Raw genomic sequence first — 100,963 nt, 5'->3', positions numbered from 1 at the left:
CTGCCGCGCCCGCCGATGCCGAGCCGGCCGCGGCCTCGGCCGGCAACGCGGTCGACCCGGCCGAGGCGGGCGAACCCGTGGCCCAGGTCGCGCCGCCCGCCGTGCCGCACACCGAGCCGCCCTGGTACGTGCAATGCATCCTGGGCCTGAGCGCCTGGTTGGCGACCCTGTTGCTGCTGGCGTTCGTGGCCTTCTCCGGCATCGTCAATTCCGAGGAAGGCGCGTTGGTGGCCGGCCTGGTGCTGTGCGCCGTCGGCGTGGCGGTGCTGCGCAGCGACGCCGGTCCGTTCTGGCGCCAGTGCGGCACGGCCATGGCCTTCGCCGGCCAGATCCTCATCATCTACGGCATGTCCAGCTCGACCTCGTTCGCCAGCGCCTGCCTGTTCGTGCTGCTGATGGCCACGGCGGTGTACGCGCTGGGGCCGGACGTGATCCTGCGCTTCCTGAGCGGCGGGTTGATCGCGGCGGCCGGCGCCGGCCTGATCTGGCGCGTCCTGGCGCCCGAGCTGCTGCGCGACGATCTGCTGGACGCCCTGCTGGGCTTCGACATGGCCCGCGCCGCCTTCGTCTGGCTGCCGATCGCCGTGACCGGCGCCTGGGCCACGGCGGTGATCCTGACCCTGGCGCACCGGCTGGGCGGCAAGCGCGGCCATGCGCTGCAACCGCTGGCTTGGGCCTTCCTGCTGTCGGTGCAGGGCATGGTCTGGCTGGCCAGCGGCCTGTCGGTGCTGCAACTGCCGGTCATGTGGCAATTGCACGCGCAGACCGCGCTGCTGGTGTGCGCCGGCGCCCTGCTGCCCGCGGCGGCGGCGATGGCGGTGCTGTGGCCGCGCCGCCATGTGCTGACCGCCGGCGTCACCTGGGGCGTGCCGATCGCCCTGCTGCTGTTGGCGCTGTTCTGGCTGCCCAGTCCCGGGGTCGGTTTCGCGCTGGCGTGGCTGCTGCTGGGATTCGGCCTGAACCAGTTGGGCGTGACGCTGTTCGGCGTGCTGAGCCTGCTGGCCTACCTGGGCGTCTACTACTACCAGCTCGACGTGCCGCTGCTGCAGAAGGCGCTATGGCTGGGCGGCGGCGCGCTGCTGCTGTTCGTGCTGCGGGCGCTGGTGTGGCTGGTGCCGCGGCTGATGCGCACGCAAGCGCCTTCGCGCCGCGCGCCGCTGCCGCCCATTTCGGCGCCGTTGCGCTGGCGCACCCTGGGCATCCTTGGCGGGCTGGCGCTGGCGCTGGCCTTCGCCAATGGCGGCATCTGGCAGCGCGAGAAGCTGCTGGCCAGCGGCAAGGTGGTGATCCTGGAGCTGGCGCCGGTCGACCCGCGCTCGCTGATGCAGGGCGATTACATGGCGCTCAACTTCGCCGCCGCGCGCGAGGTCACGCGCTTGCGGCTGGGGGGCGAGCGCCAGGACGCGGACGCTTCCATCCTGGACGAAGCGTCCGACGGCTACGTGATGCTGACGCTGGATGCGCGCGGTGTGGCGCAGCCGGTGCGCATCCAGCAGGCTGCCGATCCGCGCGCCGACGGCGAGGTGCCGCTGCGCTATCGGGTGCGCGACAACCGGGTGCGCATCGTCACCAACGCCTATTTCTTCCCCGAAGGCCAGGCCAAGCGCTATGAAGCCGCCAAGTTCGGCGAGCTGCGCGTGGCCGAGAATGGCGATGCCCTGCTGGTGCGCATGCTGGGCGCGGAGCTGCAGCCGTTGTAGGGTCCGCCGCCCGCGCGCCCGGCCGGCTGCCCGGCGCCGCGCGGGTCCGCCCGCCACCCGGTGGCGGGACCGCGCATCAGGGCAACGGAAAGCGCGCCGCCCAGCGCGCTGTCGCCTCGCGCAGGAACATGCCCAGGTCGGGCGCGTCCAGCGGCGCGAAGCCCAGCGCGCGCCACGCGTCTTGCAGCGCTGCCAGCGGCGCGCCCGTGTCGATGGCCGGGGCGCCGTTCTGCTTGGACAGCTTCAGGCCGCTGGCGGCGTCCAGGATCAGCGGCACGTGCAGGTAGCGCACCGGCGGCAGCCCCAGCAGCCGGCCCAGCACGCGCTGGCGCGCGGTCGAGCTGAGCAGGTCGGCGCCGCGCACCACGTCGGTCACGCCCTGCGCGCCATCGTCCACCACCACCGCCAGTTGATACGCCCACAGGCCGTCGGCGCGCTTGACGGCGATGTCGCCCACCGCCTGCGCCACGTCTTGTTCCTGCGGCCCGAGCCAGCGGTCCTCGAAGCGTTCCAGCCCGGCTGGCAGGATGACGCGCCAGGCGCGCGCCTGGCGGCCGGGCGGCAGGCCGTGGCGGCAGGTGCCGGGATAGGGGCGTTCGCCATCCGCGCCCGGGGCGGTCTGGCCGCGTAGCGCGGAATCGGCGATCTCGCGGCGGGTGCAGCCGCAGCCATAGACCAGGCCGCGCGCGGCCAGCGCGTCGAAAGCCGCCTGGTAGGCATCGCCGCGCGCCGATTGCCACATGACGTCGCCGTCCCAGCGCAGGCCCAGGGTCTGGAGCTGGCCCATGATGGTCTCGGCCGCGCCCGCCACGGTGCGCGGCGTGTCGACATCCTCGATGCGCAGCAGCCAGCGCCCGTGATGGGCGCGCGCGTCCAGCCAACTGGCCAGCGCGGCCACCAGCGAGCCGGCGTGCAACGGGCCGCTGGGGCTGGGGGCGAAGCGGCCGATGTAAGTCACGAAGCGAGTGAAAGCAGTGGGGTTGCGGCGATACGGCGCCGCGCGCTCGCGGCGCGCGGGCCAGGCGGATACGGACGCCGGCGTGGGCCGGCGCCGTCAGTGCAGCAAGCGGGCGCCGTCTTCGTCCAGCAGCTCTTCCAGGACCAGGTTATCGATCTCGGCTTCCTGGCTCCAGAGAACCATGAGGGCGATGATCTTGATCTTGGCGAGCGGCACGGGCGATTCCGACGCGGCCAGGCCCCGGTCGATGACGATCTCGCGCAGCGGCGCGGGCAGCACGCCGGCCGATTCCAGGAAGGCGATGAAGCCGATGGATTCGGAGCCGAGTTGCTGGTATTCGTTATCGGTGTAGATGCGGGTGCCAGTGGTGGGGGCTTGGGCGAGATCCACACAGCGTTCGGTGGTTTCGGCCAGGCCATACAGCCAGCCGAGCGCGTCGTCGATGTCTTCGTGCTCGAACCCGGCGGCAGCCAGCCGCTTGGCCAGTACGTCAGCGGCGGGACAGGCTTGCGGCGTGTAGTAATTCTCGTACAGATAAACCAGGATATCGAACATATGGCGCAGTCTTGTGCCTGTTTGCACAGTCGGCCCGCATATCGGCAGACCAGCAAACATGGATTTTACTGTACGCTGATTTATATCCCCGGGCAACCGCCGCAAAGGCGGAGTAAAGGGGGCGTAGCGGCCTCGCGACAGTCGCGAAATCCCCGCCCCGATGCCGGCAGAATCGAGAATTCCCCAGGCGGGGCGGACTTTCCTGGGTCCGCCCCTCTTTAATACCCCTGAGGCCTATGCGGTCTTCGGCGCCGACACCAGCTTGTACTGCGTCAGCTGTCGCATGAACACCGGGATGCAGACGAGCAGGCCGATCAATCCGCTGGTCAGGCCCGGCAGAATGGTCAGCAAGGCGCCCAGGGCGCACAGCCAACGTTCCCAGCGCTTCATGCCCACCAGCAGATAGCGCGAGAAGGCCGCCGACAGCAGCACCAGGCCGATCATGCAGCCGAACAGCGTCACGAAGAAGTCGTACCACGTGAAGCCCTGCACCGAGATCAGCAGCGATGGCGAGAACACGAACACGAACGGCACGATCAGCTTGGTGATGCCTAGCCGGAACGCGGTATTGCCGGTCTTGAACGGATCACTGCCCGCCATGCCCGCCGCCGCATACGCCGCCAGCGCCACGGGTGGCGTGATGTCGGCCAGGATGCCGAAATAGAACACGAAGAAGTGCGCGGCGATCGGCTGCACCCCCAACTGCACCAGCGTCGGCGCGGCCACCGCCACCATGATCAGGTAGTTGGCGGTCGTGGGAATGCCGCAGCCCATCAGGATGCAGACCACCCCCGTCATGATCAGCGCCGCGACCAGCGTCAGTGACTGGGTGTTGGCGATGGCGTCGGGAATGATCGCGCCCGCGACGCCGGCGATCGATTGGGCCGCCGAGATCACGATGTACGAGATCTTGAAGCCCACCCCGGTAAGCGTCACCACGCCGATCACGATGCCCACCGTGCCGGCCGCCGCGCCCACCGCCAGCGCGTACTTGGCGCCGGTCTCGAAGGCCTCGTACAGGTCGCGCCAGTGCAGCCGCTGGAACGGGTTGAGCAGGCCCACGATGATGCAGCCGGTGATGCCGGCGAACGCCGCCAGGTACGGCGTGCGGCCGCTGGCCAGCACCCCGATCAGCAGCGCCAGCGGGATCAGCGTCGGCCAGCGCTTCTTGAAGGACTCGCGCAGGCGCGGCATTTCTTCCGGCGTCAGCCCGCGCAGCCCTTCGCGCTTGGCTTCGAAGTGCACCTGCATGAACATGCCGAAGAAATACAGCAGCGCGGGGAAAATGCCCGCGATGGCGATCTGTTGGTACGGGATGCCGAGAAACTCGATCATCAGGAACGCCGCCGCGCCCATGATCGGCGGCGTGATCTGGCCGCCGGTGCTGCTGGCCGCTTCCACGCCCGCGGCGAAATGGCGCGGATAGCCGATGCGGATCATCGCCGGGATGGTCAGCGAACCCACCGTCACCGCGTTCGCCACCGACGAGCCGGACAGCATGCCGAACATCGCCGAGCCGAACACCGACACCTTGGCCGGGCCGCCGGCATAGCGGCCGGCAATGGTCGAGGCCACGTCCAGGAACAACTGGCCCAGGCCGATACGCGTGGCCAGCACGCCGAACAGCACGAAGTGGAACACGTAGGTGGCCACCACGCCGACAGCCACGCCGTACACGCCCTGGCTGGTCAGGTACATGTGGTTGACGATCTGCGACCACGTATTGCCCGCGTGCTGCAGCAGCCCGGGGAAATACGGCCCGAACGCGGCGTAGGCCATGAACACCAGGGCGATGATCGGCAGCGGCCAGCCCATGGCGCGGCGCGTCGCTTCGAGCAGCCCAATCAGCAGGATCGACCCCATGAACACGTCCTGCGGCAGCGGATTGCCCACGCGGAACGCCAGGTCCTCGAAGATGTAGGGGATGTACAGCACCGACAGGGCCAGCGCGATGGCGATGATCCAGTCATACAGCGGCACGCCGCCGGGCGCGTACCAGGTCGATTTCGGCTCGCGCTGGTAGTGCGCCTTGGAAAAGCCGAACACCAGGAAGATCAGGCTCAGCACGAAGGCCAGGTGCACCCCCCGGTGCGTGGCTTCGCGCAGCAGGCCGAAGCCGGCGGTGTAGTAATGGAACAGTGACAACGCCACCAGCAGGCCCGAGACGATCCAGGTGGCGCTTTTGTGCAGCGGCCGGAAGCGGATTTCCGAATCGTATTTCTCCGCCAGCTGCTGCGTTTTTTCGTGGTCTATTTGCATAGCCGTGCTTCTCATGTGATTCCGTGAACAGGGCCGCCCGCGGCGGCCCTGTGCATTCGCGGCGCTGGGCGCCGCGCACTCCCGCAAGGGAGACGACCGGCGCTTACTTCAGCAGGCCGATTTCCTTGTAGAACTTCTCGGCGCCCGGGTGGAACGGGATGCCGGCGCCCTTGACCGCGTTTTCGCGGGTGATGAGCTTGCCCTTGGCATGGCCGTTGTCCAGCGTCTTGCGCGTGGCGTCGCTGTACAGCGCCTTGGTGACTTCGTACACCACCTGCTCGGGCAGCTTGGCCGACGTCACCATCTGCGCGTTGACCGAGATGGTCTTGACCTCGCCCACGTTCTGGTAGGTATTGGCGGCAATGGTGTCGGGCGTGAAGAACTCCTGCTTGGCGCGCAGCGCATCGATTTCGGGGCCGACCAGCGGCACGATGTCGATACCGGCGCCGCTGGAGGCCAGTTCGGCGATGGCGCCGGCGGGGGCGCCGCCGACGAAGAAGAACGCGTCCAGGCCGCCGTCCTTGAGCTTGTCACCGGCCTGGTTGGGCTTGAGGTATTCGGCCTTGACGTCCTTGTCGGTCATGCCATAGGCGCCCAGGATCAGGCGCACGTCCACCAGCGTGCCCGAGCCCGGCTCGTCCATCTACACGCGCTTGCCCTTCAGGTCGGCCACGCTCTTGATGCCGGCGCCCTTGCGCGTCACCAGGTGGATGCTTTCCGGATACAGGGTGGCGATCAGGCGCAGGTCTTGCGCCTTGGGCTTGCCTTCGAAGGTGCCGGTGCCGCTGTAGGCCCAGAAGGCAACGTCCGATTGCGTGAAGCCTGCTTCGAACGACCCGCCCATGATGCCGTTGATGTTGGCCACCGAGCCATTGGAGGCAACCGCGGTCGCGATCAGCTTGCCGGGCTGGGACACGGCGTTGGCGATGATGCCGCCGATGGGGTAGTAGGTACCGGCGGTACCGCCGGTACCGATGCGGAAGAACTGCTGGGCCTGTGCCGATCCGGTGGCGCCGACGGCGGCAACGGCCATGGCCAGGGTAGCGATCCAATTCCTGAGTTTCATGCGAGCTTCTCCAAAATAAGTGGAAGTAACCTATTGTTTGTTGTGTTGAAATTCTGGCATGCCGGCCGCCGCGCGCCAATGGCCTGGAGGCTATCGTTTACCAGGGGGGTGCTGCACCGCGGCAAAATCCCCCGCCGGGCGGGCCGTCGCAAGCGCGCTGGCCCACGGCGGCGCAGCAGGTTTTATCACGGAGCCATTCGATGTCCCAAGAAGTCATTCGCGGCATTGCGCTGCCGCCGCCCGCCCAGGCCGGCGATCCCCTGGCCAGCGTCGATACGCCCAGCCTGGTCCTGGACCTGGCCGCGTTCGAGGCCAACCTGCGCACCATGCAGGCCTGGGCCGACCGCCACGAGGTCGCGCTGCGCCCGCACGCCAAGGCCCACAAATGCCCGGAAATCGCCCGCCGCCAGCTGGCGCTGGGCGCGCGCGGCATCTGTTGCCAGAAGGTCAGCGAGGCGGTGCCCTTCGTGGCCGCCGGCATCACCGACATCCACATCAGCAACGAAGTGGTCGGCCCGGCCAAGCTGCGCCTCTTGGGCCAGCTGGCGCGCGCCGCCAAGTTCAGCGTCTGCGTCGACAACGCCGCCAACCTGACCCAGGTCTCGCAGGCCATGGCCGCGGCCGGCGCCGAGATCGACGTGCTGGTGGAGGTGGACGTGGGCCAGGGCCGCTGCGGCGTGGCCGACGACGCCACCGTGCTGGCGCTGGCGCAGCAGGCGCGCGCCCTGCCGGGCGTGAACTTCGTCGGGCTGCAGGCCTACCACGGCTCGGTGCAGCACCTGCGCACCCGCGAGGAACGCGCCGCCGTCTGCCGCCAGGCCGCGCGCATCGCGGCGTCGTACCAATTGCTGCTGCGCGAAAGCGGCATTGCCTGCGATGTCATCACCGGCGGCGGCACCGGCAGCGTCGAATTCGACGCCGCCAGCGGCGTCTTCACCGAATTGCAGGCCGGTTCCTACGCCTTCATGGACGGCGACTACGGCGCCAACGACTGGGACGGCGCGCTGGCCTTCCAGCACAGCCTGTTCCTGCTGTCGACCGTGATGAGCACGCCCGCGCCGGACCGCGTCATCCTCGATGCCGGCCTGAAGTCCACCACCGCCGAATGCGGCCCGCCCGCGATCCACGGCGCCCCGGGGCTGCAATACGCCGCCATCAACGACGAGCATGGCGTGGTGCGGGTGGCGGCCGATGCGCGGGCGCCGGCGTTGGGCGACACCTTGTTGCTGGTGCCGTCGCACGTCGATCCCACCTTCAACCTGCACGACGGGCTGGTGGTCTACCGCGACGGCATCGTGCAGGACATCTGGGAGATATCGGCGCGCGGCTTCTCGCGCTGAGGCGCCGGGCCGGCCGCCGGGACGCGCGCTCAACGCGCCAGGTCCGTCATCCCCAGGAACTGCCGCAGCTCCGGCGTCGCCGGCGCCGTGAACAGTTCCTCGGGCGGCCCGATCTCATGCACGCGGCCCTGGTGCATGAACACTACCCGGTCGCACACCTCGCGCGCAAAGCGCATCTCGTGCGTCACCATCAGCAGCGTCATGCCGTCGGCGGCCAGTTCGCGCACCACCGCCAGCACCTCGTTGACCAGCTCCGGGTCCAGCGCCGAGGTGATCTCGTCGCACAGCAGCGCCAGCGGCTGCATCGCCAGGGCGCGGGCGATCGCCACGCGCTGCTGCTGGCCGCCCGACAATTCATCGGGCCAGGCGTCGAACTTGTGCTCCAGCCCCACCCGCGTCAGCATGGCCCGCGCCAGATCGGCGGCCTGGTCCTGCGGCATGCGCTTGGCCACCATCGGCGACAGCATCACATTGCGCCCCACCGTCAGGTGCGGGAACAGGTTGAACTGCTGGAAGATCATGCCCACCTTCAGCCGCAGCGCGCGCAACCGCAACTCGTCGTCGCCCAGTTGCGCGTCAGCCACCATGATGGCGCCGCCGTCGATCTGCTCCAGCCCGTTGATGCAGCGCAGCAGCGTGCTCTTGCCGGAACCGCTTTTGCCGATGATGGCGATCACCTCGCCGGGCTCGACGCGCAACGTCACCCCTTTCAGGACTTCGTTGTCGCCGAACTTCTTGCGGACGTCTTCAAGGGCGATGAGGGGCATGCAACTTCCTTTCCAGCAGCAGGCTGAGGCGCGACAGGGGCCAGCACAGCGCGAAGTAGATCAGCGCGGCGCAGGCATAGACGGTGAAGGGACTGAAGGTGGCGTTGGTGATCACCGTGCTGGCCTTGGACAGTTCGGTGAAACCGATGATGGAGGTCAGCGCCGTGCTCTTGACGATCTGCACCGCGAAGCCGACCGTGGGCGCCACCGCGATGCGCAGCGCCTGCGGCAGCACCACGTAGCGCATCTGCTGCACGTAGCCCAGCGCCAGGCTGGCCGAGGCTTCCCACTGGCCTTTCGGAATCGCTTCCACGCAGCCGCGCCAGATCTCGGCCAGGAAGGCGCCCGCCCACAGCGTCAGCGCCGCGCCCGCCGCCAGCCACGGCGGCACTTCCAGCCCCAGCAGCGACAACCCGAAGAACGCCAGGAACAACTGCATCAGCAGCGGCGTGCCCTGGAACAGTTCGATATAGGCCCAGCTCACGCGCCGCATCAGCGGCACGCGCGAGGTTCGCATCATCAGCGCCAGCCCGCCCATCAGCGCGCCGCCGACGAACGCCACCAGCGACAGCACAACGGTCCAGCGCGCCGCCAGCAGCAGATTGCGGACGATGTCCCAGGTAGAGAACTCGATCATCGCACCGCCCTGCGGAACAACCGCTTGCCCGTCATGCGCAGCAACTGGCGCAACGATACCGCCAGCGCCAGATAGATGCCGGTGGTCACGAAATACACCTCGAACGCGCGGAAATTGCGCGACTGGATGAAATTGGCCGCGAACGTCAGGTCCTCGGCCGCGATCTGCGAACACACCGCCGAGCCCAGCATCACGATCACGATCTGCGACGACAGGGCCGGCCAGATGCGCGCCAATGCGGGTTTGAGCACGATATGGCGGAACACCTGCCAGCGCGTCATCGCCAGGCTGGCGCCAGCCTCGTACTGGCCCCTGGGCGTGGCGTCGATGCCGGCGCGGATGATCTCGGCGCTATAGGCGCCCAGGTTCAGCGCCATCGCCAGGCAGGCCGCCTGCATCTCGCTGAACTGCACGCCCAGCGACGGCAGCCCGAAGAACACGAAGAACAGCTGAATCAGGAACGGCGTATTGCGCACCACCTCCACATAGGCGGTGACCGGCGCGCGCAGCCAGCGCGGCCCCTGCGTGCGGGCCCAGGCGCAGCCGATGCCCAGCGCCACGCCGGCCACCGCGCCAAAGGCGATCAGCTCGACCGTCACGCCGATGCCCTTGATGAGCACCGGCGTGTAATCGAACACGGAAGCGAAGTCGAATTGGTAAGCCATGAACCGCGCTCCGACGCGCCCGCCTTACAGGTCCTTGGGCAGGTCGGCGCCCAGCCACTTCTTGGAAATCGCCGCCAGCGAACCATCGCGCTTGGCGTTGGCCAGGATCTCGTTGACCTTGGCGCGCAGCTTGGGCTCATCCTTGTTCAGGCCGATGTAGCACGGCGAATTCTTGATCAGGAACTTGGTCTCCGGCTTCTTGGGCGGGTTGCGCGCCAGGATCGCGGCGGCCACCACGTTGCCGGTGGCGATCAGCGGCACCTGGCCCGACAGGAAGGCGGTGATGGTGCCGTTGTTGTCTTCATAGCGCTTGAGCGTGGCCGTGGGCGGAGCGATCTTGCTCAGTTCGATGTCCTCGACCGCGCCGCGCGTCACGCCGATGGTCTTGCCCGCCAGATCGGCGGCCGACGCCACCTTCAGGTCGGCCGGGCCGAACACGCCGTTGAAGAACGGCGCATACGCGTCGGAGAAGTCGATCGCCTTTTCGCGCTCGGCGTTCTTGCCCAGGCTGGAAATCACCAGGTCCACCTTGCGCGTCTGCAGGTAGGGAATGCGGTTGGCGCTGGTCACCGGCACCAGTTCCAGCTTCACGCCCAACTGCTTGGCAATCAGCGCGGCGGTGTCGATGTCATAGCCCAGCGGCTTCATGTCGGCGCCGACCGAGCCGAACGGCGGAAAGTCCTGCGGCACGGCGATCTTGATGGTGCCGGCCTTGACGATATCGTCCAGCGTGTCGGCATGCGTGAGCGGCGCGGCCAGCAAGGTGGCGGCGGTGCAAAGGGACAGCAACAGGGTTCTACGGTTCATGAGGAACTCTCCAGGGCGCGCCGCCCCGGGAGCGGGGTCGAGCGTTGCACACCAATTCGGTATACAAAACGGGAAAAGCAAGTTCCGTGCCATTTCGCGGCCCCCGGACCACGCCCGGCCGAGGCGGATGCGCCCGCACCGTCGTGGTGCGCCGCGCGCCACCGTGGCGCAGCGCGCGCACCGCCATGGACCGCGCCGGCCCCCCGCCTCCACGCGTCTGGAAATTGGCCACGCCGGTTGGTATCCACTACTATCGGCCAGTGTTCTCGCGGACGCATCGCAGGTTGGCCAATTGTCGAATCCATCCCCCTGAAGGAGATTTCCATGAGTGGTTACTACGAGTTGAAGCCCAGCGGCGATCAGTTCATGTTCAACCTGAAAGCTGCGAACCATGAAGTCATCCTCACCAGCGAGCGCTACACCAGCAAGGCCAGTGCCCAGGACGGCATCGCCTCGGTCCGGCAGAATTCGCAGGTCGACGCGCGCTACGAGCGCAAGACGGCCACCGACGGCTCGCCCTACTTCACCCTGACCGCCACCAATGGCCAGACCATCGGCCGCAGCGAGATGTATTCGAGCACCGCGGCCCGCGACAACGGCATCGCGTCGGTCAAGACCAACGGCCCCAGCACCACGGTCAAAGACAACACCTGACCCGCCCGTCCGGCCGGCCTCGCGTCGGCCGAATTCGTAACGCCACGGAACCGGGGCGGCCTCCCGCGTTACTCACGCCTTGTCTATCGATCCAACCCAAGGAGAATGGCAATGGCGTTTCATGACCTCATCAACGCGGCCGCCGACCGCTTGCAACTGGGCGGCGGCGTCGACGCCAAGGCCCAGGCGCTGGACATCCAGTTCCAGGACGACCACCCGGTGCGCATCGAGCACCACGACAGCCGCGGCCAGATCAGCCTGGCCGGCGCCATCGGCTTCTATCCGCCGCAGGCGCAGCAGGCCCGCCTGTTCGAAACGCTATTGCAAGCCCAGCTGTACGGCCTGCTGACCGACGGCTGTGCCTTCAGCGTCGACGCCAGCAAGATCCTGTTGTTCAAGACGCTGCCGCTGGACGGCCTGGACGCCGACGGCCTGGTGCGCGCGCTGGGCGACTTCCGCCTGGTGCAGCAGACCTGGCGCAAGGCCTACGCCGACGGCAAGCTGACCGCGCAGGACACGCCGGCCCCGGCCGCCGCGGCGCCGGGCATGTCCCCCGCCATCAACCTCGCCTGAAGGAGAACGACATGGTCGCAGGAGGAATCGGACAGGTCGGCGGTGGCCAGGTCAACGCCGTGGCGCCCGTCGGGGTGCAGCAGGCGCCGCAGAACGGCAACGTGCAGCAGGCGCAGGGCGGGTCCTGGGCCAGTACCCTCAACACCCTGGTGGAAAACGTGATCGGCGGCACCGTGCATGCCTTGTCGAACGTCGTGCGGGGAATCGATCTTTACGTGCAGTCCGAGGCCCATGCGCTCGGCAATGCGCCGGCGCCGGACCTGGACGAGATCTCGCGCACCACCGTGTTGGGTTCGCTGCCCAACGCTCCGGGCTTCCAGAGCGCGATCAACGATGGCGGCGTGCTGTCGGGGCGTTTCACCAACGCCTTGAACAACAATCAGGCGACCCAGCAGGAAACCGACGTCATGAACCGCCTGAACGGCGTTGCGCTCAATAACCTGACGCGCGGCGGCCAGGCCCTGCAAATGACCCAGCAACAGTTCCATGCCGCCCTGATGTGCGGCGGCCACTTCGTCGTCAACGACGGCGGCGCGCTCGCCAACCAACTGCAACAGGATGGCGGCGGCCAGATGCAGGCGCGCGGCTCCAGCCACTACAAGGGCTCGCCGCACCAGCAACACGGCATGGACCTGCCCGGCGTCGGCCACCTGCTGATCGGCCGCACCAACAACGGCGACAGCTTCTTCCAACTGGAATCGCACGGCGTCGGCAACCCGCAGCAAGGTTGGGGCGAATGGGCCCAGGAATTCGGCGGCCACATGCTGTCGTGGGGCATGCACATCGGCTCCAGCGCATCCTACGTGCAGATCGGCCCGCACGGCGCCATTGAAGGCAGCGAGAAGGACAACAACCACGTTGTCATCAACTGACGCAAAAACGCCGGGCCTGGGCCCGGCGTTTGTCATTGCGCGGCTTGCTTTGGGGCAGGCGCCCGACGTGATGCCCCGCAAGGCCGCCGCGCCCGCCCTCCCGCCGCGCCGTCAGTCCACCTGCGCGCCCGACTGCTTGACCGCCTTGCCCCACTTCTCGACCTCGCTGGCGATGAAGGTGGCGGTGGCCTCGGGCGTCATCGGCATCGGTTCCGCGCCGCGGTCATGGAAGAACTTCTGCATCTCGGGCGTGCCCAGCACGTGGCCGATCTGTTGGCTCAGGTAGTGGGTCACCTCGAGCGGCGTGCCGCGCGGGGCCAGCACCGACGCCCAGCCAATCGCCTCGAAACCCGGATAACCGCTTTCAGCCACCGTCGGCACGTCCGGCAGCTGCGGCAGGCGCTTGGCCGTCGTCACCGCCAGCGCCACCGCCTTCTTGCTCTGCACGTGCGGCAGCCCCGCCGTCACCGAATCCACCATCAGCGGCACCTGATGGCCCAGGAAATCCGCCTGCGCCGGGCCGCTGCCCTTGTACGGAATATGGCGAATGTCGATATTGGCCGCCGCCTTGAACATCTCGGCCGACAGATGTTGCGTGCCGCCGATGCCGGCGCTGGCATACGCCAGCTCGCCCGGATTGGCGCGCGCCTGCTTCACCAGCTGCTGCAGCGACGTGATGCCCGAAGCCGGCGTCGCCAGGAACATCAGCGGCACCGAGAACACCCCCGACACCGGCGCGAAATCCTTGGTCAGGCTGTAGTTGATGGTCTTGTACAGCGTCTGGTTCACCGCCGCGGCCGAACCCGCGATCACCAGCGTGTAGCCGTCCGGCGTCGCGCGCGCGGCCTGCTCCATGCCGATATTGCTGCCGGCGCCGGCGCGGTTCTCCACCACGATCGGCTGCTTGAGCGCCGCGCCCAGCTTCTCGGCCAGCGCGCGGGCGAAGATATCGGTGGCCTGCCCCGGCGGGAACGGCACCACCAGGCGGATGGGACGGTCGGGATACGCGGCATGCGCGGCCGTCGTGGCCGCCGCCAGCACCAGGCCGGCGGCAAGACTGGAAAGAATTCGTGTCATGATCGGTCAGTAAAAAGCGACAAAGGGCGGCGCCTGGCGCCGGCCCTGTTGCATAAAATAGGGAGCCCCGCGCAAGCGGCCCTTTTGAGGCGGCCGTGGGGCGGATCGGCTGGGGGTGCGTCACGATAGCATCCCGCCGCCGATGCTAAATTCGGCATTTACGCGTTTCCCACCCTTTTTCAACCCGGTTCTCACAATTCAGCAGGCACCGCCATGGAATTCAGCCAGTACAACGTCAACGCCCTCATGGAGATCACCTCCCGCCCGGACCTCGTGTTCGTGCGCGGTCAGGGGTCCTGGCTGGAGGATCACGCCGGCAAGCGATACCTGGACTTCATCCAGGGCTGGGCCGTCAACACCCTGGGCCACTGCGCCCCGGAAATGCAAAAGGCCCTGCTGGACCAGTCCAAGCTGCTGATGAACCCGTCGCCGGCGTTCTACAACCTGCCGTCCATCGAACTGGCCAGCCGCCTGACCGGCGCGTCGGTGTTCGACCGCGTCTTCTTCGCTAACAGCGGCGGCGAAGCCAACGAAGGCGCCATCAAGCTGGCGCGCAAATGGGGCCAGGTCAACAAGAAGGGCGCCTACAAGATCATCACCATGAACCACGGCTTCCACGGCCGCACGCTGGCCACGATGTCGGCGTCCGGCAAGCCGGGCTGGGACAAGATGTTCGCGCCGCAGGTGGAAGGTTTCCTGAAGGCCGAGATCAATGATCTGGAATCGGTGCGCAAGCTGATCGACGACCAGACCGTGGCGATCATGCTGGAACCGGTGCAGGGCGAGGCTGGCGTGATTCCGGCGACGAAGGAATTCATGCAGGGCCTGCGCAAGCTGGCGGATGAGCACAAGCTGCTGTTCATTGTGGATGAAGTGCAGACGGGGATGGGCCGCACCGGCACGCTGTTCGCCTACCAGCAATCCGACGTGGTGCCGGACATCATGACGCTGGCCAAGGGGATTGGCGGTGGGGTGCCGCTGGCTGCGCTGTTGGCGCGCCAGGAAGTCTGCGTGTTCTCGCATGGGGATCAGGGCGGCACGTATAACGGGAATCCGTTGATGGCGGCTGTGGGGGTGGCGGTGTTTGATGCGCTGGCGGCTCCTGGCTTCATGGAATCGGTCAATGCCCGTGCCAAGCAATTGTCCGAAGGCCTGCTGGCCCTGTCGGCCAAGTATGGGATGAAGGGTGAGCGCGGGATGGGGCTGCTGCGTGCGCTGATCATGGATCGCGATGACGGCCCCGCCATCGTCGAAGCCGCGCGCAACCTGGCGCCCAATGGTCTGCTGCTAAATGCGCCGCGCGGCAATCTGCTGCGCTTCATGCCGGCGTTGAATGTGACGGCGGAAGAAATCGATACGATGCTCACGCAGCTGGATGGGTTGATTGGGCGGGTGCGTAAGGTTTGATAGAAGTTTTACGGTAGATAAAAAGAGGGCCGCTTTTGCGGCCCTCTTTTTACATGGTTATTTGTGTGGCGTAGGAGGTAAGTCTAAGTCCACTTACGGCCACGAGTTGCTGTTCGCGTCAGGAAGAAACGATCATTCAATGTTCGCGGTAAGTCTTGCAGGAGGGCAAAGTGCTATAAGTCCCTGCCCGCGGGCGCGGAGTCTCTTGGTGTCAATAATTGCTTCTCGAAAGGGGCCGTACTTGGAAATTGACCGTCTCGCGGAAGCATTGCACCGCACGGTGGAGGCTCGCAGCAGGCCTCCAGCGGCACAATGCCGATATTCACCGGGTGTACTGCTTCCCTTCCACATAGGCGTCGAGTGAGCCTAGTAGGTGCAGTATGACTTCGTCAACGCGCCTAGCAATACCAAGCATGTCGTTCGTTGCTTTGGAGCGTCCGAACGTTACGGGATCAATGTGCCCATGCGCGATTTCGTTTCGACCATCTGCTAAGTCCTTCAGCGCTATGCGATGTAGAGGGCTCGGAACGCTTTGGGCACCGAGACCAAGGACTAACCAGATCGTGTCAAGATGCTCACCGCGAATAGTCCTCCCGTCAAGAGGTAGGATGTTCTCTGCCAGGAGCGCTGGTTTCGCTTCAGTAGTACGAAGGAAAACCGCGATCTTTTGCTCCCAAGAACTGCTTCTGTTTCGATCCGCAATCGAAGCGAACTCGGCATCGCAAAGCAGGGAGAAAAGACTGAATCGGAGATCCTTGATCGGTACCGCCAATTGCGTAATTTCACGTAAAGTCGCTTGCAGTGAAGCTCGAACAATTCGCTCAAGGAGTGCGGCGAGCCAGACGTAGGCCGAGGCTCGTACAGCAGCACCTCTTTCTTGTACAGGTGAAGAGGGTGAAATGACTGCGGTATCCGCATGGGCTATGTCTGCCCGGATTCGAGCGAGCTCCCGAGTCGCGAGCATGAGTTCCGAAGTAAATCGCATCCCGTAGGCTCAGTCTAGCCCCCAAGGAGCCTCTCGGCGCGCGCGTTGCGAGCATCGAAGGACGACTTGGTGTTTGTTCCTTTTGTGCTGGACTTCAGAAGATCTGCATCGTTCAGCCAATCTGCTGGCGGCGTCTTTAGCTTCTTGCCCGCTTTCAAAATTCGACCAGCGCCCACCAGAACGGCTTCCAATTGGTTAAGAGGGGTATTCCCATAGCCCTTCCGGAGCAAAGGCCCGTCGGTGATCTTGAGAATACCGTCGACGACGCTATTGAAAAGCTTTCGTGATTCATCAATATCCACGTGCGGTCCCGCTTCCTTCATGTACCGGTTTAGAAGCGACTTCACATTTCCGTCGTACTTTTCGGCCCAGTTCAAGTAAGCGAAGAACTTCAGTACAAGCTCTTCCCGTGTCCCGTCATTCTGATGGACCGGTTGGAGTTTTACCAACCTCTTGAAGATAGGTTGCTCGCCAAGTTCTCGCAGCAGTTCGGCGAACGGGCCGCGATAAATACACGCACGAACCTCCTGAGGACTAAGAGATACCCCTCCCTTGTTCAGGCGCTCGAATACCTCAAACCGAATTTCCGGATCACTCTTGTCGCTCAGTGCCGTGACGCGCAAAGCTCGCTTTCCGAATTGCAATCGGATCGGTGTTGGCAAGTCCGAGTAACGGTAATGGTTGAACGACGGGAGCTTCCTAAGTTCGGTCAAGCGGAGCGGCTCCTCTTTCCCGAGTTGTTTCAACGCCGCCGGGTTAATAGACATGAAGTGAATAAGGGTGGACAAGCGCTGTAGACCGTCCACCACTTCCCATGTGCCGTCTGGGTTCGAGGCGACGTAAATGCTGGGCACTGGAAGTCCCAAGAATAGTGACTCGATTAGGTAGGACTCATCTTCTTCGGACCATCTAAACTTTCTCTGATACTCGGGCGCCCGAATCAGTTCGTTGGCCTCGGCCATGCGCACGATTTCACCGAGAGTAAGATCGTAGTTGTCTACGTCGACCTGTCGACGTTGCTGATCGAGCTCAGACTGAAGCTGCAGAGGTTGTGTGTCGGTCATTTTTATAGCAGTTGATTGGATGATTCCGTAAGCATACAGATGTCGGACGGGCCCCGGGTGCGCCGCGTGGGATTAGAGCATGGCGAGCCTTAGAGTATATCTGGCGCTTTCGGTCCGAATCGGCGCGGGAAAAGCGTTGTAGAGGTATATGGACTACCGCTCTGGAATGTGTATACGGTGAAAGAATAAGCGCTAGATTCAAGCGCAAAACACCTGTCTGTCCTCCCTTTTCGGTATGCCATCGGGTTTCTGGATCACCTCAGGCTCGTGATCAAAGTTGCCACTAGTGAAATGGCACGGTTTGCAGCGTCCGTGAGACATGGACGAAGGCGGAACCGAGATGGATGATGGCTTTGGGGGGCTCTAGCTGGAAAGGCGGTCAGGGTCAGAAGCTGGCATTGTTTGATGGCCGTGCGTAAGTACCCCTGACTGAATCATCCCGCTTACAGATAAGGGCGCTCATCATTCACCGTATACTCCCCCACTACCGCCACCAACGGTACCCCGGTGTGGAAGCCGGAAAATTCGTCGATGCCGACCCCCTAGGGTCAGCAAGCCTCCGCACGCCCAATGGGCGGGCCTTGGCAGGGGTGCGCTAGCCGCACGCCGGTTCCGACGATCCGGTCTTCCAACCTTGTCCTGTGCCCGCCCGCCCCATTTGGAAGTGGGGCAGCGGGATTTCCACATCGTCGGAGGAAGTCCATGCAATCCCACCCCCTCACCCAAAACCCCTGGCTGGTCGACACCGACCCCGAGCACGGCCCGGTCCCCCTCTCCCACCTCTACAACATCGAACGCGCCCGCTACGCCATCCAGACCATCGCCCGCTTGGTCGGCAACAGCGCCTCGGAACCCGCCGCCACCGGCAGCCAGCCGCTGGACGCATGGACGGTGGCCGCGTTGATGGGCGGCGTGGAAGGCCTGTGCGAACACCTTGGCACCCTGACCGACGCCATGCTGGAATCGGCCCGCGCCTACGCCGATGACGCCGCGTTCGACGCCGCCACGCACACCGCGCCCCGCTCGATCCAGTAACCCGAAAACGACCAAAGGCCTGCCGCGCAACGCGTCAGGCCAGTTCCAGGCCACCAAGCGTCAGGCCCCCAATCCCCCAAGCATCAGGCAGCCACAGCCACCCTCACCCCGCCCGTCGGAACGCCCGCCGATACCCCTTCGGGCTCGTCCCCACGATCTTCACCGGAGAATTCATCCCCCTCATGATCGTCCGTATGGGCGGCGTCATTCCGCAATGATGGCTGCCCGGTAGCCGAGACGAACGCGTCCGTCGCACGCCCATTCCGTGGCGTTGGATGGCCTCGATCCAGCGCGATGGCTGCCGCTGCGCGGATCGCCCACACAACACGCCATTCATCCGATTTTCGTGCGTGTCTCGCCGAATCTCGGATCGTTCCTACGTCTTGTACGAACGGAGCGCGACTAAAAACGAAGTCCTGCATGGCGCTTTGCGAAACGCGCAATTGCCGATCCCAGATGTCGCCGCTGATTTGCCGCGGGCAACAGGATGTCCCCGCGGCCATCAAGACGCTTGCGCTGTCCTCCTTCCAGGCCTTCTTCAACCGAGTACGCATGATGTCCAAGCTCCGTTCCCTGATCGTGTGGTCCGTGGTCTTCACGCAGGTCTGGTCGCCGGTGCTGGCGCAGACGCTGCCGATCGCGGTGGACCGAAGCGTGCCGGGCGCCAAGCCCTTCGTGGGCGTCAGCAATGGCGTGCCCGTCATCAACATCGCGCCGCCTTCGGCCGGCGGCGTCTCGAACAACCGCTACACGCAATTCAACGTCGGCCCGTCTGGGGTGGTGCTCAACAACAGCGGCGGCGCCAGCCAGACGCAACTGGCCGGGCACGTGGCGGGCAACCCGATGTTGGGCAATCGGCATGCGGGCACCATCCTCAACCAGGTGACCGCGCCGAATCCGTCGCAACTGCTCGGCACGCTGGAAGTGGCCGGTAATCGGGCCAACATCATCGTCGCCAACCCGGCGGGCATTACGTGCAATGGCTGCGGGTTTCTGAACGCGGACCGCGCCACCCTGACCACCGGCACGCCGCGTGTCGGGCCAGATGGGGGCATCGGCTTTGATGTGACGGGAGGCCGGCTCGCGGTCGAAGGGGAAGGCCTGAACGGCATGAACCTGAGCCAGTTGGACCTGATCGCGCGCACGCTGGAAATCAACGCGGGCATCTGGGCGAACCGTCTGAACGTGACGGCCGGCGCATCGCGCGTTGACTATGGCTCGGGCGCTGTATCCGCGCAGGCGGGTGATGGTCCCGCACCCGCCGTGGCGCTGGACACGGCCGCGCTGGGCGGCATGTACGCCAACAGCATCCGCCTGGTTGGCGCCGAGGCCGGCGTGGGGGTGAACATCGGCGGCAATCTCGCCGCGTTGACGGGCGCCCTGTCGGTCGACGTCAACGGTGATGTCCGTATCCAGCCGTCGGGGCATATACAGGCCGCTACCGACTTGGCGGTACGTAGCGCGGGCGATGTCGTCAACGCAGGCGAGGTCGCCGCGGCCGGCGCATTGGCGTTGGATGCCGCAGGCAGGATCGCCAACAACGGGGCCATGTCCTCGGGCGCCGGCAGCCGCTTCGTAGCGGGCCGGTTCGATAACGTGGGTGCGGTGACCGTCGGCCTGCAAGCGGATGGCTCGGTGCGGCCGGCCACGCTGGATGTGCAAGCCGCGCGCATCGGCAATGCGGGCACTCTGCTGGCGGGCGGCGATGCCCTGTTGCGTGGTGGCACCCTCGATCTGTCGGACGGCCAGTTGGTGGCCAGCGGCGTATTGGCCTTGGACGCCACGGGCGCGCTCGTCAACCGAGGCGGTGCGCTATACGGCGCATCGGTCTCGCTGCATGCCGGCAGCCTGGACAACACGCTTGGCAAGCTCACCAGCGGTGGCGTACTCAATGGCCACGTGGTCGGCGCCATCGATAATGGCGGGGGCACGATCGCCGGCGCGGATACGGTAGCACTTGGCGGAAACGTCATCGTCAACGCGGCTGGTGGCGTGGTGTCCGGCCGTGCCGTGGCGATCAGCGCCACCCGCCGAATCGATAACCAGGACGGCGTGATCCAGGCCAGCGACACCGTACGTATCGATAGCGGTGGCACGTTCCACAACCAGGGCGGCAAGCTGCTTGGCGGCGACATCGCGCTACAGGCGGCCGATATCGATAACCGCGATGGCGTCCTGCAGGCGCAAGGCCCGCTGGCGGTCGCCAGCGTGGGCGCGATGCGGAACCAGGGCGGTCGCGTATACGGCGGCGTGGTCGGCATCGATGCCGGCAGTCTGGTCAACACCGCAGGCAAGCTCGCCAGCGCTGGCGCCTTGGACATTGCCATCGCGGATCGCCTCGACAACACGGACGGCACCTTGCTCGCTCAGGGCCGCGCTACGCTGGGCGCGGCAGACATGTTCAACGAACGCGGTCACGTCGCGGCCGAGAGGTTGTCGTTGGATTTCCGAGGCGACCTGCGCAATCAGGACGGCAGCGTCTACGGGGGCGTGGCCGACATCCGCGCCGCGGGCGTGCACAATGCGCGAGGCAAGATTCTTGGCGCTGGTGAACTTACGCTGAATGCCGGCGGCAAGATCGACAACGTGGGTGGCACCTTCGCCGCCGAGGGCGCGGCATTGCTGCGTGCGCAGGAGGTGGCGAACGCAAACGGCCTGATTGCCGCCGACGCTCTCACCCTTCAGACGCAAGGCATGCTCGACAACCGTGCCGGACGGATCCAGGGAGACAATGCGCTGGTCCTGCGCGCGAGCCACGTGGACAACCGCGACACGCTGGCCGACGGTATCGCGAGCCGTGTTGCCGACGCCACGGACACCCGCGCGGCCGATACCGATCCCCTCCCCGTTCGCCTCGGGTTGGCGGGGACGCGTATCGCGCTGGAGACGGATGCCTTCGACAACCGGGCCGGCCGCATCGACGCCGGCCGCGAACTGGACCTGACCGCCGGCGCGCTCGACAACGACGGCGGCAGACTCTCATCCCAAGGCGATGCACGGCTTCAGGTCGGTGATCTGCGCAATGCCGAGGGCGAGCTGGCCACGGCCGGGTCGCTGGCCTTGGCCACCGGCACGCTGCACAACGACGGCAAGCTGCACGCGGGGCATGACTTGCGGATCACCGCCGACGCGCTGACCAATAGCGCGACGGGGGAACTCATTGGCCTGCGCGGCATCGACCTCGCTATCAGCGGCGATCTGGCCAATGCCGGCCTGATCGACGGAGGGTACAGCCACATCCGTGCGGGCAGCCTGCGCAACAGCGGGCGCCTCTACGGCGACCGCATTGCCATCCAGGCGCCGGTGCTGTTGAATGACGCCGACGCCGTCATCGCCTCGCGTGGTGATATCGATCTGGGCGTGGGTACGCTGACCAACCGCGAGCATGCCCTGCTGTACGCGGCGGGAGACCTGCGGATCGGGCGCGAGTTGGATGCCGCAGGTCTGGCAACGGGCCAGGCGGACACGGTCTCGAACGTATCCGCCACCCTCGAGGCCGGCGGTGACGCCCGCATCGCCGCCGATCGTATCGAAAACCTCAATCCGCATTTCACCAGCGAACAGGTCCAGGTCAGCCATGCCGACCGCAAGATCTACTACCGGCTGGAGAACGGCACCGAACTGCTGGATGGCGCCACCACGTGGCTGTGCGATTCGGTCACCACCTCGTGCGGCAAGGATCCGGTGTTCCTCAACGACGACCCCGACCGCAGCCTGTTGCTGCCGTCGGCCAAGTATCCGGAGTCGCGCTACGGTCCGCCGTTCGACTACGTGCCTCGGGTCAAGGGCAAGGAGGGCCGCGACGCGCCGATCCCGCCGGCCTATTTTCCCCGGCCCTATGTTTGCTTGCCCAATGACGGCCCGTGCAACTACGAGCCCGCCGCGCCGCGCTACCAGGCTGGCGACCCCGTCTGGCGCGTGTTCGGCGTGGCGGAGCCGCTGCCCGTGCCGGTGTCGCCGCAGGAAGTACGTTCCTGCGGCACCGCGCCCTGCCCGTTGAAGTACGGCCTGGAAGGACTCGCGGCGCTGGCGGCCAACGAACCGCTCTATCGGGAACTGGACACAAGGATCCGCGCCTTCAACGCCGACTTCAACAACCGCCTGGTTCGCAACTTCTTCTACTACATCGTGCGCGAGGACGTCAGCGAGACCCGTGTCACTTCCTCGGACCCGGCCAGCATCGTGGCGGGCGGCGATGCCATTTTCACGGGCGCCGTCTTCAACGACAAGAGCCGCATCATCGCCGGCGGCAAGCTGGGCGTGAACGGTCCCGCCATCGACAACCGGGGCGCGCAGGGCGAGCGGCGGGTCGAGCGCGTCGGTGTCGAGGTCCACACCGTCACCCGCAGGCGCCATCGCCACGAGTCCCAGGCGTCGTACCAAGACACCGCCGGCTCCGAGCGCCTGGACGTGCCGGTAGGGGCCGTCATGGACCACGCCGTCCCTGGCGACACTGCGCACACCGCCCCGCCGACGAGGCTCGTCCTCAACCCGCCAAGCTTTGCCCCGCCGTCCCGGCGGCCCGTCGCACGCATCATCGACATCGGCGCTCCCGGCAGCCAGACGGTACGCGTGGCCACCCTGCCGCCCGTATTGCCGGCCAGTAAGCTCTATCAGGTGATCACCGCGCCGGACGCGCCGGCCCTGATCGTCACCGACCGCCAGTTCACCGGCTCGCGCGGCGTTGTCTCCAGCGACGAACTGCTGCGCCGCCTGAATCGAGACCCGGGCCTGACACTCAAGCGCCTGGGCGATGGGTTCTACGAACAGCGGCAGGTGGCCGAGCAGATCATGCTGGCCACCGGCAGCCGCTTTGTCGGCGACTACGCCGACAATGAATCGCAGTACAAGGCGCTGCTCGCGGCCGGCGCCGACTTTGCCGGCCGATTCGACCTGACGCTGGGTACCGCCCTTACCGAAGACCAGATGCGCCGGCTGACCGGCGACATCGTCTGGCTGGTCGAGACCACCGTTACGCTGCCCGACGGCTCGCGTCAGAAGGTGCTTGCGCCCCAGGTCTACCTGGCCGTCAAGCCGGGCGACCTGCGCGGCGACGGCACCTTGATCGCCGGCCGCGATACCCACATCGACGTGGCCGGCGACGTGACCAACAGCGGCACGCTGGGCGCGCGCCGCGCCCTGGTCATTAACGCCGGCGACCTGCGTAACGTCGTCGGCACCCTGCAGGCCGGCGGCATCGACCTGAACGCCCGCAACGACATCCACGACCTGGCGGGGCTGATCAAGGGCGGCGTCATCACGCTCAAGGCGGGCCGCGACATCACGCTGTCGGCCTCGACCCGATCCAGCGCCAGCGGCGGCGTCTCCAGCACCCGCATCGACGGCGTGTCGCGCATCGACGCCGGCACGCTCGACATCCAGGCCGGGCGTGACCTCTCGGCCCAGGCTGCCGTCATCGACGCCACGGGCGCTGCGCGCATCCAGGCTGGCCACGACATCAACCTGACCAGCGCCGAGACCCGCTACGCCGAATCTTTCCGCTACGACAGCCGCAACCGCGCCGAGATGCGCGCCGCGACCGATGTTGGCACGCGCATCGCCGCGGGCGGCGACCTGACGCTGATCGCCGGCAACGATGTCAACGCCCGCGCCGCCGATGTCTCGGCGGCGGGCGGCCTGGGCGTGAACGCGCAGCGCGATATCAACGTGCTGGCGGGAGACTCGGCTGGCTACACGTACAACGAGACCTACTTCAAGGAAAAAGGATTCCTGTCCAGCAAGAAGACCCATCGCAAGAGCGAGACGGATTGGACGCGAGGCGTGAGCTCGACCTTTGGCGGCGACACGGTCGCGATGCTGGCCGGGCGTGACATGACCGTCCTTGGCTCGAACGTCCTGGGCGACCGCGACGTCGGGATTGCCGTCGGCAGGGACTTGCAGGCCCTGGCCAAGGGCGAAACCTACAAGGACTACCAGTACGAAAAGGTCAAGAAGTCGGGCTTGGGTGGCGGTGGCGGATTCAGCATCGGCTACAGCACGCAACAGCGCACCGATTGGATGCACGGCACCAGCGGGGGCTATTCGGCCAGCACGGTGGGCAGCGCCGGCGGCAACCTCGGTATCGATGCGGGACGCAATGTCGATGTCATGGCCAGCAACCTGCTGGCCCAGGATGGCAACATTTCCGTTGCCGGCAGCAACGTCGCGGTCCGCGCCGGCGTTGGCGACGCACGGCAACACGAATATCACGAGGTCAAACGGTCCGGGCTGACCATCGGCGTGGCTGGCGGCATGCTGGGCGCGGCCCAACAGATTCAGGGAACCTTGCAGCAAGCCGGCGAGGCCAAGGATAGCCGCCTGGCCGCCGTCAAGGTCGGGCAGGCCGCCTATCAGGCCGTGCAGGCCAATCGGATGATGGAGGCCGCAAAGGCCGACAACGCATCGGCGGCGCAGAAGGAAGCCGCCAGCGCCCAGATCCAGATCAGCCTGGGCGCCAGCAAATCCGTCAGTGAAACCAGGCGCACCCAGGACACCGCCTTCGCCTCATCCGTTATGGCCGGGGGCAATCTTTCCCTCATGGCCGCGGGCGAAAAAGACGCTGCAGGCACGGGCAACGTGTCCATCATCGGCAGCGATCTGGCCGGCAGGAACATCTTGCTGGCGGCCACCGATGACTTGATTCTGCAAAGTCAGGCCGAGACCTCCACCGAAGTCTCCACCAGCAAGAACAGCGGCTGGAAGGTCGGTGTCGGCATCGGCGTGTCCGATAGCGGTAGCGGCGGCGGCATCAACGTCTTTGCCAGCGGCTTCGTGGGTAGTGGCAAGGCCCACGGCAACGGCACGACCCATCGCGAGACGCAGGTCAGCGCGCGAGACAACCTCGCGCTGATTTCCGGCCGGGACACCTTGCTGGAGGGTGCCCAGGCGCGCGCCGACCGCATCCGCGCCGATATCGGCCGCAACCTGACACTGGCGAGCCAGCAGGATTCGGATCGCTACGACGCCAAGCAGAAGCAGGTCAACGCCGGGGGGAGCTTCAGCTTTGGTTCGATGACAGGCAATGCCTATCTGGGTGCGAGTGTCGGCAAGACCAAGTCCAACTACGACAGCGTCGTCGAGCAGACGGGGCTGTTTGCGGGCGCGGGCGGTTATGACATCCACGTGGGCAAGCACACGCAATTGGACGGCGCGGTCGTCGCCAGCGATGCCGATACGGCGACAAACCAGCTGTCCACCGAGACGCTGGGATTCCGCGATATCCATAACAAGGCGCAATACAAGTCGACCACCGTCGGCATCAACCTGGGCATGTCGGGCGCGTTCGACAAGCCCAACAAAGGCGCCGCGCTGGGCGCCGGGCCATCGGGCTTGAGCTTCGCCAGCACCAGCGGCAGCGAAACGGGTACGACCCGCGCGGCGGTGTCGGCGGGCACGCTGGCGGTGCGTTCGGACGCGGGGACGGGGCGGGATAGCACGGCCGGGCTGAGCCGGGATACGGCCGGGGCGAACGGCAGTATTGGGAAGATCTTCGATAAGGACAAGGTCCGCGAGCAACTGGAGTTCCAGCAGGCGTTTGGGCAGTTGGGGATGCAGATTGCGGGGGATGTTGCCGATAGGCTCACGGCGGACGATCAACAACTCTGGGGCGAGGGCAAGCCTGGGCGCATGGCCCTGCATGCGGCCATCGCCGGGATTGGCGCGGCGTTGGGCGGTGGCGATGTGGCCGGCGCCATCACGGGCACGCTGGCCGGTGACGCGGCCTCTAACCTCTTGCGCGATCAGGTCAATCAGGTGGTTGCTGGTTTGCCGGCGGATGCGCGCGATCAGGTGTCCAAGGTCATTCTGAACGTCGTGGCGAGCGCGGCGGGGGGAGCGACCGGCGGTATGAGCGGCGCCTCGGGTGCGTCGTTGGCCGATATGTATAACCGGCAACTGCATCCTGACGAAGGTTCGTTGATCCGAAAAAGCGCAAAGCGCTACGCCGAAAAGAATGGGATATCCGTTTCCCAGGCCGAGGCAGAGCTCACCGCGCAGGCGTTGCGGCAGACCGATTCCTGGGCCGCTGAACACTATGACGAGAACCAGAAGGCCCGTGCGTTCCTGGCGGAAATCGCATCGGGAACCCAGGGACCGGGTTTTGTCTATTTCGATGGCAACGCGGACGCCTCGTACGGGCATGCGCTGGTATTTGCCGAAGGTATCAAGGAAAACGCTGATCTGGCCGAACTCTACGATCGCGCAGGGGCCTGGCGGCAAGCAGGGAAGCGCTCGCCGCGCAATGTACTGACGGGCTCGAACCTCGCGTTGGTTGAAGCGGCGCAAGACGTCGATAGTTTTTCGACTCATCCCGATGACGTTGCCAAGCTGATCCGGACTTTGCAGGACGAGCGTGAGATCGCGCTACGCGCGGAAAAGTACCCGTTGGTTGGGGTGTTCGATAGCACGCTGACAACGATCGATCTCATCCAGCGTGGCGGTGAATATGACTTACGGTCACTGCCGATAGAGGATCGCATAGGGGTCGGCTTGGCATTGAGTGCCGGCCTGGATGGGACGCTCTCAATCGGCCAACTGCGCGGCATCGTGGCGAAGGGCAAGGCGTCGATAGCGTCAACGATCGGCCTCAAAGCGACGGGAAATCCGCTGGCCGATGCAGAAACGGCCGCACTCGATCGCATTGCACGGAACCCCAAAGGGCCTGATCACGAAAACAAGGCTCCCAATAGCGCTGTCAACGCACAAGCGCTTATTGATTTGAAAGCAGGAAAGCTCCCTGGTACACCCGGAAAGGACCTCGGTTCGCCAAGAAGTATGCCAGCCAGTGCCAACCCCAACGCTACCGCAGAGAATTTTGCGGAGCAGATATTTGACGGCGCCAGGATCGACAAGTTGTTATTGGACGACTGCCCTGGTTGCTGGGTGGCCAAGACCGCAGATGGCACATCGGTTACTTATCGTCCTGCGGGTCAGGCTAGCGCAAGAACAGCCTCAACCACTGCGACGGTAGAGGTCAATAACGACACCATTAATGCATTGAATGTAGACAAAAAAGGCAATCCTCGTATTTTAAAGCTTAAGTTCCCCATAAAAAAGTGAGGTAACACCATGGGTAATATTTATCCCGATTACGCAGCACGTATCCAATATGATTTCTATCTATTGACCTTAGATGACTATCCACCCATTTGGTTCGCTGGCACTTCTCCTGGCGCATGGCAGTACGCCGTTGAGATTATATATAGATGCTTGAAAGTTGGTTATTGGAATCTTTGGAGTGAGGGGTGGATGAAAGCACGCCAATTGCGGAATTACGAAGATTTTTGCAGCAAACTGGCCCAATTCAATCCACATAAGCTTTCGAACGAAGGGATGATGTATTGGCTAGCACCTCTAATTTACTCCTCCGATTTGGGCGAGCAATTGGTTAAAAAATATGATTTGGCTACGTTAGAAAGCTATGAGGCAGGGAAAGAATATTCTGTCTGCAAACCATTTATCGATGAAATCGAGAAAACTTTTGCTGAAAACAATATTCCTTGGGGGAAGAAACTTTTTCCGGTGCAGGAATAAGGATGTGGGCAGGAGAATTTTGTGGTGGACGGCGACCTGTCCGTCATCGGCAGCGATCTGATGACTTGATGCTGCAAAGCCAGGCCGAGACCGCCACCGAAGTCTCCACCAGCAAGAACAGCGGCTGGAAGGTCGGTGTCGGCATCGGCGTGTCCGATAGGTTTCTGGCCTTGGGCTATATCTTTTGACGTCAAAAGCGCCGGTGATTGCTGGAAAATCCATCGTAATGCCATACGGAAATGTTTTTGGGTGGGAAAACCCGATCGATCCAATTTTTGATCCTGCCTTGAACGCGTGGTGGGGGCGCAATAATTTTATAAAGAGCTTTAAAGAAAGAATTTTGGGGGAGTAGGGATAATGGATTTTTTTGGCGTGGATTTAACTGATTTGGGCGCGTACTATATTTCAATATTATCTCTTGGTCTGACGTGGTTCTTGTTTGGCAGAAAAGAAATAAAAGGTTTTTTGGGGAATTTATATATTGGTTAAAATCTTCTCTGGTAAGTGGGTTGCTCGTGTTTATATGGCTGTGTGTACGTTGGCCAGGCGTGAGCAAATGGCCGTTGGCATTATTGTCTCTCGGGCTTGCAGGGTTTATTACCTTATGTAGATCGAATGCAATTTTTCTATTATTTTTTTGGTAGCCGGCGCACGCCATGAGCAGCATTTCTCCCAAGTACGCAGCACGTATCCAATCTGATTTCTATCTATTGACGTTAGATGACTATTCACCCAGTTGGCTCTTTGGCACTTCTCCTGCCATGCCGGATGTTTCATCAGCATGGCAGTGGGCTTAGGTATGGCTCCTACCTCGTGATTTTGTTGGGCTTCTTGATTGGTTCAGTCGGGATGTATGCATCGAAGGCGTCGATGCTAGGCATCAAGCCATTTGCTGATCGCCCCAAGGTGCAGTCAAAGTATGGCGCTGACGATTCTGATACGCCATAGAACCCGAAGCCGAAGTTTGGCCAGAAAGCGATGAATGAGCCAAGCGGCCCACGCGCTCCGTTATTTCAAGGAGCGGCGAAAGGAACTGATATCTGAGAATTGCCAATGGGGGGAGCAGTTGGGCAGACCGAACCTCAACGCCTCCAAGGCTGGTGGAGGGGTGATCTAGCCTTGAACGCGGCCGAAGTTGCTCCGTCGAATGGAGCTATTGCAGATTGGCGGTATGGGGCGCGTGGTCTCGATGCTGCAAAAGAACGAGACGATGTGCTCGATTCAGGCCAGCCAGTTTTCCACGACGAGCCCGGGGATGCGTTCGAATTCCCGGGTATTACCCGTCACCAGCGTCAGCCCGAGCGTGCAGGCGTGCGCGCCTATCCACAGATCGTTTGCGCCAATCGGCTCGCCAGCGGCTTCCAGTTCGGCGCGCAGGTTGCCATACTTGATGTCGACGGGCACATCCAGGGGCAGGACGGGGAGCGCGCCCAACAGGCTTTCGACTTTCGCTTTCAGCTTCGCGGACCCCTTTTTGGCGCAGCCGTAGCGCAGTTCCGCCGCGACGACGACACTGGTGAAGATCACCTTTGGGCCTACGCGCTCGATGTGGCGGGCCGCCGGGCCGTTGGGATCACGCAGCAGCGCACTGATGATGTTGGTGTCCAGCAGATAACCGCTCACAGGACGTCCTCTGGCTTGAGCGGCGCGTCGGCGATGTCTGGAAATTGGTCTTCCGGCCCAAGCGGTTCGTCCTGCCGCCATTGGGCCAACAATTCCACGATGTCGCGCGGCCCGTTTACCGGTTCGATGATGAGCTTCGTGCCCTCACGATGGATCAGCACACGATCACCTGGCAATTCGAACTCTGCGGGAATGCGCACCGCCTGGCTGCGGTTGTTGCGAAAGAGCTTGGCTTCGCGGGGTTTGGCGGGGGAGGTCGGAATCGTCATGGCGTCTTCCTTTTGGCATATGCCAAATTGTATATGCCATGGACGAGGAAGAAAAACCGGCTCGATAAAGGGGGACTGGCTTGGCATGGTGGTCGTCTATCGTCGGCCGCATACGCTGCAACCGACTTTTGCAGTCCATTGAAGGTAGCACCAGGGGTGCTCATCCCACATAGCTACCGGTCTGATTTGCCACGGATGTAGATCAGACCCCCTGCACAAACGCCAGCCTATATGGATCGCCCGACTGTGGTTTTATCCTTCGGGTTATCAACCTGGAATTCATCGCCGGTCCCCGAGCCGCAGAGCCCATCCCATGTCAACCCGCGACCGCCTCCAAACGTGGGCCCGGCGCGTCAAGCGCGACGGCCTGATCCTCTGGTTCGCAGCAAAGCATCCCCGCACGCCATGGCACGCCAAGGCGCTGGGCGTGTTCGTGGTGGCCTACGCCCTCAGTCCCATCGACCTGATTCCCGATTTCATCCCGGTGCTGGGTTATCTGGATGACGTGCTGTTGCTGCCGGGCCTGATCTGGTTGGCCGTCAAGCTGTTGCCGCCCGATGTTCTGCAGGAATGCCGCAACCAGGCGGACGCGTGGATGGACGCGAAGCGCGAAAAGCCGCGCAGTCGGGTGGGTGCCGTGGTGATCGTGGCATTGTGGACGGCGGCGGTAGCGGCGGTTGGCTACTGGCTATGGCGGTGACGCGGCGCCCGGTTCAATCTTCCAGAAACCCGAGCCTGCGCAGTTCCTGGATCGCGCCCAGCTCTTCATCGCGCCGCTTCTTTGGCGTGCCCATCGACGCCGTCAGCAGTATGGCCGGTTTGTCGGATTCATCGAGGCCGCGCAAAACGCTGTCGGCAACGGGAAACGTCTTCGTGTAGGTGCCGGTCGTGAAAATGCGCGTTGCCCTTGTCCAGGGCCATGCGCAATTCCTGGCCTTCGATCTTTTGCATGGAGCGTGCGTGTCAGTTGCGGCTGGCGGTGGCCAGGCGCAGCGCCAGCGCCAGGAAGACCGACCCCAGCACGTATTGCGGCCAGCGCGACAAGCGTTGGCGGCCGGCCCAGCGCCGGCTGAGCTGGTGCGCGGCGAGGATGACGGCGCCGTTGATGAACAGGCCGATGACGTTGAGGATGGTGGCCAGCACCAGGATCTGTATCGCCACCGAGCCGTCCTGCGGGCGCACGAATTGCGGGAACAGGGCCAGCACGAACAGCGCCATCTTGGGGTTGAGCAGGTTGGTCAGCAGGCCCTGCAGGAAGACTTCGCGCACGGGCGAGCGGGCCCGGCCGGCATCGGGCATGTGCGACACGGGGCGCGAGCGGAACGCGCGCACGGCCAGGTACAGCAGGTAGAGCGCGCCGGCGAAGCGCACCGCGTCGTACGCCATGGGCACCGCCACGAATAGCTGCGACAGGCCAAAGGCGGCCAGTAGCGCGTGGCAGTAGGTGCCGGCCTGGATGCCGGCCAGCGAGGCGAAGCCGGCGGTGCGGCCCTGGGCGGCGCTGCGCGAGGCGATCAGTAGCATGTCGGGCCCGGGGGTCATGGCCAGGGCGACGCAGGCGCCGCCAAAGAGGACTAGCGTGGCGGGATCGAGCATGGAAGGTTCTTCGGCGGGCGGGGCGTGGACGGGGTCTTAGCGGGGCTGCTGGGGCAGGCTGCAACCGGTGTAGAACGTCTGGCAACTGGTGCCGCTGTCTTTTGTGCAGGTTTCCATGGCGCGCATGCGGGCCAGTTCTTCGCTGGCGGCGGTGGCGGAACGCACCATGACGCCACTGCCCTTGGGCGACGGGCCGTAGGCGACCGCCACGCACTGGTCGCGGTAGCTGATGTTGATCTCGCAGCGGGCGCCGCCCTTGGCGGTGCATTGGGCCAGCGCGTCTTTTTCGGCCTTGGCCTTGCTGGCCCACTCGGCGGCGATGCCGATCACGCCCGAGGGCGCGTCATAGGCGACGGCGCCCCAGCGCTGGGCATCGCGCGAGACGGGGGCGGATGGTCCGTCCGCGCGGATTTCGCCCGGGATCGGCACGCATTGCTGGCCGGGCGTGACGGCGCTGGGGGTGTAGCCGGCGGGGCAGCCGTGCTCGGCTTGCGCCGTGGCGGCGAATGACAGGTTCAGGGCGATGGCAAGGGAGGCAATGATCAGGGTACGCATGGGTCAACTCATTCGTTCGATATGCCGCCCAGCAGGGACAGGGCGGCGTCCAGCGACAGCACGGTCGTGCGTGACTCGAAAGCCGTCGCGAACAGGTGGTCGTGCACCACCGGGTCGGGGTCGTAGCAACAGTCCTTGACGGTCAGCAGGCGGTAGTCGGCGTCGCTGGCGTGGGCGATGGACGACAGCATGACGCCGGTGGAGGCCACGCCCGCCATGATCAGGGTGTCGATGCCCTGGGCCGACAGGCGCGGTTGCAGGTCGGTGCCGAAGAACACGCTGGCGCGGTGGGCGAGGATGACGGGTTCGTCGTCGCGCGGGCCGAGTTCGGGCGAGACGCGGTCATGCACGAAGCGGCCCAGTTGTTTGATGCCCTGCCCGTTCTTGTTGCGCGGGCTGACTTCCGGGTAGCCCGGGCTGAAATGGAGCTTGGCGAAGTAGACGCTCACACCGGCGCGGCGGGCGGCATCGCAAAGTTGCCGCGTATTGGCCAGCAGCGTGGGGGCGACCGACGGGAACAGGTCCATGATGTCGGTCTGGTAATGCATGACCAGCAGGGCGCTGCGCGCCGGGGCGATGGCCAGGGGCTGGGCGGTCATGTGTCGCTCCGCGAAGAGGGTCGTCATGACCTGTCAGTGTAGCGGCAGTCGGGCGGCGTCGGGGCGCGCAGCGGCGCGGATCGGGTGATTGGCCCGCGCGCCTTCCGCGTTGTCGTCTATTTCTCGGCGTACTGCTTGCCGGCTTCGTCGTAGACGTAGGTGACCGCGTCGGCCGCGCCCAGTTGGCGGGTCTTGCCCGGGCCGGCGATTTCGCTGCCGCTGGGGGTGACGGTGATGCGAGGCATGTCGCCGCCGGGCTGCGCGGCAAAGGTCAGCTTGCCGGTCCTGGCGACACAGGGCATGACGTCGCCGTCGGCGCAGGCGGCGCTGTTGTCGTCACCGGTGTTGATGCTGCCGATGTAGGCCCAGACCTTGTCCTTGAGTTCATCGCGCGGGCCGATGTTGAAGACGAACAGCGCGTAGCCCTCGAAACTGGTGCCGTTATCGAAGCCTTGCGTCGGCACGGCCAGCACCAGCTTGCCGGCGGGCGTGCGGTATTCGAGCGGCTGGCGGCGGGTGTCGATGGCTTCGGGCCGTTCGTAGGCGCCGAACATGCCGATGGTGTGCTCCATGCCGCGGAATTTCCAGGGGCGTTCGGGGCTGGACCCGGTCAGGGTGAAGGTGGCTTCGGCCAGGTTGACCTGGGTCTCGGGGCCGGCTTCGTCCTCGCCGGGTTTGCCGTAGCGCTCGCGCGTGTCCCAGGTGAAGCCGGTGAAGTACTGCGTGCCGCCCAGTTCGAAGGCATGGCCGAACCAATAGGTGGCGATGCTGCCGTTGGCCACTTCGTACGAGTCGGCGCCCTTGCCGTCGATCTGGTAGATGGCGTACATCACCGCGGGCGCGTCGGGGGGCGCCACGGCGGCCGCCTGGGCGGTTTGGGTGGCTTGCGCGGCATCCAGGCGCGCCGCGGGGCCGGCGGCCAGGGCGGCGGGGCTGGCGGCGGCGGTCACGGCGGCGGCGAGCAGGCCGGTCAGCGCGCCGCGCAGCAGGTGGGCGCGGGAGGGAGTGTCTTGCGGACGCGTTTTCATGTTGGAGATCTTCTTGTCGGCCTTCGGTATGGATGCGCCGCGGCGCGGTGCGGCGCCATGTTAGTGGCCTGCCGCGGTTGGCGTCGAACAGCAGTTTGCCAATTGTGTCGGACTGCAATCGTGGGGCGGGGCGCGGGGGCTCAGCGCCCGGCGGCAGGGCCGAAGCGTTCCAGTTTCTGCACGTCCAGGCCCATGCGCCGGCCCGAGGCCAGCAGATGCGCGGCGGCGGCCTGCCGCGCGCCTTCGGGGTCCTTGGCCCGGATGGCGTCGAACAGGCGCAGATGTTCCTGTTGCGCGGGGCGCGGTCCGCCGGCCAGCCGGGCGGAATTCTGCCAGCCCATTTCGCGCGCCTTGAGCAGTTGGCCTTCGATGAAGCCGCTGAAGGCCACCAGGTAGGCGTTCTGGGTCGAGCCGGCGATGGCGGCGTGGAAGTCGACGTCGGCCTTGGACGCGGCGGGATAGTCGCCGGCGTGCCGTTCCATGCGCGTGAGCGCGTCGCGCATGCGCGCCAGGTCGGCGGTCTTGCGGCGCAGGGCGGCGGCTTCGGCGGCGGCGGTTTCCATCCAGAAGCGCAGCTCGAACAGCTGCGCCAGGTCCTTGGCCGAGGCATCGCCGCGCGGCAGGCGCAACACGCTGCCGGCGGGGTTGGCGGCGACGTGAGCGCCCACGCCCTTGGTGGTGACGAGGATGCCGTCGGCCTTCAGTTGCGAGACGGCTTCGCGGATGACCGGGCGGCTACAGCCCAGCGTGCGCGCCAGTTCCTGTTCGGCCGGCAGGCGCGAGGCGGGCGCGAAGCGGCCTTCGGCGATCTCTTTGCGCAGGGCCGCGATGACCTGGTCTACCAGGGTCTGCGGACGCTCGATGACTTGCATGTCTGCTTCCTATCCAAAGGCGCAACAACGCCGGCGGGCAGCGCCATGGCGTCATGATATCGCTTCGCCCGGCGCCGGGCGCGGTCCCGTTGCGGGGCGGGTCATGCCTTGCTATGCTGTCTTACAGCCTGACAACTGACCGCCTTCCCCGCGCCCTGCCACGGCCGTATCCGCCGCGCGCCCCGGACGCCGCCCAGGAGCCGTCCCGCATGTCGTCCTCCTCTGAAAGCACCCTGGCGTTGCCGCAGATCGGCGACGGCCTGCCGGGCCGGCAAAGGCTCTGGGCGGTGTCCACGCTCATCCTGGGCAGCGCCATCGCCACGCTCGATACCTCCATCGCCAACACCGCGCTGCCGACTATCGCGGCGGACCTGCGCACCACGCCGGACGCGTCGATCTGGATCATCAACGCCTACCAGATCGCCATGGTCGCCACGCTGCTGCCGTTCGCGGCGCTGGGCGACATCGTCGGCCACCGCCGTGTCTACCTGTATGGCCTGCTGGTGTTCACGCTGGCGTCGCTGGCCTGTGGCGTGGCCGATTCGCTGCCGATGCTGACGGCGGCGCGCGTGTTGCAGGGCGTGGGCGCGTCGGGCATTCTGGGGGTCGGCACCGCGCTGATCCGGCTGACGTTTCCCAGCAGTCAGATCGGCCGCGCGCAGGGCATCAATGCGTTCACCGTGGCGGTGTTCTACGTGGTGGGGCCCTCGGTGGCGTCGGCGGTGCTGGCGGTCAGCACGTGGCACTGGCTGTTCCTGATCAATATCCCGCTGGGGGCGCTGGCCATGGCGATGGCTTGGCGCACGCTGCCGCACAATCCCCCGCGCAAGGCGCCGCCGCGTTTCGATGGCGTGGCGGCGTTGCTGCTGGGCGCGACCTTCGCGCTGGCCGTGCTGGCGCTGGGCGACGCGGCCCACCATGCGGGCTGGGCGCGCATCCTGCCCGAGGCCGCCGCCGCGGCGCTGTGCTGCGCCCTGCTGCTGCGGCGCCAGCGCGCGCATCCGGCGCCCATGCTGCCGGTGGATCTGTTCCGGCGGCCGCTGTTCGCCATGTCGGTGGCCACGTCCGTGCTGTCGTACGCGTCGCAGGGCTTGGCGCTGGTGGCGTTGCCGTTTCTGTTCCAGATGAGCCTGGGGCGTTCCGATGTGCAGACGGGCCTGCTCCTGACCGCCTGGCCGGTGGTGGTGGCGGTGACCGCGCCGCTGGCCGGCTTCCTGTCGGAACGCCGTTCGGTGGCGCTGCTGGGCGGCGGCGGGCTGCTGGTGCTGTGCGTCGGCATGGTGCTGGTGGCGCTGCTGCCGGCGCGGGCGTCGGATGCGGACATCATCTGGCGGCTGGCGGTGTGCGGGGCCGGCTTCGGATTCTTCCAGTCGCCCAATCTCAAGGCCTTGACGACCAGCGCGCCGGCCGAGCGCAGCGGCGCGGCCAGCGGCATCATCCCCACGGCCCGGCTGATCGGCCAGGCGTCGGGGGCGGCGCTGGTGGCGGCCTGTTTCACGTTGCTGGGCGCCGGGGGCGCGCAGGCGGCGCTGTGGATCGGCGCCCTGCTGGCGGCTGTCGCGTGTGTTGTGAGTTTTTTACGGATTCTTGCACGTGAATGACGGCGCGCGCGGACGACGCGGCGATACGCGCCGCGCGTGCGCGAAACGGCGGTTGCAACCGTGCGCACGCCTATACCTATGGATAGCTTTTCCGCTCAGATAGGACGCCTATTATGTGACATGCGATTGGACCCGATAGCCATCGAGAGCGGGTGGACAGCCGCCGGGGCGGCGCGTGTTGCGCGCCTGTCCGCGGCCTGTACCGCCTCCAGAGAATGGCATCGGTGCCAACGCGACAGTCTCGTCCCGGCACGGACAGCGTTGCGCCCCGATACGCCTTTCAGCGGGCGGGGTGCCTGACGCCTGCTCCACACAACTCCGCCGGTCTATGTGAATAAGCCTTGCACCGCCAAGGTGCATCTACAGTCACCACGGAGCCACACATGAACCGAGTGCGCCATTCCGGCATACAGCATCCCACCCCCTACTTCAACGAAGCCGAAGGCCTCAAGCGCAAGGCCAAGATCGACCGCTATCTGGACAAGAAGATGGAGGAATGGCGGCAGACCATTCCGTACGCGTCCCACATGAAGGACAAGAACATCAACATGGCGTATTACCGCCGCACCCTGATCGAGCACATCTGGCGCATCCGCCTGTCGCGGGTCAGCCAGTCCAAGGCGATCTACAAGATCGCCCAGATCTCACCCTCGGCGGCGCAGGACTATGCCCACTACCAGGCCGACGAGATGCTGCACGACAAGCTGTATATCCACGACTGCGAGGCGGCCGGGGTGACGATGGACGAGGTGCTCAAGACCGAGCCTTACCTGTCGACGCGGCTGTTCGAGGGCTTTTTCTACTACACGCTGGAACACGAGCATCCGATGGCCCCGGTGGTGTCGAACTATCTGGTCGAATACACCCAGGCCAAGCTGCAGCCCGACATCGTCAAGAACCTGCGCACCACGCTGGGCCATGACATGGTCAAGGGCCAGGAAGCCCATCTGACGGTCGATACGCGCGACGACCATTCGATGGAGATGTGGAAGATCCTGAACCAGCTGATTCTCAGCGAAGACGACTACAACGCCGTCTTCAAGTACATCGACGACGTCCAGGCCATCCTGGCGATGTTCTTCCGCGAAATCTACGAGGACACGGTGCAGCGGCCGGCCGAAAAGGCGGCCGCCTGATAAGGCGCCTGGCCGGGCCCCGAGCGGCGCGCCCCGGCAGGCGCGGCCGCGGGGCCGGCGGTGTCGGCCCGCGCGCGCGGGGCGCTGTTCCCGCGGGGGCCTGTCAGCCTTCAACTTACGTGGAGAAAGCATGTATCTACGCGTCGAACCGATCAAGGAACTGGGCACCCGGATGAATGTTCCGGCGTCCAAGCCCGAAACGCAACGCGCCATCCTCGCCGCCACGCTGGCGGACGGCACGTCCATCATCCGCAACGATCTGCGCTGCACCGAGACCGAGACCATGAAGATCGCCTGCGGCCAACTCGGCGCGAAGATCGAAGAGGCCGCCGGGGCGCTGTTCATCACAGGCACCGGCGGCCGCTTCGCGTCGAGCATCGAGGTCATCGACGCCAAGGGATCCGGCCTGGTGTTCCGCACCATGATGGCGTTGAGCTGCATGAAGGCGACCCCCACCATCCTGACCGGCGACGCGACCCTGCGCCGCCGCGTGATGCAACCGCTGCTGGATGGCCTGCGCCACCTGGGGGCGAACTTCGCCTGCCTGGGCGATGAGGGCAAGGCGCCGGTGATCAACTGGGGCGCGTCGCTAAGCGGCAAGCACTGCCGGCTGGCGGGCGACATCAGCTCGCAGTTCATCACCGCGATTCTGATGGCGGCGCCGCTGACGCGGCAAGGCATCAGCCTGGAGGTGACGCCGCCAGTGCTGTCGCAGTCCTACCTGGCGCAGACGGTGGAAACGCTGCGCTGTTGCGGCATCGATGCGCAGGTCAACCCCGAGTACACGCGTTACCACGTCGCGCCGGGGGTGTACCAGCCGTTCGAGACCCGCATCAACGCCGACTACACCTCGCTGTCGTACTTGCTGATGGCGTGTACGCTGTTTCCGGGCCGCTACCGGATCGGCGGCATCGAAGAAGAGACGCTGCAGGGCGAAAAGCTGTTCGCCGACATCGTCGAGGCGCTGGGGGTGCGGCTGCGCTACGACGATGGCATGCTGCACGTCGACAGCACCAGTGCGCGCCTGGAGGGCAACTACACCTTCGACGTGCGCAACGGCCCCAATGTGATTCCCACGCTGGTGGCCTTGAGTCTGTTCGTGCGCGGCACGTTCACGGTGACCGGAGGATCGGTCACGCGGTTTCACAAGTCGTCGCGGGTGGAGTCGATGATCGGCGAGGTGCGCAAGCTGGGTGCCGACATCGAAATGCTGCGGCATGTCGATGGCCACATCGACGGCTTCGTGACGCGCGGACGGCCACGCTATGCCGGCGGCGTGACGCTCAGCAGCCGTGGCGACCATCGCAATTTCATGTCGTTGTTCGTCGCATCGCTGCGCTGCGAGGAGGCCTGCCACCTCGACGGCTACGCCGATGTGATCTGTTCCTTTCCTGATTTCATCGACCAGTTCCGCGGCCTGGGCGTGTCCTGCGCCACGACCCGGCAGTATTACCTGGAAGCGGCCGATGAGTAGCACGTCGCCGGCGCCGCCCCGGCGCCCGCGATTCGAACGCAACTTCGTTAAGGCGGTGTGGGAGGTATACGTGGCCAGACAAATCAAGCTCTACACGAATGCGACACATGAAAACGCGCCGGCCGAACCGGCCGAGTCCGGCGATGCACGTGAAGACGCGGAAGGCCGGACCGCTGCGCCGGGCCATGGGTCCGGCGCGCATGAGGCGGATGCCGAACCCGCCTTCATTCCCCTGTCGTCGCGCCAGCACGAGATCCTCCAATACATCATCGAAGGGCATCAGAACAAGACCATCGCCGATCTGCTTGGCATCGAGCTGGTGACGGTCAAGATGCATGTCGGCATGCTGTTCAAGAAGCTCGGCGTGACCAATCGCACCATGGCGGCGGTACGCGGCGTCGAGTTGCTGAGCGATGCCGGCTCGCGCCACCATGGCCGCCGCCATCGCGGCGCCCCGGCGCGGGCCTGCGCGGCGGATTACGCCCTGCCGGCGCGGGTGCGGGCCGCGCTGCTGGATCGTTCATGATGCCGCACACGGGCCGTGCCGGCGGTGCGAGCGAGCCCGGCGGTGGGCCGAGGGTCACGCGGCGGCGGCCACCGCGGCCGCCACCGACGGCATCACCAGTTCGTCGAAGATGTCGGGAATGATGCGGCCGGCGTCCAGTTCCGCCGCGTCGACCAGACCGGCCAGGGCGTAGACCGCCGCGCACTTCATCGCATCGGTGAAACGCGGCGCGCCGCTGTCCAGGATGCCCTTGAACAGTCCCGGATACGCCAGGCCGCCGTCGATCTGGTTGGGCAGGTCGCTGCGGCCGGTGGCGACGATGGCGGCCAGGCCGGCCACTTCGCTGGGCAGGATCTCGGGGGTGGGGTTGGCCAGCGCGAACAGGATCGGGTCGCGCGCCATGCGCGCCACGTCCGCCACCGTGATGACGCCGGGGCCGGAGACGCCCAGGAATACGTCGGCGCCGGCCATGACTTCGCCCAGGCTGCCGCTTTCCTGCAGCGGGTTGGTATGCGCGGCGAACCAGGCCTTGGCCGGGTTCAGGTCGGTGCGCTTGCGGTGGATGGCGCCGGCGCGATCGCAGGCGATCAGCCGCTGCACGCCCAGGGCCAGGAAGATCTTGGCGCAGCCGGTGCCGGCGGCGCCCGCGCCCACCATCACCACCTTGATCTGGTCCAGCCGCTTGCCGACGCGCTTGAGGGCGTTGATCAGCGCCGCGCCGGCCGAAATCGCGGTGGCATGCTGGTCGTCGTGCAGCACGGGAATCTGCAATTCGCGGTGCAGCGCGTCTTCGATCTCGAAGCAGCGCGGCGCCGAGATGTCTTCCAGCATGATGGCGCCGAAGCCCGGCGCGATGCGCCGCACCGTGTCGATGATCTCGCCACTGTGCTTGGTGTCCAGGCAGATCGGGATCGCGTTGATGCCGGCGAAGCGCTTGAACACCAGCGCCTTGCCCTCCATGACCGGCAGAGCGGCCTTCGGGCCGACGTCGCCGATGCCGGACACCGCCGTGCCGTCGGTGACAATGGCCACGGTGTTCTGGCGCATGGTGTAACGCGCCAGCAGCGCGGGGTCGCGCTGGATCGCGGCGGCCACGTAGGCAAAGCCCGGCGTGTAGGCGCGCGCCAGGTCTTCGCGCGACTCGATGGCGACGCGGCCGCGGATTTCCAGCTTGCCGCCCAGGTGGACATCGAAGGCGGGATGGGTCAGGTCCTGCGGCGCCAGCAGTGCTTCGGTCATGGATCGTGCCTCTGCGAGGGTGGGAGGGTGCGATGGCGCTTGCGGGTCACACGCCCTGGGCGGCCTGATAGGTGATGCGGAAGTTCTCGTCCGATTCGCGGTCGATGGATTCAACGGCGTCCGCCAGCGCGGCGCGGTCGACCTGCCACAGCGCGTCCATGACGCAGATGGCGCGGTCGGAGTCCTCCAACCGCGTGCCGGGTTTGACATGGAATTCCAGCAGGTCCGGCGAATGCCCGCTGGTGTCGTAGTCGATGGAATCCACAGTGGCCCCCTTCTTGCCGTACTTGCTGATGAAAACGACCGCGCGGCGGTCGTCGTCGCGGTCCAGGCGATCGAGCTGCGCCACGGCGTCGGCCTGCGCATGGAAGGCGGCGATGTCGTCCGGCGCGCGCGCCAGCAGCGTCCGCAGCCACAGGTCGAGGATGGATGCGCCGGTGGCGCGCGTGGTGCTGGCGTTGATCAGGCTGCCGCCCATGCGCGGGTTGATCTCGATGATTTCCCAGCGCCGCCGGGCCTGCCAGTACTTCATTTCGACGTGGTAGGCGCCCTCGCCCAGCCCCATGCGCGTCAGGCATTCGGCCACGAAGCGTTCGCCTTCGCGCAGCGTGTCCACCGGCAGCGAGAGCGGCGGCGATATCGACATGCTTTCCAGGGTGGTGCGCGGCAGGCGTTCGACCCGCGCCTTTTCATGCACGCAGAGAACGCGCGGCCGGCCCGCCGCCGCCACGATCTCGTAGCTGAACTCCGGGCCTTCGATGTATTCCTCGGCGAAGAAGTCATAGCGGCCCATGAAGATCGCCGCCAACTTGCCGTCCTTGAGCATCTGCGCCTGCATCGCCGGCACGTCGGTCAAGTCGTCGCGGTTTTCCAGGATGAAGCAGCCGAACGAGGCCGCGCCGCGCACCGGCTTGATGAACCATTTGCGCTGCGGATCCAGGCCGGCGGCATCGGCGCCGCTGCCGGCCGGGATCAGGCGGCAGGTGGCGGCGCTAAGGCCCTGCATCAGCAGGAACTCGCGGCAGCGATGCTTGTGCAGCGCCCGTTCCAGCGCCACGCGCGGCACGTCGGGCGCGCCGAAGGCGTGGTTCAGGTCCGCCATGAACAGGCGGTAGCCTTCGAAGGTGGCAATGGCGGCCAGGAAGCGGTAGCCGCGCTGCGCCAGTTGCGCCACGCCCGCGCGCACGTCGGCGTCGGACAGCTCGGGGCCTGCGCCCACCACCCAGGCGTCCAGCAGCGGCTGGTTGCGCTCCAGCACCGCCATGTCCGCCGGCCGCGAGCTGATGGCGACCAGCGCGATGCCGCGCGCGGCCAGCCGCTCATGCAGCTCGGCGGTGAAGGAATTGCCCTGGTGCATCAGGAGCAGCACGGCTTCCTTCATGGTCAGGCCTCGGCCAGCTGTTCGCGCTGCTGCAAGCTGCGCTGATAGGCCTGCAGCGCATCGACCAGGATGCCGGCGCCTTCGCGGCAGGGGTCCACCACCGGCAGGCCGGTCTCTGCTTCAAGCTGTTTGACCTGCGCGCGGTAGTCGGCGTCGCTGAAACCGGCGCTGTTGACGCTGATGGCCACCACCTTGGCGGGACGTTCGAACACGGTCAGTTGCTCATTCAGGCGGATCAGTTCGGGGATCGGCCGCAGCGGGGTGTTCCAGACCTTGGTGCGTTCCAGCCCGAGGCGGTGGCAGAACACCAGCGCATGCGGCAGGCCGCCGTGCAGCAGGGCCAGGGCGATGCCGCTGGCGCCGATGTGGTTGAGCGACCCCTGCCCTTCCAGCACCACCCAGTCGTTGCCCTCGGCCGCGTCCAGCACCGCTTTTTCGGCTGCGCCGGCGACGAAGTCGCTGGGGATGCAGTCCACCACGATGCCGGTGCCTGAAATCATCATGCCGCTTTGGCCGGTGGCGGCGAAGCCCGTGGCGATGCCGCGGCGCGTGGCTTCGCGGGTGATTTCCAGGGCGGTGGTCTTCTTGCCGATGTTGGAATCACTGCCACAGGTATGCGCCACGAAGCACGACAGTTCCAGCACGCGCGCCTTGTTCAGTTCCAGCGGCACCGGTTCCTTGGTTTCCCAGATGGTGATGCCGGTCTGGTCGGCGGCGCGCGCCAGGTCGGGATCGGAGCGCAGCCGGAAGTGGATGCAGTTGATGATGTGCAGGCCGTTGAGCATGGCGGTCTTGATGGGCGCCTTCCACTCCGGCGGCAACTGCGCCGAATGCAGGCCCTTGCCGATCACCAGCACCTCGGGCTTGAGCGCCAGCGCGCTTTCGATGTCCTTGACGATGGGGATGTCGCCGCCCCAGCCGATCACGTCCTGTACCCGCTTGCCCGCCTGCGTGCTGTCGATAACGGCCAGGCAGTTTTCCGGGCGATAGCGCAGGAACGAGGCGGCGACCTTGCTGGTGAACAGTCCGAAGCAGCCTTCGGCGAACACCACGCAAGGCTTGGCAAGCAGTTCAGCATGAGAAAGCGTGTCCATTCAAATCTCCCAAAGGTGGTTGCCGGAGCGGCGCTCAGGCGGGCAGGGTCTTCAGTACGTAGCGCTGCTTGATGGCGTCCAGGGCGGCCAGCACCTGGCTTTCGTCTTCCCCTTCGACCAGGAAGCGGCCGCCCTGCATGTGCGTGTAGCCGCCGCCGGTGTCCTTCAGGTATTGCTCGGGCGCCGGGATCAGCTCGCGATACACGCCGGGCACGACGCCGACCAGCGAGTTGGCCGATACCACCTTGCGCGGCAGCGGGCGGGGCCGCGGAAAGGTGATCCAGCCGGCCGCCTTCGGCGCGGCGGCCGCGCGTGGGCGCGCGGGCTGGCCCAGCATCACCTCGACCCACAGTTGGAACAGGTTGACGCCGTAGGCGCGGTGGATGGTGTAGGGCACGTCGGCGCCCGGCACGCGCGCGCCCACCTCCAGGAATACCAGTTCGCCGTCGCGGTGGAACAGTTCCAGGTGGAAGGCCGAGCCGCGCAGTTCCAGCGCGTTCAGGCAGGCCAGCGCGAAGGCCTTGCAATCCGTGGCCAGCGGCGTGTCGCGCTGGATTACCGAGCCCAGTGGCTGGCCGCCGGTCTCGAAGCCCAGGCAGGACGAGATGTAGCGGCTGACGCAGAGGAAGGGGCAATCGCCCGCCTGGTCGATGACGCCGTCGACGTGCAGGATGTCGCCGTCGATGAACTCCTCGACTTCGTGGCCGGCCGGGTCCGTGGCGCGCAGGAAGGCGGCCAGTTCATCCGGCGAGTCGATCCGCCGCACGCCTTTGCTGGAGGCGCCACGCACCGGCTTGATGATCAGCGGAAAGCCCAGTTCGCGGGCCTGTTCGGTGAGCTGGGCGGCGTCCGTACAGGCGTGCCAACGTGGCACGCGCAGGCCGGCGTTGCGCAGGACGCGCTTCATGATGGTCTTGTCGCGGAAGCGGTCAGCCTGTTCGGGCGTATGGCCGGCGATGCCGAGCCGCGCGCGGATCGCCGCCGCCGTGTCCAGCAGGTATTCGGAACCGGCGAACACGTGCGTGATGGGGCCATGGCGGGCCGCCAGGCGCGCCGCGTGCGATGCCGCTTCGGCGGCGTTGCCGATGTCGTCCGCCACCCGCACGCGCGCGCCATCGACCGAGGCCGGCAGTCCGATCGTGCCTTCCGCGTCGCACAGGTACGAGACATCGCAGTGCGGCGGGATGATCTCGTCATAGCGGCACAGCTCGTGGTCCCACTTCGGGCCGCCGCGATGCTGCGGCCAGCGGTTGAGCACCAGGATATGCGGTTTCACGCCAGTCTCCTTGGACGCTGACGCGCATCAGGCGTGGGTGGCGTAGCCGCTGGCGCGGGTGTGCAGTTCTTCCTTGAGCAGGTGCTCGCCCTGCTGCAGCGCGTACAGCGAGTTGAACGCCTTGGCTGCGATCGGCAGCGGGTAGCGCCCGCCTTCCAGCGTCACCTCGGCGCGGTGGCGGCCGCGCAGCAGATAGACGTCGGGTTCGTTGTGCGCGGCGTGCGGGCCGAAGTAGATCGGCAGCGCGTCGGCGGCGCGATAGGCCGGGATGAAGACGCGGCGGTACTGGTCGGAATGGTTGGCGTCGGAGCGGTGCAGCACTTTGCAGTGCAGGAACACGACCGTGCCGGCCTTGCCGGCGGCCACCACTTCCTGGCAGCCCGACGGCAGGTTGGCGGGGCTGACCTTGCCGCGAAAGGCGCCGTCTTCGGTGTGGTCGTAGACGTTGGCCTTGTGCGAACCGGCCAGCAGCCGCAGACAGCCGTTGTCCTCGGTGGCGTCGTCCAGGTAGGTCAGGCAGGCCACCAGCTTGGAATTGGTGTGCGGGTAGTACGAGAAGTCCTGGTGCCATTCCACTGGCGAGCCGATGCGTGGCCCCTTCATGTTGAGCTTGCTGTGGTGGAACACGATGTCGGGCCCGATCAGCGATTCCAGGCGGTCGAGCAGGCGCGCGTCTTCCTGGATGCGGCGGAAGGCCTCGTGCTTTTTCGAGGGCTGCCAGATGCGGCGGATGATGCGCGCATCGCCGGGTTCGAGTTCGGCGATCTGGCGCAGGTCGGGCGCGCCGGCGATGACCGTGTCGATGGCGGTCCGCATCGAGGCGACCGCGTCACGGTCGAACAATTCGTGGACGATGAGGAATCCGTCTTTCTCGAAGGCCGCGGCTTCTTCACTGGACAGGTGATGGGACATGGGGCAGCTCCTGATGCGGATCACGGGCATCGCGGCAGGCAATGCCCTTCCATGTGCCCATGATATCGACGGCTTTTGCGCGTCAATAGATAGACGTAGGTAGGTATGGGTGGCCGATGATGCGCCGGCCGGGAGGGGCGAAGGGGCATGTCATGCCGCCGTCCTAGAATGGGGCTGTTGAACGGCATGCCCGTTGCCCGCGCCGCGGCGCGGCCCACCCAAGGAGGATTCGCCGATGATGGATATCACCCCGCTCCCTTCGGATCTGGACGCCCTGCGCCGATCGCTGGACGACATTGATCTGCCGGCCGATGTAGTTGCGCGTTTGCTGGCGCAGGCACGTCCCGCGCTGGTGCTGGCGACCGCCACCGCCGACGAGGCGGCGATTCCGTTGGGCGCCAGCAAGATCGGCGGGCGCCCCGACCTGCCGCCCGGCATGGCCTGGCCGACGCGGCCCGCCTATCCGGATGCGGCCGAGCGCGCGGCGGGGCATCGAAGGGAGGCCGACCGCCTGCTGGCGGAGTCGAAGAAGCAACGGTCGTGGATGACGCCGGCGCAAGGCGAGCGCTTCAGCGCCGATGCCCGCGCCCGGGCGGATGCGGTGGAGACGACCTTCCCGTTGACGTTCCTGGGACAGTTCGACCTGGCCACGCTGTCGCGCGAACCGGGATTCGACGCCGCATTGCCGCGCGAGGGCCGGCTGCTGGTGTTCTACGATTTCCTGGAGCAGGCCGAGAGTTTCACCCCCGCCGCCTCGGTGGGCTGGCGGGTGCTGTGGGACACCACGCCGGCGGCGGCGCTGCAACGGGCGCCGGTGCCGCGGGCGTTGGCCTCGCTGTCGGATGACGAGTGGACCTGCGTGTTCCGAGCGGCCCCGGTCTCGGCGCGCACGGTGCTGACGCCGATCGGCGTCGATGACGCAGGCTGGGATGCATTTGCGTTCGACGATGAGGATAGCTACGAAAGCTACCAGGATTGGCGCTCGCGGTTCGGCACGCCGGACATGGACGGCCGCGACAACCATCAGCTTGGCGGCTATCCGCAATCGTTGCAGAACGGCATGCAGGCGACCTGCCAACTGGTGTCGCACGGCCTGGATTGCGGCGGCCATGCGGCCTGGAAGAGCCAGGCAGCGCAGGCCTTGCTGCCCGGCGCGCGCGATTGGCGGCTGGTGCTGCAGATCGGCGCGGACCCGCATGCCGGCATTCCGCAGCCCGGCGCCTACTATGTCCTGATGCGCGAACAGGATATCGCGGCGCGCCGGTTCGATCTGGCGCGTGTCACGTATCAATGCGACTAGCGCGTTGTGCCCGCGCCGTTACGGGGCCAGGCGGGCATGGCCGCCTGGCCCCGTGCCTCATGCGGGAGGCTCGCCGCGCCCCAATGCCGCCGCCTGCTCGCGCAGCACGAATTTCTGGATCTTGCCGGTCGAGGTCTTGGGCAGGGCGCCGAACACCACGGTGCGCGGCGTCTTGAAGCGCGCCAGGTGTTCGCGGCAGTAGGCGATCAGGTCGTCGGCGCTGCGCGACGCGCCCTCTTTCAGCGTGACGAAGGCGCATGGGGTTTCGCCCCATACCGCGTCGGGCCGCGCCACCACGGCGGCTTCCAGCACGTCGGGGTGGCGGTACAGCACGCTTTCGATTTCCACGGTCGAGATGTTTTCGCCGCCCGAGATGATGATGTCCTTGGCGCGGTCCTTGATCTCGATGTAGCCGTCGGGATGCACCACGGCCAGGTCGCCGGAATGGAACCAGCCGCCGGCGAAGGCGTCGGCGGTGGCGTCGGGGTTGTGCAGGTAGCCCTTCATCAGCGTATTGCCGCGCAGCATGATCTCGCCCAGCGTGGCGCCGTCGGCCGGCACCGGTTGCAGGTCGGCGTCCATCACTTGCACCGCTTCGACGTTGAGCTTGCGCACGCCGATGCGCGCCTTGAGCGCGGCGCGCTCGGCCAGCGGCAGGCCGTCCCATTCCTCGTGCCAGGCGCAGCTGATCGACGGGCCATAGGTTTCGGTCAAGCCGTACAGGTGCGTGACGCCCACGCCCAGCTGTTCCATCGCTTCGATGATGGCGGCGGGCGGCGCGGCGCCGCCGGTCATGGCCTGCACGCGATGGGTGGCGCGATGGCGGACGTCGGCCGGGGCGTTGACCAGCATGTTCAGCACCACGGGGGCGGCGCAGAAGAAGCCGACCTGGTGGCGGCGGATGGCCTCGAAGATGGCCGCCGGCTCCACGCGCCGCAGGCAGACGTTGGTGCCGGCCAGCGCCGCCATGGTCCACGGGAAGCACCAGCCGTTGCAGTGGAACATGGGCAGGGTCCACAGGTAGACCGCGTGCGGCGGCATGCCGCAGGCCAGCACGTTGCCGCTGGCGTTCAGGTAGGCGCCGCGATGGTGATAGAGCACGCCTTTGGGGTTGCCGGTGGTGCCCGAGGTGTAGTTCAGGCAGAGGTTGTCCCATTCGTCCCGCGGCCCTTCCCAGGGCGCGTCGGGCGGTTGCGCGGCGAGCCAGGCTTCGTATTGCGCATCGCCCAGGTCGCCGTGGGGGCCGGCGTACTCGCTGTCCTCGATGCGCACGGTGCGCGGCGGGGTCGGCAGGTGGGCCAGCACCTCGCGCACCAGGGGCGCGTATTCGCTGTCGTATAGCAGCACGGTGGCACCGCCGTGTTGCAGGATGAATGCCAGGGTGCGCGCGTCCAGCCGGGTGTTGAGCGCGTTCAGCACCGCGCCGGCCATCGGCACGCCAAAATGCGCTTCGTACAGGGCCGGCGTGTTCGGCGCCAGCACCGCCACCACCTCGCCACGGCGCACGCCCCAGGCGGTGAGCGCCGCGGCCATCTGCCGGCAGCGCGCGTAGGTGGCGCGCCAGCTTTGGCTACGGTCGCCGTGCAGCAGCGCGGCGCGCTCCGGGTAGACGGCCGCGGCCCATTGCAGAAAGCCCAGCGGTGTCAGCGGCTGGTGATTGGCGGCGTTGCGCGGCAGCGCGTCGGGGGGCGATGCGGTCATGATGCGCTCCTATCGGCCGGCGGCGGCCAGGCGTGCGGATTCCCGTTGCGCGGCCTGCCAGCCCAGCGCCGCCAGCGGCGCGACGCGCGCGCCCATTTCCAGCGCGTCCGTGGCGGCGGCGTTGCCGGCGCGGGCGCGGGCATACACGCCCTGCAGGATCGCGGCGATGCGAAAGAAGCTGTAGGCCAGGTAGAAATCCCAGTTGGCTGGCGGCGTGATGCCGCGCGTGTCGCAATAGGCGCGCACGAACGCGGCTTCGTCGGGAATGCCCAGCGCCGCCAGGTCCAGGCCGGCGATGCCGCGCCACAAGGCCGGCGGGATGCGCCAGCACATGCAGTGATAGGCCAGGTCCGCCAGGGGGTGACCCAGCGTGGACAACTCCCAGTCCAGCAGCGCGATGGCGCGCGGTGCGTCGGGCGCGAACACCAGGTTGTCGATGCGGTAGTCGCCGTGCACCAGGCGGGTCTGGTCGTCATGCGGCAGATGTTGCGGCAACCAGTCGATCAGCGCGTCCATGGCGGCGATGGCGGTGGTCTCGGTGTCGCGGTACTGGCGGGTCCAGCGCGCTACCTGCCGCGCGAAGTAGTCGCCGGCCTTGCCGTAGTCCGCCAGGCCGACGGTGGCCGGTTCCACCGCATGCAGCGCGGCCAGCACGCGGCCGGTTTCGGCGTACAACGCGGCGCGTTCGGCGGGCGCCAGGCCGGGTAGCGCGGGGTCCATGAAGACCCGGCCGCGGGCGTAGCCCATCAGGTAGAACGGCGTGCCGATGATGGCCGGATCGGCGCAGTAGTGCAGCATGGCCGGCACGGGCACGGCGGTGCCGGCCAGCGCGGCCATGACGCGGTATTCGCGGTCGATGGCGTGGGCGGACGGCAGCAGCGTGCCGGGCGGCTGCTTGCGCAGCACGCGCGCGCCGCTGGCGTCTTGCAGCAGGAAGGTCGGGTTGGACTGGCCGCCCGTCAGCGCCCGCGCGCGCAGGCCGTCGGCGCTGCCCAGGCCTTGCGCCGACAGGTAGGCGGCCAGCGCGGGCAGCCATTCAGGGGCGGCGTCCGGCGCATGGTCGGGCGCGTTCATACCAGCGCCTTGCGCGGGGCGTCCGCGTCGTCCCAATGCCAGAACGCGTCGCCCTGGTCCATCAGGTAGCGCGCCAACACCATCTTGTGCACTTCGGAGGCGCCATCCACCAGCCGCGCCTGGCGCGCGTAACGGTAGATCCATTCCAGCGGTGTGTCCTTGGAATAGCCGCGCGCGCCGTTCAGCTGCAAGGCAGTGTCGACCACCTTGTGCAGGGTTTCCGACACCACGATCTTGGCCATGGAGATTTCCTTGCGCGCGAAGTCGCCCTGGTCCAGCCGCGCGGCGGCGCGCATGGTGAGCAGGCGGCCGATCTCGATCTGCATGGCGGCGTCGCCCAGCAGCCACTGCACGCCCTCGCGGTCGGCCAGCTTCTGGCCGAAGCTGCTGCGTTCGCCGACGTAGTCCACCGCCACCGCCATGGCGCGCCGCGCCAGGCCCAGCCAGCGCATGCAGTGCGTCAGGCGCGCCGGGCCCAGGCGGATCTGCGTCAGCTTGAGGCCGTCGCCCACTTCCATCAGGCGGTTCTCGTCGGGGATCTCCAGGCCGTCGAATTCCAGTTCACAATGGCCGCCGTGTTCTTCGGGGCCCATGATGGGAATGCGGCGCACGATGCGCCAGCCGGGCTGGCCGGCGTCGAACAGAAAGGCCGACAGGCCCTTGCGCGTATCGTCCGAGGTGCGCGCGATCAGGATGAAGTGTTGCGCCGCGCCGGCGCCGGTGATGAACCACTTGCGGCCATGGATCAGCCATTTGTCGCCCTGGCGGGTGGCGGTGGTGCGCATCATCGATGGGTCCGAGCCGCTGCCCGGATTGGGTTCGGTCATGACGAAGGACGAGCGCACCTTGCCGTCGATGATGGGTTGCAGCCAGCGGTCCTGCTGGTCGGGCCGCGCCACCTGCGCCAGCACGCGCATGTTGCCGTCGTCGGGGGCGGCGGCGTTGAAGGCGGCCGGGCCGAAGATGGAACGGTTCATTTCTTCGTAGCAGGCGGCCAGGCCCACCATCGGCAGGCCCTGGCCGCCGCGCTGGCGCGGCATCTGCAAGGCCCACAGGCCGGCCTCGCGGGCCTTGGCGCGCACGCGGTCCAGCAGGGCTTCGTCGATGTTCTCGTGGGCGTCGTAGTTGGCGCGGTCGGCTTCCAGCGGAATCAGCTCGCGGTCGACGAAGGCGCGCACGCGCTGGCGGTAGTCTTCCAGTTCAGGGGGCAGCGAAAAATCCATGGCGGGGTCTCCGGATGGGGATGCAGGTTCAGAGCGAGCTGGCCAGGTGGCCGCCGTCCACGTCGATGACGGCGCCCGTCATGTAGGCCGAGGCGTCGGAGGCCAGCAGCAGCAAGGGGCCGTCCAGGTCTTGCGGCGTGCCCAGGCGGCGCTGCGGGATGCGTTTGACCAGGGCCTCGCCGGCGGGCGTGGCGAAGAAATCGCGATTGAGGTCGGTGCCGATGTAGCCGGGCGCCAGCGCGTTCACGCGGATGCCATGGCGCGCCCATTCCAGCGCCAGCGCGCGGGTCAGGTGCAGCAGGCCGGCCTTGGCGGCGGTGTAGGCGGCCACGTGCGAGGCCACGCGCTGGCCCAGGATCGAGGCGATGTTGATGATGGCGCCGGGCCGGCCGTGGCCGTGGAAGTGGCGCGCGGCGCATTGGGCCACGCGCCACGCGCCGTTCAGGTTGACGTCGATCAGGCCGGTCCATTCGTCCTCGCTGATCTCCAGCGCCGGGCGCGTCATGGCGATGCCGGCGTTGTTGACGACGATGTCCACCGGGCCCAGCGCCTGCTGCGCCTGCGCGAACGCGGCCTGCACGCTGTCGGGATGGGTGACGTCCATGCCCGCGACGCAGGCCTGGCCGCCACCGGCGCGGATCTCCTGCGCCAGCGCCTCGCCCAATTCGGTCCTGCGGCCGCACAAGGCCACGCGCGCGCCGGCCTCGGCCAGCCGCAGCGCGAAATGGCGGCCCAGGCCGCTGTAGGCGCCGGTGACCAGCGCGGTCTTGGACTTCAGGTCTTCAAACATCGGTGCGTCTCCTTTGTTTGCATACGGGCGGCATCAGGCCGCCTCGCGCGCGTTGGCGGAATGCAGTTCCACCAGCGCATCCACCGCCACCGCGCCTTGCCCCTCGGCGCCGACCATCACCGGGTTGATGTCGATCGACGCCAGCCGCGGACCGGCCGCCCGCGCGTATTCGCCCAACGCCACGGCCTGCCGCGCCAGCGCCTCGACGTCGGCTGGCGGATCGCCCCGTACCCCTTGCAGCAGCGCGCCGACGCGCAGGCCGCGCAGTTTCTCGACCACCTGCGCGGCATCGAACGGCGGCATCAGCACCGCCACGTCGCGCAGCGCCTCGACGTACTTGCCGCCGCTGCCGATCATGACAACCGGCCCCAGCACCGGATCGACGCGCGCGCCCAAGGCGCATTCGTGCAGGCCGCGGTGCATCCGCGCCACCAGCCAGGCGCCGTCGCGAACACCCAGCTTACCCAAGGTTTGGGCCTGATGGGAAAACGCCGCGCGCAGCGACGCGTCGTCGTCCAGGCCCAGCGCCACCAGTCCGTGCTCGGATTTGTGTGGCAATTGCGCCGAGCAGGCCTTCAAGGCCACCGGCGCGCCAATCCGGCGCCACGCGGCCACGGCCTCGTCGGCCGTGTGGCAGAGGGCATGTTCGATCACCGCCAGCCCGTTGCCGGCCAGCAGCGCAAGACTGGCCGCTTCGGACAGGAAGCCGCCGGCCGCCTCCGGCGCCGGATCGGCCGCCATGACGCCGTGCGATGCGGGGGCCCCGCCGTCGCGCTCGCGCAAGCGGCGCAGCCGCAACAGCGCCGACAGCGCATCCATCGCCTGGATCTCGTCGGCGTACACCGGCAGGCCGTGCGCGCGGAAGGTGGCCGCTACGTTGTCCTGCCAGGCCACCACCGCCACCGGCTTGGACGCCGCCCGCGCAAAATTGGCCGCATCCGTTGCGAACGAAGCGACGTCGTAGCCGCGCCCCGCCACCGGAATGTCCAGCAGGAACATGTCGGCCGCCGGGTCGCTGCCGATCACCGGCAGCACCTGGCCAAACAGACCGTTGTTCGACAGCAGCGCGGCGGTGATGTCCACCGGGTTCACCGTGGTGGCGTAGCCAGGCAGCCGGTCGGCCAGCGCCTGCTGGGTGGCATCGGCCAGCGGCGCGATTTCCAGGCCACGCTCGGCGGCGGCGTCCGAGGCCAGCACGCAGCTGGCGCCGGAGTTGCTGACCACCACCACGCGTGGCCCTTGCGGCAAGGGGGCGCGCAGGGCCAATTCGGCGTAGCGCACCAGTTCCTGCGGATCGCGCGCCCGCAGGATGCCGTGGTGTTCGAAGAAGGCGTCGACGGCGCGGTCTTCGTTGGCCAGCGCGCCGGTATGCGAGGCGGCCGCGCGGGCGCCGGCCTCGGAGCGGCCCGACTTCACCACGATCAGCGGCACGCCGCGCGCTCGCGCCAGCGCCGCCGCGTCGGCCAGCGGCCCGGCTTCGCGCAGCGATTCCAGGTACAGCAACACGCAGCCGACTTGCGGATCGCGCAGGGTCGCGCAGGCCAGCTCGGCCACCGACACGTCGGCCTCGTTGCCGGTGGCGTGCACATGGCGCACGCCGATGCCGCGCTGGCGCAGCAGGCCGTAGACCATGGCGCACATGCCGCCGCTCTGGCTGATGACCGCTACAGGCCCGTCGCCCGGCGCCACTTCCAGGAACATGGTGGAAAAGCTGGCGATGGCGCCGTTGCCGAAGTTGGCCAACCCTTGCGAGTTGGGGCCGACGATGCGCATGCCGGCGGCGCGGGCGCGCGCGGTCATCGCATCCTGCAGGGCGCGGCCGGCCTCGCCGGTTTCCGAGAAGCCGGCCGAGATGACGATGGCCGCCGCCACGCCCAGCGCGGCGCAGTCATCCACCGCCCGCACCGCCTGCTCGCCCGCCACCGCCACGATCGCCAGGTCCGGCGCCACCGGCAGCGCGGCCAAGCTGGGCCAGGCGCGCTCGCCCTGCACTTCGGCGCGTTGCGGGTTGATCGGGTACAGCGTGCCCGCATAGCCGTGGCGCCGCATGTAGTGGATGGGCCGGCCGCCGATCTTGTCCGGATTGTCGGAGGCGCCGACGATCGCGATCGAGGCCGGATCGAGCAGGCGCGCGAGGCCGGCGTCGCCGGTGGGTACAGAAGCCATGGAACTCCCCTGGATAGGATGAAGGCGGGCGCGCCGGGTCAGTTGACCGTGGCGCCGGAAGTCTTGACCACGCCGGCCCATTTCTTGACCTCGCTATCGAGGAAGCGCGCCGTGTCGGCGGGTGTCTTCCATTGCGAGGCAAAGCCCTGGGCCGCGAATTTCTGCTGGATGTCGGGGCGGCCCAGTACGTTCTGCAAGGCGCTGCTCAGGCGTTGCACCACCGCGGCCGGCGTGCCGGCGGGCGCCAGCAGCCCGTTCCAGGCGGTGGCTTCGTAGCCGGGCAGCCCGGCCTCGGCCACGGTGGGCACATCGGGCGCGGCCGGCGAGCGGCTGGCGCCGGTCACGGCCAGCGCCTTGAGCTTGCCGCCCTTGACGTAGGGCATCGACGACAGCATGGTGTCGAACATGACATCGGCCTGGCCGCCCATGACGTCGGTCAGCGCCGGCGCGCTGCCGCGATATGGCACGTGCACCATGCGCACGCCGGCCATGGCGTCGAACAGTTCCGCCGCCAGGTGCGTGGACTGGCCATTGCCCGATGAGGCGAAGGTCAGTTTGCCCGGCGTCGATTTGGCCAGCGCGATCAACTCGCCCACGTTGGCGGCCGGCAAGTCCGGCCGCGCCACGATCACCAGCGGGCCGGCGGTCAGCAGCGACACCGGCGCGAAGCTTTTGCGGGTGTCGTAGTTCAGGTTCTTGAACAGCGACATGTTGATGGCGTGGGCCGTCGTCGCCAGCAGCAGCGTATAGCCGTCGGGCGTGGCCTTGGCCACCATGTCGGCGCCGATGTTGCCGCCGGCGCCGGAACGGTTGTCGACGATGATAGTCTGCTTCAGTTCTTCGCCCAGGCCCTGCGCGACCACGCGGGCCACGATATCGGTGGGGCCGCCCGGCGGGTACGGCACCACCAGGGTGATGGGTTTGGCGGGCCAGTCCTGGGCGGCCGAGGCGGCGGCTGCCACCAGGGAAAGCGCGGCCAGGGCCGTGCGGCATGCTGCGATTGCGCGCATGATTGTCTCCTCCGTCGTGCGGATAGGTTGTTCTGCTTTGGGATGGTGTTGCCGGCGGCGCTTCAAGGCGGCCGGCGCGCCTCGAAACCGAGCAGTGCGCGGCCGTCGATCGTGATCGCGCGGCCCTGGACCTGTTGGCCGATGGCGATGCCGGCGTCGGCATGGCCCATCAGCACCGCGCCCTCTTGCAGGCGCACCAGCACCAGCACATACGGCACGTGCGCGCGCCAGAAGGCGTCGGGCGCGCGGTGGATCTCGGTGCGCGCCAGCACTTGGCCAACGCCGCCGCTGCGCTGCCATGCCAGGTTGGCGCCGCCGCAATGGGCGCAGGCGTAGGGGCGCAGGGCCCACCAGGCGCCGCAGTCTTCGCAGCGCTGCAGGTCGAGCGGGTCATGTGGCGTCATCGTGCGGTCTCCGCTTGCAGCACCAGGCTGACGTGGGCGGACAGCACGCCGCCGTCCGCATGCACCAGCGCGCAGCGCGGCGCGCCGCGCTGCCGCGCGCCCGCCTGTCCCGCCAGTTGCGTCCAGGCCTCGGCCACGTGCGCCATGCCGCCCGCCACGCCGGAATGCCCGAACGACAGCAGGCCTCCGTGCGTATTCAGCGGCAGCGGCCCGGCCGCATCGAAGTGGCCGCGGCGCGCGCGTCCGCCCGCGCCGCCGCGCGGCGCGAAGCCCAGTTCTTCCAGCAGCATGGCCAGCGTGATGGTGAAGGAATCGTAGATGCCCAGGTAGTTGACCTGGGCCTGGCCGATGCCGGCGTCGGCATAGGCCAACTTGAGCGCGCGCGCCGCGCCGGTGTCGAGGATGTCGCGCAGCGCCGACAGGTGCTGGTGGCGGTGCGCCTGCCCGGCGCCGCTGATGCGCACCGGCCCTTCGTCGGCGCCGACCACCAGCGCCACCGCGCCGTCCGAGATCGGGCAGCAGTCCAGCAGGTGCAGCGGCGTGGCAATGGGCCGCGAGGCCAGCACCTGGTCCACACTGATGGCTTCGTTCAAATGCGCATGCGGGTGGCTGGCGGCGTGGCGCCGCATCAGCGCGGCGAATTCGGCCAGGTCTTCGCGCCGGGTGCCGGTCTGGTGCATGTAGGCGCTGGCCAGCAGCGCGTAGTAGGCCGGCACCGACGCGCCGTTGGGCACTTCGGTATCGGCTTCGCCGACCTGCGCCAGCGTCTGGATCGAGGCATCGACGGCCTGCCCGGTCAGGCGGTTCTCGCCGGCCACCACCAGCACCCGGCGGCAGCGGCCGGCCCGCACCAGTTCGCGCGCCAGCATCGCCATGGCCGCGCCGGTGGCGCCGCCCATCTGCATGCCGTGGGCGTAGTGCGGGTCCAGGCCCAGCTTTTCGCTGAGCAGCGTGGCCAGCATCAGGTGCGGGAAGGTGGTGGCGTAGCCGCACAGCACGCCGTCGATATCGGCGCGCCGCAGGCCGGCCTGCGCCAGCGCGGCGTTGGCGGCCTCGGCCATCAGGTCCAGGGCCGAGCGGCCTTCGTGGCGGCCGAAGCGCGTGGTGGCCGCGGCCAGCAGGTAGGCGTGGTGAATATCAGGCATGGGGCATCCAGGCGCGTTCGATGGCGCGGGCTTCGGCGGCCAGCGCCTGGGCCAGTTCCTGTTCACGCGATTCGACACGTTCGCTCAGGGCCGCCACGCTGAGCGCGGCGATGGCGCGGCCGCTGGGGCCGCGCACGGCTACGCCCAGGCCGCCCATCTTTTCCACCACCACGTCCAGCAGCATGGCATGGCCGAGCTTGCGGGCGCGCGCCGTCATCTGTTCCAGCAGGCGCACGGAATAGCGCGGGTAGCGTTCCTGCAACCGCTGGCGTACCGGCGGCAGCACCGCCTGCGCCTCGCTGTCGTCCATGGCGGCCAGCAGCGCCAGGCTGCCGGCGCCGATGCCGAGCGGTCGGCGGCTGCCGACCTCCAGGTAGTTGGCGCGGATCGGATAGTCGCCGAAGCACAGATCCAGGCAGACGGACTCCCAGCCGGTGGGTATCGACAGGATCACCGTGTCGCCGAACTTGCGCGCCAGGCGGATCAGCGCCGGCCGCGCCAGGGCGCGCAGATCGAGGCCGTCGACCATGGCGTGATGCATGGCGTAGACCTGCGGACCGAGCATGTAATGCTTGCTGACCGGGTCTCGCTCCACGAAATCCTCGGCCTCCAGGTCTTTCAGGATACGCAGCGCCGTGGACACGTCCAGCTGCGCCGCGTGGGCGATGTCGGTCAGGCGCTGGACGCGCCGGTTCGACAGGCTGGCGAGAACGCGGCAGACCTTTTTCGTCGCAGAAACAAGGCTTGTATCCGGTGAAGACATGGCAGCGGCAGGACCCGATGGCTGAACATGGTCACAAGATAGGCAGGGCCGCGGCAGGGGTAAAGTTGCGTTGCAACAAAATTTCGCCCAGCAACAATCGCGGTTTGCCGGGGGATGCGGCCGGGGTCAGGCCGGCTCGGTTTCGGGATGCAGCGAACGCAGCTTGCGCAGCTCCGGGAACCAGCGCATCCACAACCCCGCCACCGCAATGGTGCCGACGCCGCCGATCACCACCGCCGGCACCGCGCCGAACAGCGCCGCCATCACGCCGGACTCGAATTCCCCCAGCTGGTTCGAGGCGCCGACGAACAGCGTGTTGACCGCGCTGACGCGGCCCAGCATGTGGTCGGGGGTGTTGAGCTGCACCAGCGACGAGCGCACCACCACGCTGATGGCATCGGCCGCGCCCAGCACCACCAGCGCGCCTACCGACAGCGGGATCGAGGTGGATAAGCCGAACACCGTGGTGGCCAGGCCGAACAGGATCAGCGCGCCGAACAGCAGGCGGCCGACGTGCTCGCCCAGGCTCAGGCGCGCCAGCGTCAGCGACATCAGCATGGCGCCGCAGGCCGGCGCGGCGCGCAGCGCGCCCAGCGCCCAGGGGCCGGCGTGCAGGATGTCCTTGGCGAAGATCGGCAGCAGCGCGGTGGCCCCGCCAAGCAACACCGCGAACAGGTCCAGCGACAGGGTGCCCAGCAGGATGCGGCGCTGGAAGATGAAGGTGATGCCGGCGAACAGCGTGCGCCAGGTCGTGGGTTCCCTGCGCGGGAGGGCGCGCTCGATCGACATGCTGGCGATGCAGGCAAAGCCGCACAGGTACAGCGCCGCCGCCACGCAATAGATCCAGCCGGCCCCCAGCCCGTAGCCGACGCCGCCCAGCGCCGGGCCGGCGATCTGGGCGATCTGGCCGCCGGACGAGGACAGCGCGGTGGCGCGCGGCAGCCATTCGCGCGGCACGATGGCCGGAATCAGGGTGGTCAGCGTGGGCGCCTCGAAAGCGCGAGCCGCGCTCATGATGATGAGGGTGGCGTAGATCAGCGTCTTGCCGCCTACGCCATGCAGCGCGGCGACGGCCAGCAGCAGCGTGGCCAGCGCTTCGATCGCCATGCAGACGGCAACGATCTTGCGGCGGTCGTAGCGGTCGGCGACGTGGCCCACCACCAGCGTCAGCGCCGCCATCGGCAGGAACTGCGCCAGGCCGATCAGGCCCAGGTCGAGCGCGCTGCCCGACAGCGCGTAGATCTGCCAGCCCACCGCCACCGAGACGATCTGGAAGGCCAGCGAGGCGCCGATGCGCGCGAACAGGAAGTGCAGGAAGGCGGCACGGTGAAGCGGACTGGGCGAGTCGGGGGCGGGCATCGGGGCGGAACGCGCGGCAGGCGCGCGGATGGCGCCGGAATGCGCATTCTATAAACAGCCGGCTGACGCCAAACTAAAGCGCCCGCCGGCCGTGGGGTCTTGCGCGCCGCCCGGGGCGGCCGGCTTCAGGCGCCGATCGCCACCAGTTCGGCGCCTTCGGCCACCTGATCGCCGACCGCGTAGAACAGTTCCTCGACTTTGCCGTCGGCCGGCGCCGAGATGGTGTGCTCCATCTTCATGGCCTCCATCACCAGCAGCGGCTGGCCCTTGGTGACGCCGTCGCCGGCCTTGACGGCGATGGAAATGATCTTGCCCGGCATGGGCGCGGTCAGGCCGCCGCCGTGGTCGCCCTGGGTGTCCTGGGCGTGCGCCAGCGGGTCGTACAGGTCCAGCACGCGCGCGCTGCCGTCGCCGAAGACGTGCGCCTTGTCGGCATGCAGCACCACGGTGCCGGCGCGCTCGCGGCCGTCCAGGGTGATGCGCAGCACGCGCGCCGGGCCGTGCTTGTCTTCGGCGCGCCAGGCGAAGGGCTGGGCGCCGTTGCCGCTGTCCAGTGTCCAGTCGGCGCCCTGGCGCGCGACGGTGACGTGGCGCGTCTCGCCGTTGTCGATCCATTGCAGTTGGCGCTGGTAGCGGCCGCCGAGGCGCCAGCCGTCGCGCGCGGCCCACGGATCGGCCGAGGCGGCGGCGGCATGCGGCGCCGATTGCGCCTGGCCCTGGCTGGCCAGCACGGCGGCCGTGGCCAGCGCCAGCGTGGCGGCGTCGGCCGGCGCCGGCTCGGGCAGCAGGGTCGCGCGCTGGCGTTCGATCAGTCCAGTGTCGAGGTCCGCGGCGGCGAAGGCGCTGTCGCGCATCAGGCGCGCCAGGAAGGCGACGTTGGTCTGCACTCCCACCGCCTGGGTCTGCGCCAGCGCCTGCAGCATGCGGGCGCGGGCCTGGTCGCGGTCGGCCCCGTGCACGATCAGTTTGGCGATCATCGGGTCGTAGAACGGCGTGATGGTGTCGCCCGTGCGTACTCCGCCATCGACACGGATGTCGCCGTTGGCGAAGGCGACGTGGGCCGGCAGGCCCAGGTAGGCCAGCGTACCGATGGACGGCAGGAAGCCCTTCTCGGGGTTCTCGGCGTAGATGCGGGCCTCGATGGCGTGGCCGTGGATGCGCAGGTCTTCCTGGCGCGCCGGCAGCGGCTGGCCGGCGGCCACGCGCAGCTGCCATTCGACCAGGTCGTGGCCGGTAATCATCTCGGTGACCGGGTGCTCGACCTGCAGGCGCGTGTTCATTTCCATGAAGTAGAAGCGGCCGTCGGGTTCGGCGATGAATTCCACCGTGCCGGCGCCCACGTACCCCACGGCGCGCGCCGCGGCCACCGCCGCCTCGCCCATGGCGCGGCGGCGTTCCTCGGTCATGCCGGGGGCGGGCGCTTCCTCGATCACCTTCTGGTGGCGGCGCTGCACCGAGCAGTCGCGCTCGAACAGGTAGACGCAGTTGCCGTGGGAGTCGGCGAACACCTGGATCTCGATGTGGCGGGGCTTCTGCAGGTAGCGTTCGATCAGCACGCGCTCATCGCCGAAGCTGGAGGCGGCTTCGCGCTGGCACGAGGCCAGCGCGTCCAGGAAGGCGCCGGACGATTCGACCACGCGCATGCCCTTGCCGCCGCCGCCGGCGCTGGCCTTGATCAGCACCGGGTAGCCGATGGCGTCGGCCTGTTCCTTGAGGAATTGCGGGTCCTGGTTGTCGCCGTGGTAGCCGGGCACCAGCGGCACGCCGGCTTTTTCCATCAGCGACTTGGCGGCGGACTTGCTGCCCATGGCGGCGATGGCCGAGGCAGGCGGGCCGACGAAGGCGATGCCGGCCTGTTCGGCGGCTTCGGCGAAGGCTTCGTTTTCCGACAGGAAGCCGTAGCCGGGGTGGATGGCGCCGGCGCCGGTATCGCGCGCGGCCTGCAGGATGGCGTCGGCGCGCAGATAGCTGGCGCGCGGCTCGGCGCCGCCGATGTGCACGGCGAGATCGCAGGCGGCGACGTGACGGGCGTTGGCGTCGGCGTCGGAATAGACGGCGACGGTGCGGATGCCCAGGCGGCGGGCGGTGGCGGCGACGCGGCAGGCGATTTCGCCGCGGTTGGCAATCAGCAGGGTATCGAACATGGCGTTATCCAGACTGGGATGATTCGTGGGCCGAAATGGAGCGCGCAGCGCGCTCTACATCCGGAAGACGCCGAAGCGCGTGTCTTCGATCGGCGCATTCAGCGCCGCCGACAGCGCCAGCCCCAGCACGCGGCGCGTGTCGGCCGGCGCGATGATGCCGTCGTCCCACAGCCGCGCGGTGGCGTAGTACGGATGGCCCTCGCGTTCGTACTGCTCGCGGATCGGCGCCTTGAAGGCGTCTTCCTCGGCCGCCGACCACTGGCCGCCGCGCGCCTCGATGCCGTCGCGCTTGACCGTGGCCAGCACGCTGGCGGCCTGCTCGCCGCCCATGACCGAGATGCGCGCATTCGGCCACATGAACAGCAGGCGCGGGGAATAGGCGCGGCCGCACATGCCATAGTTGCCGGCGCCGAACGAGCCGCCGATCAGCACGGTGAACTTGGGCACGTTGGCGGTGGCCACCGCGGTGACCATCTTGGCGCCGTGGCGCGCGATGCCTTCGTTTTCGTACTTGCGGCCGACCATGAAGCCGGTGATGTTCTGCAGGAACACCAGCGGGATCTTGCGCTGCGCGCACAGCTCGATGAAGTGCGCGCCCTTCTGCGCCGATTCCGAGAACAGGATGCCGTTGTTGGCGACGATGCCCACCGGCATGCCGTGGATGTGGGCAAAGCCGGTCACCAGCGTCGGGCCGAAGCGCGCCTTGAATTCGTCGAACTCGGAGCCGTCGACGATGCGGGCGATGACCTCGCGCACGTCATACGGCTTGCGCGTGTCGGCGGGGATGATGCCGTTCAGTTCGGCCGGGTCGTAGCGCGGCTCGCGCACCGGCACGGTGGCCAGCGGCGCGGGTTTCTTGCGGTTCAGGCGCGCCACGGCGCCGCGCGCCAGTTGCAGCGCGTGCATGTCGTTGGCGGCCAGGTGGTCGGCCACGCCCGACAGGCGCGTGTGCACGTCGCCGCCGCCCAGGTCCTCGGCGCTGACTTCCTCGCCAGTGGCGGCCTTCACCAGCGGCGGGCCGCCCAGGAAGATGGTGCCCTGGTTCTTGACGATGATGGACTCGTCGCTCATGGCGGGCACGTAGGCGCCGCCGGCAGTGCACGAGCCCATCACCACCGCGATCTGCGCGATGCCCTGCGCCGACATCTGCGCCTGGTTGTAGAAGATGCGGCCGAAATGGTCGCGGTCGGGAAAGACCTCGTCCTGCTGCGGCAGGTTGGCGCCGCCGGAGTCGACCAGGTAGACGCACGGCAGCCGGTTCTGCGCCGCGATCTCCTGCGCCCGCAGGTGCTTCTTGACCGTCATCGGGTAGTAGGTGCCGCCCTTGACGGTGGCGTCGTTGCAGACGATCACGCATTCGGTGCCGGCGATGCGGCCGATGCCGGTGATGACGCCCGCGCCCGGCGCATCGCCGTCGTACATGCCGTGCGCCGCCATCGGCGACAGCTCCAGAAACGGCGAACCCGGATCAATCAGTTGCTCGACGCGGTCGCGCGGCAGCAGCTTGCCGCGCGCCACGTGCTTGGCGCGCGAGGATTCGCTGCCGCCCAGCGCGGTCTGCGCCAGTTGCCGGCTCAGGTCGTCCAGCTGCGCCTGCATGGCGCGCGCGTTGTCGGTGTAGTCCTGCGACCGCGGATTGATGCGGGATTCGATGATGGGCATGGGGTACCACCCGTCCTGCTGATTGGGATGTTGAAGGCGCTCGGGGTCGAGCGGTTTGTCTCGCTGCCCGCTGAACCGGGCATTCTTGTCATTGATGCGGGTTTTCGATCCGGATTTCGTTGCGCCTTTCCGGCAAGGCCCGCGACCGACCCGTCGCGTACTTCGCCAAACCAGAAAGGCGCAGCGGAATCCGACGCGGGAAACGGGCAAGGCCCGCTTCCCGCATACAGCCTTAGATCATCTCGATCGCCATGGCCACGGCTTCGCCGCCGCCGATGCACAGCGTGGCCACGCCGCGCTTGCCGCCGGTCTTGCGCAGCGCGCCGATCAGCGTGGTCATCAGGCGCGCGCCGGAGGCGCCGATCGGGTGGCCCAGGGCGGTGGCGCCGCCGTGGATGTTGACCTTGTCATGCGGCAGCTTGAAGTCGGTCATGGCGGCCATGGTGACCACCGCGAAGGCTTCGTTGATCTCGTACAGGTCCACGTCCTCGGCCTTCCAGCCGGTCTTGGCGAACAGGTTCTTGAGCGCGCCGACCGGCGCGGTGGTGAACCAGCTCGGTTCCTGCGAATGCTGGCTGTGCGCCACGATGCGGGCCAGCGGCTTGACGCCGAGCTTCTCGGCGGTGGACGCGCGCATCAGCACCATGGCGGCGGCGCCGTCGGAGATCGACGACGAGTTGGCGGCGGTGACGGTGCCGTCCTTCTTGAACGCCGGCTTGAGGGTGGGGATCTTTTCCGGCATGGCCTTGGTGGGGGCCTCGTCGATGTCGACCACGGTGTCGCCCTTGCGGCCGGCCACCGTGACCGGGGTGATTTCCCACTTGAAGCTGCCATCTTCGGTGGCGGCGCGGGCGCGGCGCAGCGATTCCAGCGAGAACGCGTCCTGCTGTTCGCGGGTGAACGAATACTTGGCGGCGCAATCCTCGGCGAACACGCCCATGGCCTTGCCCTTGTCGTAGGCGTCTTCCAGGCCGTCCAGGGCCATGTGGTCATAGATGGTGCTGTGGCCGTAGCGGTAGCCCTGGCGGCCCTTGAGCATCAGGTAGGGGGCGTTGCTCATGCTTTCCTGGCCGCCGGCGACGATGACGTTGGCCGACCCCGCGGCCAGCAGGTCATGGCCGAACATGGCGGCCTTCAGGCCCGAGCCGCACACCTTGTGGATGGTGGTGCACGCCACGCCCAGGGGCAGGCCGGCGCCGAGCGCGGCCTGGCGCGCCGGGGCCTGGCCCTGGCCGGCCTGCAGCACGTTGCCCATGATGACTTCTTCGATCTGCTCCGGCTTGAGGCCGGCGCGTTCGACGGCCGCCTTGATGGCGACCGAGCCCAGTTCGTGCGCGGCCAGGCCGGACAGGCTGCCGAGCATGCCGCCCATGGGCGTGCGGGCGACGGAAACGATAACGATGGGATCTGACATGACTAGCTCCTGTGAGGATCGGGACAGCGTCTTTTACGAGGCCGCGGCGGCAATGGCCGGGCGCAGGCGCCTGTCTGTATCGTAAGGGAAAAATTCTTCAATTCGGCCTTGCGCCACCTGGTCGCGACAGGCCTGCCACCATTCCGGTTCCAGCAGGTCGGCATGGTGGCGCAGGAAGGCGGCGCGCACGCGCGCATCGCCCAGCAGGAAACGGCCGAATTCCTCGGGGAAGACGTCGTTGGGTCCGACGGCGTACCAGGGTTCCGACGCCATTTCGGCTTCTTCATTGGGGGCCGGCGGGATCCGTCTGAAATTCATTTCGGTCATGCGCTGGATTTCGTCGTAGTCGTAGAACACCACCCGGCCCAGCCGCGTCACGCCGAAGTTCTTGTAGAGCATGTCGCCCGGGAAGATGTTGGCCGTGGCCAGTTGGCGGATGGCATCGCCGTACTCGCGCACGGCCGGTTCCAGCAGCGCGTCGGGCGCCTGGCTCAGGTACAGGTTCAGCGGCGTCATGCGCCGTTCGATGTAGACGTGGCGGATGACCACCGTGTCCCCGGTTTCCTCGATCAGGCTCGGCACCAGGCGCCGCAGTTCCGCCAGCAATGGCGGCGCGAACCGGGCGCGTGGCAGCGCCACCTGCGAATACTCCCAGGTATCGGCCATGCGGCCGACGCGGTCGTGCAGCTTGACCATCTGGTACTTGCGCCGCACCGTGGCGTGGTCCATGCCGTCTTTGTCGATATGGTCCTTGATCAGCTTGAACACATAGGGGTAGGACGGCAGCGTGAACACGCACATCACCATGCCCTTGATCCCCGGCGCGATGTCGAAGGCGTCGCGCGAATGCGCCAGGTGGTGCAGGAAGTCGCGGTAGAACAGCGTCTTGCCCTGCTTCTGCAGGCCGATCATGGTGTACAGCTCGGCCTTGGGCTTGCGCGGCAACAGGCTGGCCAGGAAGTTGACCACCGCGGCCGGCGTTTCCATGTCCACCAGGAAATACGCCCGCGTGAAGCTGAACAGCGTGCTCAGGTCGTCGGCGCCCAGCAGCAGTGCATCGAGCCGCACCTGTCCGGCCGGATTGCGCATCAGCGCCACGGCAAAGGGGTAAACGGTGCCCTGGTTGATCAGGCGGCCGACGATGTAGGCGCCCTTGTTGCGAAAGAACAGCGAACCCAGCGCATGCACCTGGCAGTCGCTGGCGATGCGCCGGCCGACGTGGCGCGGCAGCTGCTGGCGCAGTTGCCGGACCGCGGCGCGCGCCAGCAGGCGGGTATCGCGCGGCAGGTCTTCGAACGGCAGCGCCAGGCCGAAATCGGCCACCATGCGGATCAGGCTCTTGTGCAGGCCTTCGGTCACCGGGTAGTAGACGCGGTAGGACGGCACGCGGCTGTCCAGGTAGTCGGTGGCCACGGCCGGCCGCACGAACAGGAAGTCGTTGTGGAAATAATCGCGGTGCAGCAGCCGGCACGACACCGAATTGAAGAAGGTCTCGGCGCATTCCGGCTGGCGGTGTTCGGCCAGCAGGCCCACGAATTCCTGCTTGATCTGCTGCCAGTAGGCGGTCTGGGTTGCGGTCAGCGCGGGGCTGGCCGCGCCGTTGCCGCCCTCGGCGCCGGGAACGCCGACAGCGCCCTCGGGCCGGCCGCGCAGCACGCCTTCGAGCTGGCTGGCGCATTCGCGCACGCGCATGTCGTAATACTCGATGCGTTCGCGCGACAGGTGCTGGATGCCGTGCCAGTCGCCGGATTCGAACAGCGCCTTGGCACGCTGCGCGCTGTAGCGGAACAGGGCGTAGTGGCGGTCGAAGCCGGCCAGGATGCGGCGCGCGACGTCCAGCGGCGAGGGGCCCTGGACGGGCGCCTGCTCGATATGCTGGACGTCGGACGTGCGGATCATGGCCAGGCCGCTCAGAGGGTCTCGGCGAACAGTTCGCGGCCGATCAGCATGCGGCGGATCTCGCTGGTGCCGGCGCCGATTTCATACAGCTTGGCATCGCGCCACAGGCGGCCCACCGGGTACTCGTTGATGTAGCCGTTGCCGCCCAGGATCTGCACGCCTTCGCCGGCCATCCAGGTGGCCTTCTCGGCGGTGTAGAGGATCAACGCGGCGCAGTCCTTGCGCACCTGGCGCACGTGTTCGGCGCCGAGGCGGTCGAGGTTCTTGCCGACCTGGTAGCAGAAGGCGCGGCTGGCCTGCAGCGTGGTGTACAGGTCGGCCACTTTGCCCTGGATCAGCTGGAATTCGCCGATGGCCTGGCCGAACTGCTTGCGGTCGTGGATGTACGGCACCACCACGTCCATGACGGCCTGCATGATGCCGACCGGGCCGCCGGACAGCACGGCGCGTTCGTAGTCCAGGCCGCTCATCAGCACCTTGACGCCGCCGTTGACCTGACCCAGCACGTTTTCCTCGGGGATCTCGCAATCCTGGAACACCAGTTCGCCGGTGTGGCTGCCGCGCATGCCGAGCTTGTCCAGCTTTTGCGCCACCGAGAAACCCTTGAAGCTCTTTTCCACCAGGAAGGCGGTGATGCCGCGCTGGTGCGCCTCGGGGTCGGTCTTGGCGTAGACCACCAGGGTGTCGGCGTCGGGGCCGTTGGTGATCCACATCTTGGTGCCGTTGAGCACGTAGCGGTCGCCCTTCTTGTCGGCGCGCAGCTTCATGCTGACCACGTCCGAGCCGGCGCCCGGTTCGCTCATGGCCAGCGCGCCCACGTGCTCGCCGGAGATCAGCTTGGGCAGGTACTTGGCCTTCTGCGCCGGGGTGCCGTTGCGGTTGATCTGGTTGACGCACAGGTTGGAGTGCGCGCCATAGGACAGGCCGATGGACGCGCTGGCGCGGGAGATTTCCTCCATCGCCACCATGTGGGCCAGGTAGCCCATGTTGGCGCCGCCATATTCTTCGCTGGCCGTCATGCCCAGCACGCCCAGGTCGCCGAACTTGCGCCACAGGTCCATGGGGAACTGGTCGCTGCGGTCGACTTCGGCGGCGCGCGGCGCGATCTCGGCCTGCGCGAAAGTGCGCACGGCGTCGCGCAGCATGTCCAGGTCTTCGCCCAGATCGAAGTTCAGGCCAGGAAGGTTCATCGCTGTCTCCGTGATAGTAGGTGCTTACATTCTTATGGGCGCAAGGAGCCGCGCCGGATCTTGCCGCGTGGCCCATGATGCGCCGATCGGCGATGGCTACGCAATGATGCAGCGCAAATATTACGTTTACGTAAACGTAAATAAGAGTCGGGTTTTCCCTAGGCAAATGTTTGCGCCCCGGGGAATGGCCGTGGGTACGATGCCCTCCCGGTCCTTGACACTTGAGATGCGGGACGGAGTAAGGGGTGTCCGACCTGGCCAATCTCGACGATATGGTGGCGCTGCGGCGCGGCCTGCATGCCCCTCCCGAGCTCTGCTACGAAGAGCACCGCGCCGGCACAAGGGGGGGTAGCCGACGCGCTGCGCGGCGAGGGCGGGCCGGTTGCGCCAGGCGAATCGGGCGGGGTGTCGGGAGGGGCGTCTCCCGGTTATCCGCGGCAACGGCGTCAGGCGGCTTTGGGCCCGAACATGATCACCAGCATCCCCGCCAGGCACAGCCCCATGCCGACATAGTCGCTGACGCTGGGCCGCACGCCATCGACGGCCCACAGCCACAGCAAGGCCATGCCGATGTACACGCCGCCATAGGCCGCGTACACGCGCCCGGACGCGGTCGGATGCAGCGTCAACAGCCAGGCGAACAGCGCCAGGCTGACGGCGGCTGGCGCCAGCAGCCAGATGGAATGGCCGCGGCGCAGCCACAGGTACGGCAGATAGCAGCCGACGATCTCGGCCAGCGCGGTCAGGACGAACAGCGCAAGCGTTTGCAGCATGGCCATGGAACGGCCTCAGGACTGCTGCGCCGCCAGCAGCTCGCGGCACTGGCGTTCCTGCACGGCGATCTCCTGCAGCGTATCTTCGATGTCGCGGCGCTGCTGTTCCAGCGTGGCGCGGTGCTGGGCCAGCACCGCCAGATACTGGCGCAACTGCACCTCGGTGTCGCCGGGGCCGTCGTACATGTCGATCAGCGTCAGGATCTCCGACAACTGCAGCCCCAGGCGCTTGCCGCGCAGGGCCAGCTTCAGGCGCGTGCGGTCGCGCGGCCCGAAGATGCGGTTGCGGCCCTCGCGCGCCGGGCTCACGATCCCCTGGTCTTCATAGAAGCGGATCGTGCGGGGCGTGACGTCGAACTCGCGGGCGAGCTCGGAGATGGTCCAGGTTGACGGGGACATGCGACGTGTGGCAGTTTACGTAAACGTAAATTATGATGACTTGACGCGATCGTCAAGCGTGGAGAGCGAGGCAATGAACCCCAACGAACAGAAGCTGCAGTATCCCTTCGCTGATTTCCAGCCCGAAGCCGGCCGCGCCCATGAGGTGGCCGAGGGCGTGAAATGGATCCGCATGCCGCTGCCGTTCGCGCTGGATCATATCAATCTCTGGCTGTTGCGTGACCGCATCGACGGCCGCGACGGCTGGACCATCGTCGATTGCGGCATCTCGCGCGACGAGGTCAAGACGCTATGGGAGCAGGTGTTCGAGAACGAACTGGAAGGCCTGCCGGTGCTGCGCGTCATCGTCACCCACATGCACCCCGACCACATCGGCCTGGCCTACTGGCTGTGCGAACGCTGGGACGCGCGGCTGTGGATGACCATGACGGACTTCATGGTCGCATCGCTATGGTCGTCACGCCGCAACGATGCAGGCGCCGGCCCTGGCGGCCAGTCGGCCGTGGACCACTTTGCCCGCCACGGCTTGACCGACCCGGATGCGCAGGAACAGATCCGCCAGCGCGCCAACTATTTCCCCAACCTGGTGCCGGCGGTGCCCGCGCGTTACACGCGCATCATGCATGGCGACCTGGTGCGCGTCGGCGCGCACGACTGGCGCGTCATCGTCGGCTACGGCCACGCGCCCGAGCACGCCTCGCTGCATTCACCCGACCTGGGCGTGCTGATTTCCGGTGACATGGTGCTGCCGCGCATCTCCACCAACGTCAGCGTGTTCGACTACGAACCCGACGCCAATCCGCTGCCGTTGTACCTGCGCTCGCTCGACCGCTACGCCGACGTGCCGCGCGACACCCTGGTGCTGCCGTCGCACGGCCGGCCGTTCAAGGGCCTGCACGAGCGCATCGCGCAGCAGCACGAACACCACCGCGACCGCCTGGCCGAGGTGCTGGAGGCCTGTAAGGCCGGTCCGCAATCGACCTCGGACATCGTGCCGGTGCTGTTCAAGCGCAAGCTCGACCTGCATCAACTCACCTTCGCCATGGGCGAGGCGCTGGCGCATCTGCATGCGCTGTACTTCGAGGGCAAGCTGACGCGCAGCGAAGGCGCGGACGGCATCGTCCGCTTCAAGGCGGCCTGAGGCCGCTTCAGCGCGTGGCCGTCGCCAGCCGCACGGCCAGACCCACGAACACCAGCGCCGCGATCCGGTTGAGCCAGCGCTTGGCCGTGACCGAGCGCTGCAGCAGTTCGCCGAACGCGCCCGAGAAAAAGGCGATGGCGCCGAACACCAGCAGCGTGGCCAGCATGAACACCGCGCCCAGCTGCACCGTCTGCCAGCCCACCGGCCCCAGCTTGGGCGAGGTGAACTGCGGCAGGAAGGCGAAGAAAAACAGCAGCACCTTGGGATTGGTCAGGTTCATGACGATGCCGCGGCGATACAGCGCCGACGGCTTCAGCGGCTCGGGCCGGGGGCCGTCCTCGGCGTGCACCGGCGCCCGCAGGATCTGCCACGCCAGGTAGGCCAGATACGCCGCGCCGATCAGCTTGAGCAGCGTGAAGGCCAGCGGCGAGGCGGCGAACACCGCGGCCAGCCCCAGCGCCACGGCGGCCGTGTGGCCCAGCAGGCCGGTGCACAGCCCCAGCACCACGAACAGCCCGGCCTTGCGGCCCCAGATGGCCGATTGCATCAGCACGAACAGGTTGTCGGGCCCGGGTGTGAGGGCCAGCAATACGGCAATGCCGAAGAACGCGATCAGGGCGTCGAGAGGTAGCATGGGGTCTCGCCAGAGTCGGGCGGCGCCTTGCGCGCCGGCAATCAAGTGGCATCATACGAGGAAACCAAGGAGACACCATGCCCGCCGTACCGCAAGCGCCCGCCGCGCGCCCCGACGCCGCGCGCCCCGACGCCGCGCTCGAAGACTGGCTGCGCGCGCGTCACAGTTGCCGCGCCTTCCTGCCCGAGCCGGTGCCGCGCGCCACCATCGAACGCATCCTGACGCTGGCGCAGCGCACCGCGTCCTGGTGCAACTGCCAGCCGTGGCAGGTGACGGTGGTGTCGGGCGACGGCGCGCGGCGTCTGAGCCGGGCCCTGGTGCAACGCGCGGCGCAGGCCGGTTTCACCCCCGATTTCCCGTTCCCGCGCGAGTACCAGGGCGACTACCTGGCGCGGCGTCGCGAATCCGGCTTCCAGCTGTACGGCGCGGTGGGCGTGGCGCGCGGCGACCGCGAGGCCTACCGCCGCCAGGAGCTGCGCAACTTCCAGTTGTTCGACGCGCCGCACGTGGCCATCATCACCACGGACGAAGCGCTGGGCGAATACGGCGCCATCGATTGCGGCGGCTATGTCGCCAATTTCCTGCTGGCGGCGCAGGCCAACGGCGTAGCCACAGTGGCCCAGGCCTCGCTGGCGATGTATCCCGAAGTGCTGCGCGAGCAGCTGGGCATCGGCGCCGAGCGCCGCGTGGTCTGCGCGATCTCGTTCGGCCATGCCGATCGTGCGCATCCGGCCAACAGCTACCGCACCAGCCGCGCCGGCCTGGACGCGGCGGTGCGCTGGATCGACTGACACCGGACCTGCCTGGGGCGCGACATTCCCGCGCGTTCCTGCTACGGTTCCGATTCCCGACAATACGCAAGCATTGGCTCCAGAAGATGGCTATCACCAAACACATCGATACGGTTTTGCAGCACGCGGGCACCGCCCCGTTCAACCCCGAGACCGGCACGGCGCCGGTGCCGCTGCCGCCGATGCGGGCCAGCACGGTGCGCTTCGAGAACCTGGCGGCATTGGAAAAGGCCCAGCGCACCAAGGCCGCCGGCGGCCGCGCCACCACTTATGGCCGCATGGGCATGGACACGCACGCCGCGCTGGAGCAGGTGTTCGCGCAGCTCGAAGGCGGCACCCATGCCTACCTGGCATCGTCAGGCATGGCGGCGATGACAATGGTGATGCTGGCGCTGTGCTCGGCCGGCGACCATGCCCTGATCTCCGATTGCGTCTACGGCCCGATGCGCGAGCTTGACGACGCCGTGCTCAAGCGCATGAACATCTCGGTCACCTACTTCGCCGCCGGCGAGGACCTGGACGCGCTGGTGCAGCCCAACACCACGCTGCTGTACGTGGAATCGCCCGGCTCGCTGCTGTTCGAGATGCTCGACATGGGCGCCATGGCCGCCGTCGCGCAGCGCCACGGCCTGGTGCTGGCCACCGACAATACCTGGGGCTCGGGCTACATCTACCGGCCGCTGACGCTGGGCGCGCAGGTGTCGGTGATCGCCGGCACCAAGTACGTGGGCGGCCATTCCGACCTGATGCTGGGCGCGGTCGTCACCCATGACGAAGCCATCGCCAAGAAGCTGAACCGGACCCAGTACGCCATGGGCTACTCCATCAGCGCCGACGACGCCTGGCTGGCGTTGCGCGGCGTGCGCACCATGCCGATCCGCATGGCGCAGCATGCACGCCATGCGCTGCAAGTGTGCGAGTTCTTCAAGCATCGGCCCGAGACCGTGCGCCTGTTCCATCCGGCCTGGCCGGAAGATCCGGGCCATGCGCTGTGGCAGCGCGACTGCACCGGCTCGAACGGCATGCTGTCGATCGAGCTGCGCCTGTCGCCAGCGGCCGCGCGCGTGTTCGTGGACGAACTGGAACTGTTCGGCATCGGTTTCTCGTGGGGCGGCTACGAAAGCCTGGTGCAGCTGGTGTCGCCCAAGGACCTGGCGCACCATCGCTATTGGGGCGAAGGCGAGAACGCACTGGTGCGCCTGCACATCGGCCTGGAGTCGCCACAGGACATCATCGCGGACCTGACCCAGGCCTTGGAAAAGGCCGCGGCGGTCAAGGGCTGACGCAGGGCTCCCTGCCGGGCCGGCCTCAGGCGTTGGCGCGGATCCACGCGCCGATGCGCGCCGCGATATCGTCGCTGTTGTCGTCCATCATCGGCATATGCGAATTGCCGCGGATGCCCATGGCGGCCAGGCGCCAGCTGGTGACGCGGCCGCCGTGCGCCGCCAACTGGTCGGCGTAGGCCTGCCCGGCGGCGTCCAGCCTGGCCCACAGAGGCGTGGCGTCGAGATAATCGCCATAGACGAACAGGAACGGCTTGCCCGCCACGGCGGCCGGATCCACCGCCTGCGAGAACCCGGACGGCTCGATGCCGATGACCCCGCGCACCAGGTCCGGCCGCGCCTGCTGCGCGCGGTAGGCCACTTCGCCGCCATGGCTGTGGGCCAGCACCAGGCACGGCCCGATGCGTTCCAGCGCGGCGCACAAGCCCGCCAGCGCCGCGTCGTTGTTGCCCAGCCAGCGCGGCACGGCGTGGCGGATGAACTCATCGAAGGCCGCCAGCGGAAAGCGCAGCCCGTCGAAGGCGCGGCGTTGCGCATAGTCCTCGGCGCGGCCGAAGCGGAACAGCGACCAGCTTTCCTCGGCGTTGCGCACGATAGGCGCATCCGGCCAGATCTCCTCGAACGGCGTCCAGCCGGCGCGGCCGCGCTCGACGTTGTCGACCACGTAGACCGCGTGGCCCTGCCGCACGAAGTGCTGCAGCCAGCCGTGGCGGCCGTCCGGGGTCTGTTCCCACATCGCGCCGGTCATGCCGCCGCCGTGCAGCAGCACCAGCGGCAGCGGATGGCGGCGCGCGGCCGGAATGAAGTACTGCACGTAGGCCTGCTCGACGTGGTACAGCCCGTTGGGGTCGTACGAGAGCGAGGCGGTCTTGGTGAAGGCGATCTCGCGCACCGGGCGGCCGGCGATGCGCGCCTGCCGCCCGCCTGCGTAGAAGCTGCCGAAATCGGCCAGCGCCAGGGGGCCTACTTCTTGACCAGCGGGCATTGGCTTTCCGACAGGGGCCAGGCGAGCGAGTCGCCGGGAATGGTGCGCACCACGTTGTAGTAATCCCAGGGCGCCTTGGACTGGTCGGGGGACTTGACCTGCGCCAGCATCATGTCGCGCACCACCAGGCCGTCCGCGCGGATGTGCGCGTGCAGGCTGAAGGGGTCGTCGATCGGCATCGACTTCATCTTCGCCATCACCGCATCCGAATCGGTGGTGCCGGCCGCCTGCACCGCGCGCAGGTAGTGGCGCACCGAGCTGTAGACGCCGGCTTGCAGGAAGGTGGGCGGGCGGCCCAGGCGGGCTTCGAATTTCTTGCTGAAGGCGCGCGTGCCATCGTTCATGTCCCAGTAGGACGGCACCGTCAGGTACGTGTGCTGCGCCGCCTGCAATCCCAGGCTGTGCACGTCGGTCAGCAGCAACAGCATCGCCGCCAGCTTCTGTCCGGCGTTGGTGATGCCGAATTCGGCGGCCTGCTTGATCGCCGCGATCGTGTCGCCGCCGGCATTGGCGACCGCGATGATTTGCGCCTTGGAGGCCTGCGCCTGCAGTAGGAACGAGGCGAAATCCGAGGCGTTGAGCGGATGGAACACCGTGCCCACGACCTCGCCGCCGTTGGCCTTGACCACGGTTTCGGTATCGGCGGCCAGTTGCTTGCCGAAGGCGTAGTCGGACGCCAGGATGAACCAGCGTTTGTTGCCTTCCTTGACCACGGCGGTGGCCGTGCCGCGCGACAGCGCGTAGGTGGTGTAGGTCCATTGCACGCCATAGGGCGAGCATTGCGCCTGCGTCAGCGCGGTGGTGCCGGGGCTGGAGAACAGCACCAGCTTCTTCTTTTCGCGCGCGATGCCCTGGACCGCCAGGGCCACCGACGAATTGGGCACGTCCACCACCACGTCGACGCCGTCGGTGTCGTACCACTTGCGCACCATGCTGCTGCCGATGTCGGGCCGGTGCTGGTGGTCGCCGGATACCAGCGACACGGGTTTGCCGAGCACGCTGCCGCCCAGTTCCTCGATCGCCAGGCGGGCGGCCTCGACCGAGCCGCGCCCGGTGGCGTCGGCGGTGACCCCGGCCATGTCCGTGAGGACGCCGATCTTGACGCCGTCGGCGTCATTGGCATGCGCGGCCATGCCGGCCAGGGCCAGGCTCACGCCCAGCGCCATGCGGCGCAGGAATTGCTGTCTCATCTTCCACCCCTTGTAGGCCGCGCGTGGCGGCGAATAATTATTGGAGGAAGTGTAGCGCGCGCTGTCCGCTTTGCCGCCTGCGCGCGCCCTGGGGAAGACCCCATGAAAAACACCCCAGAGGCGGGATCCGTATCCACGCTCTGGGGTGCGTTCCGGCGTCGCGCGCGACGCCTCGATGCCGGGTCTGGCGCGATTATTTACCGCGGGCCATGGGGATCAGCTGGTTCACTTCCTTCAGGGCGCCTTCGTAGCTGTTGCCGGCCATGACGGGCGAGGTCATGAACTTGCCGCCGACGGCGAACGACGGCGTGCCGTCGATGCGGTAGGCGTCGGCCAACTGGTTGGCGCGCTGCACCTGGGTCTGCACGCTGAACGACTCGAACACCGAGTCGAACTTGGCGCGGTCCACGCCTTGCGCGGCGGCCCATTCACCCATGGCCTTCTTGTCGATCAGGCGCTTGTGTTCGCCGTGGATGGCGGTGAAGACCTTGGCGTGCAGGTCGGGGCGATCCAGGGCCATCAGGGTGTAGTACAGCTGTTGCAGCGGCCGCATGCCGGCGTTGAAGGCGATCGGCACCTGCTTGAGCACGACATCGTCGGGCTTGGTCTTGGCCCAGTCCTCGACCATGGGTTCCATGGCGGCGCAGTGCGGGCAGGTGTAGGCGAAGAATTCCAGAACCTCGATCTTGCCCGGGGTATCCGACGGCAGCGGCGGATTGATCGGCACGTAGGCCTGGGCGCCCTGGGCGTGGCTGACCGGGCTGAAGAACGCGGTGGCGGTCAGCGCGGTGGCTGCCAGGATGCGGATGAGCTTGGAGGACAGCATGATGGAATGAGGTTCCTGAACAAAGAGGTTACAGACAGGGCCAGGCCCGGTTTAGTTCAATCAAGACCATGATGCGGGCGCCGTGTTACTGGCGCACCACCGCCGTTTCAATCTTGTTCTCGCCCAGCCGGCCGCGGGCGCGGTTCATGTCGTCCAGGCGCGCGAACGGGCCGACGCGGACGCGATTGATCGGCTTGCCGTTGACCTCGGCCTTCTGCACCGCCACCGGCAGTCCCAGCAGGATGATGCGGGCCTTGAGCGACTCGGCATCGTCCTGGCCTCGGAACGCGCCGGCCTGCAGGTAGTAGTTGCCGTTGGCCGAGGCCGCTGGCGCCTTGGCGGCGGGGGCCGGGGCCGCCTTGGCGATAGGCGTGGGCGGCGCGCTGGCGGCCGGCGCCGCGGCGGGCGCGTTGCTGGTGCTTGGCAGGGTGGCGATCAGCGCGCCCAGGTCGTCGGACTTGCGCGACGGCTCGGCGCCGCCACCCGCGCCCGGCAGCGGTACGGGGGCCGTGGCGGTGGGGCCGGTGGGCGAGGAGCCCGCCGCGCCGTCGCGGCCGTACAGCCCGGCGTTGGGATCCGGCGCCTGGCGTGGATCCGGCAGCTTGCCCGCATCGCCTTGCCGGGAGGCACGGTCGACGAAGGGCACAGGTGCCTTGGTGACGTAGAACGCCACGACGGCGGCGACGATCAAGCCGAGGAGCAATCCGGCCAGCGCCCCGTACAGGGTGCTGCCGCTTTCGCCCGACCGGCGGGTGGTTTTGCGCTTGGTGGCCATGACCCGATGTTACATCCGCTCGGGCGCGGACACGCCCAACAGCGCCAGGCCGTTGGCCAGCACCTGGCGCGTGGTCGCGGCCAGGCGCAGGCGCGCCAGCTTGAGCGCGGGGTCGTCGACCAGCACGCGCTCGGCGTTGTACCAGCCGTGGAAATCCGCGGCGCAGTCGCGCAGCCAGAAGGCAATGTGGTGCGGGGCCAGTTCCTGGGCGGCCAGCGCCACCACGTGGGGGAACTCGGCCAGGCGCTGCATCAGCGCGAATTCGCTCGGCGCGGTCAGCAGGGACGCGTCGGCCGCGGCCACGTCGGCCGCCGGCATGCCGGCGTTATTGATCACCGAGCAGATGCGCGCGTGGGCGTACTGGATGTAATAGACCGGGTTTTCGTCGCTCTTGGACAGCGCCAGGTCGACGTCGAACACGAATTCGGTGTCGGCGCGGCGCTGGATCAGGAAATAGCGCACCGCATCGCGGCCGACCCAGTCGATCAGGTCGCGCATGGTGACGTAGCTGCCGGCGCGCTTGGAGATCTTGACCTCCTGGCCGCCGCGCATCACCTTGACCATCTTGTGCAGCACGTAGGCCGGGTAGTCCTTGGGAATGCCCTCTCCCAGCGCCTGCAGGCCGGCGCGCACGCGCGCCACGGTGCCGTGGTGGTCGCTGCCCTGGATGTTCACGGCGCGGTGGAAACCGCGTTCCCACTTGGCCTTGTGGTAGGCCACGTCCGGCACGAAATAGGTGTAGCCGCCCTCGCTCTTGCGCATGACGCGGTCTTTGTCGTCGCCGGTGCCCAGCTCGGTGGTGCGCAGCCACAGCGCGCCGCCTTCCTCGTAGGTGTGGCCGCCGGCGATCAGCGCCTTGACGGTCGCTTCCACGCGGCCCGAGGTGTACAGCGAGCTTTCCAGGTAGTAGTTGTCGAACTTCAGCCCGAACGCCTGCAGGTCCAGGTCCTGCTCGCGGCGCAGGTAGGCCACGGCGAAGGCGCGGATGTCTTCCAGGCTGTCGATGTTGCCAGTGGCGGTGACGGGTTCGCCGTCAGAGGCCTGCAGGGTCTTGCCGGCCTGGAAATCGCGGGCGATGTCCAGGATGTAGTCGCCCTTGTAGCCGTCGGCGGGCCAGTCGGGCGAATCGGTGTCCAGGCCGCGGGCGCGCGCCTGCACGCTGATGGCCAGGTTCTCGATCTGGTTGCCGGCGTCGTTGTAGTAGAACTCGCGCGTCACGTCCCAGCCGATGGCGTCGTACAGGCGGCACAGGGCGTCGCCCAGGGCGGCCTGGCGCGCGTGGCCGACGTGCAGCGGGCCGGTGGGGTTGGCGGACACGAATTCCACCAGGATCTTCTCGCCGCTGCGGGGGGCGCGGCCGAAGGCCTCGCCCTGCTCGGCCACGGCGTTGATGACGGCCTGGCGTGCGGCGGCGGTGACGCGCAGGTTGATGAAACCGGGACCGGCGATTTCGGCGCTCTCGACCAGGTCGCGGGCGCCGGGCTGCGCCAGCAGCGCGTCGACGATGGCCTGGGCCAGTTCACGCGGGTTGCGCTTGGCCGGCTTGGCCAGTTGCATGGCCACGTTGGTGGCGACGTCGCCGTGGGAGGCGACCTTGGGGCGCTCCAACAGCACGTTGGCTCGGGCCGTATCGGCCTGGGCGTCGGGCAGGCTCTGCGCGACGGCGGCCTGGATCAGGGAGATAAGCTGTTTTTGTTGCTCGGGGAGCATGGGCGTCTGGAGAAGTTCTGGGTGGGTGACGAGAGCGGCAGCGGGCGCGGCCGGGCCGCGGGCCCGCGCGGGCGACCCACCGGCGGCGCCGGGGGGTGGGATCGGCTGGCCGGCGCGCGTCGGGAAGCACAACCACCGCGCGGACGCCGGCTCTGGGCCGCCGCGGATCCTGCCGTCACGGGAATCTCCTGAATCATAGCTTGATTTGGCGGCCATCACCGGCCGGGCGCCCCGGGGCCGGGCCGCCGTGGGCGCGGCGGGCCAGGGGGCCAGTTGGCATCCCCTGGGCGTTGCGGTAGTGTATGGAAGGTATTCAATCCGTAGGAGACCGGAATATGCTGATTACATTTCATTCCAAGGTCGTGGCCGAAGTCCTGATGCTCACGGACCATGCCAGCGCCCTGCTGCAGGCGGCAGGCAAATCCTTCGGCGACAAGATCCCCGAGCGCGGCGTGTTCACCGTCGACCAGCTCGGCCCGGCCATCCAGGGAATCGAACGGGCCATCGAAGAGGCCCAGGGGCAGTCCGACGAGGACGAGGAAGACGTGGACAAGGCGCCGGTGGCGCCGATGGCGCGCGCGGTCGGCCTGAAGGAACGGGCCTTTCCGTTGCTGGACATGATGCGCCAGTCGCAGGCGGCCGGCGCCGAGGTCACTTGGGAGGTGTCGCGCGGCTGGTAGGCCAATGTCGCCGGACCGACAATCTGCCCGGCGTTTTTTGCCTACCCTTTGCGGCTACGTCACTTCAAGGAATCCGCCCCATGCGCAGCGATATCACCATCGTTTTCGATACCCGGCGCTCGCTGGACCTCTCGGCCAACGTCGAGCCCAGCCCGCAGCGCCAGAACCAGGCCCGCGACTGGTTCGATGGCGCCTGGGAAACCCTGGGCTGCGAACCCCTGCGTCCCAGCGGCAAGGTGCTGCTGCTGGACAAGGTGCTGGGCGTGGCCGACGCGCTCGGCTATGACACCCTGTCGACCGACGAAAAGGAAGCGCGCGAGTTCGCCGAGAACCTGGCGCTGGCGCTGGAGCGCCCGCGCATCACCGTGGACCTGCCCGGCCTGACGGTCGGTTATTGACCGGGGCGGCGCCTGCCGCCCGCCGCCACGGAACCAATCCCGCGCGCCCGTTACTCATGGGCAGGGATGGCCTGGAGCCGTCCGCCGATCACCCCTTTGCGCGGAGCCCGTGACATGCGCCAGGATCGCTATCTCGCCCTGTTGAACGCCTACGCGCGCCGCCGTCCGGCCCATGCCGACGTGGCGCGCACGCAAGAGGTCGTCATCGACGGACGCGCCATCAGCCTGTGGTGCGCGCCCGCCGAGGCCGAAGCCGACGCCGAGGACGCCCTGTTGGTGTGCCGCACCGATGTGGCGCGCTTTCCCGCGGGCCTGCCCGCCGCGGTCTGCCGCTTGCTGTTGCAGGCCAACAACCTGTGGGCTGGCACGCATGGCGCCACGCTGGGCCTGCGCGGTCACGACACTGTGATGCTCAGCGCGGCGCGCCGCATCGGTTCCCTGAGCGCCGCCACGCTCGACACGCTGCTGGTCGAGTTGCACATCGACGCCTGCACCTGGGCCGCGCAATTGACGCGCCGCGCTGCGCCGCCCGCCGCCGGCGCCGAGGCCGGCATGCTGCACCTGCGCGCCTGATTCCGCCTGCCCTCCTGCTGGAGCCTAGCCCCATGTCCGAAGCACGCTATCACACCGCGCTGGCCGATCTTGCCGTCCATATCGGCGTGGACGCAGCCGCGCTGACCGCCCGCCAGGAACTCATCATCGATGGCGCCGCCATCGCTCTGGCCTTTGTGGACGACGGCCTGGGCGGCGCCATGCAGGGCGCCTGCCGGGTCGGCGCGCAGCCCTTGCCGGCCGAGCCGCCGGCGGGCCTGCTGCCCTTGCTGCTGCAGGCCAATACGCTGGGCCCCGCCACCCGCGGCGCCACCCTGGGCTTGCAGCGCTCGGGCCATCTGGTGCTGGCCAGCCGCCAACCGCTGGACCAGCCGTCCGAGCGCCTGGCGCAAGCCTGGCGCGACTTGGCCGAGGTTGCGGCCGGATGGGCGACCGCCATCGATCAAGGGCTGGGCGACTCCGCCGGCCCCCGCTGAATCCGCTACGCGACAGGAGCTTCCCATGTCCCGCTATCAAACATTGCTCGCAGACTACGCGCGCCTCGCCGGCCTGGCGCCGGCCGAGGATTTCCTGGCCAGCCAGGAACTGGTCATCGCCGATCTCGTGATCGGCCTGACGGTCGAAGGCGATGCCGACCGTGGCGATATCGCCTTTTTCACCTCGCTGGGCCGGCCGGCGCCGCAGGTGGCGCGCGAGCCGCTGTTGCAGCTGATGCTGGAGGCCAATGCCCTGTGGGTGGGCACGGGTGGCTGCACGCTGGGCCTGCAGGCCGGCACCGGCGCGGTGCTGCTGTGCGCCCGGGCGCCGCTGGCCTTGTGCGATGCCCCGGCGCTGGCCGCCGCGCTGGATGCGTTCGCCGATGTCGGACTGCTGTGGCGCGAGGTGGTGCAGGGCCGCGTCACCCCCGAATTGCCGCAACGCGCGGCCTGACCCGGAGCGCCGCCATGTTCATCAATCCCAATGCCGGCCGCGTGCCCGGCGGCGAGCAGCTTCCAGCGCAGGATCACACGACCGGCACTGTGGTCGGCGCGACGGCGCCCCGGCCCGGCGCGGGCGGGTTGCAGGGCACGTTGGTGGCCGTCGGCGAAGGCGGCACCGACGCGTTGCGCGAGGATGCGGCGCAGGCGCGGGGTTGGTTCAGCGGCGCGCTGTCGGCGTTCTGGCAGGCGGCCGAGGCGTTCACCGCCGCCATGCACGGCGACCCGCTGGACGAGGACACCGACGTGCGCGCCGAAGGCGGCCCCGGTGACGGTCTGCGCACGGACGATGACGCCACCCTGAGCGAGGTAGAGGACGACGACGCCACGCTGACCGAGATCGAGGACGACGACGACGACGAGTTCTTCGACTGCGATGAGGAGGGGGTCGCCGCTTATAACGCCCGTCAGCTGGAGCGGCAGGCGATGCCGGGCGGCGCGACCGGCCCCTCGTCCCTGGGCGACGTGCCGGTCCTGCCGCTGTCGTCCTTGCTGGGCGAGAGCGGCGAACTGGAGGTCCAGGGCGGCGTCGAGACCGACCCGACTCCCGTGCGCGAGGAGGTGGCGCAGCAGACGCAACAGCAGCAGCAAGGCATCTTGGGCCGGCTGGCGGCCATGGGCGGCAATGCCTTGGGCGCGGTCACCGCGACCGTGACCAGCACCGCGTCGAGTGTGATGAACACGGTTGCGAGCTACCTGCCGGGCGGCGGCACGCCGGTGTCCGGGAGCGCCGGCGTCAGCGCCGGCCAGACCGTCTCCGAGCGTAATCTGGCGCGCGCCGGCGAGGTCGCGGTCAAGATCGACGCGGAAATGGCCAAGCTCAATGAGCAACTGCGGCGCATGGGCGGGGACGCGCTGCGCGTGCCCGATGGCGAACGCCTGAACGCCCCCACGCTGTCGGCCTGGGACACCTTGTCGCGCTGGAACCATCAGGTGCGCGGCGCCATGTCGGCCGGGCTGACCACGCTGGGCTGGACCACCGCCGCCGTCGCCATCCCGACCGCCACCAGTGTCATTACCTCGCCCATGGGCTGGACGCCGACCGGCATCGGCATCAACGCCACGGCCACGCTCGGCGGCGCCTATCTGGGCCTGACCGCCCTGCGCGACTTCCCCGAGCTGGCGAGCAACCGCGCCGCCCTCAGCCTGGTCGAGAGCACCTTGCAGGCGCTGCAGCCGCAGTTCCAGGAACTGGACAACCTGATCGCGCAGGAGCAATCGCGCCAGACCGCCACCGAGCGCACCATGCTGGTGTCGCTGGAGCGCGGCGCGCGCATGGAAGCGCTGCAGCGCGAATTGGCGCAGGTCGGTGAAGCGCTGCAGGCCGCGCCCTCGGCGCCGCTGCAAGGCGCCGCCACACGCCATCCTGTGGCCCTGGGCGATGGTCAGGCTCGCGCGCAGACGCTGGGCCTGGCACAACGCGCCAAGTCGGCATTCCAATCGTTCTTCGGCTCGATCGCGCGCGGCCTGTCCAGCGTCGGCCGCTTCCTGGCCGACCTGCCCAATGTGCCGGGCCGGCTGCTCGAGCGCCGCGCCGCGGGCAAGAGCGAACTGGCCTACGTCGGGGGCGCGGGGCGCGCCGCGCTCAATCTTCTGGCGTCGCCGCGTGAAGGCGGCATCGTGCGCGATGGCGTCGACGTGCGGACCATGCAGCGCGCCGTCGATGCCGGCGGCGTGTCCCAGGGGCTGGCCGAGGTGCGCCGCCAGATGTACATCGGCGAGAACCTCACGCACGCCCTGCGCGACAATGACTCCCCCGCGTTCGGCGCGATCGCGGTGGGCACGGGCCTGCAACAGGTCGCCGCCACCGCCAACCTGACCACGGCGCGCGCCATGGCCTGGTACTTCGCGGGCGCGGCCGATGCGGCCGAGCGCGGCAACGGCCAGCAACCGGCCGTCACCCGCAACACCGATGGCAGCCTGTCGGTGGCCGATCCGGACCGCAAACTCTATAGCTTCCTGATGCATGCGCCTTCGGTCTACACCGGTTCCATGGCGGGCGAGCCGGGCGGCGAGCCGGGCCGGCTCACGCTGGACGACTACCGCCGCGGTTTTCCGGACGGCGCGCGCGGCATGCAATTTGAAACCACGCTCGACGCGCAGGGCGCCGCCGAGCTGCGCGTGCGCTTCGTTGCCGACCGCGCGCGTCCGGTGTTCACGCCGTTGGCCAATGAGCATGGCGTCTTGCTTGCCATGTACCAGGCCTTGCACAGCCCGGCGCAGCCGGGCGAGCGGCAGGCGGATTTCTCCGGCTGGTCACGCGAACAGCTGGAGGCGCATCAGTCTTCGCTGCTGGCCGCGTTGCAGCGCGAGGTCACGCTGGTCGCGGGCGACCAGCAGCAGGTCCGTGACCTGCGGGACTGGCAGAACCCGGCCTTCCTGGCCGGGCGCGCCTGAGCGCCGGGCCCGGCGGCCCGGGCCCGCGCGCGCGGCGGCATCAGCGGATGCCGGCCCGCATGAACGACTGCACGAACTGGCGCTGGAACAGCAGGAAGGCGATCAGCAGGGGCGCGGCCGACATCAGCGTGGCGGCGGTGATGACCGACCAGTCGATGCCCTGGTCGGTCGACGAGAACACCTGCAGGCCCACCGTCAGCGGCCGTGATTCCACCGAGTTGGTGATGATCAGCGGCCACAGGAAATTGTTCCAGTGGTGGCTGACCGACACCAGGCCGTAGGCCACGTAGATCGGCTTGGCCAGGGGCACGTACACCTTCCACAGCACCTGCAGGGCATTGGCGCCCTCCATGCGGGCCGCCTCTTCCAGTTCGCGCGGCACGGTCTTGAAGGTCTGGCGCAGCAGGAAGATGCCGAAGGCCGAGGCGAAATACGGCAGGCCGATGGCGAACACGGTGTCGCGCACGCCGAGCAGGCTCATGGAGCGGTAGTTCTCCACCAGCAGCACGTCCGGCATGATCATCAGCTGCAGCAGCACCAGCATGAAGACGAAATCGCGGCCACGGAACTCGAAGCGCGCGAAGGCGTAGCCGGCCAGGGTCGACAGCACCAGTTGCGCCGCCAGCACCATCGTCACCAGCAGGAAGGTATTGGCGAAATAGCGCGGGAACGGCGCCGCGTGCCAGGCGCGCGCGAAGTTGTCGAGCGTGAGCGGCGCGAACAGGTCGAAGCGGGTGGCGTAGGCCGGCGGATGGAACGCCGCCCACACGGCATAGGCCAGCGGCAGGATCCACAAGAGGCCCAGCGCCCACGCGCCCAGGGTATCGAGCTTGTCTTTCATTGATAGTGCGTCCTGCGGTCCAGCCAGCGGAACTTGACCAGCGCCGTCAGCGCCAGCACCACCAGCAGCACGACGGTCAGCGTCGCGGCGTAAGCGGTGTCCCAGAAACTGAATCCCACCTGGTAGATGTAATACAGCAGCAGCGTGCTGGCGTTGTCGGGCCCGCCGCGGGTCATGACCACCACGTGGTCCACCAGCCGGAAGGCATTGATCAGCGCATTGATCAGTACGAACAGCGTGGTCGGCATCAAGAGCGGCCACAGCACGCGCCGGAAGTACTGCCAGCGCGAGGCGCCTTCCAGCATCGCCGCTTCACGCAGCGACGGCGACACCGTCTGCAACGCGGCCAGGTAGAAGATCATGAAGAAGCCCGATTCCTTCCACACCGTCACCAGCATCAGCGCCGGCAGCGCCGTTTCGCGGTTGCCGAGCCAGTTGGGTCCGGGCACGCCGAACAGCTGCGTCACCTGCGCGATCAAGCCGTACTGCGGGGTGTAGAAGAACAGCCAGATATTGGCCACCGCCACCATCGGCAGCACCGTCGGCGTGAAGTAGGCCATGCGCAGGAAACCGCGCCCGCGCAGGTTGCGGTTGACCCACAGCGCCATGATCAGCGCGATGCCGATCGAGGTGGGGATGGTGCCCAGGGCGAACCACAGGTTGTTCCAGAGCGACTGCCAGAACACCGGGTCGTCGCGCATGACGGCGTAGTTCTCCAGCCCGACAAAGCGGGCCGGGCGCGCGCCCTTGGGCGTGGAAAAGAAACTGTGCCAGAGCGTCGCCAGCGCCGGGTAATGCGTGAACGCGGCGAGCAGCACGATGGCTGGCAGCAACAGCAGCCAGCCATAAAGCGCATTCAAAGAGCGGCTCATCGTGCTTGCGGGATCACTTGTAGGAACGCAGTATGCGGTCGGCTTCGCGCTGGGCGTCGGTCAGCGCCTGCTGCGGCGTCTTGGAACCCGTCAACGCGGCCTGCAGGGCATCGTTCAGGGTCTTGGTGACGCGCTGATTTTCGTGGGTCGAGAATTCCGCCACGCTCACCTTCAGCTGATCGCGCGCCACCGTGGCGGCCGGCACTTCCTGCGCGTACTTCTTCATCTTCTCGGTCTGCCAGGCGGCCGGGGTCACGGCCACGTAGCCCGTGGCGATGCTCCAGTCGGCGGCGCGCTCGGGCGTGGTGGCCCATTGCGCGAACTTGAGCGCGGCCTGCTGCTGCTCCGGCGTGCCGCTCTTGAAGATGTAGAAATTGCCGCCGCCGGTCGGGCTGCCGCCGCGCTTTTGCTGCGGCATCATGGCCACGCCGAACGGGAAATCAGCGTTCTTGCGGAGGTTGGTCAGGTTGCCGGTGGTGGTCCAGACCATGGCGGCCTTCTTTTCCAGGAAGTCCTTGGGCGTGGTGCCCCAGTCGATCGTGCCGGTGGGCATGATCTTGTGCTTGGCCGACAGGTCGCGCCAGAACTGTGCGGCCTCGACCACGGCGGGCTTGTCCAGGTAGACCTCGTTGCCCGCCTCATTCATCAGGATGGCGCCGTTGGGCGTGGTCAGGGCCTGGAACAGCCAGTAGGCGAAGGCGCCGCCCGACGGGATCTCGATGCCCCACTGCGTGGTGTTGCCGTTGGCGTCCTGCTTGGTCAGTTTCTTGCCGTACTCGACCAGCTCGGCCCAGGTGGCGGGCGCGCGCTCGGGATCCAGGCCGGCGGCCTTGAACAGATCCTTGTTGTAGTACATCACGATGGTCGAACGCTGGAACGGCACGCCCCAGGTGTGGCCGCCGGTGCGGCTGTTCTGCATGAAGGCATCGTAGAAGCCGCCCAGCCACTTCTTGTCGGCATCGCTCTTGGCCAGGCCGTCGATCGGCACGATGGCGTCTTCGTCGATCAGCGTGAACATGTCGGTCGACAGCAGCACGGCCAGTTGCGGCGGCGTGCCGCCCTTGAGCGCGGTCAGCGCCTTGGCGATCGAGTCCTGGTACGAACCGGCATAGATCGGCTTGATCTTGATGTTGGGATTTTCCTTCTCGAAGTCCGTCACCATGTCGTCGACGATCTTGGTGATCGGGCCGCCCACGGCGACCGGGTAATAGAACTCCACTTCGACGGGCTTCTGCTGCGCCTGGGCGGGCAGCGACAGGCAGGCGGCGGCAAGGCTGGCGGCCAGGGTCTTGAGTACGATGCGTCGCATGATTGCGTTTCCTTTCCTGTGGATTGGGCGTCTTCAGCGCCCGACGGTGTTGATGACCGCCGAATCGGCGGCAAAGAAATGCTGTTGTTCGGCTGCCCACGACAGTCGCAGGGATTCGCCGGCGCGGGCCCGCAGATGGCCCCCCACGCGCACTGCCACGCCGCCGCTGTCGCCGATGCGGCAGACGACGATAGAATCGGCGCCGAAGTACTCCACGCTCTCCACCGTGGCGGCAATGCCATCGGGGTCGATGCGGATGTGTTCCGGCCGCACGCCCAGCTTGGCGGCGCCGGCGGGCGCGCCGGCGATGGCCGGGCCGTGGGTGCCGGCGATCACGGTGGCGCCGTGCAGGTTCGCCAGGGTGATCAGGTTCATGGGCGGCGTGCCGATGAAGCGCGCCGCGAATTCGGTGGCCGGACGGGCATAAAGGCCGTCCGGCGTATCGTGCTGTTCGATCTGGCCGCCGCGCAGCAGCACCACCTGGTCGGCCATGCTCATGGCCTCGGTCTGGTCGTGCGTGACGTACACCATGGTGATGCCCAGGTCCTGCTGCAAGGCGCGGATCTCGCGGCGCATCTCGTGGCGCAACTGCGCGTCCAGGTTGGACAGCGGTTCGTCCATCAGGCACACCGGGGCTTCGGAAATCACCGCGCGGCCCAGCGCCACGCGCTGTTGCTGGCCGCCCGATAGTTGCGACGGCTTGCGATCCAGCAGATGGCCCAGCCCCAGCAGCGAGGCCACGCGTTGCAGGCGCCGGTCGTAATCGCGCGCCGGTTCCTTGCGCACCTTCAGGCCGAACAGAATGTTCTCGCGCACCGACAGGTGCGGGAACAGCGCATACGACTGGAACACCATGGAAATGCGGCGCTTGGCCGGCGGCAACTGGGTCACGTCGCGGTCGCCGATGCGGATAGTGCCGGACGTGGGCGTGTCCAGCCCGGCGATCATGCGCAGGGTGGTGGACTTGCCGCAGCCGGAGGGGCCCAGCAGCACGGTGAAACTGCCGGCCGGCACGGTGAAGCTGACGCCGTGGATCGCGGCCGCGTCGCCGTATTGCTTGGTGAGGTTATCCAGAACGATGGATGACATGCTGTCTCGTAGATCTAATTTTCAGATCCGCCCGCGGCGCGTGCGATGAAAACCTTTTCATTGTGCAGCGCAAACATGACGGAGATATGGCAGGGCTTAGTGTTTGTAATCGAGATTGGCGCTCAGGCGAAGGGATATGGCCCGGGGTATTCCCCAATCACGGCATGGTGGGTGACCAGGGCGCCGTCATGCCACCAGTGCAACTGGTAGCCCGGCGGCTCCATGATGTACTGCAGCGTCGGGCGTGGGCCCAGTTCCAGCGCCAACTGGTGCGCGGTCCCGGGACAGGTCGATGCGATGGTGCCGCCGAAGCGGCGGAAGATGGTGCGATGCAGGTGTCCGCACAGCACCCGTTCGACGTTGGGATAGCGTGCCACGATGCGTTCGAGCTCGGGTGCGCCGGCCAGCAGGCCGATGTCGTCCATGTGCTCGATGCCGGTCAGGAACGGCGGATGGTGCATCAGCACCAGCGTCGGCCGGCCAGGCTGTTCGGCCAGGCGCGCGGCCAGCCAGCCCAGGCGCACATCGCACAATTCGCCGTGGCTCTTCATCGGCACGACGGTGTCCAGCGCCAGCAGGCGCAGCGGCCAGGTCTCGACCGCGTACTGGATGAACGGCCCCTGCCCTTGCAGATAGCCATGTTCCGGAAAGGCGGCGCGCAGCTGCGCGCGGTCGTCGTGGTTGCCGGGCAGCAGGAAATACGGAATTTCAAGCGCCTGCAACTGCGCGCGTAACGCCTGGTATTCGTGCGGCCGGCCCAGGTCGGTCAGGTCGCCCGTGATCAGCACACAGTCGGGCCGCGGCGTCAGGGCGTTGAGCGCGCGCACCGCCGGCCCCAGGAAGGCGGCCGGGTCGATGATGCCGTAGGCCTTGTCGCCGGGGGTGCGCATGTGCAGGTCGGTGATCTGTGCGATGAGCATGAAGCGTGTCTCGGTCTTTGCTTATTCTGGAAAAATCAGCGGCGCACCGGGGCCGCGGTGCCGCCCACCACGATGCAATGCGGCAGACGATTCGATTGCGGCGGTTGGCCGTGGATCTGCGCCAACAGGTTGGAGCAGGCCGCCTGGCCGATGCCGTCGCTGGGTTGCGCCACGGTGGTCAGCGGCGGCGTCAACAGCGCGCCGAAGCGCATGCCGTCGAACCCGCACACCGAAATATCGCCAGGCACCGACAGCCCCAGCGCCACCAGGTCGGCGATGACCGCCGTGGCCAGCAGGTCGTTGGAGCAGAACAGCGCGGTGGGAGCCTGCTTGCCGCGCAGCGCGGTCTTGAGGGCGTCGGCGTCGCTGCCGGTATGCGAGCTCATGGCGATATGCTGGAGCGGCGCCAGGCCCAGCTTCTTGGCGCAGGCGCGCGCGCCCGACAGGCGGCGGCGGGCGCGGTCCGAGGCGGTCAGCGGGCCGGTCACGATGGCGATGCGGCGGTGTCCCAGCGCGGCCAGGTGCGCGACCATGTCGACGGCGGCGGCGCGGTTGTCGACCGACGCGTAGGGATGGTCGGAGGATTCGTTGTAGACCAGCACGTACGGCACGCCGGCGCTGTCCAGGTCGTCCAGCGTGGCGCTGCGGGCGGCATCGGCCACGGTCAGGATCAGGCCGTCGACCTGATGGTCGATCAGGCCCTGGACCGCCGCCGACTCCACCGCCGGGTCGTAGCCGGTGGCGGTCAGCATCACGCTGTAGCCGGATTCACGGGCACGCCTTTCGGCGCCTTCGAAGCACTCGGCGAATACCGGGTTGGACAGCGTCGGCAGGATCAGCCCGATGGTGCGGGTGCTGCCGGAGCGCAGGCTGCGGCCGACGCGATTGGGCCGGAAGCCCGCGCGCTTGGCGATGGCGCGGATATGCGCCAGCGTCTCCGGATGGACGATCTCGGGCTGGTTGAACGCGCGCGACACCGTGGCGGGCGAAACCCCCGCCTTGCGGGCAACTTCGATGATGGAGAATCGGGGCGATGCGCGCGACGCCATGGCTACGTGGCTGTTTATTTGCTGAAAACGTTTTCATCTTACAAGACAATTATGACCTTTGTGTTGCACGCGTTTGCGCTATGCTGATAACAACGCAACAACATAAGGCCAAGGCGCGGCGCAACACGAAATCCCTGCGAAAACGCGGTTTTTTCAGTGGTTTTCCTAATTGACGCGGCGCGCCCAATGGTTGGGTTTGTCATGGCCGGCACGCATCATGGGACGCACCGGATCAGGATAAACCCGAGGGTCAAGGGGACCGGGTGCGTAAGTCAGTACCGCGTATCTCGCGCGGCACCGGGATAGAGGAAAGGATCATGTCTACTGCCTTGAACAGACTTGGCGCGCTTGAGGCGGCGCACAAGCTGCAACGGCGCGAATTGACGGCAGTGCAATTGGTGCGGGCCTGTTTTGCTCGCATCGAGCAACGCGAAAACACCATCCATGCCTGGACGGCGCTGCAAAAGCAGGCCGCCCTCGAACACGCGGAAGCCCTCGACCAAGGCGCCTTGCGCGGCCTGCTGCACGGCCTGCCGATCGGCGTCAAGGATCTCTTCGACACCGTCGACCTGCCCACGCGTTACGGTTCGGCCATCTACGAGCGCCACCAGCCCGGACTCGACGCCGCCGCCGTGGCACTGTGTCGCCATGCCGGCGCCGTCGTGATCGGCAAGACCGTCACCACCGAATTCGCCACCTACCAGGCCGGCCCCACGCGCAACCCGCGCAACGCGGCCTACACGCCCGGCGGTTCCTCCAGCGGCTCGGCCGCGGCGGTTGCCGACGACATGGTGCCGTTTGCCCTGGGCTCGCAAACCGCCGGTTCCATCATCCGTCCCGCCTCGTACTGCGGCATCGTCGGCTACAAGCCGACCTTCGGCGCCATCTCGCGCGCCGGCGTCAAGAGCCTGGCCGAATCGCTCGACACCGTCGGCGGTTTCGCCCGCTCGGTGCCGGACGTGGCGCTGTTCGCCTCGGTGCTGATGCGCGATCCACGCCTGCTGAACCTCGCCTATGACGCCAAGCCGCGCATCGGCATGTATCGCAGCCTGCAATGGCGCCACGCCCAGGCCGAGACCAAGGAAGCCTTCGCCCAGGCCGCCGCCACGCTGTCGCGTGCGGGCGCCCATGTCGAAGAAGTGCCGCTGCCGCCCGAGCATTGCTTGCTGGTGCAGTTGCATGCGGACATCATGGCGTTCGAGTCGTCGCAGGCGCTGGCCTACGAGCGGCTGGAACACGCCGCGCAGCTCAGCCCCAAGATCCAGGCGATCCTGGAGGCCGGCGCGCGGATCTGCGCCGAGGAACACATCGCCAACCTGGCGCGAGCCGCCGAATCGCGGGCGCGGGTGGACGGCTGGTTCGACAAGTGCGACGTGCTGCTGGCGCCCGCCGCCAGCGGCGAGGCGCCTTTCGCCGACCTCGGCACGGGCGATCCGCAGTTCTCGCGCGCCTGGACCCTGTTCGGCCTGCCCTGCCTGAGTCTGCCCTTCGCCACCGGCCCGCAGGGCCTGCCCGTCGGCCTGCAGTTGATCGGCAAGCGGCACGACGACCATCGCACGCTGGCGATCGCTGCCTGGGTGCATGAGCGGCTGTTGGCCGCGCGCGAGCCCGACATCGGCGCATCCGGCATGTGGCCGCGGGGCTGAGCCGGCGCGCCACGCATGCGTGGACCAACGCCGATGCCCATGGAAAAGCCCGATCCATGGATCGGGCTTTTCGTTTTACGCAGGGCCGCTTCACGGTAAGAAGCAGGCCTGGGCGCTGGAGGCGGTAACCCCCGCGCCTGCGGCCGGGGCGCGGATCACGCGGCTTCGGCGGCTTCCTGTTCGGCGGCGATGGCGCCGGCGTTGATGTGGCGGTTCACGGCGCTCAGCACGGCCTGGAACGAGGCCGTGACGATGTCGCGGTCGATGCCCACGCCAAAGCCCGTGCCCGAATCACCGACGCGCAGTTCCACATAGGAGGCGGCGCGGGTGTCAGTGCCGGTGCCGATGGCGTGCTCGTGGTAGTCCATGATGCGCACGGGCACGTCCAGCGCGGCCACGAAGGCCGAGATGGCGCCGTCGCCCTTGCCGGTCACGATGCGGCGTTCGCCGTTGTATTCGAGTTCGGCCTCGATGCTGAAGTGCTGGCCTTCGCCGGCTGCCGGGTTGCCGTCGATGCGATGGCGCACCAGCTTCCACGGCGCCTTCTGTTCCAGGTACTCGCGGTTGAAGATGGTGTGCACGTCGTCGGCGGTGACTTCGCGGCCGGTTTCGTCGGTGACGCGCTGGATGGCGCGGCTGAATTCGATCTGCAGGCGGCGCGGCAACACCAGGCCGTGTTCCTGTTCGAGCAGGTACGACACGCCGCCCTTGCCCGACTGGCTGTTGACGCGGATCACGGCGTCATAACTGCGGCCGAGGTCGGCCGGGTCGATCGGCAGGTACGGCACTTCCCAGACGGCGTCGGGCTGCTGTTGCGCGAAGCCCTTCTTGATGGCGTCCTGGTGCGAACCGGAGAAGGCCGTGAAAACCAGGTCGCCGGCATACGGATGGCGCGGGTGCACGGGCAACTGGTTGCAGTACTCGGCGCAGCGGCGCACTTCGTCGATGTCGGAGAAGTCCAGGCCCGGGTGCACGCCTTGGGTGTAGAGGTTCAAGGCCAGCGTGACCAGGTCGACGTTGCCAGTGCGCTCGCCGCTGCCGAACAGGCAGCCTTCGATGCGATCGGCGCCGGCCATCACGGCGAACTCGGCGGCGGCCACGGCGGTGCCGCGGTCATTGTGCGGGTGCACGCTCAGGACGATGCTGTCGCGGCGCGCCAGGTTCTTGTGCATCCACTCGATCTGGTCGGCGTACAGGTTGGGCGTGGTGGCCTCGATGGTGGCGGGCAGGTTCAGCACCATCTTGCAGTCCGGCGTGGGCTCCCATACGTCGGCCACGGCGTTCGAGACCTCCAGCGCGAATTCGGGTTCGGTCGTGCTGAAGACTTCGGGCGAGTACTGGTAGCGCCACTTCGTTTCCGGGTGCTTGGCCATGTACTGCTTGACCAGGCGCGTGCCGGTCGTGGCGATGTTCTTGATTTCGTCCTTGGTCATGTTGAACACGACCTTGCGGAACGCCGGGGCGCAGGCGTTGTACAAGTGGACGATGGCCTGTTTGGCGCCGGCGGCCGATTCCACCGTGCGGCTGATCAGGTCTTCACGCGACTGGGTCAGCACGATGATGGTGACGTCGTCGGGGATGCGTCTTTCGTCGATGAGCTTGCGCACGAAATCGAAGTCGGTCTGCGAGGCCGACGGGAAACCCACTTCGATTTCCTTGAAGCCGATCTTGACCAGTTGCTCGAAGAAACGGAGCTTGCGCTCGACGCTCATCGGTTCGATCAGGGCCTGGTTGCCGTCGCGCAGGTCCGTGCTCATCCAGATGGGCGGCTGCGTGATGCGGCGGCTGGGCCAGGTGCGCTCGGAAAAGTCGCGGGCAAAGGGCGCGAAAGGGACGTATTTGGTGGCGGGGTTGGCAAGCATCATCACTACACCTCGATCGGTTTCTTGTGAATCCCGGGATCGGTTTCCTCGGCCGGCATGCGGCCGGATGGCGGCCTGATATGCCAGGGTTGGCCGCGTTTGGCGGCACAAGATTCAGTTTGGAAAAAAGGAATTCGCGTGTGGCAAGCGTGGCTGCCGAGCTACCACGGGGACACTAGGCCCGGCAACCGATCGGTAGGTATAGCGATAGCGCGATGAAGGCGGTACGAGCGCGCAGGCCGGCGACCGGAGCGGCGGAGCGTCCGGTGGCAATCGCGAGGGAGGTGCGGTAAGCGGCCATAGGTTGCTAGTCAAACACACTTTTGCGGCGAGCGCAATTGGAAAGGCGATAAAAAAGCCGGGGACGGATCGGTCCCCGGCGCCCGCCGGCGTCCGGCGGGCGGGTGGCGCGGCGGGCGTTATTGCGTCTGCATGTGGCCGCTCTGCACCACCTTGCCCAAGCGTTCGCGCTCGCTCTTGGTGAAGGCGACGAAACTGGCGCGCGAGCCGCCGCCCGGCTCGATGCTGCTCTGGCGCAGCGCGTCCTGCACTTCCTTGGTCTGCAGGCACTTCTCGATCGCCGCGTTCATCTTGTCGAGCACGTCCGCCGGCGTGCCGGCGGGCGCGAACAGACCGGCCCAGTGGCCGATACGCACGCCCGGGAAGCCTTCTTCGGCGGTGGTGGGGATATCCGGCGCGCTGGCCATGCGCTTGTCCCAGGTCGTGGCCAGCGCCTTGAGCTTGCCGCTGCGTATCAGCGGCAGCGTGACGATGCTGGCTTCCGACGTGGCGACGACCTGGTTGCCGATCACTGCCGTCACGCCTTCCGAACCGCTCTTGTAGGCGATGGGCTCGATCGGCAGGCCGGTGGCTTCCTTGACCATCTCGGCGACGAAATGCGGCGTACTGCCGTTGCCGGCGGTCGAGAACGTGATGCGGTCGGTCTTGGCCTGTTTGGCGCGGGCGACGAAGTCCTTCAGGTCCTTGGCCGGGTTGGATGGATTGGCGACGATCACCGACGGGGTGATCGACAGCAGCGCGACCGGGGTCAGTTCTTCGTCCTTGTAGGGCTGATCCGAGCGGATCAGGCTATTGGTGACCGTGCCGTTGCTGCCCACCAGGTAGGTGTAGCCGTCGGCGGCGCTGCGAGCGACGTGCGCGGCGCCGACCACGCCACCGGCGCCAGGGCGGTTTTCGACGATCACGGGCTGGTCCAGGGTCTTGCCCACCGCCTTGGCGATGATGCGAGCGACCAGGTCGTTGGCGCCGCCGGCGCTGAAGGGCGCGACGAACGTGATGGGCTTGTCGGGCCAGGCGGCGCAGGCCGGGGCGGCAGCGAAGGCGGCCGAGCAGGCCAGCATGAGGCCGGCGGCATACCGGACAGGGGTGCGGAACATGTAAAGCAAACTCCAGGGGCTGGCCGCGCATCCGGCAGGTCTCGGCTGCCGGTTATGTTTCAGGGTATGGGCGCGGCCGCGGTTGCGCGAGCCTGGAGGGCCAGTATAGGGGAGCCCGGCTGGCACGGGACTGAAACGCCCAGGCCGCCTTGCGGCGGCCTGGTGTCGGGGGCACAAACCGGCGGGTGTCCCGCCTCAGCGCGCCGGATCGCCGATGCGCGGCTCGACATAGCGCTGCTCGCGGGCCTCGCGGCGGCGGTCGTCGCGCCCGCCGTCCGAGGCCCGCGCGGCCGTGCCGTCGAGAATTTCCGCTTGCTCGGCCACCATGGCGATCTTGCCGATGCGATTGTGGCGGATTTCCGACAGGGAGCGGTACAGGTCGCCGACGGTGAACGGTTCTTCGCGGTTGCCCCAGGCCCAGCGCAGCACGCCGACCGATTCCGCGCTCAACTGCGGCGCCAGGTCGGCCAGTACTTCGGTGCGAATCGGCGTGGCGCGGCCGGACGCCAGGCTGGACGACAGCCATGCGCGTACGATGAAGAACACAATCAGGGTCCAGATGCCGGCCGCGACCCACCAGATATAGGGGTTGACCTTCTGCACCATGTCCATGGTGGGCTGGCCCAGCGTATGCAGGAAGTCATAGTTGACGCGCTTGCCGAAATCCAGGATCCAGGAAGCGGCGAGATACCAGACGATCACGGCCACGGCGATCACGATCGCGCGCACGAGAAGTCGGGGAAGCGCCAGTTTTAGCAGGGTCTGACCGATAAGTCGGCAATCCTGGCGAACGCGTGCGGGCGAAGTCTGATTCATCATGCAAAATATTGTACCTATGACCCGTCCTATTTTAGAACTGCGGCCCGGCCAGCATCTGACGCTGACCCCTCAATTGCAGCAATCGATCCGATTGCTGCAACTGTCCACGCTCGAGCTCGAAGCGGAGATCTCGCAAGTGCTCGCCGACAATCCGTTGCTGGAGCGCGACGATGAGCCCGCGTCGGCCGAGACCCAGGCGGAATCCGAGCGCGAATCATCGGTCCAGGACGACGAGCCCGCGCCCGAGCGCGACGCGCCGGTGGAGGAAATGCCGGGTTCCGGCGGGGTCTATCCCGACGACGATTCCGGTATGCCCGAGGCGGCCCGGCCCGATACCCTGCGCGAGCACCTGCTGGGGCAATTGGTGCTGACCCGCGCCGCGCCGCGCGATGCCGCGCTGGCGGCGTTGCTGATCGACGAGCTGGACGAGAACGGTTACCTGGGCTCGCCGCTGGAGGAAATCCTGGGCTGGCTGCCGGCCGAAATGGAGCCGGACCTGGACGAGCTGCGCGCGGCGTTGTCGCTGCTGCAATCGTTCGACCCGCCGGGCATCGGCGCCCGCGACATGTCCGACTGCCTGCTGTTGCAACTGCGCAACCCTGACCTGGCGCGCCTGCCCGAAGCCGCCGACCCGGCAGTGCTGGCCTGCGCCCGCCAGGTCTGTGCCCAGCATCTGGCGCTGCTGGCGACGGGCAACCACGCCAGGCTGTGCGCGGCGGCCGGTTGCGACGAGGCCACACTGCGCGCCGCCCATGCCCTGATCCTGCGTCTGGAGCCGCGTCCGGGCCGGGCCTGGACGGTGCCGGCGGCGGACTATGCGGTGCCGGATGTCATCGTGCGCAAGACGCGCCGTGGTTGGCAGGTGACGCTCAACAGCGCCGCCATGCCGCGCCTGCAGATCAACGGCCTGTACGCGCAGATGCTGGCCAACCAGAAGGAATCGGCCCACGCCGGCCTGCAGTCGCAACTGCAACAGGCCAAGTGGATGATCCGCAACGTCGAGCAGCGCTTCGACACCATCCTGCGGGTGGCGCAGGCCATCGTCGATCGCCAGACCGCCTTTTTCAGCCAGGGGCCCGCGGCCATGCGGCCGCTCATCCTGAAGGACATCGCCGGGGAACTCGGCTTGCATGAGTCGACGATTTCGCGCGCCACCACCCAGAAGTACATGCTCACTCCGTTCGGCACGCTGGAGCTCAAGCGCTTCTTCGGGGCGGGGGTGTCGACCGATGGCGGCGATGCCACGTCGGCCACCGCAGTGCAGACCTTCATCCGCCAGATGGTGGCCGAGGAGAACCGGGCCAAGCCGCTATCCGACAGCCAGATCATGGAAAAGTTGGCGGACCAGGGCATCGTCATTGCCCGCCGCACCGTCGCCAAGTATCGCGAGGCGCTGCGGATCGCGCCCGCCGCGTTGCGCAAGGCGCAGGCCGCGGCGCGCTGAATCCGCCTGCAAACGGGGTGGCGTCGGGCGCCGGACCGCGTCCGTGGCGCCTGCCTGTGTGTGGCGCCGCAGCAATAAAACGTCCCTTATTTCAAGGGGTTAGAGGCGTACGTGGTTGCAAATTATTTACGCAGGGTACTTGCCATTGCAGGAATAAATCCCGATAATTATTCTCATGTACATTTGCGTATGTAATGCCATCACCGAACGCCAAGTCCGCGCCAGCGTGGACGCGGGCGCGACGTCGCTTTCCGACCTGCAGTTCGAGTTGGGCGTGGCCACGTGTTGCGGTTGCTGCGCGGCCACCGCCGCCGAATACCTGCCTGGCGGCCGCTGCTCCAGCGTGTGCGACGTGCGCTCGATCGCCGTTCCGGTCAATCCGCCGGCCCCCCTGGCCGACGCGGGCGCGACCGCGGCGAACAGCAGCTATCCGGTCATCCAGGTCGCCGTCGCCTGAGCGGCGCCGCCACCTGCCACGGCTTGCAGGCCCAGCCCTGCAAGCCGTTTTGTTTCCGCTTCACAGAATTCCCTGATCCCCGACGCCAGTAGGCGTAGCGCCGATTCCGTCGACGGTACCGCCGGCTGCGCCGCGCCCACCAGGCGGTGGCCCGGCGCGCGATGCCGCGGCATGCCTGCAATGCCACGCCCAGCCCTCCTGTCAATGCGGCCTGCAACCCCATGAGGTTGGGACTCTCTCCGAATAAATCGTTTGTCAATGAATGAGGCGGCGCCCAGAATGGGCTCCTCGTTTCCTGCCTGGATCGGATGTGCCATGAAGGTGTCATCAGCCGTGCCCGTTGCCGCCTTGCCTGCCGACGCGCCGATGGGCGTGACCTGGGCGCCCATCGCGGCGTTCTGTTTCCTGTGGAGTTCGGCCTTCGCCGCGGCCAAGATCGCGGTGCGCGATTGTCCGCCGCTGACCCTGCTGACGATCCGCTTCCTGATCGCTGGCGCCCTGATGCTGGGGGTGGCGGCGGCCAGCGGGCGCTGGTCGCGGCCCGGCGGCCGCGACCTGGCGGCGCTGATCCTGCTGGGCGTGTTGAACAACGCCGCGTATCTGGGTTTGAGCTGGAGCGGCATGACCACGGTCTCGTCGGCGTTCACGGCGGTGCTGATCAGCACCAATCCCCTGCTGATCGGCGTGTTGGCCGGGCCAGTGCTGGGCGAGCGGCTGGGCTGGCGCAAGATGTTCGGGCTGTGCCTGGGGCTGGGGGGCGTGGCGCTGGTGCTGCGCTCGCGACTGTCCGGCATGCAGGAAGATACGCACGGCACGCTGCTGGTGACCGGCGGGCTGGTGGCGCTGGTCGCGGGTACGCTGCTCTACAAGCGCCTCAAGCCGGCCGCGGGCCTGTGGATGGCGACGGGGATCCAGTCGCTGGCCGGCGCGGCGGCGCTCCTGCCGGTGGCGCTGCTGCACGAGAGCATGGGCGATGCACGCATGACGGCCAGTCTGTTCTGGAGCATGGCATACATGATCGTCGCGGTATCGATCGGCGGCTATTACCTGTGGTTCATGATCCTGAGCCGGGCCAGCGCCACGGCCGCCAGCGCGCTGCATTTCCTGATGCCGCCGCTGGGCCTGTTGTTCGGTTGGGCGGTGCTGCGCGAGCCGGTATCGTGGCTCGACCTGTTGGGCATTGTGCCGATCGCGTTCGGCATCTGGCTGGCGACGCGGCGCGCGCCGTAGGGCCGCGTTTCAGCGGTTGTTCGCGCACAACGTGGCGCGCTCGGGGAGTGGTCCTAGAAATTCAGGGCCGTATCGTGCCGCTTGCGCCGCCGCGCGACCCCCGGAATGCCTGCGAATTGGCCTGATGCATGCCCGTGCAGCCCGCGCCATGCCTTGCGGTCGGATGCAAATCATCAAGCATGCATACTCATTCTCATTTATGTATCGCTTTCCGGTTGCGCTCGTAAAGCGGTTTACCAGATGCGCGCCAAGGCTAGGCGCGGCCCCGCGGCCGATGTTAGTCTGCCGGGGTTGCGTACTCGCGGCATCGTGCGCTTCTTGTCGCGATGCAGTGCGCGTCGCGCCTGACTGCAAGGAGTCCGTTATGAAAGGCGATAAAACCGTCATCCAATTCTTGAACAAGCAGCTGACCAACGAGTTGACGGCGATCAACCAATACTTCCTGCATGCGCGCATGTTGAATCATTGGGGTTTCGACAAGCTCGGCAAGCACGAGTACGAGGAATCCATCGGCGAAATGAAGCATGCGGATCGCCTGATCGCGCGCATCTTCATGCTCGACGGCCTGCCCAACCTGCAAGACCTGCACAAGCTGCTGATCGGCGAAGACGTGCCGGAACTGCTGGCCTGTGACCTGAAGCTGGAGCAAGGCGCCCAGGCCACCGTGAAGGAAGCCATGGCTTATTGCGAATCGGTGCGCGACTACGTCTCGCGCGATCTGTTCCAGGACATCCTGGACGACACCGAAGAGCATATCGATTACCTGGAAACCCAGATCGACCTGATCGACAAGGTGGGCCTGCAGAACTACCTGCAAAGCCAGATGTCCGTGCCCGACTGAGGCGCTTGCCGCGGCATGCAAAATGGCGCCCCTCGGGGCGCCATTTTCTTGCAGTGCTCGCGTCTGGCGCGAGCCGTGGGATCGGATTTACTGCGGGCGGGCCGGGCATTCGGCCATCGTGCCCCAGGCCCGGTTGGGGCCGCAGTACTTGTTGCGGGCCGCCCACGAGCACGAGGGGCGTTCGAAGAAGCCCTGCGTGGCGCAGTGCGCCAGTTCGCGCTTGAGCGCGTCCTGCCAGCCGGGCGCGCCCGGCGCCGGTGACGAATTCGGCGGGGGCGGCGCCTGCACCATGGGCGTGTTGCCGTAGCCGGCGGCCTGTTGGGCCGGTGCCTGGCCGCCGTTGATGGCGGTGCCGGTGCCCGGCGCCTGCAGGTCGAGCGTGCTGACGTCAGAGGTGCCTTGCGGCAGCGGCACCTGCGAGGCCGCGGCGATTTCGCGCGCCTGGTCCTGGCTGATGCGCTCGCGCGAAATCTGCACAGCCGGATCGCTGAGGGTGTCGAACAGCGAGACCGTGTTGATGGTCCATTCGTGGTCGGCCGGTTTGTCGGGCACGCCGAGCGTGCCGTCGATGCGCGGTTGCGGGGGCTGCGCCACGTAGGGACGCCCGTTGGCGTCGAGCACGGGTTGTTGCGACGCGGCCGCATCCTGGCCGGGTGCAGGCGCGGCCTGTGGCGCGTGCGCCACCAGCCAATCACCCAGTTGAATGCCGCCCCAGGCCGACGCGCCAAGCGCCAGCAGAAGCGTTGCGAATAATAAACGCCAAGACATTGCTACCCTCAAATCTGCCGTGCGGTACCCGAACGGGTCTACGCCTTGTCTCCGAAAACCTTGCCGCCATGCTCTCGCATCGCGTGGAATTTCACATCCGGATACAGTTCCTCGGCCACGCGCAACTGCGCGGGCGAACCGATCAAAAACGCCGCCGCATCGACCACATCATAGGCGATATGGGCAGCATTGGCATCCATGAACTTGCGCAGCGCCTTGGGGTTATCGGAAGTAATCCAACGTGCCATTGTGTAGCGCGAAGGCATCATGCGCGCGTCCACGCCGTACTCGGTCTTGAGGCGGTGCGCGACCACTTCGAACTGCAGCTGGCCGACCGCGCCGAGCAGCAGCGAGCCGCCGGCGGCCTCGGGGCGGAACACCTGGATGGCGCCCTCTTCGCCCAGTTGTGTCAGGCCGGTGCGCAACTGCTTGGTGCGCAGCGGGTCTTTCACTTCGACGGCCTGGAACAGTTCCGGCGCGAAGAACGGCAGGCCGGTGAACTGCAGCGTTTCGCCTTCGGTCAGCACGTCGCCCAGTTGCAGCACGCCGTGGTTGGGAATGCCGATGACGTCGCCGGCATAGGCCTCGTCCAGCAGCTCGCGGCGTTGCGACAGGAACGACACCACGTTGTTGGGGCGCATTTCCTTGTTGGTGCGGGCGACCTTCAGGCGCATGCCGCGCTCGAAGCGGCCGGAGCTGACGCGCACGAAGGCGACGCGGTCGCGGTGCGCCGGGTCCATGTTGGCTTGCACCTTGAACACCACGCCGGTGAACTTGGGTTCCTCGGGCTGCACCTCGCGTTGCAGCGCCACGCGCGGGCCGGGCGGGGGAGCCTGTTCGACCAGCGCGTCCAGCACTTCCTGCACGCCGAAGTTGTTGATGGCCGAGCCGAAAAACACCGGGGTCTGCTTGCCGGCCAGGAACTGGTCGCGGTCGAAGGCTGGGGCGGCCTCGTTGATCAGTTCGATTTCGCCGCTGGCCTGCTCGAAGGCCGCGCCGAAGCGGCGCGCGATCTCGGGGTTGGTCAGGCCTTCGATGAAGTCGTCGTTGTCCGCGCGGCGCTCCTGGCCGGGGCGGAACACGCGCATGCGGTCGCGGCGGATGTCGAACACGCCGCCGAAGGCCTTGCCCATGCCCACCGGCCACGAGAACGGCACCGCGTCCATGCCCAGGTGGCCTTCGATTTCCGACAGCAGTTCGAGCGGTTCGCGCACTTCACGGTCCATCTTGTTGATGAATGTGATGATGGGCGTGTTGCGCGCGCGGCAGACCTGCAGCAGGCGGATGGTCTGGGGCTCGACGCCGTTGGCGGCGTCGATCACCATCAGCGCGGCATCGACCGCCGTCAGCACGCGGTAGGTGTCTTCCGAGAAGTCCTGGTGGCCCGGGGTGTCGAGCAGGTTGATGACGCAGTCGCGGTATTCCATCTGCATCACCGACGAGGCCACCGAAATGCCGCGCTGCTTTTCGATTTCCATCCAGTCGGAGGACGCGTGGCGCGAGGCCTTGCGCGCCTTGACGCTGCCGGCGATCTGGATCGCGCCCGCGAACAGCAGCAGCTTTTCGGTCAGCGTGGTCTTGCCCGCGTCGGGGTGGGAAATGATGGCGAAGGTACGGCGCCGCGCTACTTCTTGTGGGATGTTCATGATCGGAGGATTCAACCTGACGCCGCGGATTCAGCCCGGCGCGGTCCGGTATGGTGCATCGAAACAAGCGGGGCACGCGCCGTTGCCGGCGCGTGCCCCGCGCGTGGAAATTCAGGAATGGCGGCGGAACGAGGCCAGGAACACGCCCGCCAGGATGAACAGCGAACCGAAGGTGCGGTTCATCCAGCGGATGTGCCTGGCGCTGCGCAGCAGGCGCAGCACGCGCGCCGCCAGCAGCGTGTAGATGCCCATCGCCACCAGGTCGGTGAATGCCAGCGTGCCGGCCAGCGCCGCGTACTGCGGCGTCAGCGGCAAGGCGGTGTCGACGAACTGAGGCACCACCGCCAGCAGGAACACCGTGCCCTTGGGGTTCATGGTGTTGATCAGGAAGCCGCGCATCACCAGCTCGCGGATCGTGGCCTGCTTGGGATCGCCGGCATCGACCGCGACGGGCGCGGCGTCGGTGCGGATCTGGCGCACACCCAGGTAGATCAGGTAGGCCACGCCCAGGTACTTGACCACGTTGAAGGCCATTTCGGAAGTGGCCAGCACCGCGCCCAGGCCGACCGCGACCACCACGAACTGGAACAGGATGCCCAGGATCAGGCCGGCCGTGTTCCAGTAGCCGCGGGCGAACCCGTACTTCAGTCCGGAGGACATCGCCGAGATGGCCCCCGCGCCAGGCGAGAACGAAATGGCCCAGGAGGCCAGGAAGAACGTCAACCAGGTGGAAAGAGGCATGATGGCGCGGGTCCGTGGGTCGCAGTAACAGGTATGCCGCTGATATTACTTGGAGAGCAGCGCCGCGCGCGGGGCGCCGGCCGGGCGCCCGTTGCCGCCGTTGCCGGCGGGACGCGCGTTGCCGTCGGGACGGCGGTGGTTCTGCGCCGGACGCGCATCGCTGCG

87 protein-coding genes and 1 pseudogene are annotated in these 100,963 nt (G+C 67.4%); 29 read left to right on the top strand and 59 right to left on the bottom strand.

Features of this window, described 5'->3' with window-relative positions:
- A partial coding sequence (locus HV701_RS17660; protein ID WP_175134324.1) for a GDYXXLXY domain-containing protein occupies nucleotides 1-1,700 on the top strand: 1,700 nt, incomplete at its 5' end.
- Nucleotides 1,701-1,776: 76 nt separating this feature from the next.
- Here HV701_RS17660 and gluQRS read toward each other — a convergent pair.
- From gluQRS to HV701_RS17640, 4 genes and pseudogenes are all read right to left on the bottom strand, one after another.
- On the bottom strand, nucleotides 1,777-2,658 hold the full coding sequence (gene gluQRS, locus HV701_RS17655) for a tRNA glutamyl-Q(34) synthetase GluQRS (RefSeq protein WP_175134323.1): 882 nt from the start codon (nucleotides 2,656-2,658) through the stop codon (nucleotides 1,777-1,779).
- Nucleotides 2,659-2,754: 96 nt separating this feature from the next.
- Nucleotides 2,755-3,213 (bottom strand): Smg family protein, encoded by a 459-nt coding sequence (locus HV701_RS17650; RefSeq protein ID WP_175134322.1) that lies wholly within the window; start codon nucleotides 3,211-3,213, stop codon nucleotides 2,755-2,757.
- Between the two features lie 234 nt (nucleotides 3,214-3,447).
- On the bottom strand, nucleotides 3,448-5,472 hold the full coding sequence (locus HV701_RS17645) for a TRAP transporter permease (protein ID WP_175134321.1): 2,025 nt from the start codon (nucleotides 5,470-5,472) through the stop codon (nucleotides 3,448-3,450).
- 103 nt (nucleotides 5,473-5,575) lie between these two features.
- A pseudogene (locus tag HV701_RS17640) lies at nucleotides 5,576-6,538 on the bottom strand (TAXI family TRAP transporter solute-binding subunit).
- Between the two features lie 200 nt (nucleotides 6,539-6,738).
- Between HV701_RS17640 and HV701_RS17635 the strand changes: the two are divergent.
- On the top strand, nucleotides 6,739-7,878 hold the full coding sequence (locus tag HV701_RS17635) for a DSD1 family PLP-dependent enzyme (RefSeq protein WP_175134320.1): 1,140 nt from the start codon (nucleotides 6,739-6,741) through the stop codon (nucleotides 7,876-7,878).
- 29 nt (nucleotides 7,879-7,907) lie between these two features.
- On the opposite strand, the gene HV701_RS17630 is transcribed toward HV701_RS17635, so the two are convergent.
- The 4 genes from HV701_RS17630 to HV701_RS17615 are packed head-to-tail and all read right to left on the bottom strand — an operon-like array spanning nucleotide 7,908 to nucleotide 10,754.
- Entirely contained in the window at nucleotides 7,908-8,645 is a 738-nt protein-coding gene (locus HV701_RS17630) for an amino acid ABC transporter ATP-binding protein (RefSeq protein ID WP_175134319.1), read from the bottom strand.
- Nucleotides 8,626-9,282 carry an amino acid ABC transporter permease gene (locus tag HV701_RS17625; protein ID WP_175134318.1) on the bottom strand — a complete coding sequence of 219 codons (657 nt, stop codon included), beginning with the start codon at nucleotides 9,280-9,282 and terminating at the stop codon, nucleotides 8,626-8,628. The genes HV701_RS17630 and HV701_RS17625 overlap by 20 nt, the downstream gene beginning before the upstream one ends.
- Nucleotides 9,279-9,947 carry an amino acid ABC transporter permease gene (locus HV701_RS17620; RefSeq protein WP_175134317.1) on the bottom strand — a complete coding sequence of 223 codons (669 nt, stop codon included), beginning with the start codon at nucleotides 9,945-9,947 and terminating at the stop codon, nucleotides 9,279-9,281. The genes HV701_RS17625 and HV701_RS17620 overlap by 4 nt, the downstream gene beginning before the upstream one ends.
- A 24-nt stretch (nucleotides 9,948-9,971) precedes the next feature.
- Entirely contained in the window at nucleotides 9,972-10,754 is a 783-nt protein-coding gene (locus tag HV701_RS17615) for a transporter substrate-binding domain-containing protein (RefSeq protein ID WP_175134316.1), read from the bottom strand.
- Between the two features lie 324 nt (nucleotides 10,755-11,078).
- Here HV701_RS17615 and HV701_RS17610 point away from each other — a divergent pair, with 324 nt between their 5' ends.
- From HV701_RS17610 to HV701_RS17600, 3 genes are all read left to right on the top strand, one after another.
- Complete coding sequence (locus tag HV701_RS17610; protein WP_175134315.1) at nucleotides 11,079-11,408, top strand: YegP family protein; 330 nt, start codon at nucleotides 11,079-11,081, stop codon at nucleotides 11,406-11,408.
- A 111-nt stretch (nucleotides 11,409-11,519) separates the two neighbouring features.
- Nucleotides 11,520-11,981, top strand: a complete 462-nt coding sequence (locus HV701_RS17605; RefSeq protein ID WP_175134314.1) for a type III secretion system chaperone — start codon at nucleotides 11,520-11,522, stop codon at nucleotides 11,979-11,981.
- Nucleotides 11,982-11,992: 11 nt separating this feature from the next.
- Nucleotides 11,993-12,853 carry a hypothetical protein gene (locus HV701_RS17600; RefSeq protein ID WP_175134313.1) on the top strand — a complete coding sequence of 287 codons (861 nt, stop codon included), beginning with the start codon at nucleotides 11,993-11,995 and terminating at the stop codon, nucleotides 12,851-12,853.
- A gap of 111 nt (nucleotides 12,854-12,964) precedes the next feature.
- Here the strand turns inward: HV701_RS17600 and HV701_RS17595 are convergent, their stop codons facing one another.
- Nucleotides 12,965-13,930: a Bug family tripartite tricarboxylate transporter substrate binding protein gene (locus tag HV701_RS17595; RefSeq protein WP_175134312.1), complete on the bottom strand. Its 966-nt coding sequence runs from the start codon at nucleotides 13,928-13,930 to the stop codon at nucleotides 12,965-12,967.
- 213 nt (nucleotides 13,931-14,143) lie between these two features.
- Between HV701_RS17595 and HV701_RS17590 the strand changes: the two genes are divergently transcribed.
- Nucleotides 14,144-15,337 carry an acetylornithine transaminase gene (locus tag HV701_RS17590; RefSeq protein ID WP_175134311.1) on the top strand — a complete coding sequence of 398 codons (1,194 nt, stop codon included), beginning with the start codon at nucleotides 14,144-14,146 and terminating at the stop codon, nucleotides 15,335-15,337.
- 322 nt (nucleotides 15,338-15,659) lie between these two features.
- On the opposite strand, the gene HV701_RS27040 is transcribed toward HV701_RS17590, so the two are convergent.
- Nucleotides 15,660-16,301 (bottom strand): MAE_28990/MAE_18760 family HEPN-like nuclease, encoded by a 642-nt coding sequence (locus HV701_RS27040; RefSeq protein ID WP_420867821.1) that lies wholly within the window; start codon nucleotides 16,299-16,301, stop codon nucleotides 15,660-15,662.
- 35 nt (nucleotides 16,302-16,336) lie between these two features.
- Nucleotides 16,337-17,386, bottom strand: a complete 1,050-nt coding sequence (locus HV701_RS17580; RefSeq protein WP_217467973.1) for a DUF262 domain-containing protein — start codon at nucleotides 17,384-17,386, stop codon at nucleotides 16,337-16,339.
- Between the two features lie 702 nt (nucleotides 17,387-18,088).
- Here HV701_RS17580 and HV701_RS17575 point away from each other — a divergent pair.
- The 3 genes from HV701_RS17575 to HV701_RS17565 all read left to right on the top strand — a co-directional run bounded on the left by HV701_RS17575 (nucleotide 18,089) and on the right by HV701_RS17565 (nucleotide 27,952).
- Nucleotides 18,089-18,421 carry a hypothetical protein gene (locus HV701_RS17575; RefSeq protein ID WP_175134309.1) on the top strand — a complete coding sequence of 111 codons (333 nt, stop codon included), beginning with the start codon at nucleotides 18,089-18,091 and terminating at the stop codon, nucleotides 18,419-18,421.
- Between the two features lie 456 nt (nucleotides 18,422-18,877).
- Nucleotides 18,878-27,478, top strand: a complete 8,601-nt coding sequence (locus HV701_RS17570; protein WP_175134308.1) for a hemagglutinin repeat-containing protein — start codon at nucleotides 18,878-18,880, stop codon at nucleotides 27,476-27,478.
- A gap of 9 nt (nucleotides 27,479-27,487) precedes the next feature.
- Nucleotides 27,488-27,952, top strand: a complete 465-nt coding sequence (locus tag HV701_RS17565; RefSeq protein WP_175134307.1) for a hypothetical protein — start codon at nucleotides 27,488-27,490, stop codon at nucleotides 27,950-27,952.
- 1,221 nt (nucleotides 27,953-29,173) lie between these two features.
- On the opposite strand, the gene HV701_RS17560 is transcribed toward HV701_RS17565, so the two are convergent.
- Both HV701_RS17560 and HV701_RS17555 read right to left on the bottom strand, forming a co-directional pair.
- Nucleotides 29,174-29,575 (bottom strand): type II toxin-antitoxin system VapC family toxin, encoded by a 402-nt coding sequence (locus HV701_RS17560; RefSeq protein ID WP_175134306.1) that lies wholly within the window; start codon nucleotides 29,573-29,575, stop codon nucleotides 29,174-29,176.
- On the bottom strand, nucleotides 29,572-29,844 hold the full coding sequence (locus HV701_RS17555; protein ID WP_175134305.1) for an antitoxin: 273 nt from the start codon (nucleotides 29,842-29,844) through the stop codon (nucleotides 29,572-29,574). The genes HV701_RS17560 and HV701_RS17555 overlap by 4 nt, the downstream gene beginning before the upstream one ends.
- A gap of 313 nt (nucleotides 29,845-30,157) precedes the next feature.
- Here HV701_RS17555 and HV701_RS17550 point away from each other — a divergent pair, with 313 nt between their 5' ends.
- Complete coding sequence (locus tag HV701_RS17550; RefSeq protein WP_175134304.1) at nucleotides 30,158-30,544, top strand: YkvA family protein; 387 nt, start codon at nucleotides 30,158-30,160, stop codon at nucleotides 30,542-30,544.
- 13 nt (nucleotides 30,545-30,557) lie between these two features.
- Here HV701_RS17550 and HV701_RS26960 read toward each other — a convergent pair whose 3' ends face one another.
- From HV701_RS26960 to HV701_RS17525, 6 genes are all read right to left on the bottom strand, one after another.
- On the bottom strand, nucleotides 30,558-30,689 hold the full coding sequence (locus tag HV701_RS26960) for a hypothetical protein (RefSeq protein ID WP_276529857.1): 132 nt from the start codon (nucleotides 30,687-30,689) through the stop codon (nucleotides 30,558-30,560).
- A gap of 118 nt (nucleotides 30,690-30,807) precedes the next feature.
- Nucleotides 30,808-31,440 (bottom strand): LysE family translocator, encoded by a 633-nt coding sequence (locus HV701_RS17545; RefSeq protein WP_175134303.1) that lies wholly within the window; start codon nucleotides 31,438-31,440, stop codon nucleotides 30,808-30,810.
- A 36-nt stretch (nucleotides 31,441-31,476) separates the two neighbouring features.
- Nucleotides 31,477-31,995, bottom strand: coding sequence for a DUF4189 domain-containing protein (locus HV701_RS17540; RefSeq protein ID WP_175134302.1), 519 nt, complete (start codon nucleotides 31,993-31,995; stop codon nucleotides 31,477-31,479).
- Between the two features lie 8 nt (nucleotides 31,996-32,003).
- Complete coding sequence (locus HV701_RS17535) at nucleotides 32,004-32,594, bottom strand: cysteine hydrolase family protein (RefSeq protein WP_175134301.1); 591 nt, start codon at nucleotides 32,592-32,594, stop codon at nucleotides 32,004-32,006.
- A gap of 116 nt (nucleotides 32,595-32,710) precedes the next feature.
- Nucleotides 32,711-33,622, bottom strand: coding sequence for a hypothetical protein (locus HV701_RS17530; RefSeq protein WP_175134300.1), 912 nt, complete (start codon nucleotides 33,620-33,622; stop codon nucleotides 32,711-32,713).
- A gap of 140 nt (nucleotides 33,623-33,762) precedes the next feature.
- A complete protein-coding gene (locus HV701_RS17525; RefSeq protein WP_175134299.1) occupies nucleotides 33,763-34,494 on the bottom strand; it encodes a FadR/GntR family transcriptional regulator in 732 nt (243 codons plus the stop codon).
- 209 nt (nucleotides 34,495-34,703) lie between these two features.
- Between HV701_RS17525 and HV701_RS17520 the strand changes: the two genes are divergently transcribed.
- The 4 genes from HV701_RS17520 (at nucleotide 34,704) to HV701_RS17505 (ending at nucleotide 39,231) form a co-directional block, all read left to right on the top strand.
- Nucleotides 34,704-36,095, top strand: coding sequence for an MFS transporter (locus HV701_RS17520; protein WP_175134298.1), 1,392 nt, complete (start codon nucleotides 34,704-34,706; stop codon nucleotides 36,093-36,095).
- A 383-nt stretch (nucleotides 36,096-36,478) separates the two neighbouring features.
- Nucleotides 36,479-37,231, top strand: a complete 753-nt coding sequence (locus HV701_RS17515; protein ID WP_175134297.1) for an iron-containing redox enzyme family protein — start codon at nucleotides 36,479-36,481, stop codon at nucleotides 37,229-37,231.
- Between the two features lie 130 nt (nucleotides 37,232-37,361).
- Nucleotides 37,362-38,705: a 3-phosphoshikimate 1-carboxyvinyltransferase gene (locus HV701_RS17510; protein WP_175134296.1), complete on the top strand. Its 1,344-nt coding sequence runs from the start codon at nucleotides 37,362-37,364 to the stop codon at nucleotides 38,703-38,705.
- 70 nt (nucleotides 38,706-38,775) lie between these two features.
- A complete protein-coding gene (locus HV701_RS17505) occupies nucleotides 38,776-39,231 on the top strand; it encodes a helix-turn-helix domain-containing protein (protein WP_244957922.1) in 456 nt (151 codons plus the stop codon).
- 54 nt (nucleotides 39,232-39,285) lie between these two features.
- Here HV701_RS17505 and HV701_RS17500 read toward each other — a convergent pair whose 3' ends face one another.
- From HV701_RS17500 to HV701_RS17480, 5 genes are read right to left on the bottom strand one after another with little or no spacing between them, the layout of a single operon-like run.
- The gene (locus tag HV701_RS17500) at nucleotides 39,286-40,449 is read right to left on the bottom strand and encodes an NAD(P)-dependent malic enzyme (protein ID WP_175134295.1); all 1,164 of its coding nucleotides are present in this window, start codon (nucleotides 40,447-40,449) and stop codon (nucleotides 39,286-39,288) included.
- Nucleotides 40,450-40,495: 46 nt separating this feature from the next.
- The gene (locus tag HV701_RS17495) at nucleotides 40,496-41,830 is read right to left on the bottom strand and encodes an ATP-grasp domain-containing protein (RefSeq protein WP_175134294.1); all 1,335 of its coding nucleotides are present in this window, start codon (nucleotides 41,828-41,830) and stop codon (nucleotides 40,496-40,498) included.
- A 2-nt stretch (nucleotides 41,831-41,832) separates the two neighbouring features.
- Complete coding sequence (locus tag HV701_RS17490) at nucleotides 41,833-42,924, bottom strand: N-acetyltransferase DgcN family protein (protein WP_175134293.1); 1,092 nt, start codon at nucleotides 42,922-42,924, stop codon at nucleotides 41,833-41,835.
- A gap of 34 nt (nucleotides 42,925-42,958) precedes the next feature.
- Nucleotides 42,959-44,200, bottom strand: coding sequence for an ATP-grasp domain-containing protein (locus HV701_RS17485; protein ID WP_175134292.1), 1,242 nt, complete (start codon nucleotides 44,198-44,200; stop codon nucleotides 42,959-42,961).
- A 27-nt stretch (nucleotides 44,201-44,227) separates the two neighbouring features.
- Nucleotides 44,228-45,112, bottom strand: coding sequence for a phytanoyl-CoA dioxygenase family protein (locus HV701_RS17480; protein ID WP_175134291.1), 885 nt, complete (start codon nucleotides 45,110-45,112; stop codon nucleotides 44,228-44,230).
- A 235-nt stretch (nucleotides 45,113-45,347) separates the two neighbouring features.
- Between HV701_RS17480 and HV701_RS17475 the strand changes: the two genes are divergently transcribed.
- Entirely contained in the window at nucleotides 45,348-46,412 is a 1,065-nt protein-coding gene (locus tag HV701_RS17475; protein ID WP_175134290.1) for a YwqG family protein, read from the top strand.
- Between the two features lie 57 nt (nucleotides 46,413-46,469).
- Here HV701_RS17475 and HV701_RS17470 read toward each other — a convergent pair whose 3' ends face one another.
- The 17 genes from HV701_RS17470 to HV701_RS17390 all read right to left on the bottom strand — a co-directional run bounded on the left by HV701_RS17470 (nucleotide 46,470) and on the right by HV701_RS17390 (nucleotide 67,528).
- On the bottom strand, nucleotides 46,470-48,113 hold the full coding sequence (locus HV701_RS17470; RefSeq protein WP_175134289.1) for an acyl-CoA synthetase: 1,644 nt from the start codon (nucleotides 48,111-48,113) through the stop codon (nucleotides 46,470-46,472).
- Nucleotides 48,114-48,122: 9 nt separating this feature from the next.
- On the bottom strand, nucleotides 48,123-49,187 hold the full coding sequence (locus HV701_RS17465; protein WP_175134288.1) for a phosphotransferase family protein: 1,065 nt from the start codon (nucleotides 49,185-49,187) through the stop codon (nucleotides 48,123-48,125).
- Entirely contained in the window at nucleotides 49,184-50,410 is a 1,227-nt protein-coding gene (locus HV701_RS17460; RefSeq protein WP_175134287.1) for an acyl-CoA dehydrogenase family protein, read from the bottom strand. The genes HV701_RS17465 and HV701_RS17460 overlap by 4 nt, the downstream gene beginning before the upstream one ends.
- 28 nt (nucleotides 50,411-50,438) lie before the next feature.
- Nucleotides 50,439-51,200, bottom strand: a complete 762-nt coding sequence (locus tag HV701_RS17455) for an SDR family NAD(P)-dependent oxidoreductase (protein ID WP_175134286.1) — start codon at nucleotides 51,198-51,200, stop codon at nucleotides 50,439-50,441.
- A gap of 33 nt (nucleotides 51,201-51,233) precedes the next feature.
- Nucleotides 51,234-53,366: an acetate--CoA ligase family protein gene (locus tag HV701_RS17450; RefSeq protein WP_175134285.1), complete on the bottom strand. Its 2,133-nt coding sequence runs from the start codon at nucleotides 53,364-53,366 to the stop codon at nucleotides 51,234-51,236.
- A 38-nt stretch (nucleotides 53,367-53,404) separates the two neighbouring features.
- On the bottom strand, nucleotides 53,405-54,376 hold the full coding sequence (locus HV701_RS17445) for a tripartite tricarboxylate transporter substrate binding protein (RefSeq protein ID WP_175134284.1): 972 nt from the start codon (nucleotides 54,374-54,376) through the stop codon (nucleotides 53,405-53,407).
- A 62-nt stretch (nucleotides 54,377-54,438) separates the two neighbouring features.
- The gene (locus tag HV701_RS17440) at nucleotides 54,439-54,780 is read right to left on the bottom strand and encodes a Zn-ribbon domain-containing OB-fold protein (protein WP_175134283.1); all 342 of its coding nucleotides are present in this window, start codon (nucleotides 54,778-54,780) and stop codon (nucleotides 54,439-54,441) included.
- Entirely contained in the window at nucleotides 54,777-55,925 is a 1,149-nt protein-coding gene (locus HV701_RS17435; protein ID WP_175134282.1) for a thiolase family protein, read from the bottom strand. The genes HV701_RS17440 and HV701_RS17435 overlap by 4 nt, the downstream gene beginning before the upstream one ends.
- A complete protein-coding gene (locus tag HV701_RS17430) occupies nucleotides 55,918-56,688 on the bottom strand; it encodes an IclR family transcriptional regulator (RefSeq protein ID WP_175134281.1) in 771 nt (256 codons plus the stop codon). Before HV701_RS17430 ends, HV701_RS17435 begins: the two co-directional genes overlap by 8 nt.
- 126 nt (nucleotides 56,689-56,814) lie before the next feature.
- A complete protein-coding gene (locus HV701_RS17425) occupies nucleotides 56,815-58,047 on the bottom strand; it encodes an MFS transporter (RefSeq protein WP_175134280.1) in 1,233 nt (410 codons plus the stop codon).
- A 125-nt stretch (nucleotides 58,048-58,172) separates the two neighbouring features.
- Entirely contained in the window at nucleotides 58,173-60,191 is a 2,019-nt protein-coding gene (locus HV701_RS17420; RefSeq protein WP_175134279.1) for an acetyl/propionyl/methylcrotonyl-CoA carboxylase subunit alpha, read from the bottom strand.
- Between the two features lie 54 nt (nucleotides 60,192-60,245).
- Nucleotides 60,246-61,853: a carboxyl transferase domain-containing protein gene (locus HV701_RS17415; RefSeq protein ID WP_175134278.1), complete on the bottom strand. Its 1,608-nt coding sequence runs from the start codon at nucleotides 61,851-61,853 to the stop codon at nucleotides 60,246-60,248.
- Between the two features lie 232 nt (nucleotides 61,854-62,085).
- The gene (locus HV701_RS17410; RefSeq protein ID WP_175134277.1) at nucleotides 62,086-63,267 is read right to left on the bottom strand and encodes an acetyl-CoA C-acetyltransferase; all 1,182 of its coding nucleotides are present in this window, start codon (nucleotides 63,265-63,267) and stop codon (nucleotides 62,086-62,088) included.
- Between the two features lie 33 nt (nucleotides 63,268-63,300).
- Nucleotides 63,301-65,166, bottom strand: coding sequence for a bifunctional isocitrate dehydrogenase kinase/phosphatase (aceK, locus tag HV701_RS17405; protein WP_175134276.1), 1,866 nt, complete (start codon nucleotides 65,164-65,166; stop codon nucleotides 63,301-63,303).
- Nucleotides 65,167-65,177: 11 nt separating this feature from the next.
- On the bottom strand, nucleotides 65,178-66,356 hold the full coding sequence (locus HV701_RS17400) for an isovaleryl-CoA dehydrogenase (protein WP_175134275.1): 1,179 nt from the start codon (nucleotides 66,354-66,356) through the stop codon (nucleotides 65,178-65,180).
- Nucleotides 66,357-66,802: 446 nt separating this feature from the next.
- On the bottom strand, nucleotides 66,803-67,135 hold the full coding sequence (locus HV701_RS17395; RefSeq protein ID WP_175134274.1) for a YnfA family protein: 333 nt from the start codon (nucleotides 67,133-67,135) through the stop codon (nucleotides 66,803-66,805).
- Between the two features lie 9 nt (nucleotides 67,136-67,144).
- A complete protein-coding gene (locus tag HV701_RS17390) occupies nucleotides 67,145-67,528 on the bottom strand; it encodes a MerR family transcriptional regulator (RefSeq protein WP_175134273.1) in 384 nt (127 codons plus the stop codon).
- 73 nt (nucleotides 67,529-67,601) lie between these two features.
- On the opposite strand from HV701_RS17390, the gene HV701_RS17385 reads away from it, so the two are divergent.
- The gene (locus HV701_RS17385; RefSeq protein WP_175134272.1) at nucleotides 67,602-68,669 is read left to right on the top strand and encodes an MBL fold metallo-hydrolase; all 1,068 of its coding nucleotides are present in this window, start codon (nucleotides 67,602-67,604) and stop codon (nucleotides 68,667-68,669) included.
- 7 nt (nucleotides 68,670-68,676) lie between these two features.
- Here HV701_RS17385 and HV701_RS17380 read toward each other — a convergent pair whose 3' ends face one another.
- Nucleotides 68,677-69,303 (bottom strand): LysE family translocator, encoded by a 627-nt coding sequence (locus tag HV701_RS17380; protein WP_175134271.1) that lies wholly within the window; start codon nucleotides 69,301-69,303, stop codon nucleotides 68,677-68,679.
- A gap of 77 nt (nucleotides 69,304-69,380) precedes the next feature.
- On the opposite strand from HV701_RS17380, the gene HV701_RS17375 reads away from it, so the two are divergent.
- Both HV701_RS17375 and metC read left to right on the top strand, forming a co-directional pair.
- The gene (locus HV701_RS17375) at nucleotides 69,381-70,094 is read left to right on the top strand and encodes a nitroreductase (RefSeq protein WP_175134270.1); all 714 of its coding nucleotides are present in this window, start codon (nucleotides 69,381-69,383) and stop codon (nucleotides 70,092-70,094) included.
- 86 nt (nucleotides 70,095-70,180) lie between these two features.
- A complete protein-coding gene (gene metC / locus HV701_RS17370; RefSeq protein WP_175134269.1) occupies nucleotides 70,181-71,377 on the top strand; it encodes a cystathionine beta-lyase in 1,197 nt (398 codons plus the stop codon).
- A 25-nt stretch (nucleotides 71,378-71,402) separates the two neighbouring features.
- Here the strand turns inward: metC and HV701_RS17365 are convergent, their stop codons facing one another.
- The 5 genes from HV701_RS17365 to argS form a co-directional block, all read right to left on the bottom strand.
- Nucleotides 71,403-72,362 (bottom strand): alpha/beta hydrolase, encoded by a 960-nt coding sequence (locus HV701_RS17365; RefSeq protein ID WP_175134268.1) that lies wholly within the window; start codon nucleotides 72,360-72,362, stop codon nucleotides 71,403-71,405.
- Nucleotides 72,341-73,552, bottom strand: a complete 1,212-nt coding sequence (locus tag HV701_RS17360) for an ABC transporter substrate-binding protein (RefSeq protein WP_175134267.1) — start codon at nucleotides 73,550-73,552, stop codon at nucleotides 72,341-72,343. The genes HV701_RS17365 and HV701_RS17360 overlap by 22 nt, the downstream gene beginning before the upstream one ends.
- A 193-nt stretch (nucleotides 73,553-73,745) precedes the next feature.
- Complete coding sequence (locus tag HV701_RS17355; protein ID WP_175134266.1) at nucleotides 73,746-74,378, bottom strand: thiol:disulfide interchange protein DsbA/DsbL; 633 nt, start codon at nucleotides 74,376-74,378, stop codon at nucleotides 73,746-73,748.
- 85 nt (nucleotides 74,379-74,463) lie between these two features.
- Nucleotides 74,464-75,153, bottom strand: a complete 690-nt coding sequence (locus HV701_RS17350) for an SPOR domain-containing protein (protein ID WP_175134265.1) — start codon at nucleotides 75,151-75,153, stop codon at nucleotides 74,464-74,466.
- A gap of 9 nt (nucleotides 75,154-75,162) precedes the next feature.
- Nucleotides 75,163-76,863 carry an arginine--tRNA ligase gene (gene argS, locus HV701_RS17345; RefSeq protein ID WP_175134264.1) on the bottom strand — a complete coding sequence of 567 codons (1,701 nt, stop codon included), beginning with the start codon at nucleotides 76,861-76,863 and terminating at the stop codon, nucleotides 75,163-75,165.
- Between the two features lie 335 nt (nucleotides 76,864-77,198).
- Here argS and HV701_RS17340 point away from each other — a divergent pair, with 335 nt between their 5' ends.
- The 6 genes from HV701_RS17340 (at nucleotide 77,199) to HV701_RS17315 (ending at nucleotide 81,867) form a co-directional block, all read left to right on the top strand.
- On the top strand, nucleotides 77,199-77,543 hold the full coding sequence (locus HV701_RS17340; protein WP_175134263.1) for a DUF1840 domain-containing protein: 345 nt from the start codon (nucleotides 77,199-77,201) through the stop codon (nucleotides 77,541-77,543).
- An 80-nt stretch (nucleotides 77,544-77,623) separates the two neighbouring features.
- On the top strand, nucleotides 77,624-77,941 hold the full coding sequence (locus tag HV701_RS17335) for a hypothetical protein (protein ID WP_025139991.1): 318 nt from the start codon (nucleotides 77,624-77,626) through the stop codon (nucleotides 77,939-77,941).
- A 114-nt stretch (nucleotides 77,942-78,055) separates the two neighbouring features.
- On the top strand, nucleotides 78,056-78,514 hold the full coding sequence (locus HV701_RS17330; RefSeq protein ID WP_175134262.1) for a type III secretion system chaperone: 459 nt from the start codon (nucleotides 78,056-78,058) through the stop codon (nucleotides 78,512-78,514).
- Between the two features lie 32 nt (nucleotides 78,515-78,546).
- Nucleotides 78,547-78,969 (top strand): type III secretion system chaperone, encoded by a 423-nt coding sequence (locus HV701_RS17325; RefSeq protein WP_175134261.1) that lies wholly within the window; start codon nucleotides 78,547-78,549, stop codon nucleotides 78,967-78,969.
- Nucleotides 78,970-78,994: 25 nt separating this feature from the next.
- On the top strand, nucleotides 78,995-79,423 hold the full coding sequence (locus HV701_RS17320; protein ID WP_175134260.1) for a type III secretion system chaperone: 429 nt from the start codon (nucleotides 78,995-78,997) through the stop codon (nucleotides 79,421-79,423).
- A 14-nt stretch (nucleotides 79,424-79,437) separates the two neighbouring features.
- Nucleotides 79,438-81,867, top strand: a complete 2,430-nt coding sequence (locus HV701_RS17315) for an aminoacyl-tRNA hydrolase (protein WP_175134259.1) — start codon at nucleotides 79,438-79,440, stop codon at nucleotides 81,865-81,867.
- A 40-nt stretch (nucleotides 81,868-81,907) separates the two neighbouring features.
- On the opposite strand, the gene HV701_RS17310 is transcribed toward HV701_RS17315, so the two are convergent.
- The 6 genes from HV701_RS17310 to HV701_RS17285 all read right to left on the bottom strand — a co-directional run bounded on the left by HV701_RS17310 (nucleotide 81,908) and on the right by HV701_RS17285 (nucleotide 87,947).
- Nucleotides 81,908-82,708, bottom strand: coding sequence for a carbohydrate ABC transporter permease (locus tag HV701_RS17310; protein WP_175134258.1), 801 nt, complete (start codon nucleotides 82,706-82,708; stop codon nucleotides 81,908-81,910).
- A complete protein-coding gene (locus HV701_RS17305) occupies nucleotides 82,705-83,580 on the bottom strand; it encodes a carbohydrate ABC transporter permease (protein WP_175134257.1) in 876 nt (291 codons plus the stop codon). The genes HV701_RS17310 and HV701_RS17305 overlap by 4 nt, the downstream gene beginning before the upstream one ends.
- A gap of 13 nt (nucleotides 83,581-83,593) precedes the next feature.
- The gene (locus tag HV701_RS17300; protein WP_175134256.1) at nucleotides 83,594-84,889 is read right to left on the bottom strand and encodes an ABC transporter substrate-binding protein; all 1,296 of its coding nucleotides are present in this window, start codon (nucleotides 84,887-84,889) and stop codon (nucleotides 83,594-83,596) included.
- Nucleotides 84,890-84,922: 33 nt separating this feature from the next.
- Nucleotides 84,923-85,978, bottom strand: coding sequence for an ABC transporter ATP-binding protein (locus HV701_RS17295; protein WP_175134255.1), 1,056 nt, complete (start codon nucleotides 85,976-85,978; stop codon nucleotides 84,923-84,925).
- Nucleotides 85,979-86,100: 122 nt separating this feature from the next.
- A complete protein-coding gene (locus HV701_RS17290; RefSeq protein WP_175134254.1) occupies nucleotides 86,101-86,898 on the bottom strand; it encodes a phosphodiesterase in 798 nt (265 codons plus the stop codon).
- A gap of 35 nt (nucleotides 86,899-86,933) precedes the next feature.
- Complete coding sequence (locus HV701_RS17285; protein WP_175134253.1) at nucleotides 86,934-87,947, bottom strand: LacI family DNA-binding transcriptional regulator; 1,014 nt, start codon at nucleotides 87,945-87,947, stop codon at nucleotides 86,934-86,936.
- Between the two features lie 317 nt (nucleotides 87,948-88,264).
- Between HV701_RS17285 and HV701_RS17280 the strand changes: the two genes are divergently transcribed.
- Complete coding sequence (locus HV701_RS17280) at nucleotides 88,265-89,593, top strand: amidase (protein WP_175134252.1); 1,329 nt, start codon at nucleotides 88,265-88,267, stop codon at nucleotides 89,591-89,593.
- Nucleotides 89,594-89,748: 155 nt separating this feature from the next.
- Here HV701_RS17280 and leuA read toward each other — a convergent pair whose 3' ends face one another.
- From leuA to HV701_RS17265, 3 genes are all read right to left on the bottom strand, one after another.
- On the bottom strand, nucleotides 89,749-91,458 hold the full coding sequence (gene leuA / locus HV701_RS17275) for a 2-isopropylmalate synthase (protein WP_175134251.1): 1,710 nt from the start codon (nucleotides 91,456-91,458) through the stop codon (nucleotides 89,749-89,751).
- 416 nt (nucleotides 91,459-91,874) lie between these two features.
- Nucleotides 91,875-92,852, bottom strand: a complete 978-nt coding sequence (locus HV701_RS17270; protein WP_175134250.1) for a tripartite tricarboxylate transporter substrate binding protein — start codon at nucleotides 92,850-92,852, stop codon at nucleotides 91,875-91,877.
- A 195-nt stretch (nucleotides 92,853-93,047) separates the two neighbouring features.
- Nucleotides 93,048-93,671 (bottom strand): hypothetical protein, encoded by a 624-nt coding sequence (locus HV701_RS17265; RefSeq protein WP_175134249.1) that lies wholly within the window; start codon nucleotides 93,669-93,671, stop codon nucleotides 93,048-93,050.
- Between the two features lie 16 nt (nucleotides 93,672-93,687).
- On the opposite strand from HV701_RS17265, the gene rpoN reads away from it, so the two are divergent.
- The 4 genes from rpoN to bfr all read left to right on the top strand — a co-directional run bounded on the left by rpoN (nucleotide 93,688) and on the right by bfr (nucleotide 97,643).
- Nucleotides 93,688-95,115 (top strand): RNA polymerase factor sigma-54, encoded by a 1,428-nt coding sequence (gene rpoN, locus HV701_RS17260; RefSeq protein WP_474001608.1) that lies wholly within the window; start codon nucleotides 93,688-93,690, stop codon nucleotides 95,113-95,115.
- A gap of 175 nt (nucleotides 95,116-95,290) precedes the next feature.
- A complete protein-coding gene (locus HV701_RS17255) occupies nucleotides 95,291-95,572 on the top strand; it encodes a (2Fe-2S)-binding protein (RefSeq protein ID WP_272909276.1) in 282 nt (93 codons plus the stop codon).
- Nucleotides 95,573-95,887: 315 nt separating this feature from the next.
- On the top strand, nucleotides 95,888-96,802 hold the full coding sequence (locus tag HV701_RS17250) for a DMT family transporter (protein WP_175134247.1): 915 nt from the start codon (nucleotides 95,888-95,890) through the stop codon (nucleotides 96,800-96,802).
- Nucleotides 96,803-97,166: 364 nt separating this feature from the next.
- Nucleotides 97,167-97,643: a bacterioferritin gene (gene bfr, locus HV701_RS17245; protein ID WP_175134246.1), complete on the top strand. Its 477-nt coding sequence runs from the start codon at nucleotides 97,167-97,169 to the stop codon at nucleotides 97,641-97,643.
- Nucleotides 97,644-97,730: 87 nt separating this feature from the next.
- On the opposite strand, the gene HV701_RS17240 is transcribed toward bfr, so the two are convergent.
- From HV701_RS17240 to HV701_RS17230, 3 genes are all read right to left on the bottom strand, one after another.
- Nucleotides 97,731-98,411 (bottom strand): hypothetical protein, encoded by a 681-nt coding sequence (locus HV701_RS17240; protein WP_175134245.1) that lies wholly within the window; start codon nucleotides 98,409-98,411, stop codon nucleotides 97,731-97,733.
- 38 nt (nucleotides 98,412-98,449) lie between these two features.
- Nucleotides 98,450-100,057, bottom strand: a complete 1,608-nt coding sequence (locus HV701_RS17235; protein WP_175134244.1) for a peptide chain release factor 3 — start codon at nucleotides 100,055-100,057, stop codon at nucleotides 98,450-98,452.
- 111 nt (nucleotides 100,058-100,168) lie between these two features.
- A complete protein-coding gene (locus tag HV701_RS17230) occupies nucleotides 100,169-100,798 on the bottom strand; it encodes a LysE family translocator (protein ID WP_175134243.1) in 630 nt (209 codons plus the stop codon).
- Nucleotides 100,799-100,963: the final 165 nt, after the last annotated feature.

Origin of the sequence: Achromobacter pulmonis (genome assembly GCF_902859765.1) — a bacterium.
Lineage (GTDB): Bacteria > Pseudomonadota > Gammaproteobacteria > Burkholderiales > Burkholderiaceae_B > Achromobacter > Achromobacter pulmonis.
This window is presented reverse-complemented; position numbering and strand designations above follow the sequence as displayed.

Bases quoted from the DNA above. Each gene is read 5' to 3' on its own strand.
- HV701_RS17650 (WP_175134322.1), bottom strand. From the start codon at position 3,213: ATGTTCGATATCCTGGTTTATCTGTACGAGAATTACTACACGCCGCAA.
- HV701_RS17645 (WP_175134321.1), bottom strand. From the start codon at position 5,472: ATGCAAATAGACCACGAAAAAACGCAGCAGCTGGCGGAGAAATACGAT.
- HV701_RS17635 (WP_175134320.1), top strand. From the start codon at position 6,739: ATGTCCCAAGAAGTCATTCGCGGCATTGCGCTGCCGCCGCCCGCCCAG.
- HV701_RS17630 (WP_175134319.1), bottom strand. From the start codon at position 8,645: ATGCCCCTCATCGCCCTTGAAGACGTCCGCAAGAAGTTCGGCGACAAC.
- HV701_RS17625 (WP_175134318.1), bottom strand. From the start codon at position 9,282: ATGATCGAGTTCTCTACCTGGGACATCGTCCGCAATCTGCTGCTGGCG.
- HV701_RS17620 (WP_175134317.1), bottom strand. From the start codon at position 9,947: ATGGCTTACCAATTCGACTTCGCTTCCGTGTTCGATTACACGCCGGTG.
- HV701_RS17615 (WP_175134316.1), bottom strand. From the start codon at position 10,754: ATGAACCGTAGAACCCTGTTGCTGTCCCTTTGCACCGCCGCCACCTTG.
- HV701_RS17610 (WP_175134315.1), top strand. From the start codon at position 11,079: ATGAGTGGTTACTACGAGTTGAAGCCCAGCGGCGATCAGTTCATGTTC.
- HV701_RS17605 (WP_175134314.1), top strand. From the start codon at position 11,520: ATGGCGTTTCATGACCTCATCAACGCGGCCGCCGACCGCTTGCAACTG.
- HV701_RS17600 (WP_175134313.1), top strand. From the start codon at position 11,993: ATGGTCGCAGGAGGAATCGGACAGGTCGGCGGTGGCCAGGTCAACGCC.
- HV701_RS17595 (WP_175134312.1), bottom strand. From the start codon at position 13,930: ATGACACGAATTCTTTCCAGTCTTGCCGCCGGCCTGGTGCTGGCGGCG.
- HV701_RS17590 (WP_175134311.1), top strand. From the start codon at position 14,144: ATGGAATTCAGCCAGTACAACGTCAACGCCCTCATGGAGATCACCTCC.
- HV701_RS27040 (WP_420867821.1), bottom strand. From the start codon at position 16,301: ATGCTCGCGACTCGGGAGCTCGCTCGAATCCGGGCAGACATAGCCCAT.
- HV701_RS17580 (WP_217467973.1), bottom strand. From the start codon at position 17,386: ATGACCGACACACAACCTCTGCAGCTTCAGTCTGAGCTCGATCAGCAA.
- HV701_RS17575 (WP_175134309.1), top strand. From the start codon at position 18,089: ATGCAATCCCACCCCCTCACCCAAAACCCCTGGCTGGTCGACACCGAC.
- HV701_RS17570 (WP_175134308.1), top strand. From the start codon at position 18,878: ATGTCGCCGCTGATTTGCCGCGGGCAACAGGATGTCCCCGCGGCCATC.
- HV701_RS17565 (WP_175134307.1), top strand. From the start codon at position 27,488: ATGGGTAATATTTATCCCGATTACGCAGCACGTATCCAATATGATTTC.
- HV701_RS17555 (WP_175134305.1), bottom strand. From the start codon at position 29,844: ATGACGATTCCGACCTCCCCCGCCAAACCCCGCGAAGCCAAGCTCTTT.
- HV701_RS17550 (WP_175134304.1), top strand. From the start codon at position 30,158: ATGTCAACCCGCGACCGCCTCCAAACGTGGGCCCGGCGCGTCAAGCGC.
- HV701_RS17545 (WP_175134303.1), bottom strand. From the start codon at position 31,440: ATGCTCGATCCCGCCACGCTAGTCCTCTTTGGCGGCGCCTGCGTCGCC.
- HV701_RS17540 (WP_175134302.1), bottom strand. From the start codon at position 31,995: ATGCGTACCCTGATCATTGCCTCCCTTGCCATCGCCCTGAACCTGTCA.
- HV701_RS17535 (WP_175134301.1), bottom strand. From the start codon at position 32,594: ATGACCGCCCAGCCCCTGGCCATCGCCCCGGCGCGCAGCGCCCTGCTG.
- HV701_RS17530 (WP_175134300.1), bottom strand. From the start codon at position 33,622: ATGAAAACGCGTCCGCAAGACACTCCCTCCCGCGCCCACCTGCTGCGC.
- HV701_RS17525 (WP_175134299.1), bottom strand. From the start codon at position 34,494: ATGCAAGTCATCGAGCGTCCGCAGACCCTGGTAGACCAGGTCATCGCG.
- HV701_RS17520 (WP_175134298.1), top strand. From the start codon at position 34,704: ATGTCGTCCTCCTCTGAAAGCACCCTGGCGTTGCCGCAGATCGGCGAC.
- HV701_RS17515 (WP_175134297.1), top strand. From the start codon at position 36,479: ATGAACCGAGTGCGCCATTCCGGCATACAGCATCCCACCCCCTACTTC.
- HV701_RS17510 (WP_175134296.1), top strand. From the start codon at position 37,362: ATGTATCTACGCGTCGAACCGATCAAGGAACTGGGCACCCGGATGAAT.
- HV701_RS17500 (WP_175134295.1), bottom strand. From the start codon at position 40,449: ATGACCGAAGCACTGCTGGCGCCGCAGGACCTGACCCATCCCGCCTTC.
- HV701_RS17495 (WP_175134294.1), bottom strand. From the start codon at position 41,830: ATGAAGGAAGCCGTGCTGCTCCTGATGCACCAGGGCAATTCCTTCACC.
- HV701_RS17490 (WP_175134293.1), bottom strand. From the start codon at position 42,924: ATGGACACGCTTTCTCATGCTGAACTGCTTGCCAAGCCTTGCGTGGTG.
- HV701_RS17480 (WP_175134291.1), bottom strand. From the start codon at position 45,112: ATGTCCCATCACCTGTCCAGTGAAGAAGCCGCGGCCTTCGAGAAAGAC.
- HV701_RS17475 (WP_175134290.1), top strand. From the start codon at position 45,348: ATGATGGATATCACCCCGCTCCCTTCGGATCTGGACGCCCTGCGCCGA.
- HV701_RS17470 (WP_175134289.1), bottom strand. From the start codon at position 48,113: ATGACCGCATCGCCCCCCGACGCGCTGCCGCGCAACGCCGCCAATCAC.
- HV701_RS17465 (WP_175134288.1), bottom strand. From the start codon at position 49,187: ATGAACGCGCCCGACCATGCGCCGGACGCCGCCCCTGAATGGCTGCCC.
- HV701_RS17460 (WP_175134287.1), bottom strand. From the start codon at position 50,410: ATGGATTTTTCGCTGCCCCCTGAACTGGAAGACTACCGCCAGCGCGTG.
- HV701_RS17455 (WP_175134286.1), bottom strand. From the start codon at position 51,200: ATGTTTGAAGACCTGAAGTCCAAGACCGCGCTGGTCACCGGCGCCTAC.
- HV701_RS17450 (WP_175134285.1), bottom strand. From the start codon at position 53,366: ATGGCTTCTGTACCCACCGGCGACGCCGGCCTCGCGCGCCTGCTCGAT.
- HV701_RS17445 (WP_175134284.1), bottom strand. From the start codon at position 54,376: ATGCGCGCAATCGCAGCATGCCGCACGGCCCTGGCCGCGCTTTCCCTG.
- HV701_RS17440 (WP_175134283.1), bottom strand. From the start codon at position 54,780: ATGACGCCACATGACCCGCTCGACCTGCAGCGCTGCGAAGACTGCGGC.
- HV701_RS17435 (WP_175134282.1), bottom strand. From the start codon at position 55,925: ATGCCTGATATTCACCACGCCTACCTGCTGGCCGCGGCCACCACGCGC.
- HV701_RS17430 (WP_175134281.1), bottom strand. From the start codon at position 56,688: ATGTCTTCACCGGATACAAGCCTTGTTTCTGCGACGAAAAAGGTCTGC.
- HV701_RS17425 (WP_175134280.1), bottom strand. From the start codon at position 58,047: ATGCCCGCCCCCGACTCGCCCAGTCCGCTTCACCGTGCCGCCTTCCTG.
- HV701_RS17420 (WP_175134279.1), bottom strand. From the start codon at position 60,191: ATGTTCGATACCCTGCTGATTGCCAACCGCGGCGAAATCGCCTGCCGC.
- HV701_RS17415 (WP_175134278.1), bottom strand. From the start codon at position 61,853: ATGCCCATCATCGAATCCCGCATCAATCCGCGGTCGCAGGACTACACC.
- HV701_RS17410 (WP_175134277.1), bottom strand. From the start codon at position 63,267: ATGTCAGATCCCATCGTTATCGTTTCCGTCGCCCGCACGCCCATGGGC.
- aceK (WP_175134276.1), bottom strand. From the start codon at position 65,166: ATGATCCGCACGTCCGACGTCCAGCATATCGAGCAGGCGCCCGTCCAG.
- HV701_RS17400 (WP_175134275.1), bottom strand. From the start codon at position 66,356: ATGAACCTTCCTGGCCTGAACTTCGATCTGGGCGAAGACCTGGACATG.
- HV701_RS17395 (WP_175134274.1), bottom strand. From the start codon at position 67,135: ATGGCCATGCTGCAAACGCTTGCGCTGTTCGTCCTGACCGCGCTGGCC.
- HV701_RS17390 (WP_175134273.1), bottom strand. From the start codon at position 67,528: ATGTCCCCGTCAACCTGGACCATCTCCGAGCTCGCCCGCGAGTTCGAC.
- HV701_RS17385 (WP_175134272.1), top strand. From the start codon at position 67,602: ATGAACCCCAACGAACAGAAGCTGCAGTATCCCTTCGCTGATTTCCAG.
- HV701_RS17380 (WP_175134271.1), bottom strand. From the start codon at position 69,303: ATGCTACCTCTCGACGCCCTGATCGCGTTCTTCGGCATTGCCGTATTG.
- HV701_RS17375 (WP_175134270.1), top strand. From the start codon at position 69,381: ATGCCCGCCGTACCGCAAGCGCCCGCCGCGCGCCCCGACGCCGCGCGC.
- metC (WP_175134269.1), top strand. From the start codon at position 70,181: ATGGCTATCACCAAACACATCGATACGGTTTTGCAGCACGCGGGCACC.
- HV701_RS17365 (WP_175134268.1), bottom strand. From the start codon at position 72,362: ATGCCCGCTGGTCAAGAAGTAGGCCCCCTGGCGCTGGCCGATTTCGGC.
- HV701_RS17360 (WP_175134267.1), bottom strand. From the start codon at position 73,552: ATGAGACAGCAATTCCTGCGCCGCATGGCGCTGGGCGTGAGCCTGGCC.
- HV701_RS17355 (WP_175134266.1), bottom strand. From the start codon at position 74,378: ATGCTGTCCTCCAAGCTCATCCGCATCCTGGCAGCCACCGCGCTGACC.
- HV701_RS17350 (WP_175134265.1), bottom strand. From the start codon at position 75,153: ATGGCCACCAAGCGCAAAACCACCCGCCGGTCGGGCGAAAGCGGCAGC.
- argS (WP_175134264.1), bottom strand. From the start codon at position 76,863: ATGCTCCCCGAGCAACAAAAACAGCTTATCTCCCTGATCCAGGCCGCC.
- HV701_RS17340 (WP_175134263.1), top strand. From the start codon at position 77,199: ATGCTGATTACATTTCATTCCAAGGTCGTGGCCGAAGTCCTGATGCTC.
- HV701_RS17335 (WP_025139991.1), top strand. From the start codon at position 77,624: ATGCGCAGCGATATCACCATCGTTTTCGATACCCGGCGCTCGCTGGAC.
- HV701_RS17330 (WP_175134262.1), top strand. From the start codon at position 78,056: ATGCGCCAGGATCGCTATCTCGCCCTGTTGAACGCCTACGCGCGCCGC.
- HV701_RS17325 (WP_175134261.1), top strand. From the start codon at position 78,547: ATGTCCGAAGCACGCTATCACACCGCGCTGGCCGATCTTGCCGTCCAT.
- HV701_RS17320 (WP_175134260.1), top strand. From the start codon at position 78,995: ATGTCCCGCTATCAAACATTGCTCGCAGACTACGCGCGCCTCGCCGGC.
- HV701_RS17315 (WP_175134259.1), top strand. From the start codon at position 79,438: ATGTTCATCAATCCCAATGCCGGCCGCGTGCCCGGCGGCGAGCAGCTT.
- HV701_RS17310 (WP_175134258.1), bottom strand. From the start codon at position 82,708: ATGAAAGACAAGCTCGATACCCTGGGCGCGTGGGCGCTGGGCCTCTTG.
- HV701_RS17305 (WP_175134257.1), bottom strand. From the start codon at position 83,580: ATGAGCCGCTCTTTGAATGCGCTTTATGGCTGGCTGCTGTTGCTGCCA.
- HV701_RS17300 (WP_175134256.1), bottom strand. From the start codon at position 84,889: ATGCGACGCATCGTACTCAAGACCCTGGCCGCCAGCCTTGCCGCCGCC.
- HV701_RS17295 (WP_175134255.1), bottom strand. From the start codon at position 85,978: ATGTCATCCATCGTTCTGGATAACCTCACCAAGCAATACGGCGACGCG.
- HV701_RS17290 (WP_175134254.1), bottom strand. From the start codon at position 86,898: ATGCTCATCGCACAGATCACCGACCTGCACATGCGCACCCCCGGCGAC.
- HV701_RS17285 (WP_175134253.1), bottom strand. From the start codon at position 87,947: ATGGCGTCGCGCGCATCGCCCCGATTCTCCATCATCGAAGTTGCCCGC.
- HV701_RS17280 (WP_175134252.1), top strand. From the start codon at position 88,265: ATGTCTACTGCCTTGAACAGACTTGGCGCGCTTGAGGCGGCGCACAAG.
- leuA (WP_175134251.1), bottom strand. From the start codon at position 91,458: ATGATGCTTGCCAACCCCGCCACCAAATACGTCCCTTTCGCGCCCTTT.
- HV701_RS17270 (WP_175134250.1), bottom strand. From the start codon at position 92,852: ATGTTCCGCACCCCTGTCCGGTATGCCGCCGGCCTCATGCTGGCCTGC.
- HV701_RS17265 (WP_175134249.1), bottom strand. From the start codon at position 93,671: ATGATGAATCAGACTTCGCCCGCACGCGTTCGCCAGGATTGCCGACTT.
- rpoN (WP_474001608.1), top strand. From the start codon at position 93,688: ATGACCCGTCCTATTTTAGAACTGCGGCCCGGCCAGCATCTGACGCTG.
- HV701_RS17255 (WP_272909276.1), top strand. From the start codon at position 95,291: ATGTACATTTGCGTATGTAATGCCATCACCGAACGCCAAGTCCGCGCC.
- HV701_RS17250 (WP_175134247.1), top strand. From the start codon at position 95,888: ATGAAGGTGTCATCAGCCGTGCCCGTTGCCGCCTTGCCTGCCGACGCG.
- bfr (WP_175134246.1), top strand. From the start codon at position 97,167: ATGAAAGGCGATAAAACCGTCATCCAATTCTTGAACAAGCAGCTGACC.
- HV701_RS17240 (WP_175134245.1), bottom strand. From the start codon at position 98,411: ATGTCTTGGCGTTTATTATTCGCAACGCTTCTGCTGGCGCTTGGCGCG.
- HV701_RS17235 (WP_175134244.1), bottom strand. From the start codon at position 100,057: ATGAACATCCCACAAGAAGTAGCGCGGCGCCGTACCTTCGCCATCATT.
- HV701_RS17230 (WP_175134243.1), bottom strand. From the start codon at position 100,798: ATGCCTCTTTCCACCTGGTTGACGTTCTTCCTGGCCTCCTGGGCCATT.